Annotated in this window: 76 protein-coding genes, 2 pseudogenes, 1 CRISPR repeat array and 1 riboswitch (2 of these 80 only partly in view); of the genes and pseudogenes, 36 read left to right on the top strand and 42 right to left on the bottom strand. The window is 73.1% G+C overall.

Annotation, left to right across the window (positions count from 1 at the left end; all coding sequences use genetic code 11):
• On the top strand, window positions 1–577 hold the 3' end of the coding sequence (locus tag ABZ990_RS01820; protein ID WP_361223613.1) for an MFS transporter. It extends 866 nt beyond the left edge of the window; the window shows 577 of its 1,443 coding nt (coding positions 867–1,443); the start codon falls outside the window, past its left edge; it ends in the stop codon at window positions 575–577.
• 284 nt (window positions 578–861) lie between these two features.
• The gene (locus tag ABZ990_RS01815) at window positions 862–2,055 is read left to right on the top strand and encodes a hypothetical protein (protein WP_361223610.1); all 1,194 of its coding nucleotides are present in this window, start codon (window positions 862–864) and stop codon (window positions 2,053–2,055) included.
• A gap of 154 nt (window positions 2,056–2,209) precedes the next feature.
• Here the strand turns inward: ABZ990_RS01815 and ABZ990_RS01810 are convergent, their stop codons facing one another.
• On the bottom strand, window positions 2,210–5,140 hold the full coding sequence (locus tag ABZ990_RS01810) for a BTAD domain-containing putative transcriptional regulator (RefSeq protein WP_361223607.1): 2,931 nt from the start codon (window positions 5,138–5,140) through the stop codon (window positions 2,210–2,212).
• 586 nt (window positions 5,141–5,726) lie between these two features.
• Here ABZ990_RS01810 and ABZ990_RS01805 point away from each other — a divergent pair.
• On the top strand, window positions 5,727–7,328 hold the full coding sequence (locus tag ABZ990_RS01805; RefSeq protein ID WP_361223605.1) for an AMP-binding protein: 1,602 nt from the start codon (window positions 5,727–5,729) through the stop codon (window positions 7,326–7,328).
• A gap of 53 nt (window positions 7,329–7,381) precedes the next feature.
• Window positions 7,382–8,452 (top strand): DUF2804 domain-containing protein, encoded by a 1,071-nt coding sequence (locus tag ABZ990_RS01800; RefSeq protein ID WP_361223603.1) that lies wholly within the window; start codon window positions 7,382–7,384, stop codon window positions 8,450–8,452.
• A 102-nt stretch (window positions 8,453–8,554) separates the two neighbouring features.
• Here the strand turns inward: ABZ990_RS01800 and hypE are convergent, their stop codons facing one another.
• The 15 genes and pseudogenes from hypE to ABZ990_RS01725 all read right to left on the bottom strand — a co-directional run bounded on the left by hypE (window position 8,555) and on the right by ABZ990_RS01725 (window position 25,069).
• Window positions 8,555–9,637 carry a hydrogenase expression/formation protein HypE gene (gene hypE, locus ABZ990_RS01795; RefSeq protein ID WP_361223707.1) on the bottom strand — a complete coding sequence of 361 codons (1,083 nt, stop codon included), beginning with the start codon at window positions 9,635–9,637 and terminating at the stop codon, window positions 8,555–8,557.
• Window positions 9,638–9,644: 7 nt separating this feature from the next.
• Complete coding sequence (hypD, locus tag ABZ990_RS01790) at window positions 9,645–10,805, bottom strand: hydrogenase formation protein HypD (protein WP_361223600.1); 1,161 nt, start codon at window positions 10,803–10,805, stop codon at window positions 9,645–9,647.
• Window positions 10,802–11,128, bottom strand: a complete 327-nt coding sequence (locus ABZ990_RS01785) for a HypC/HybG/HupF family hydrogenase formation chaperone (protein WP_361223597.1) — start codon at window positions 11,126–11,128, stop codon at window positions 10,802–10,804. Before ABZ990_RS01785 ends, hypD begins: the two co-directional genes overlap by 4 nt.
• 64 nt (window positions 11,129–11,192) lie before the next feature.
• Window positions 11,193–13,562 (bottom strand): carbamoyltransferase HypF, encoded by a 2,370-nt coding sequence (gene hypF, locus ABZ990_RS01780; RefSeq protein WP_361223704.1) that lies wholly within the window; start codon window positions 13,560–13,562, stop codon window positions 11,193–11,195.
• Between the two features lie 116 nt (window positions 13,563–13,678).
• A complete protein-coding gene (gene hypB, locus ABZ990_RS01775) occupies window positions 13,679–14,374 on the bottom strand; it encodes a hydrogenase nickel incorporation protein HypB (protein WP_361223595.1) in 696 nt (231 codons plus the stop codon).
• On the bottom strand, window positions 14,362–14,856 hold the full coding sequence (locus tag ABZ990_RS01770; protein ID WP_361223592.1) for a hydrogenase maturation nickel metallochaperone HypA: 495 nt from the start codon (window positions 14,854–14,856) through the stop codon (window positions 14,362–14,364). Before ABZ990_RS01770 ends, hypB begins: the two co-directional genes overlap by 13 nt.
• 365 nt (window positions 14,857–15,221) lie before the next feature.
• A complete protein-coding gene (locus ABZ990_RS01765; RefSeq protein ID WP_361223701.1) occupies window positions 15,222–15,779 on the bottom strand; it encodes a hydrogenase maturation protease in 558 nt (185 codons plus the stop codon).
• 83 nt (window positions 15,780–15,862) lie between these two features.
• Window positions 15,863–17,278: a hypothetical protein gene (locus tag ABZ990_RS01760; RefSeq protein ID WP_361223589.1), complete on the bottom strand. Its 1,416-nt coding sequence runs from the start codon at window positions 17,276–17,278 to the stop codon at window positions 15,863–15,865.
• Window positions 17,275–17,913, bottom strand: a complete 639-nt coding sequence (locus ABZ990_RS01755) for a DUF6084 family protein (RefSeq protein ID WP_361223586.1) — start codon at window positions 17,911–17,913, stop codon at window positions 17,275–17,277. The genes ABZ990_RS01760 and ABZ990_RS01755 overlap by 4 nt, the downstream gene beginning before the upstream one ends.
• Before the next feature lie 167 nt (window positions 17,914–18,080).
• Window positions 18,081–18,704, bottom strand: a pseudogene (locus ABZ990_RS01750) (DUF5947 family protein); the annotation flags it as partial.
• A 44-nt stretch (window positions 18,705–18,748) separates the two neighbouring features.
• Window positions 18,749–19,375 (bottom strand): hypothetical protein, encoded by a 627-nt coding sequence (locus tag ABZ990_RS01745; RefSeq protein ID WP_361223584.1) that lies wholly within the window; start codon window positions 19,373–19,375, stop codon window positions 18,749–18,751.
• A complete protein-coding gene (locus tag ABZ990_RS01740; RefSeq protein WP_361223582.1) occupies window positions 19,372–21,153 on the bottom strand; it encodes a nickel-dependent hydrogenase large subunit in 1,782 nt (593 codons plus the stop codon). Before ABZ990_RS01740 ends, ABZ990_RS01745 begins: the two co-directional genes overlap by 4 nt.
• A gap of 115 nt (window positions 21,154–21,268) precedes the next feature.
• Window positions 21,269–22,351 (bottom strand): hydrogenase expression protein HypE, encoded by a 1,083-nt coding sequence (locus ABZ990_RS01735; RefSeq protein WP_361223579.1) that lies wholly within the window; start codon window positions 22,349–22,351, stop codon window positions 21,269–21,271.
• Between the two features lie 56 nt (window positions 22,352–22,407).
• Window positions 22,408–24,160 (bottom strand): annotated as a pseudogene (locus ABZ990_RS01730) (enoyl-CoA hydratase-related protein).
• A 324-nt stretch (window positions 24,161–24,484) separates the two neighbouring features.
• The gene (locus ABZ990_RS01725; RefSeq protein WP_361223576.1) at window positions 24,485–25,069 is read right to left on the bottom strand and encodes a TerD family protein; all 585 of its coding nucleotides are present in this window, start codon (window positions 25,067–25,069) and stop codon (window positions 24,485–24,487) included.
• Window positions 25,070–25,262: 193 nt separating this feature from the next.
• Window positions 25,263–25,435: riboswitch (cobalamin riboswitch) on the top strand.
• Window positions 25,436–25,502: 67 nt separating this feature from the next.
• Between ABZ990_RS01725 and ABZ990_RS01720 the strand changes: the two genes are divergently transcribed.
• The 3 genes from ABZ990_RS01720 to ABZ990_RS01710 are packed head-to-tail and all read left to right on the top strand — an operon-like array spanning window position 25,503 to window position 28,449.
• Window positions 25,503–26,558 (top strand): ABC transporter substrate-binding protein, encoded by a 1,056-nt coding sequence (locus tag ABZ990_RS01720; protein ID WP_361223573.1) that lies wholly within the window; start codon window positions 25,503–25,505, stop codon window positions 26,556–26,558.
• 53 nt (window positions 26,559–26,611) lie between these two features.
• Entirely contained in the window at window positions 26,612–27,628 is a 1,017-nt protein-coding gene (locus tag ABZ990_RS01715) for an iron chelate uptake ABC transporter family permease subunit (protein WP_361223699.1), read from the top strand.
• Between the two features lie 5 nt (window positions 27,629–27,633).
• Window positions 27,634–28,449, top strand: a complete 816-nt coding sequence (locus tag ABZ990_RS01710; protein WP_361223570.1) for an ABC transporter ATP-binding protein — start codon at window positions 27,634–27,636, stop codon at window positions 28,447–28,449.
• 117 nt (window positions 28,450–28,566) lie between these two features.
• On the opposite strand, the gene ABZ990_RS01705 is transcribed toward ABZ990_RS01710, so the two are convergent.
• Window positions 28,567–30,003 (bottom strand): helix-turn-helix domain-containing protein, encoded by a 1,437-nt coding sequence (locus ABZ990_RS01705; RefSeq protein ID WP_361223567.1) that lies wholly within the window; start codon window positions 30,001–30,003, stop codon window positions 28,567–28,569.
• Window positions 30,004–30,381: 378 nt separating this feature from the next.
• The gene (locus tag ABZ990_RS01700; protein WP_361223697.1) at window positions 30,382–31,320 is read right to left on the bottom strand and encodes an AraC family transcriptional regulator; all 939 of its coding nucleotides are present in this window, start codon (window positions 31,318–31,320) and stop codon (window positions 30,382–30,384) included.
• Between the two features lie 651 nt (window positions 31,321–31,971).
• Here ABZ990_RS01700 and ABZ990_RS01695 point away from each other — a divergent pair.
• The gene (locus tag ABZ990_RS01695; protein WP_361223565.1) at window positions 31,972–32,175 is read left to right on the top strand and encodes an MbtH family NRPS accessory protein; all 204 of its coding nucleotides are present in this window, start codon (window positions 31,972–31,974) and stop codon (window positions 32,173–32,175) included.
• A 123-nt stretch (window positions 32,176–32,298) separates the two neighbouring features.
• On the opposite strand, the gene ABZ990_RS01690 is transcribed toward ABZ990_RS01695, so the two are convergent.
• A complete protein-coding gene (locus ABZ990_RS01690) occupies window positions 32,299–33,363 on the bottom strand; it encodes a helix-turn-helix transcriptional regulator (protein ID WP_361223562.1) in 1,065 nt (354 codons plus the stop codon).
• A 228-nt stretch (window positions 33,364–33,591) separates the two neighbouring features.
• Between ABZ990_RS01690 and ABZ990_RS01685 the strand changes: the two genes are divergently transcribed.
• Window positions 33,592–33,780: a hypothetical protein gene (locus tag ABZ990_RS01685; RefSeq protein ID WP_361223559.1), complete on the top strand. Its 189-nt coding sequence runs from the start codon at window positions 33,592–33,594 to the stop codon at window positions 33,778–33,780.
• 42 nt (window positions 33,781–33,822) lie between these two features.
• Window positions 33,823–34,950 carry a LysR family transcriptional regulator gene (locus tag ABZ990_RS01680; protein WP_361223557.1) on the top strand — a complete coding sequence of 376 codons (1,128 nt, stop codon included), beginning with the start codon at window positions 33,823–33,825 and terminating at the stop codon, window positions 34,948–34,950.
• 85 nt (window positions 34,951–35,035) lie between these two features.
• On the opposite strand, the gene ABZ990_RS01675 is transcribed toward ABZ990_RS01680, so the two are convergent.
• Window positions 35,036–36,142: an aspartate-semialdehyde dehydrogenase gene (locus ABZ990_RS01675; RefSeq protein ID WP_361223554.1), complete on the bottom strand. Its 1,107-nt coding sequence runs from the start codon at window positions 36,140–36,142 to the stop codon at window positions 35,036–35,038.
• Between the two features lie 356 nt (window positions 36,143–36,498).
• On the opposite strand from ABZ990_RS01675, the gene ABZ990_RS01670 reads away from it, so the two are divergent.
• The 16 genes from ABZ990_RS01670 (at window position 36,499) to ABZ990_RS01595 (ending at window position 66,187) form a co-directional block, all read left to right on the top strand.
• Window positions 36,499–37,107: an NAD(P)H-dependent oxidoreductase gene (locus ABZ990_RS01670; RefSeq protein ID WP_361223551.1), complete on the top strand. Its 609-nt coding sequence runs from the start codon at window positions 36,499–36,501 to the stop codon at window positions 37,105–37,107.
• A 197-nt stretch (window positions 37,108–37,304) separates the two neighbouring features.
• A complete protein-coding gene (locus ABZ990_RS01665) occupies window positions 37,305–38,171 on the top strand; it encodes an alpha/beta fold hydrolase (protein WP_361223548.1) in 867 nt (288 codons plus the stop codon).
• A complete protein-coding gene (locus ABZ990_RS01660; RefSeq protein WP_361223545.1) occupies window positions 38,168–39,862 on the top strand; it encodes a condensation domain-containing protein in 1,695 nt (564 codons plus the stop codon). The genes ABZ990_RS01665 and ABZ990_RS01660 overlap by 4 nt, the downstream gene beginning before the upstream one ends.
• Window positions 39,859–41,730 (top strand): amino acid adenylation domain-containing protein, encoded by a 1,872-nt coding sequence (locus tag ABZ990_RS01655; protein ID WP_361223543.1) that lies wholly within the window; start codon window positions 39,859–39,861, stop codon window positions 41,728–41,730. Before ABZ990_RS01660 ends, ABZ990_RS01655 begins: the two co-directional genes overlap by 4 nt.
• On the top strand, window positions 41,727–46,334 hold the full coding sequence (locus ABZ990_RS01650; RefSeq protein ID WP_361223540.1) for a beta-ketoacyl synthase N-terminal-like domain-containing protein: 4,608 nt from the start codon (window positions 41,727–41,729) through the stop codon (window positions 46,332–46,334). Before ABZ990_RS01655 ends, ABZ990_RS01650 begins: the two co-directional genes overlap by 4 nt.
• 2 nt (window positions 46,335–46,336) lie before the next feature.
• On the top strand, window positions 46,337–47,668 hold the full coding sequence (locus ABZ990_RS01645) for a MupA/Atu3671 family FMN-dependent luciferase-like monooxygenase (protein ID WP_361223537.1): 1,332 nt from the start codon (window positions 46,337–46,339) through the stop codon (window positions 47,666–47,668).
• Entirely contained in the window at window positions 47,665–51,795 is a 4,131-nt protein-coding gene (locus ABZ990_RS01640; RefSeq protein ID WP_361223535.1) for an amino acid adenylation domain-containing protein, read from the top strand. The genes ABZ990_RS01645 and ABZ990_RS01640 overlap by 4 nt, the downstream gene beginning before the upstream one ends.
• Window positions 51,788–53,035, top strand: coding sequence for an MFS transporter (locus ABZ990_RS01635; RefSeq protein WP_361223532.1), 1,248 nt, complete (start codon window positions 51,788–51,790; stop codon window positions 53,033–53,035). Before ABZ990_RS01640 ends, ABZ990_RS01635 begins: the two co-directional genes overlap by 8 nt.
• Window positions 53,032–56,373 (top strand): condensation domain-containing protein, encoded by a 3,342-nt coding sequence (locus ABZ990_RS01630; RefSeq protein ID WP_361223529.1) that lies wholly within the window; start codon window positions 53,032–53,034, stop codon window positions 56,371–56,373. Before ABZ990_RS01635 ends, ABZ990_RS01630 begins: the two co-directional genes overlap by 4 nt.
• Window positions 56,370–57,659, top strand: a complete 1,290-nt coding sequence (locus tag ABZ990_RS01625; RefSeq protein ID WP_361223526.1) for an enoyl-CoA hydratase/isomerase family protein — start codon at window positions 56,370–56,372, stop codon at window positions 57,657–57,659. Before ABZ990_RS01630 ends, ABZ990_RS01625 begins: the two co-directional genes overlap by 4 nt.
• Window positions 57,656–59,305, top strand: a complete 1,650-nt coding sequence (locus ABZ990_RS01620) for an AMP-binding protein (RefSeq protein WP_361223524.1) — start codon at window positions 57,656–57,658, stop codon at window positions 59,303–59,305. The genes ABZ990_RS01625 and ABZ990_RS01620 overlap by 4 nt, the downstream gene beginning before the upstream one ends.
• The gene (locus ABZ990_RS01615; RefSeq protein ID WP_361223521.1) at window positions 59,302–61,800 is read left to right on the top strand and encodes an amino acid adenylation domain-containing protein; all 2,499 of its coding nucleotides are present in this window, start codon (window positions 59,302–59,304) and stop codon (window positions 61,798–61,800) included. The genes ABZ990_RS01620 and ABZ990_RS01615 overlap by 4 nt, the downstream gene beginning before the upstream one ends.
• Before the next feature lie 212 nt (window positions 61,801–62,012).
• Window positions 62,013–63,266, top strand: coding sequence for an ATP-grasp domain-containing protein (locus ABZ990_RS01610; RefSeq protein WP_361223518.1), 1,254 nt, complete (start codon window positions 62,013–62,015; stop codon window positions 63,264–63,266).
• A complete protein-coding gene (locus tag ABZ990_RS01605; protein ID WP_361223515.1) occupies window positions 63,259–64,032 on the top strand; it encodes an HAD-IA family hydrolase in 774 nt (257 codons plus the stop codon). Before ABZ990_RS01610 ends, ABZ990_RS01605 begins: the two co-directional genes overlap by 8 nt.
• On the top strand, window positions 64,029–65,246 hold the full coding sequence (locus ABZ990_RS01600) for a hypothetical protein (RefSeq protein WP_361223512.1): 1,218 nt from the start codon (window positions 64,029–64,031) through the stop codon (window positions 65,244–65,246). Before ABZ990_RS01605 ends, ABZ990_RS01600 begins: the two co-directional genes overlap by 4 nt.
• 20 nt (window positions 65,247–65,266) lie before the next feature.
• The gene (locus tag ABZ990_RS01595; RefSeq protein ID WP_361223509.1) at window positions 65,267–66,187 is read left to right on the top strand and encodes an NAD-dependent epimerase/dehydratase family protein; all 921 of its coding nucleotides are present in this window, start codon (window positions 65,267–65,269) and stop codon (window positions 66,185–66,187) included.
• A gap of 69 nt (window positions 66,188–66,256) precedes the next feature.
• Here ABZ990_RS01595 and ABZ990_RS01590 read toward each other — a convergent pair whose 3' ends face one another.
• Entirely contained in the window at window positions 66,257–67,141 is an 885-nt protein-coding gene (locus tag ABZ990_RS01590) for a DUF6042 family protein (protein WP_361223507.1), read from the bottom strand.
• A gap of 466 nt (window positions 67,142–67,607) precedes the next feature.
• Between ABZ990_RS01590 and ABZ990_RS01585 the strand changes: the two genes are divergently transcribed.
• From ABZ990_RS01585 to ABZ990_RS01560, 6 genes are all read left to right on the top strand, one after another.
• Window positions 67,608–67,958, top strand: coding sequence for a hypothetical protein (locus ABZ990_RS01585; RefSeq protein WP_361223504.1), 351 nt, complete (start codon window positions 67,608–67,610; stop codon window positions 67,956–67,958).
• Between the two features lie 414 nt (window positions 67,959–68,372).
• Window positions 68,373–69,527 (top strand): ABC transporter substrate-binding protein, encoded by a 1,155-nt coding sequence (locus tag ABZ990_RS01580; protein WP_361223502.1) that lies wholly within the window; start codon window positions 68,373–68,375, stop codon window positions 69,525–69,527.
• 40 nt (window positions 69,528–69,567) lie between these two features.
• Complete coding sequence (locus ABZ990_RS01575) at window positions 69,568–70,695, top strand: iron ABC transporter permease (protein WP_361223499.1); 1,128 nt, start codon at window positions 69,568–69,570, stop codon at window positions 70,693–70,695.
• Entirely contained in the window at window positions 70,692–71,600 is a 909-nt protein-coding gene (locus ABZ990_RS01570; RefSeq protein WP_361223496.1) for an ABC transporter ATP-binding protein, read from the top strand. The genes ABZ990_RS01575 and ABZ990_RS01570 overlap by 4 nt, the downstream gene beginning before the upstream one ends.
• Window positions 71,597–72,232, top strand: coding sequence for a hypothetical protein (locus ABZ990_RS01565; RefSeq protein WP_361223493.1), 636 nt, complete (start codon window positions 71,597–71,599; stop codon window positions 72,230–72,232). Before ABZ990_RS01570 ends, ABZ990_RS01565 begins: the two co-directional genes overlap by 4 nt.
• Complete coding sequence (locus tag ABZ990_RS01560) at window positions 72,232–72,918, top strand: hypothetical protein (protein ID WP_361223491.1); 687 nt, start codon at window positions 72,232–72,234, stop codon at window positions 72,916–72,918. The genes ABZ990_RS01565 and ABZ990_RS01560 overlap by 1 nt, the downstream gene beginning before the upstream one ends.
• Window positions 72,919–73,307: 389 nt before the next feature.
• On the opposite strand, the gene ABZ990_RS01555 is transcribed toward ABZ990_RS01560, so the two are convergent.
• Complete coding sequence (locus tag ABZ990_RS01555) at window positions 73,308–74,702, bottom strand: MFS transporter (protein WP_361223488.1); 1,395 nt, start codon at window positions 74,700–74,702, stop codon at window positions 73,308–73,310.
• A 526-nt stretch (window positions 74,703–75,228) separates the two neighbouring features.
• Here ABZ990_RS01555 and ABZ990_RS01550 point away from each other — a divergent pair.
• From ABZ990_RS01550 to ABZ990_RS01535, 4 genes are all read left to right on the top strand, one after another.
• The gene (locus tag ABZ990_RS01550) at window positions 75,229–78,357 is read left to right on the top strand and encodes an amino acid adenylation domain-containing protein (protein ID WP_361223485.1); all 3,129 of its coding nucleotides are present in this window, start codon (window positions 75,229–75,231) and stop codon (window positions 78,355–78,357) included.
• Window positions 78,358–78,419: 62 nt separating this feature from the next.
• Window positions 78,420–79,478, top strand: a complete 1,059-nt coding sequence (locus tag ABZ990_RS01545) for a MupA/Atu3671 family FMN-dependent luciferase-like monooxygenase (protein ID WP_361223482.1) — start codon at window positions 78,420–78,422, stop codon at window positions 79,476–79,478.
• 81 nt (window positions 79,479–79,559) lie between these two features.
• Entirely contained in the window at window positions 79,560–87,566 is an 8,007-nt protein-coding gene (locus tag ABZ990_RS01540) for an amino acid adenylation domain-containing protein (protein WP_361223479.1), read from the top strand.
• Entirely contained in the window at window positions 87,563–91,486 is a 3,924-nt protein-coding gene (locus ABZ990_RS01535) for an amino acid adenylation domain-containing protein (protein ID WP_361223476.1), read from the top strand. Before ABZ990_RS01540 ends, ABZ990_RS01535 begins: the two co-directional genes overlap by 4 nt.
• A gap of 51 nt (window positions 91,487–91,537) precedes the next feature.
• Window positions 91,538–91,994: a CRISPR direct-repeat array (repeat unit 29 nt; unit sequence CGGAACACCCCCGCGCCTGCGGGGAGAAC).
• Between the two features lie 791 nt (window positions 91,995–92,785).
• On the opposite strand, the gene ABZ990_RS01530 is transcribed toward ABZ990_RS01535, so the two are convergent.
• The 20 genes from ABZ990_RS01530 to ABZ990_RS01435 form a co-directional block, all read right to left on the bottom strand.
• Window positions 92,786–94,135, bottom strand: coding sequence for a GTP-binding protein (locus tag ABZ990_RS01530; protein ID WP_361223473.1), 1,350 nt, complete (start codon window positions 94,133–94,135; stop codon window positions 92,786–92,788).
• A 2-nt stretch (window positions 94,136–94,137) separates the two neighbouring features.
• The gene (cysD, locus tag ABZ990_RS01525; RefSeq protein ID WP_361223470.1) at window positions 94,138–95,073 is read right to left on the bottom strand and encodes a sulfate adenylyltransferase subunit CysD; all 936 of its coding nucleotides are present in this window, start codon (window positions 95,071–95,073) and stop codon (window positions 94,138–94,140) included.
• A complete protein-coding gene (gene cysC, locus ABZ990_RS01520; RefSeq protein WP_361223467.1) occupies window positions 95,070–95,678 on the bottom strand; it encodes an adenylyl-sulfate kinase in 609 nt (202 codons plus the stop codon). The genes cysD and cysC overlap by 4 nt, the downstream gene beginning before the upstream one ends.
• The gene (locus ABZ990_RS01515) at window positions 95,678–96,778 is read right to left on the bottom strand and encodes an LnmK family bifunctional acyltransferase/decarboxylase (RefSeq protein WP_361223464.1); all 1,101 of its coding nucleotides are present in this window, start codon (window positions 96,776–96,778) and stop codon (window positions 95,678–95,680) included. Before ABZ990_RS01515 ends, cysC begins: the two co-directional genes overlap by 1 nt.
• Window positions 96,775–97,905, bottom strand: a complete 1,131-nt coding sequence (locus ABZ990_RS01510; RefSeq protein ID WP_361223461.1) for a histidinol-phosphate transaminase — start codon at window positions 97,903–97,905, stop codon at window positions 96,775–96,777. Before ABZ990_RS01510 ends, ABZ990_RS01515 begins: the two co-directional genes overlap by 4 nt.
• 69 nt (window positions 97,906–97,974) lie before the next feature.
• On the bottom strand, window positions 97,975–98,223 hold the full coding sequence (locus tag ABZ990_RS01505) for an acyl carrier protein (protein WP_361223458.1): 249 nt from the start codon (window positions 98,221–98,223) through the stop codon (window positions 97,975–97,977).
• A 55-nt stretch (window positions 98,224–98,278) separates the two neighbouring features.
• On the bottom strand, window positions 98,279–99,316 hold the full coding sequence (gene dmpG / locus ABZ990_RS01500; protein WP_361223455.1) for a 4-hydroxy-2-oxovalerate aldolase: 1,038 nt from the start codon (window positions 99,314–99,316) through the stop codon (window positions 98,279–98,281).
• Window positions 99,313–100,218 carry an acetaldehyde dehydrogenase (acetylating) gene (locus tag ABZ990_RS01495; protein WP_361223452.1) on the bottom strand — a complete coding sequence of 302 codons (906 nt, stop codon included), beginning with the start codon at window positions 100,216–100,218 and terminating at the stop codon, window positions 99,313–99,315. Before ABZ990_RS01495 ends, dmpG begins: the two co-directional genes overlap by 4 nt.
• Before the next feature lie 52 nt (window positions 100,219–100,270).
• A complete protein-coding gene (locus tag ABZ990_RS01490; protein ID WP_361223449.1) occupies window positions 100,271–101,137 on the bottom strand; it encodes a fumarylacetoacetate hydrolase family protein in 867 nt (288 codons plus the stop codon).
• Window positions 101,138–101,794: 657 nt separating this feature from the next.
• The gene (locus tag ABZ990_RS01485; RefSeq protein ID WP_361223446.1) at window positions 101,795–102,847 is read right to left on the bottom strand and encodes a helix-turn-helix domain-containing protein; all 1,053 of its coding nucleotides are present in this window, start codon (window positions 102,845–102,847) and stop codon (window positions 101,795–101,797) included.
• A gap of 360 nt (window positions 102,848–103,207) precedes the next feature.
• A complete protein-coding gene (gene uraH, locus ABZ990_RS01480) occupies window positions 103,208–103,570 on the bottom strand; it encodes a hydroxyisourate hydrolase (RefSeq protein WP_361223444.1) in 363 nt (120 codons plus the stop codon).
• 649 nt (window positions 103,571–104,219) lie between these two features.
• Complete coding sequence (locus ABZ990_RS01475) at window positions 104,220–104,537, bottom strand: hydroxyisourate hydrolase (RefSeq protein ID WP_361223441.1); 318 nt, start codon at window positions 104,535–104,537, stop codon at window positions 104,220–104,222.
• A 242-nt stretch (window positions 104,538–104,779) separates the two neighbouring features.
• Complete coding sequence (locus ABZ990_RS01470) at window positions 104,780–107,887, bottom strand: BTAD domain-containing putative transcriptional regulator (RefSeq protein WP_361223438.1); 3,108 nt, start codon at window positions 107,885–107,887, stop codon at window positions 104,780–104,782.
• Between the two features lie 393 nt (window positions 107,888–108,280).
• On the bottom strand, window positions 108,281–111,055 hold the full coding sequence (locus tag ABZ990_RS01465) for an AAA family ATPase (protein WP_361223435.1): 2,775 nt from the start codon (window positions 111,053–111,055) through the stop codon (window positions 108,281–108,283).
• A gap of 320 nt (window positions 111,056–111,375) precedes the next feature.
• Entirely contained in the window at window positions 111,376–111,591 is a 216-nt protein-coding gene (locus tag ABZ990_RS01460) for an MbtH family protein (protein ID WP_361223432.1), read from the bottom strand.
• 181 nt (window positions 111,592–111,772) lie between these two features.
• Window positions 111,773–113,053 (bottom strand): L-lysine 6-transaminase, encoded by a 1,281-nt coding sequence (lat, locus tag ABZ990_RS01455; RefSeq protein ID WP_361223429.1) that lies wholly within the window; start codon window positions 113,051–113,053, stop codon window positions 111,773–111,775.
• A 1-nt stretch (window position 113,054) separates the two neighbouring features.
• Window positions 113,055–113,699 carry an HAD family phosphatase gene (locus tag ABZ990_RS01450; RefSeq protein ID WP_361223426.1) on the bottom strand — a complete coding sequence of 215 codons (645 nt, stop codon included), beginning with the start codon at window positions 113,697–113,699 and terminating at the stop codon, window positions 113,055–113,057.
• Window positions 113,699–114,589, bottom strand: coding sequence for a dTDP-4-dehydrorhamnose reductase (gene rfbD, locus ABZ990_RS01445; RefSeq protein WP_361223424.1), 891 nt, complete (start codon window positions 114,587–114,589; stop codon window positions 113,699–113,701). Before rfbD ends, ABZ990_RS01450 begins: the two co-directional genes overlap by 1 nt.
• Complete coding sequence (locus tag ABZ990_RS01440) at window positions 114,589–115,263, bottom strand: RraA family protein (protein WP_361223422.1); 675 nt, start codon at window positions 115,261–115,263, stop codon at window positions 114,589–114,591. Before ABZ990_RS01440 ends, rfbD begins: the two co-directional genes overlap by 1 nt.
• A gap of 31 nt (window positions 115,264–115,294) precedes the next feature.
• Window positions 115,295–115,343 carry the final stretch of a transketolase C-terminal domain-containing protein gene (locus ABZ990_RS01435; RefSeq protein WP_361223419.1) on the bottom strand. 1,859 nt of this gene lie beyond the right edge of the window, so only the last 49 of its 1,908 coding nucleotides appear in the window; the start codon falls outside the window, past its right edge; the stop codon is at window positions 115,295–115,297.

Here is a 115,343-nt window from a genome sequence, read left to right as displayed (position 1 = left end):
GCCGACGTATCTGTCGGACGAGCTGGACTACAGCGTCACCCACGGGCTGCTGATCCTCGTGGCCACGATGGTGCTGCTCATGCTGCTCATCAACCGGGTGGGCCGGCTGTCCGACCGCTTCGGCCGCAAGCCTCTGCTGATGACGGGCATGCTCGGCTTCCTCGTCCTGTCCGCGCCCTCCTTCCTGCTGGTACGGCAGGGAAGTCTCGTCGCGGTCTCGGGCGGCATGCTGATGCTGGGCCTGTCCCTGGTGTGTCTGCTGGGCACGATGTCGGCGGCGCTGCCCGCGATGTTCCCGACCGATGTCCGCAACGGCTCCCTGTCGGTCGGCTACAACCTGTCGGCGTCCCTGTTCGGCGGCACCACCCCGCTGGTGATCACCGCGCTGATCGGCGCGACCGGCTCCGACATGATGCCCGCCTACTACGCGATGGGCGCCGCGCTGGTCGGCGTGGTGACGGTGGCCCTCATGAAGGAGACCGCGCGGAGCCCGCTGGAAGGCTCGCCGCCCTCGGTGGAGACACCGGAGGAGGCGGCGGCCATCGTCGAGGCGCAGGCCCCGCCGCAGGACTCCTGAAGACCCAGGGGCCGCCGCGGATCACCGGCCAAGGAGCCGGATCCGCGGCGGCCCCGACCGACTGCCCGACCAGCGGCCCGATCAGCGGACCATCCGCTCGGGCCGACCGCCCGGACCATCCACCCGGTTCGACCGCCCGGTCCGACCGCCCGGGCCACGGGAACGGGGCACCCCTTTTCCAGCCGCCCGGTGTTCGATTCACGACGGCTCGGACGGGGTACCGCTTCCCTCGCCCGGGTCGCGGCCCATACTGGTCTGGCCCTGATCGCCCACGGAACGGTTCCATGGCCAAGAACACCACTGCATCGACCACCGTCCCCGACACCACCTGGCTCGGTCGTGGGCGTCACCTCGGGTCCGAGCCCGAGCGGGACGTCCGGCGCAATCTGATCGCGCTCAAGGCGGCCCGGGTGATCGACGACTTCCTGGACCTCGACCCGGTCGAGGCGGCGCGCTCCACCGACCTGTATCCCCGGGACGAGTCCGCCGACCCCGGCCCGGGCGCCCGCCGTGTCTTCGAGGTCCGCTGGCACGCGGCCGACGACGTCACGGTGCGCGCGCAGCTGACCACGTACGACCCCGAGCAGCGGCGCACGGACCGCGGCGGCGTCACCTGGGTCCTGGCCGCCGAGGCCGAGCGGGCCTGGGAGGCGGACTGGATCTCCCCCGCCACCGTCTTCTGGCCGGACAGCGACCAGGTCGAGTGGGACGGCGAGACCGTCCCGGGCGTGCGCCTGCGCGCGGCGAACCGCCTGCCGAAGGACGACGACGAGCTGCGCCGCCGGCTGCGGGCCTGCGCCCGGCAGAGCTGGTTCATCCATGTCGTGGTGCACGAGGCGATGACGCCGGACGCCCTCGGCAGCCGGCCGGTCACGGCGTTCCTGCCCCCGAGCCTGCGCCACCGGGTGGTCGAACACCGGGCCTCGCCGGAGCAGGCGCTGATCGTCGACTTCGCGCTGAAGAAGGAACTGGGCGTGGGGATTCCGCGCGGGGGCGCCGTCGTCCTGCCTCCGGCGCCGAAGGCTTCCGGCTACGACGCGGAGCGCTTCACGATACGCAATGTCTTCCTGGACGGTACGGAGCCCACCGAACTCCTCGACAAGATCAAGGAGTTCGACGCCCTGCCGTGGCCCCGGCCGGCCGAGGCCGAGCGGGCCCTGGCCCGGCTGCGGCAGGGCTGGCATCTGCACACGCTCGACGAGGAACTGGCCCACGCGCGGACCATGGTCACCACGTACGCCACGGCGCTCCGTTCCATGACGGAGTCCTGCGACCTGTACCGGGAGGCCGCCCAGTCGGCCCTCGCCGCGCTCGCCGAGGCGACCGGCGGCAACGGGGCGCCCCGGACGGCGTCACCGGTGGCGGCCAAGGAGGACGCCTCGCCGCTGAAGTCCCTCACGAAGACGTTCGCGCGTTTCCGGGGCCCGAGCCGGCAGGCGCCGGAGCCCGGCGTCCAGCCGGAGTCGCCCGGGCAGTAGGACGGGCGGGAGGACGGAAAGGCCGAATAGGCGGAGAAGGCAGGGAAGGTAAAAGAGTCAAAGGAGCCGAAGGAGCCGGAGGAGGGCGAGCGGGTCCTGATCCGGTTCCCGGGAGGGGGCCGGCCGTCGGCACCGCCGGCGCCCCGAGGGGCGGTCAGAGGCCGGTGGGCGTGTCACCGAGCCGCCCACCGGCCCCCTCCCCGCCGAGCCTGTCGAGCCTGTCGAGCGAGTCGAGTCCGGCGAGACAGTCGCCGATCACACGCTCGAATCCGAACTTCTCCGCGATCTCCAAGGATCGGCGCCAGCAGGACTCGGCCCGCTCCGCGTCGCCGAAGTGCAGGTGGCAGCGGGCGAGCGCCTCCAGTGCGTCGGCGATGGCGAAGTCCTCGTGGAGGTCTTCCGCCGCACGGCAGGCTTCCTCAAGGCACTGGAGGGCTTCGCTCCGTCGTCCCCGAGCCCGCAGGACGTCGCCCAGGTTGACCAGGACGATGTTCACGTAGGACGGGTGGGCCGCCCGGCAGCGTTCCAGGCACGCGCGGTACACGGCCTCGGCCCCTTCGAGGTCCCCGGTCCGGAACAGAAGCGTCGCATGGGTGTGGGCGAAGACGACGGGAAGGTCCTCGGTGCCGGCGAAGTACGCGAGGGCCTTGCGAATGGCAGCGAGGCCCTCCTCGTAACGGCCGGCCTGGGCCGCCGCGTTGCCGATGTTCCCCAGCACGTCCGTCTGCCAGTCTCTTCGGCCGAGCCGGTCGAGGAGGTCGTCGGCCGCGTAGAGATGGCGGAGGCTGATCTCGTTGCGGTACGAGCAGCCGTGGGCCACGCCGAGAAGGTTGTGCATCATCGCCTGCCCGGCGAGGTCGTTCTCGCGCCGGGCGGCCTCCAGCGCGTCCACGAGAGGCCGTTCCCACAGGTCCTGCCCCCGGTGGGCGGTGACCCAGCCGAACAGATTGCCCGCCGTGAGCCAGGCCAGTTCCGGCCGTGGTCCGGCACCGGCGATCTTGACGAGCGTGGTGAGGGCGGGCAGCTCCCGGGTGATCCAGGCCAGCCCCGCGGCCCGGTCGGCGAAGTCCGGCAGGACGGCTTCGGTCCGGGGCGCGGCCAGTCTGCGGGGGCGCGTCACCATCGCGGTGTCCGCGCGTTCCAGGGCCGCGCAGTACCACGTGCCGAGCCGTACCAGCGCCTGTTCCCGGCTCTCCCGCGTCTCCTCCGAGGCCAGTTGGGCGGCGAACTCGCCCAGCAGGTCGTGGAAGCGGTAGGTGCCCTCGGCCGGGTTCTGCAACAGGCAGGCGTCGACCAGGGTGTCGAGTACGTCGATCGTGTGGCCGAGGGGCTGGTCGAGGAGGGCGGAGGCCGCCTCGACCGAGAACGGATGGCGGGGCCACAGGCCCAGCAGCCGGAATCCCGCGGCGGCGGCGCGGTCCAGGCGGCGCGGGCTGGTCACGAGAGCCTGGTGGCTCGCCTCGAACACACCGGTGACATCGAGGTGTTCGAGGGTGAGCGCGGCGAGCCGTCCGCCGGGCGAGGCGAACCGGGCGGCGAAGTGCTCCACGCTCCGGCCCGCGTTGTGGGCCAGGCGCGAGCCCACGATGCGCAGGGCCAGGGGCAGTCCGGCACATGCCGCGAGGATGCGCTCGGTCGCCGGCGGTGCGGCCGTCAGCCGCTCGGTTCCGCACAGCGCGGCGAGCAGTTCGTACTGATCGGGCGCGCCGAAGGGCTGCAAGGCGACGCGGGTGGCGGTCGGGAGTCCGGCGAGCAGATGGCGGCTGGTGACGATCACGGCCGCCGGGCCGCCGCCGGGGATCAGCGGGGCGACCTGTTCGCTGTCGCGCGCGTTGTCGAGGATGATCAGCACCCGGCGCTCGGCCAGCCGGGCGCGGTAGAGCGCGGCCCGGTCGTCGGTGTCGTCCGGGACGGTGTGGGCGGGGACGCCGAGGTCCACGAGGAACCGGGCGAGCAGTTCGTGGGCCGAACGGGGCGAACCCACGCCGAAGCCCCGCAGGTCCGCGTAGAGCTGCCCGTCGGGAAACGCGTCACGGGTGCCGTGGGCGGCCCGGACGGCGAGGGCGGTCTTGCCGACCCCGCCCATCCCCGAGATCACGACGAGACAGGACAGGCCGTCGCCGGGGGGTTCGAGCAGCCGGGCGGTGATCGTCGCGAATTCCGCGGTCCGGTCGGTGAAGTCCGGGGTGTCGCGGGGGATCTGGTTCAGGGCGGGGTGGGCGGGCGCGGGCACGGATCCGGCCTTCTTGGACCGGGTTCCGCTCGCGGGCGCCGGAGCGGCCGGGGCGGCGGCCCCGGAAACCGCCGCGGGAGCGGCCGGGGACGAGGACGCCCGACCGCCGGCCCCGTCCTCCTTCGCGGTGAGCACTTCCTCGAAGATCCGCCGGGTCCCCGGAGCCGGGTCGACACCGAGTTCCTCGACGAGCCTGCGGCGCAGCCGGTGGTACACGGCGAGCGCGTCGGCGGGCCGCCCGCCGCGGTGCAGCGCCGTCATGAGCTGGCGGTGGATCGGCTCGTGCAGCGGGTGGTCGGCGGTGAGGCCGGCGAGTTCGGCGGTGATCTCGTGGTGGCCTCCCGCGCGCAGGGCCGCCTCGAAGCGCAACTCGGCCGCTTGGAGGTGCTGTTCGCGAAGGTGGACCAGCTCGGGGGATTCGTGGAGGGAGGGGAATGCGGGCAGGGGCCGGCCGCGCCACAGGGCGAGCGCGGCGCGGGCCTCCTCGTCCACGGTCGGCCAGTCCTGGTCCTGCCCGGCGCGCTGGGCACGCCGCAGCCGGGTCTCGAACTCGGCCGCGTCGAGCTCCCCCGGGCGGACCTCGCACGCGTAGGAACCGCCGGTGACCGTCAGACGGTCACGTTCCGGGCCGAGTGCCGTACGGAGCCGTGCGATGTGGTTGTGCAGCGAGGGATACGCGGTGCGCGGCGGATTGCTGCCCCACAGGCCGTCGACGAGTTCGTCGACGGACCGGGGCCGGCCGGCCGGAAGCAGCAGGACGGCCAGCAGGAGTCCGGCCTTTCCGGGAACAGGTCGTCTCTCCCCGTCCACATCGAGCGTCAGATCCCCGAGAACGCCGAACCGTACTGCCATTGACGCCCCCTGAACGCCCCCCGAGGGTGACCGCGCACCCCATCCTGCCTGCGCATACTAGCTCCACGCCGTCCGGGGACCCGGGTGCCGCCCGGGCGGTGAGACACCCTGCCCTGTCCGTCGCCGGGCGTCGCGAGCCGGTGCTTCGGGGCACGCCCGGAACCTGCCGGAGGTTCACGAGAGGTTAGCCGGGTCCGCGGTGCCCGGCACGGCTGTCGTCCCGCCACCGGTACGCGTACGCACCCGTTCCCGCGTCGAATCGGGTTCCCGCCGGGCGGGTGTGATCAGGCCATGCCGGGAGAGACCTCTTGTTCGCGCGAGGGCCACACCTCTACGCTTTCGATCGTTTTATGCCCATGGGAATACATGTCTCCTGGTGCCCATCCTGTGAAGTCGCCGGCGTTTCCCATCGGGCCGGAACGAGGAAGTGTCATGCGGGTGTGTACGGCCCTGGGCCCGCTCACCGCGACCGCCGCCATCGCCGGCACCGGCACCGGCACCGGCGACCACACCGCCGTGGCCACCCGCATGGCCGTAGCGGGCTGATCACCACCCGCCGACCGACACCCCCGAGGAGCATCACCCCATGTCCATACCCCCGTTCCGCAACTACGTCGAGATCATCCTCGACGGACTGGCCGCCGAACCGGGCGCGGAGATCCTGGTCAGTGGCGACCGCCGGCTGGGCGCGCGGGAGTTCCGTGGCCTGGTGTACCGGCTGGCGAGGGCGCTGCGTGAGCGTGGAGTCGGTCCCGGGCGGACCGTCACGATGTTGTGCGGGAACCTGCCCGAGACGATCGCGGTGCGGTACGCCGTCAATCTGCTCGGGGCTCACTTCAACCACTTGTACAACCGGCTCGGCCGCGAGGTGCAGGCGCTCATGATGGCCGATGTCGAGACTTACGCGTTCGTCGTCGACCCCCGACTGGCCGGGCGGGCCGCCGAGTTGCTGCGGTCGGTGCCGCCGGTGGACCATGTCCTGGTTCTCGGGCGGATCCCCGGGCAGGTCCTCGGGCAGGTCCTCGACGAGGGGCTGTCGACGGAAGGGGACGGGGCAAGGAACCGGCCAGAGGATCTTCTCGCGTCCGCCGAGAAGCAGTCGGACCGACCGCTGGCGAGCGCCGCTCGGCCGCAGGACCTGTGCTTCATCCGTCACTCGGGCGGTACGACCGGGCACCCCAAGGGAGTTCGGTCCACCTTCGCCAGGATGCAGGACGGCATCGCGCGAACGCGGCAGTTGTTCAGCGGGACGGGCCGGCGGGACCTGGTGTGCACACCGTTGTCCCACGCCGCGGGGTTCATCGCGGACGGCACCCTGGCTTCCGGGGGCACCGTCGTCCTGCACTACGACTTCGACCCGGCCGAGATCCTCGCGACGATCTCCCGCGAGCGCATCACGAACATGATGCTGCTGCCCCCGCTGCTCTACCAGGTCATCGACCACCCCGACGCCGCACGCACCGACACCTCCAGCCTCCGGCAGATCACCTACGGCGGCACCCCCTCCTCACCCACCCGCATCGCCGAAGCCGTACGTCTCCTCGGGCCCGTCCTGCAGCAGGGCTACGGGCAGTTCGAGGCCGGCGCCGTCAGCGTGCTGCCCGCCGCCGAGCACGACCCGGACCGGCCCGACATCCTGCGTACCGCCGGGAGGCCGGTACCTGGCGTGGAGGTCGAGATCCGCGACACCGCGGGCCTGGCGCTGCCCACCGGAGAGGTCGGGGAGATCTGCGTACGGTCCGACTCGGCGTTCGAGGGCTACTGGAAGAACCCCGGGCTCTCCGCCGAGGTCCTGCGCGACGGGTGGGTCCACACCGGTGACCTGGGCTCGCTCGACGAGCACGGCTATCTGACCGTGGTCGACCGGATCAAGGACATGATCGCGGTGGTCGGCGGCCATGTGTACACCACCGAACTGGAGGACTTCCTCAACTCCCACCCCGCCGTACGGCAATCCGCCGTCTACGGCGTCAGGGGCGACGGCGGCCACGAACGCGTCCACGCCACCGTCGTCACCGCTCCCGCGTCCCTCGCGACCGCGGACGAACTCCGGGCCTGGGTGCGGGAGGGCAGGGGCGAGATGTACGTACCCGACCACCTCGCCTTCACCGACGCGCTGCCGCTCACGGACGCCGGCAAGCCCGACAAGAAGCTCCTGCGCGCCGCCGCGGCCACCAAGCGGAACTGAACAAGGTCGCCTACGGGACGGCCCGGGCCTGTCTCACGTCCTAAGCTCCGCGCATGGCCACCCATGAGCGCGAGATCACCGTCCCCGTCGACCTGTGCCGGCCGGACGGGCGGCTGGACCCGTCGGCCGTCGGCTGGTCCCGGCAGCCGCTGCACCGGGCGAATCTGCGGGGCTGGGGGCGCACCAAACGCTGGGAGTACTGGTGTGTGACCACACCGACGCACCTCGTCGCGCTGACCGTGAGCGATCTCGACTTCCTGACCCTCGACACGGTGTACGTGCTGGAGTACGGGGCGGGGTACGGGCCCGGGGACCGGCGGGAGTTCGAGCGCACCGCCCTCGCGCCCGGCGGGCGGGGCGGGCGGCTCCCGGAGACGATCGCGGGAGCGGCCGGCTCCCCCGCCGCGGTCGTGGGACCGGAGCGTCCCACCGGCGGCCGGGTGCGGATCGGGATATCCGAGGCGGACGGCGGCACCCGCCTGCGGGCCCGCTGCCTGACGCCGTCCGCGCCGAAGGAGACCGTGGAGGTCGATCTCTTCGTCGCGTTGCCCGCCGGGCACGAGACACTGTCCGTCGTCGTGCCGTGGGACGAACGCCGGTTCCAGTACACGTCGAAGCACACGGCCCGGCCCGCCTCCGGAACCGTCCGGATCGGGGACAGGGTCCTGGAGTTCGGCGAGGACGCCTGGGCCGTGCTCGACCACGGCCGGGGCCGCTGGCCCCGCTCGGTCGACTGGAACTGGGGAGCCGCGTCGGGCCGCACCGGCGGTCACACGGTGGGGCTTCAGTTCGGCGGGACCTGGACTCGGGGTACCGGGGCGACCGAGAACGCGCTCTGCGTGGACGGCCGGCTCACCAAGATCGGGGAGGAGTTGGAGTGGCGCCGGTCGCCCGGTGACCTCATGGCTCCATGGGCCCTCCTCGCGCCTGGCGACCGGCCCTCGGTGGATCTCGTCTTCACCCCCTTCCACCCCCGGAGCACCCGTACCGAGGCCGTACTGCTCGCCAACCGCACCGACCAGTGCTTCGGGCACTACTCGGGTCTCGTCCGCGACGACGAGGGCCGGGAGATCGTCGTGGACCGGCTGCTCGGCTGGGCCGAGGACGTCCGCATGCGGTGGTGACCGTGCCGGGCCGCCGGGCCCGGCACGGTCACCGCAGGCGCCGGCGTCGTTCGCGTACGGATTTCGCGTACGGCGTCGGCTCCCGCCGCAGTGGAGTCTCGTTCAGCAGATCCGGGGCAGTTGCTCACCGAGCGGCATGTCGACCACCCGGGTGCCGCCGAGGCCGGTACGGGCGACGACCATGCCCGGGTGTTCGGCCACCGCCTCGCCGATCACCGTCGCGCCCGCGCCGAGCGGGTGCGCGCGCATGGCGGCCAGTACGGCGTCGGCCCGCTCCCTCGGGACGAAGGCCACCAGCTTGCCCTCGTTCGCCACGTACATCGGGTCGAGGCCGAGGATCGCACAGGCATTGGCCACCGGTTCGGGGACGGGCACGGCCCGTTCCTGGAGGACCACGCCGGTGCCGGAGGCGAGCGCGATCTCGCCCAGCGAGGCGGCCAGTCCGCCACGTGTGGGGTCGCGCAGCACATGCAGATCCGGGGTCACCGCGAGCATCGTCTCCACGAGGCCGCCCAGCGCCGCGCAGTCGCTCTCGATCTCGACCCCGAACTCCAGCCCCTCGCGCACGCTCATGATCGCCACGCCGTGGACGCCGACAGGACCGCTGACGATCACCACGTCGCCGGGCACGACCCGCTGGGGCCGCAGGTCCACCCCCTCCGGGATGAGGCCGATCCCCGAGGTGTTGAGGTAGATCCCGTCGCCGTGGCCGGCTTCCACGACCTTGGTGTCGCCGGTGGCGACCTGGACGCCGGCCGTACGCGCCGCCGCGCCGAGGGCGTTCGCCACCCGGGCGACGACGTCGGTCTCGACCCCTTCCTCCAGGATGAATCCGCAGGACAGGTAGGCGGCTCTGGCCCCGCTCATGGCGAGGTCGTTCACGGTGCCGTTGACGGCCAGGTCGCCGATACTGCCGCCGGGGAAGAAGAGCGGGCGCACGACGTAGGAATCGGTGGAGAAGGCCAGCCTGGCGCCGCCGAGTTCGAGCGCGGCGGCGTCCGTGGTGACGGAGAGCGCCGGTCCGCCGAAGGCGGGGGCGAAGATCTGCTCGACCAGCTCGGCGGACAGGACTCCGCCGCCGCCGTGGCCCATCACGATCCGGGTGCGGTCCGGTGCCGGCGCCGGGCAGGTCCAGTTGATCAGGTCCGGCGCCGGGTCCGAGACGGTGGGGCCGGTGCGGCCCATGGTCGTGTCAGACAACGGAACTTCCTTCCAGGGTCGGCGTCGGAACGCTCGGGGCGGGACCCGGCCGGCCCGGGGAGCCGAGGTCGAGCCTGCGGTAGAGGTAGTAGGCGGCGCAGGCGCCCTCGCTGGAGACCATCGTGGCGCCCAGCGGGGAGCGGGGGGTGCACAAGGTGCCGAATGCCTCGCACTCATGGGGCTTGAGCAGTCCCTGCAGCACCTCTCCGCTGCGGCACTCGGCCGGTTCGCGGGTGTCGATCCCCTCGACGGAGAAACGGATCTCGGCGTCGTAGTCGCGGTACCGCTCCGAGAGCCGCCAGCCGCTGTCCGGGATGACGCCGATGCCGCGCCATGCCCGGTCGGTGACCTCGAAGACGTCGTCGAGCATGGCCTGAGCGGCCGGGTTGCCCTCGTCCCGTACGGCACGGGGGTAGGCGTTGTCGACGGTGTGTTCGCCTCGTTCCAGTTGGATCACGGCCCGTCGGACGCCTTCGAGGATGTCCAGGGGTTCGAACCCCGTGACCACGATCGGCACCCGGTACCGCTCGGCGAGTGCCGGGTATTCCGCGGTGCCCATCACACTGCAGACATGACCGGCGGCGAGGAAGCCCTGGACGCGGCAGTCGGGGGAGCGCATGATCGCCTCGATCGCGGGCGGAACCCGGACATGGGAGACCAGCAGACTGAAGTTGCGGATGCCCAGCTTGCGCGCCTGATGGACCGTCATGGCATTGGGCGGGGCGGTGGTTTCGAATCCGATACCGAAGAACACCACCTCGCGGTCCGGGTTCTGCTCGGCGATCCGCAGCGCGTCGAGGGGCGAGTAGACCACCCGGACGTCGCCGCCCCGGCCGCGTACCTGGAACAGGTCCCGGCCGGTGCCGGGGACCCGCAGCATGTCCCCGAAGGAGCAGAAGATCACGCCCGGGCGGGAGGCGATCTCCAGGGCCTTGTCGATGACCTCCAGCGGTGTCACGCACACCGGACAGCCGGGACCGTGGATCAACTCGACCTGTTTCGGAAGGAGTTGGTCGATTCCGTGCCGGATGATGCTGTGCGTCTGCCCTCCGCAGACCTCCATCAGCGCCCAGGGCCGGGTCACCGTCGCATGGATCTCGTCGAGCAGCCGCCGGGCCAGCTCGGGGTCCTGGAACTCGTCGATGTACTTCACGGGTGCACCTCCCCGGCGACGCCCTCGCGCGCCGGCCGTCCGTCCTCCGTCTGCGCCGAACCGGCGGCCGCCTCCCACGGGTCGCCGAACTCCTCCTGGAGCATGCCGAGGGTCTCGAACAGCTCCAGCGTCCTCCTGGCCGACTCCTCGTCCAGCCGCTGCAGGGCGAACCCGACATGGACGATCGCGTACTCGCCGACCCTCAGGTCGGGCAGATATTCCAGGCAGACCTCCTTGACCACGCCGCCGAAGTCGACGGTGGCCATCCGGGTGCCGTCCCGGTCCTCGACGTCCAGGACCCTTCCAGGGACCGCCAAACACACGTTCGTCTCCTCACTGTCGTTGCCGTCATGCCATGCCGGGCCGTGGTCGTCCTCGCCGCCTTGGTCACGTGCCGGGGGCCGCGCCCACACCGACCCGCGCGGCCACGGCCAGTTGGCCGAGCGCCAGCCCTCCGTCGTTCGGCGGGACCAGGCGATGGCGGAGAACGGTGAAGCCGTCCTCGCCGAGGACGCGGGCGCACGCCGAGGAGAGCACCGTGTTGGCGAACACTCCCCCGGTCAACGCGACGGTCCCGACGCCCAGTTCGCCGCGCGCCGACCTACAGATCCGGTGCACCAGGCGCGCCACGGCGTGGTGGAAGCGGGCCGCGACGACGGGCTTCGGGATGCCGTCGCGTACGTCGTCGGCGATCGCGGCGATCAGGGGCCCGGGTTCGGCGCGCAGCGGCCCGCCGGACGGTGACACGGTCGGCCGGAAGGCGTACCGCTCGTCAGGCTCCGTTTCCGGCGCGCGGAGCGCGGCGGCCTCCAGCTCGACGGCCGCCTGCGCCTCGTACCCGGCGAGGTGGCGGATCCCCGCGAGGGAGGCGACGGCGTCGAAGAGCCGGCCCATGCTGGAGGTCGGCACACAGTTCAGACCGCTCTCCAACTGCTTTGTGAGGACACGCAGTTCATCGGGTGGGCAGGCGGCCACGCAGGGCAGTGCCGGATCGGCCGGGAGCCCGGCGGCGTGCAGGTGCGCGAGGGCCATGCGGTACGGCCGCCGGACGGCCGCGTCCCCGCCGGGAAGCGGGACGTAGTCCAGGTGCGCGAAGCGCGAGAAGCCCGCGTAGTCCGCGAGGAGGAACTCGCCTCCCCACACGGCGCCGTCGAGGCCGTAGCCGGTGCCGTCGAAGGCGACTCCGAGGACGGGGGCGCGGCCGTCGAGGCCGTTCTCGGCCATGGCGGCGGCGATGTGCGCGTGGTGGTGCTGGACGTGGACGACCGGGCGGCCCGCCGCGTGCCGGGCGGCCCAGCGGGTGGAGCGGTATCCGGGGTGACGGTCCGCCGCGAGCAGGCGCGGCCTGACCCCGGTGACGTCCTCCAACTGCCGTACGGCCGGGGCGAGGGCCGCCTGCGTGGCCAGGGAGTCCATGTCCCCGATGTGCGCGGACAGCCATGCCTTGTGGCCCTGCCCGAGGCAGAAGGTGTTCTTCAGGTCCCCGCCGACGGCGAGCGCGGGGGCCACCTCGACCGGGAGGGTGACCGGCAGCGGGGCGTAGCCGCGGGAGCGGCGCAGGACGAGCGGTTCGCCGTCGCAGACCCGTACGACGGAGTCGTCACAGGGCACCTGGATGGGGCGGTCGTGCAGCAGCCAGGCGTCCGCCAGGCCGACGAGGCGGGTCAGCGCGTCCGCATCGTCGGTGACGATGGGTTCGCCGGAGAGGTTGCCGCTGGTCATGACGAGGAGCCGGGGCCCTCGCCGGTCGGCGGCGCCGAGGCCGAACAGCAGGTGGTGCACCGGGGTGTACGGCAGCATGAAGCCGAAGTCCGGGCTGCCTGGGGCCACTTCGGGCGCCGGTCCGACGCCCGGGCCGGCCGGGGTCACGCGGCGGCGCAGCAGGACCACGGGCCGGACCGGTCCGGTGAGGAGGGCGCGTTCGGCGGGGCCGAGGCCGGCCAGGGGTTCGATGGCCGCGAGGTCCGCCGCCATCATCGCGAACGGTTTGTCCCCGCGTGCCTTGCGCCGGCGCAGTTCGGCCACCGCCGTCGCGTTCGTGGCGTCGCAGGCCAGGTGGTATCCGCCGATGCCCTTGACCGCGAGGATGGCGCCGGCCGCCAGCAGCCGCCGCGCGGCGGTCACCGGATCGGACTCCCGGCCGGTCTCCGGATCGGTCACCGGGCCGGCCTCCGGCGCGGTCGGCGCGCCGGCCCGCGGGTCCGTACCCATGACCAGTCGCAGCCGGGGGCCGCACCTCGGGCAGGCCACGGGTTGCGCGTGAAACCGCCGGTCCGCCGGGTCCTCGTACTCCCGCGCGCAGTCGGCGCACAGCGGGAAGCCGGCCATGGTCGTGTGGGCGCGGTCGTAGGGCAGGCCGGTGACGATGGTGAACCGGGGCCCGCAGTGGGTGCAGGTGACGAAGGGGTGCAGATGCCTCCGGTCGGCCGGGTCGGCCAGTTCCGCGAGACAGTCGTCGCAGGTGGCGGTGTCCGGCGGGACGAGGGTCCGGACGTCGCCGCCCCGCCGCGAGGGGACGATGGCGAATCCGCCGCCGCCGCGCGCGGGAACACCGGTCGCCTCGACGGATTCCACCCGGGCCAAGCGCGGTGCCTCGGCGGCGACGCGGGCGGAGAAGGCCGTCACGTCGGCGGGGGCTCCCTCGACCTCCGCCACGACGCCGTCGGGGGTGTTGGTGACATGCCCGGACAGCCGGAGCGTGGTCGCGAGGGCGTGGACGAAGGGGCGGAAGCCCACCCCCTGGACGACTCCGCGCACGACGACGCGATCGCGCCGGGTGGTCGTCGGGGGTGAGAGCGGGTCCGGGTCCGTGTCCGGGTTCGAGGTGGAGACGGGGGCGGGAGCCGGGGTCGCGGTGCCCGGTCGTCCCGCCGTCACGCGCCGGCCTGGGCCATCACGGGAACGTGGAGGGCGGCGCCCCCGGCCGCCGCGAGGGCCCGGTCGAGCAGGGTGCCGGCGCCGGAGCCGTCGCGCGCGGAGGTGAGGAGGATCTCGACGCCGGGGTTGACCCGCTCGACATTGCGGCGGAAGGCCGTCTCGTCGAACTCGGCGGCCACGGCCAGGTCGGTCTTGGTGACGGCCACCAACTGGGCGAGACCGAAGGCGGTGGGGTACTTCAGCGGCTTGTCCTCGCCCTCGGTCACCGAGGCGAGGACGACCCGGAGGGACTCGCCGAGGTCGTAGCCGGCCGGACAGACGAGGTTGCCGACGTTCTCCACGAACAGCAGCCGGGTGTCCTCGGGAAGCCAGTCGTGCAGATGCCGGGCCACCATGTCGGCCTCCAGATGGCACAGCCCGTCGGTGTGCACCTGCTTGACGGGGACACCCGCCCTGGCGAGCCGTTCGGCGTCGTTCTCGGTGGCCAGGTCCGCGGTGAGCGCGGCGGTGGCGATCCCGCGTTCGGCGGAGAGCCGCAGCACCCGTTCCAGCAGGGCCGTCTTCCCGCTGCCGGGGCTGGAGAGCAGATTGACCACCGTCGTTCCCCGGGCGGTCAGTTCGGCGCGCAGGACACCCGCCGCGGCTTCGTTCCTCGCGAGGACTGCCCGCTGGAGGTCGACTACTCGGCACATGATCGGCTCTCCTCGGTGAGGGGTTCGCTGGGGGGTGCGGTGGCCGGGGGCGGGACCAGGGCCGGATCCCCGGCGGGGACCGGCTCCGGGGCTGGAACCGGGGCCGGGGCCGGGGCCGGAGCCACGGCGTGAGTCGGATCGGTCCAGCGGACCTCGCGGATCCGCAGTTCGCGACCGGAGACGAGTTCGACGGCGGCGGCCCCGCAGCCGGGGCACAGCAGCCTCGGCGGCATGCCGGTCTCCCAGTCCCGGGCGCACGGTGAGCAGCGCGCGGTGCCCGGGACCTGGTGCGTGATCAGCTCGGCGCCCTCGACGAGGGTTCCGGCGCAGGCGAGTTCGAAGCAGAAGTGGAGCGCGTCGGCGACGATGCCGGCCAGCTCGCCGACCTCCAGGCGGATGCTCTCCACGCCGTGGGCCGCGCGGGCCCGCGCGGCCGTCTCGACCTGGTCGACGACGGCCAGCGCGACGGACATCTCGTGCATCGCGCTCCGTCCTTTCCGAAGCTGGGTGCCTGTGGGCCGCCATTAGAGGCCGGGAGGGGGCGGGGTGCCGCCCGGCTCGCCGGGAGAGCACGGGGGTGCCGCCCGTTCGGTGCAAGCGGGACGGCGCACGGCCCGTACGGGATCCGCCGTACGGGATCCGCCGTACGGGATCGACCGGCCCCGGGTCCCCGCCCCGGTCCGGCAGCCGGCACCCCGCACCCCGCACCCCGCACCCCGGTCACATTTGTCTGATGCGCACATAGCGCTGGACGTCCGGAAGGATCCCCTTCACGACGGCCAGCACGGCGAGCAGGAGGGTGACGGTGACGACGGTCTTCTTCATGACGGGCTCTTTCGTGTCGGTCTCATACGGCGGCCTCCCGGGTGACCAGTTCGGTCACCATGCGGACCGCTTCGGGTACGGCGGCGGCGACTCGCGGGCTGAGTTCCGCGCCCTCGTCGAGGCAGCCGGGTTCGCAGCCGACGACGAGGATCCGGCGGGGCGGTGTGGCGCCCGTCCCCGCGCAGAGGGTGTCGAGGAGGGCGAGGACGGCGTCGGGCGCCATCCGGTGGCCGTCCAGCGGCACGGCGGGGACGCCGGTGTACGGGCCGGTGCTCGCGGCGGCGGGCCGTTCGCCCGGCTGCGTGGCGTCGATCAGATAGAGGGTTCCCGGTTCGCCGCCCCGGGCGGTGGCGTCGACGAGGACGAGGGTGTCCCAGCCGTCGAGGAGCCGGTAGGCGAGATGGACGCCGCGGATTCCCACGTCGGCCACTTCGACATGGGGGGCGAGGCCCTGCCGGGCGAGGTGGCGCACGGTCTCGACCCCGAAGCCGTCGTCGCCGAGGAAGATGTTGCCGACGCCCGCTACGAGGACGCGCGGGGCGGTACGCGGCACAGGGCCGTCGCCCGCTCCCTCGTTCACGCTCTCGTCCTCAAGGCCCTCGTCCACGAGCCCGCCGTCCACGGGCCCGTCGCTCACGATTCCGCCGCTCACGATTCCGTCGTTCACGCGTCCTCCAGCGGCCGGACCTCGTCGGGCTGGAAGTACAGGAAGCGGCCCTGTTCGCGCCGGATGTCGGCACCGGGGTCGTCCTCCACGGTCACGGCGATGTGCGTGCCGCCGTCGACGTCGTGCAGCACGGCCTCGACCAGGGCGCTGCGGCCGTCCAGGAACAGGTCCTGGGCATCGCTGCGGCGCAGTCGCGGACACAGGAGCACCCTGCTGCCCGCGCGGACGGCGCGGCCCTCGACGAGGACGTGGTCCCGGTCCGGGTCGACGGTCGGATCACCCGCCGGGTCCCACCACGGGGTGCCCGGTGCGAGCAGGGCGTCGACCGGGGGCTCCTGGCCTCCCGGGGGCTGCTGACCTCCCGTGACCTCCCGCAGACCGCGTACCGCGCCGTGCAGGCGTTCGAGCAGCTCCTGCGGCAGGGTGTCGGCCAGGTCGATCACGGCGGCGGCGCGGGCGTCGGTCCCGCGCGCCTCGCGTTTCTCCTCCTCGGTGAGGGTCGTGGTGCGCAGGGCGAGCATCTCGTCGATCTCGGTCGCGTCGTAGAAGGCCCCAGGGCTCTCGGGGGCGATCGCCGGATGGTCGTCGAGGATGATCGGCGAGGACAGCAGGAGGTCGGCGCGGCCGGGTTCACCGGCCAGGACGGGCCAGGTGTGCCGGTTGGCGCAGGCGGCCACGGCACCCCTGGCCCACTCGGGCGGGTCGGTCATGGACAGGAAGGACCCGGCGTCGAGGCGGAGCAGGGTGTGCGCGGCGACCAGAGAGCGCGCGAGGGCGGCGGGCCGGTCGTCGTCCGGCCGGGCCCGCCAGGGGCTGGTGTTCTCGACCGTGACGGACAGCCGGCTCACCCGGTAGGGGCCGTCGAGTCCGGCCGCCGAGATCCGCAGGACCCCGCTGATCTCCTCGTGGCGGCGTACCAGCCGGCCCCGGACACGCCTGTCGGTGTCGGCGATCTCCTCGGTCTCCTCCGCGGCGGGGCGGGCGAAGGGCACGGTGGTGCCCTCGCCGTCGAGCGCGGCGACGGGGACGGTGAGGGTGATCCGTTCCTCGGTGCCCTCGTCCCAGGTCGTGAGGGTCCGGTCGGCCAGGCGCAGTTCGGGGACGGGCGCGTAGGTGCCGTCGTCGCGCAGTTCCTCCACGGTGCGCCGCCGTACGTGCAGGAAGCGGACCTCGACGGCGAGCCCCGCTCCGGTCTTCGGTTCCATCAGGCATTCGGTGTGCTGGAGGGAGTGGTCCCCGGCGTCGTTCCAGGACGGCGGTACGAGGACCCCGAACTGCCAGCGGAACCGGTTCTTCGCGGCGGAGGCCCGGTACGGGTAGAGCACGTATCCCTCGAAGAGGACGGCGTCGGCGGCCTGCCGGGCGACGGCGAGCCGTTCCTCGGTGCCGGGCGGGAAGACGGCGGTGGTCATCGGGTCCTCTCCCCCGCCCCGTCGAGCAGGGCTTCGACGGTGGCCTGCCAGGACGGCAGGGCCCGGCGGGACCGGTAGGCGAGCAGGGCGTCCATCGCGTCGCGCGGGAGCCGGATCCAGTCGCAGCCCGGGAAGTGCCGGTCGATCGCCTCGCGCCAGATGCCGACGGGCATCCGGTGGGCGACCTCCTTGTCCCAGGGCACGGGTTCGACGTGGAAGCCCCCGGCGCCGGTGAAGGCGGTTCCGGAGAACAGCAGGAGCAGGGGGACCTCGCCGCCGGACAGCGCCCGGAAGTAGCGGGTCGCCGCGATGTCGGTGTCGTAGGTGCAGGGCACGGCGAGGTCGGTCTCGATCTCGCCGGTGAAGCCGGGGACCATCGTGGAGACTTGGGCGAACTGCACCGGGTGGAGGCTGCTGTCCCACCGGGAGCGGTCGCCGAACAGGTCGCCGAGGGCCGCGGCCTCCTCGTCGTCGTATCCGCGCCGGGCGGGTTCGAGACGGATCTGGCAGCGCAGCGCGAGGGCGTGCACCCGGGTGCCGGGGGTCGCGGTGACGCGCAGCCGGAAGACGAGGGTCGGTCCGGCCGCGTAGGGGTCGGCGCGGACGCCGGCGCAGGCGAAGGAGAACTCGGTCACGGCCGGCTCCCCGGTGTCGCGCGGGCCTGTTCGCTCGCGCGGGTCTGGTCGCTCGCGCGGGTCTGGTCGCTCGCGCGGGTCTGGTCGTGTACGTGGCTCTGTTCGCGTGCGCCGGACTGTCCACGTAGGTCGACCACTTCGCGTACGTCGACCGCTTCGCGTACCCGGGCCCGTTCGCGCACACCGGCGAAGAGGGCGTCGAGGTCGGACCGGGCCTCGGCTCCGCCGTCGAAGCCGCGCCAGTGCAGCCGCATGCGTCCCACCAGTTCGTAGCAGAGGTCGATCGGCACCAGGAAGCACTCGGTGCGTCCCTCGTGACGGCGCAGCAGCAGCGCCTCCACGTCGGGCCGGAGGTCGCCGGCGAGCGGGGTGGCGTCCACGACGGACTGCCAGGTGTGCTCCTCCGGTTCGCTCTCGGTGGCGCCGGCGGGGCTCGGGTAGAGCACCACCGGCCTGCCGAGGGCGGAGTTGTGGAAGAGGAAGGCCACCGAGACCGGGATCCGCAGGGCCTCCCACACCGTGTCGTCGACCCGGTGGTCCGGGTCGGTGAGGCAGCGGTCGGGGACGGCCCGGAAGCGGCCCCCCGACGTGGTGTCCGGGCGGTCCATGAGCTGGGCGCACGGGCCGCAGGCGCAGACCAGGCTGCGCCGGTCGGTGTCGGCCAGATGACGGTGCGGGCCGTCGGCGAGGCGTACCCCGCACAGTCCGCACTCCTCCTCGCGGGGCGGGCGCGGGGTGACGAAGCGGCGCAGTCCGGTGGGCGCGGTGCGGTCCCCCGGGTCCGTCGGGATTCCGGTGGTTCGGGTTCCGGTCCGCGGCTCGGTCCGAGGCCCGGTCACGAGGCGTCGCCGGGTGCGGAGCCGAGGGCGGCGGCGCGCGGCGGACGGGTGCCGATCTGGAGCAGTGCCGGTGCTCGTACGGCCGGTTCCAGCTCGACGCCCGTCACCTCGGGAGCGAAGCAGGCGAGCGTGTCCAGCGCCGCCTGCCGGGTGGTGTCCTGGGTACTGGAGCAGCCGCAGCCGGAGGACGCCTCGACGGCCAGCCGCAGTACCCCGCTCGCCGCGTCGAACCCGGCGTTGCGGGCGGGTTGCGGCAGGGCGGCGAGGGCCCGGTCGATCCGGGTGGGCAGGTCCTCCGGGTGCAGTCCGTGCAGGTTGAGCAGGCTCGCGACGAGTTCGTCCGCGAGCAGCGCGCCCAGCGGCTCGGCGCCCGAGCCGGAACCGGGGCCGGAGCGGGTGGCGGAGCCGGGGCCGGAAGCCGGGCGAGGGCCGGGTCCTGAGCCGGAACCGGGGCGTCCGAGGAGTTCGACGATCCGGGCGAGCCCGCTGCCGTAGAACTCCATCAGGACCCGTACGACGTCCTCGGCCGCCGCGACCGTGTCGCGGTCCGCCGTCCCGGCCAGCCGGTCGAGGACCTCCTCGACCCGCCGCCCCGCCGCTTCGGCGGTCCGGGCGGCGCTCATCCGCCCAGCCCGCTCAGGCCGGTGGGCACGTGCATCGCCTTCACGGTGCGGCCGGTCCCGGTATACATGTGCACCCCGCACGGCAGGCACGGGTCGAAGCTGCGCACGGCCCGCATGATGTCGATGCCCTTGAAGTTCTCCGGGGTGTTCTCCTCGAAGATCGGGGTGTTCTGCACCGCGTCCTCGTAGGGACCGGGGGTGCCGAAGGTGTCCCGGGTGGAGGCGTTCCACGGCGTGGGCGGATAGGGGTGGTAGTTGGCGATCTTGCCGTCCCGGATCACCATGTGGTGGGAGAGGACGCCCCGGACGGCCTCGGTGAAGCCGACGCCGATGGACTCGTCGGGCACCTCGAACTTCTCCCAGGTCTGGGTGCGTCCGGCGCGGACCTCCGCCAGGCCCTTCTCCGCGCAGTGCAGGGCGACGGCCGCCGCGTACGCCTGGAAGTAGGTGCGGGCGCGGTTGCGCTCCAGGGCGTTGCTCCACTTCGGGATCTTCCACTCGAAGCTGGTCTCCGGCTTGGTCAGCGTCCGGGGGAGGTTGATGACGACGCTGTGTCCGGTGGCCTTGACGTAACCGATGTCGACGAGCCCGGACAGGGCGGTCGACCAGAGCCGGGCGATGGGGCCGCCGCCGGTGTCGAGCGCGAGGTGGTCCTTGCCGTCGAACCACCGGGGGGACATCACCCAGCTGTACTTGTCGTCGAAGTTCCGCTTCTGCGGGGCGGGGATGGTGTGCTGGTTCCACGGGTGCCGGGGGTCGACGGGGTTGCCCAGCGGGTCGTGGGTGACGAACTGCTCCTGGCCCTCCCAGTCGTCGTAGTACGAGCTGCCCAGCAGGATGCGGATGCCGAGGTTGATCTGTGTGAGGTCGTTGGTCACGAGCTTGCCGTCGACGACGACGCCCGGGGTGACGAACATCCGCCGGCCCCAGTCGGTCATGTTGGCGTACGTGAAGTCGCAGTGCTCGGGGTCGTTGAGCGCTCCCCAGCAGCCGAGCAGCACCCGGCGGCGGCCGACCTCCTCGTAGCCGGGCAGCGCCTCGTAGAAGAAGTCGAAGAGGTCGTCGTGGAGCGGGACGACCCGCTTCATGAACTCCACGTACCGCATGAGCCGGGTGAGGTAGTCGGTGAAGAGCTGGACCGAGGCGATGGTGCCGACGCCGCCGGGGTAGAGCGTGGAGGGGTGCACATGGCGCCCCTCCATCAGACAGAACATCTCCCGGGTGTAGCGGCTGACCTGGAGCGCCTCCCGGTAGAACTCGCCCTCCAGGGGGTTGAGGGAGCGCATGATGTCGGCGATCGTGCGGTAGCCGTGTTCGGCGGCGTGCGGCGCCTCGGTGCGTTCGGCGAGTTCCAGGACCCCGGGGTTGGTCTCGCGGACCATCTTCTCGCAGTAGTCGACCCCGACCAGGTTCTCCTGGAAGATGTTGTGGTCGAACATGTACTCCGCGGACTCGCCGAGGTTGATGATCCACTCGCCCAGGTGCGGGGGCTTCACTCCGTACGCCATGTTCTGCGCGTACACGGAGCAGGTGGCGTGGTTGTCGCCGCAGATGCCGCAGATGCGGCTGGTGATGAAGTGCGCGTCGCGCGGGTCCTTGCCGCGCATGAAGACGCTGTAGCCCCGGAAGACGGACGACGTGCTGTAGCACTCGGCCACGCGCTTCTGCTTGAAATCGATCTTGGTGTGGATGCCGAGACTGCCCACGATCCGGGTAATGGGGTCCCAGGCCATCTCCACCAGGCCGCTGCCGTCCCCTGTCGTCTTCGCCGGTGCCATGGTGTGTTCGGTGCCCTTCGTCGGTGGTGCGCTTTCGCGAACGGTGAGTGGATGTGCGGGAGTTCGGGGTTTCGGGGGTTTCGGGGTACGAGGGTGTCGGGGCGGTCGGCCCCGGTCACCACGGCGGCTGGTATCCGGTGGTGATCCGGTCGCCCGGGTGCCGCCACTTCGGCTCGCGGTCCACGGTCTCGCCGGTGATGTCCCGCAGCTTGCGGATCACGGAGCCGTACACACGGCTGGCGGTGCTGGAGAGCTTGCCTCCGGGCGGTTCGTCCATGAACGGCATGAACTTGTCCGGGAATCCCGGCATGGTGCAGGCGATGCAGATGCCGCCGACGTTCGGGCAGCCGCCGATGCCGTTCATCCAGCCGCGCTTGGGGACGTTGCACTTCACGACCGGTCCCCAACAGCCCATCCGGACCAGACACTTGGGCGAGTCGTACGTGTCGGCGAACTGGCCCTGCTCGTAGTAGCCCGCGCGGTCGCAGCCCTCGTGCACCGTCGCGCCGAACAGCCAGGTCGGGCGGAGCCGGTCGTCCAGCGGGATCATCGGCGCCGAGCCCGCGGCCTGGTAGAGCAGATACGTCAGGGTCTCGGCGAAGTTGTCCGGCTGGATGGGGCAGCCGGGCACGCACACGATGGGGATGCCCGCGTGGGACTTCCAGTCCCATCCGAGGTAGTCCGGCACGCCCATCGCGCCGGTCGGGTTGCCGGCCATGGCGTGGATGCCGCCGTACGTGGCACAGGTGCCGATCGCGACGACCGCGAGCGCCTTGGGGGCCAGCCGGTCGATCCACTCGCTGGTGGTGATGGGCTGGCCGGTCTCCGGGTCGGTGCCGAAGCCGCACCAGTAGCCCTCCGGTTTGATCTTCTCGTTCGGGATCGAGCCCTCGATCACCAGCACGAACGGGTCGATCTCGCCCCGCTCCCCCTTGAAGAACCAGTCGATGAACGTGTCGGCTCCCCCGACCGGGCCGCACTCGAAGTCGATCAGCGGCCAGTGGACCGCGATCTTCGGCAGTCCGGGCAGCCCGCCCAGGGCGATCTCCTCGATGCTCGGCTGCATGGCGGCGGTCAGGGCCACCGAGTCGCCGTCACAGCTCAGCCCCGCGTTGATCCAGAGGATGTGGATCGGCTTCTCGTCACCGCCGGCGGCGGCGCCCTGGTGACCGGCCGGGGTCTTCGTGCTCGTGCTCATGCGTCGCCTCCTGCGGAGGGGGGAACGGGGACCGTCCTCATGTCCCCGCGTACGAGTCAACGGTCGGCCGGACCGGCCGTGTCCGCATCCCGGGCGTCGGGCGATCCGGCGGCCGGACCCTCCTTGCGGACGAACGCGCGGCGCAGCACGTGGTACGGCGCGGCGGGGTCGTCGAAGATCGCCCGCATACGGCGGAGCTCCCGCTCCCGGCAGGCCGCGAGGGGGGTGGACGCCTCCCGGGCCTCGTGCTCCCGCCTTCTTCGCCGCCACGCGGCGCGCGACGCTCGGGTGCGTGGCCAGCCGGGCGGCCAAGCGGGTGATCTCGGCGGAGAACTCCCCCGGCGCGCAGTCGACGACCCGGTCGACGAGTCCCGCGATCCGGGCGGCGGACGCCGAGACGGGACGGGCGCCGCGGATGAGGCGCTCCGCCATGGCCGGGCCCACCTTGCGGGGCAGGGTGTGGGTCCAGTACTCGGACCCGTAAAGGCCCATGCGCCGGTAGTGGGGGTTGAGCACGGAGCCCGACCTGCACCACACCTCGTCGGCGGCCAGCGCCAGCATCACCCCGCCGGCCGCGGCGTTGCCGCCGATCGCGCTGACGACGAGCCGGTCGGTCGTCGTGAGAACGGCCTCGACCAGATCGTTCATGGCGTTGATGTTCGCCCAGGACTCGGCGGCCGGGTCGGCGGCCGCCTCGATCACCTGGAGGTGGATGCCGTTGGAGAAGAAGTCGCGCTGTCCGCCGAGGACGAGGACGGAGATGGGGCGGCGGCAGGCGGTCCGGTACGCCCGCAGCAGGCGGCGGCAGTGGTCGGTGCTCATCGCGCCGCCGGGGAAGGAGAAGGACAGCACCCCGACGGCGCCCTGTTCGCGGTAGCGGATGTCGGACCAGGTCCGGCCCGGCGCCCGCGCTGGTGTCGGCGCCGGGCTCGGGGTCGGCGTCGAGGTCGGGGTCGGCGTCCGGCGGGATACGGGCGGCTCGGGGAGTTCCGGCAGCCGGCCCGCGAGGGCGAGGGCCAGGGTGGCGGGCAGTTTGCAGGCCCGCGTCGCGCCGGGGCCGGTGCGGGCGCGCAGTTCGGGGAGCCATACGGCGCCGTCCGCCGTGGCGCGGCAGACCGCGCCGCCGCGGGCCGCCAGCAGTTCACCGGGCCGGCCGCGCAGGCCGTCCTCCGGGTGGCCGCCGTGCAGGAACCAGTCGGCTCCGAGCAGTTCGTCCGGCACACCGGGCTGCGAGTCGGCGGCGCGCAGGGTGCGCAGGACCGTCTCGGTGTCCTCCTCCCAGGAGATGCGGCGCTGCTCCTGGCGGAGGAAGGGGCGGGTGCGCACCGGCCCGGTCTGCGGGCGCGGGCGGGCTCCGGCGGCGAACCGTTCGACGGCGAGGTGGACGGCGGTCATGGCCGCGTCGGACAGCTCGTTGCGGTACAGGTCGCTCTTGCCCACCTCGGTGACGCGGAAGGAGGCCGTCGCCCAGACGTCGCCGGCGTCCATCTCCTCGGCGGCCTGGAGGACGGTCACGCCCCACTCGGTGGCGCCCTCGAGGATCGCCCGCTCCAGGGAGGACGGTCCGCGGTCGCCCACCGGCCCCGGATGGACGATCAGACAGGGGCGGCCGGACCACACGTCGCAGGGCACGACGGTCTTCAGCATGGGGGCGAGGACCAGATCGGGCGCGTGCCGTCCGACGGCGTCCCGTACCGCGGCCCCGTCGGGGGTGATCTCGACGGAGACGGCGTGTCCGCGGTCCCCCAGCTCGGCCCTGGCCCGCTGGGTGAGGGAGTTGTAGCCGCTGGCGATGAGCAGAACGCGCATGGCCGCCCTTCCGGATCGTCGGGGAGGCCCCGCTCCGGACGGCAGGCGGGTGCCGGACACCCCTTGGCGATCGTCGGACATCCCGGGCGGCGCGGACGGCGACGCATCCCCCGGCTCACCCGATCGGGAGGCGATTCCGACCACTTGGCGGCCCGCTCGCCACTCCGCCGGACACGGCGGACACGGTGGGAGCGGCGGACGCGGTGGACGCGGGGCCGCGCGGAGGGCGCTGCGTCAAGGACGCGCGGGGCGCCGGGCGATCCAGGTGCGCGAAGGCGGTGTACGGGCGCTTCGTCTCCGCCCGTACACCGCCTCCCAGGCCGGCTACTTGCTGACCGCGAAGCGCATCAGGGCGTGCTCGTCGCCCTGCTTGAGCTTGCCCGTCTCGTTGATCACTTCGAGCTTCCAGACGCCGCCTATCCGGGTCGCCTTGGCCACGGCGCAGGCGTTGTCCTGGGTCAGCAGGCTGGGCCAGATGTCGGCGACCTGCTGGGAGCTGCCGCCGGTCGCGTCGTAGACCTTGAAGCTGATGTTGCGGGCCTTCTGGAAGGAGCTGCCCTTCTTGTACGCGGCGGCGACGAACACGATCGAGGTGATCGGGGCCGGGACCTTGGCGAACTCGACGGTCACCGTCTCGTCGTCGCCGTCGCCGTGGCCGGTCTGGTTGTCGCCGCTGTGGAGCAGCGAGCCGTTGCCCATCGGGTCGAGCGAGTCGAGCCCGGCGAGCCGGACCGGGTCGCCGCCCTGCATGGCGATGGCGATCAGGTCGAGGTCGGTGCCGGTCTTGCGGCGCAGCCGGCCCAGCACGCCGCCGGAGCTGCCGGCGGTGGGGTCCCAGGAGACACCGATGGACAGATGGGTCACCCCGTCCAGGTCCGCGGGGCCGTCTTCCTTGGTCAGCGTGATCATGCGCGGTCATCCTCAGTCGAAGGGCCAGTCCCCGCAGAGTGTGCCTGACCGCGCGTCCGTTCCCCACGGAGGGGCCCTTTTTGATACGCGATCGGCACCGGTGACAGCGCCGGGCGACGGCCGGGGACCATCGGTGCGGTCCCCTGTCGATTGTCACGCCTGTGGTAATTTGCCGAGGCCAGTCGCACCTTTGTACGTACGAACAACCGTAGGTACACGGGTCAGGGAATCCGGTGGGAGTCCGGAACTGACGCGCAGCGGTAGGGGTGACGGGCGGAGCACGGCCACTGGGCCCGACGGGCCTGGGAAGGCGTTCCGTCCGGACGAACCCGAGTCCGAAGACCTGCTGGCGGCCCCGGCGCCCTGACAGGCGGTCCGGGGAGCACCGTACGACAGGCTTCGCGCATGAGCCGTGGACACAGAAGGTTCTCCCGTGCCCCTCGCACACTCCGCCCGTTTCGCCGTGCCGCTTCTGGCCGGTGCCGTACTCCTCACCGGCTGCGGCGGCGACAAGCCGCCGGCCGCCGCTCCGGCTTCCGCGTCCCCGGCGGCGGGGGCCGCCTCCGGCTATCCGGTGGTGCTCGACAACTGCGGACAGCGGATCACGATCGACCGTCCGCCGAGCCGGGCCGTCGCCCTCGACCAGGGCTCGGCCGAGATCCTGCTGGCGCTCGGGCTCGCCGACCGCATGGTGGGCACGGCCACCTGGACGGACCCGGTACTCAAGGGCCTGGAGAAGGAGAACGCCAAGGTCCCCCGGCTCGCCGAGCGCTACCCCTCCTTCGAGAAGGTGCTGGACACCGAACCCGACTTCGTCAGCGCCTCGTTCCTCTACACCCTGGGCAAGGGCGGCGTGGCGCCCCGCGAGCGGTTCGGCGCCCTCGGCGTGCCCTCGTACCTCTCCCCCTCCGACTGCGTCGGCAAGGACAACAGCGGTGACGGCGACGGGGTGCGGACCCGGCCGCTGACGATGGACGACGTGTACGGCGAGATACGCGACCTGGGCCGGGTGTTCGGGGTGCCGGAGCGCGCCGGGACACTCGTCGGCGAGCTGCGGGACCGGGTCACGAAGGCCACGGCGGGCGCGGACTTCGGCGGCGCCTCCGTCCTGTACTGGTACTCCGACTCGCAGGGGCCGTACATGGCCGGCTGCTGCGGCGCGCCCGGGATCGTCAGCCGGACCCTCGGGGTGCGCAACGTCTTCGACGACACCCATGAGGAATGGCCCCAGATCAACTGGGAGACGGTGGCCGAGCGGGACCCCGACGTCCTGGTGATCGCCGATCTGACCCGCAAGGCGCAGTCCGCCGAGAGCGCCGCGAAGAAGATCGAGTTCCTGGAATCCCACCCCGTCGCCCGGAACATGACGGCGGTACGGAAGAAGCGGTACGTGATCCTCGGCGGCCAGGCGCTGAACCCCACCCTGCGCACCGTCGAGAGCATCGAGAAGGTGGCCGCCGCACTGCGGACGTACGGATTCGCGAAGTGACCCGGTCCCGGCCTCGGTCCAGGCCGTGGTCCCGGTCGCGGTCGCGATCCCGGCTGCTGCCGCCGGCCGCCGCCGGGGCGGCGGGGATCGCGCTGCTGTGCGCGTCGGTCGCCGTCGCCCTCACCATCGGCCCCGCCGACATCCGGGTGGCCGAGGTGCGCTCCGTGGTCACCGCCCACCTGTCGGGCGGCTCCTCGGGGCTCACCCCGATCCGGGACGGCATCATCTGGAACCTGCGGCTGCCCCGGACCCTGCTCGCGGCCGTGTGCGGCGCCGGACTCGCGGTGTGCGGCGCGGTGCTGCAGTCGCTGCTGCGCAATCCGCTCGCCGATCCGTTCGTCCTGGGCGTCTCCTCGGGCGCGTCGACCGGGGCGGTCGCGGTCGTGGTGCTCGGCCTCGGCGGGGGCGCGCTGTCCGTCACCGGGGGCGCGTTCCTCGGCGCGGTCTGCTCGTTCGCGCTGGTCGTGTCACTCGGCCGGATCCTCGGCGACGGGACGGACCGGGTCGTGCTCGCCGGGGTCGCCGTGATGCAGCTGTTCTCCGCGCTCACCTCGTTCGTGGTGATGACCGCCGCCGACGCGGAGACCACCCGCGGAGTGCTGTTCTGGCTGCTCGGCTCGCTCGCCGGCGCCGACTGGACCGATGCGAGTGTCGGCTGCGCGGCGCTGGTGGCGGCCCTGCTGGTGTGCGGCGGATCCGTACGGACGCTGGACGCCCTCGCGTTCGGCGAGGACGCCGCCACGTCGCTCGGGGTCCAGGTGGCCCGGACCCGGATGATCCTGCTGTCGGTGACCGCACTGCTCACCGCCGTGCTGGTCTCCTCGGCGGGGGCGATCGGCTTCGTGGGTCTGGTCCTGCCGCACGCGGTCCGGGCGCTGACCGGTCCCGGACACGCCCGGCTGCTGCCGCTGACGGCGGTGGCCGGGGCCGTCTTCCTGGTCTGGGCCGACACCGTGGCCCGTACCGTCCTCGACCCGCAGGAGGTACCGGTCGGCGTGGTGACCTCGCTGATCGGGGTGCCGGTCTTCGTACTCGTGCTGTCCCGTACGCACGCGCGAGGCGGGCGGTGAGCGGGGTGAGCGGACAGGCGGCGGCCGGGCGGGGCGGGCTGCGGGCCGACCGGGTCGCGCGCGCGGCGGGCGGCGTCCTCGTCGTCGACGGGGTGAGCATCGCGGCACGTCCGGGCACGGTCACCGGCCTGCTCGGCCCGAACGGCTCGGGCAAGTCCACCCTGCTGCGGCTGCTCGCCGGGATCCTCGCCCCGGACACGGGGGTCGTCACGCTCGACGGCGATCCCCTGGGCGGTCTGTCCCGGCGCGCCGTCGCCAGACGCCTGGCCACGGTCGAGCAGCACGCCGACACCCAGGTCGATCTGACGGTGGCCGAGGTGGTACGGCTCGGCCGGATCCCGCACCGCCGGACGTGGGCGCCGCTCTCGGCGGCCGACGAGGCGGCGGTGCGCTCTGCGCTGGCCCGCACCGGACTCGCCGACCGGGCGGACCGGACCTGGCGCACCCTCTCCGGCGGCGAGCGGCAGCGGGTCCAGATCGCCCGCGCGCTCGCCCAGGAACCGCGCGAGCTGCTGCTCGACGAGCCCACCAACCATCTGGACGTACGCCACCAACTGGACCTGCTGGAACTGGTCTCGGAGCCGGGCCCGGACCTGACCACCGTCGTCGCGCTGCACGATCTGAACCTGGCGGCGATGTACTGCGATCACCTCGTGGTGCTGCGGACGGGGCGGGTGGTGGCGGCCGGCCCGGCGGCGGAGGTCCTCACCGAGGAGCTCATCGCCTCGGTGTACGGGGTCCGGGCCGAGGTCACCCGTCCCGGACCCGGTGGCCGGCCCCATGTCCGTTTTCTCGGTACGACGGCCGACCGGGGCGTATGACGTAACGGGGCGTGGGATGTGCGGGGCGTGTGGCGTACGGGGCGCGCGCCCGGCCGGCGACGGGCGGGCATCGGTCACGGGCCGCGCGTCGGTCGCCGGCCCTGGCGGACCGCCCGGTCAGACCGTGGCGGAGGTGCGTTGCCGGTGGACACGCGCGTTCCGCCCGCCGCGCGGACCGGCACCGGGGGTCCGGGCGGCGGGCCCGGTTCCGGTTCCGGTTCCGGTTCCGGTTCCGGTTCCGGGCCGTGCTGCGGGAGCGTTGCCCGGTGCGGCGGCCCGCCCGGGCCGCCGGCCGCCGCCGTCGTCGTCGTCGCCGGAGGCACCGAGGGACATGAGGAGTTCCCGGGTGCGCAACCCCAGGTGCAGGGTGATGCGGTCCGCCCCGTTGTCCAGGTCGAGCCCGGTGATCTCCTGGATCTGCCGCAGCCGGTAGTACAGCGAGGTGCGGTGGATCCGCAGCGCCTCGGCGGTCCTGGGTACCGATCCGGCTTGATCGAGGAAGCACCGCAGGGTCTCCTCCAGCCTCGGCCCGCAACCGGACTCCAGCAGCGCGCGCAGCGGTCCGGGGAGCAACGACTCGTTCAGGGCCCGGTCCGGCAGGTGCAGGAGCACGGCGAGCTCGCCGAGTCCCTCCCAGGACCCGACGCCCTTGAGCGAGGGCATCCGGCGGGCGGCGCGCACCGCGACGAGCGCCTGCTCATGGGAGGTCCACGCGCCGGCGAGACCCGTCTGGTGACCGCCGGTGCCGACGACGGGTGCGGCCGACGCGTCGGGGCATGTGCCGAGACCTTCCAGGATGCGCCGGGACTGCGCCTGGAGCTGCTCGGGCGTCAGCGGCCGGTCGGCCAGCTGGAGCAGGACGGCCCGGTCCGGCAGGACCGCGAAGACGCCGTGCGCCGACCGGGTGCGGCGGCCGTCCTCCACCACCCCGCGCAGAACGTCCGTCACCTGGCCCGGGGACACCTGGGCGCCGGCCAGCTGCACCACGCCGACCACCGCGTGGGGCGCGTCCGGGAGCCGTATGTCGTCCACCAGCCGACGGCGGGCCTCGGCGCGCGCCGCCGGGTCCGGCCCCAGCAGCGCCAGGAGCAGTTCCTGCTCCCCTCTCTTCTCCGCGTGGGCCGGGACCTGCTCGGCGTACACCCGGCCGGCGATGGCCGGGGTCGCACGGGCGACGGCGTCGATCGCCTCCGGATCCAGCCGTGCGTCCGGTACGACGATCGTCAGCAGGCCGAGGAAATGGCCGCGTTCGCGCAGCGGCACGCAGTAGCGGGTGAGCAGCCCGAGATCGTCCCGTCCCGCGACGAAACCCGGCCGGGACCACTGGGCGACGCCCTGGTCGAGGACGTACCGGGCGACCTCGTGGCTGGCCCGTCCCTGCAACAGGCTGTACACGCGTGCCGGGTCGGCGTCGCCGAAGTGCCGGCTCGAACAGATACGTCTGATCCGGGGGTCGGCCAGGGCCACGGACCGGCCGAGCGACTCCGCGAGCTCGTCGATCAGTTCCTGGAGTACGGCACTGCCGACGGGGGCTCGCCGCAACGTCTCGGCCATGGCAGTCCTCATTCGTGGTCGTCTCTCCGCGACGCCGGGACCGGTAAGCCGGGGTGCGGCGCGCGATGTCCGCGCCTCGTTCCCGTACCGCGTCGTTCCGGTCCCGTACGTCCTTGAGACACCGTGACACCGCCGTGTTGCCCCTCCCTGCGGAACTCTTGTCCGTGCCCGCAGAAAACGCCGGATGCTCGCCCTGGCGTTCGCGCGGCTGTCGCGCTCGCCGCGCGATCGTCCGGCCGGTCCAGGGTGCCCACGCCGGCAGGGGCGTGGCTTCAGCAGATCCAGGGACCCGGGAGTCCTTCGCGGACGGTCGCGAGATCGGAGGTCTACGCCCCCGCGCGTGGATCCAGGACCGGCCCCGAAGGCCGTCGCGGCGGATCACTCGTGCGGTTCCGCGAGGGCGAGGGGGCCCTGCCGTCGCCACTCGCCCGGGGACATGCCGTAGGCGGCCTGGAAACGGCGGCTGAAGTGGCTCGGTGTGCTGAATCCGCACCGGGCGGAGACCGCGGCGATGGTCAGGCGGGCGTGCCGGGCCGAGGTCAGCATCCGCCGGGCCTTCGTGAGCCGTTCCGTGATGAGCCACTGTTCCAGGCTGATCCCCGCCTCGCTGAGCAGCGTGTAGAGCCGGCGGACCGAGACGGCGTGCACCGCCGCGATCCGCTCCGGCGTCAGGTCGCGGTCCGCGAGGTGGGCCCGGGCGTAGGCCGTGATCCGGGTGAGCAGGGTCTCGTCCATCGTCGACCTGACCTCGGCCGTCCGCTCGGTGTGCGCGGCGGAGAGGAGCAACGCGCGCACGAGCTCCGTCGTGGCCGAGGCCAGGGCCTCGGAACCGGGATCGTTCTCCAGCCGGCCCGGGTCGCGCCAGACTCCCCGCAGATGTTCCAGCACCAGCCCGTAGAGCGGACTGGCCCGCAGGCGCAGGGAGGCCCGCACCACGGTGTCCACCGGCACACCGAGGCGGTGGGTGTCGAACATGATGGCTTGGGACGCCGCGTCGCCGGACCAGCCGTACACCCGGGGCGACAGCTCGTGGAAGACGCAGATGTCGTCGGCCCCCAGGAATTCCCGCCGGTCCGCGACTTCGGCCCGGTGGACGCCCTCGGGCTGTAGCGAGACCGAGACGATCGGGTGGTCCCGGTGGTGGCGCACATGGCGGGCCGTACGCCGTACCTGGAATCCCGAGTTACGGGTGGCGAAGAGGTCCAGCCCGCCGACACGCCACATTTCCATCCGCGCGTGGATGCCGCCCTCCGGCTCCTCGTGGGAAATGTCGTTGGGCACCAAGGAATCCGTCAGCGCGTGGCGAAATGCCTCCACCCGCTCTCGGGGCGGCACGGTATTGAGGTCGAGCAGCAGCACAACAGACTCCCGGAAAGATCACCTTCGACCATTCTGCCGTATCGACGGGTCCGGCAATTCTTGTCCGAGCGTGCACAGAATTCCCCTCAAGGGCCTTGGACGGGAAAGGATTCGCTACCCTTGACATGCCGTCACACGGAGCCATCCGCACGGCCCGAAGCACGGTGGAAGTGGACCCGCCCAGGTCTCACGCCCGGACCGGCCACGCGCACGGCGTCTCCCGGAACACCCTCGGGCGAGACGCTTGTCCGTCGACAATCCGCGGTGCCGTCATCACTTCCGCATTCCCCGTAGGATTCACGGGGCAGGCGGCCATTCCGCGCGGCGCACGCGAGAATACTTCGGACAACAGGCTCCGAAACCCGTCCGCTTCGCACCACTTCCGTGACCTATTACGGAAACACCGGCCTCGTATCGCGGACTTCGCCACCTGTTTCCGCGCACCCCGGTCGCCGATCCCCCCGGAAGTCGGGAGCCCGGCCGCGCGCCTCCATCGGCGCAGCCGATGCGGGTGTTCAGCAGGTTCCATGGCGCGGATCTTGCCGGGGCGGCGGCCCGCCCCGAGGCTGAGGGAGTTGTCCCAGTCAGTCAGTCGTGGAGGAATGCGCCGTGCAGGACGCGGATGTCGACGAGCGGTTCATGGTCGTGGTGAACGACGAGGAGCAGTACTCCCTGTGGGCGGAGGGACGCGCGCTGCCCGCCGGGTGGCGGGGGGACGGATTCACCGGCACCCGGGCCGAGTGCCTCGCGCACATCGAGGAGGTCTGGACGGACCAGCGGCCGCTGAGCGTGCGGCGGGGCGCCGCCGCCTGACGACGGCGGGTCCCTTCGGCCTCACGGATCACACGGCCTCACGGATCACACGGCGCCACGGACCGCTCTGTGACGCTGATCGCTCGACGTCTCCGATCGATCAGCGTCGTGGATCACTCGACGTTACAGATCGCTCGGCAGCCAGCCGCGCTGGACCGCCCGCACGCCCGCCTCGAAGCGGCTGCGGGCGCCGAGGCGTTCCATGAGGAGGGTCGCGATGCGCCGGGCGGTCCGGTGGGACAGCCCCATGCGCTTGGCGATGCCCTCGTCCGTGTGCCCCTCCGCGAGGAGCCGCAGCGCCGCAGCCTCCTGACGGTCCAGCCGGTCGCCGTCGTCGGCCCGGCGCGCGGGATCCCCCAGCGGCCGGGCGGTCTCCCAGACCATCTCGAAGAGGCTGCACAGGGCGGTCAGCGGGCCCCGGCCGGTCAGGACGACGGCCCCCGCGCTGGAGTCGTCGCCGTCCACCGGGATCACCGCGGCCTCGCGGTCCACCAGGGTCATCCGCATCGGCAGGGTGGCGACCGTGCGGACCTGGCCGCCGAGCCCGGTGAGTTCGCGGGCGTGCGCGACGGTCGCCGGATCGTTGCGGACACTGTCGAGGTAGACGGTCCGCATGGCCACGCCCCGGCCGAGAAGGCGCTCGTTGAGCGGCCGGGCGGCCTGCCGGTTGGCCTCGGTCTGCGCCCCGCCGGGCGCGAAGACCATCACCTCCTCGCGTACACGGTCGGTCAGTACCGCGAGCTTGGCCCGGGTCTGCGCCACGTCGGGCAGGTGCTCCACGGTGACCGGGGTCGTACGGGCGGACAGTTCGGCGTACTCGGAGGCGAGCCGCGCGGCGGTGACCCGGGCGGCGGCGACCCGTCTGCGGTGTTCCTCCAGTTCCGTCTGGGCCCGGGTGACCAGATGGTCGAGGCCGAGTGCCGGGCTCACCGGCTCGGGCCGGCCCACCGGGCGACCCAGACCGTTCGGACCACTCGGGTCGTTTGGGCCGTTCGGGCCGTTCGGGCCGGCGTCCGCGGCGGGGCTCTGGACCAGGGAGAGTTCGGCGAGCCGCTCCCAGGCCAGGTACACGGCCTCCTCCGTGGTTCCGAGCCGCCGGGCGATGTCCGCGGCCCCGTCCCCGGGTTCCGCGAGCATGGCCCGGTAGACGGCCTCCGTGCCTGTGTCGAGTCCCAGCGCTTCCAGCATGAGGCCCCCGTTCCTCGTCGTGCACCGCTCCGGCACGGGCCCGCGGGCTCCGCGCCGAGCGGTCCGTGCTCCCCGCTCATGGCCGTTTTCGGCCAAGGCCCAAAGGGTCCAGCTGATCTTCCTTCCCCCTCGGCGCCCGTCCGGTGATGCTAATGCGCGGCGGACACCCCACCAAGGCACCGGTGCTTCCGCCGCTCATCCGAACCCGTACCGGAAGGACGTCCCTTCATGCTCCGCACCCGCATCGTCACGGCCGCCACCGCGACCGCCCTGGTCACCGCCGTCTTCCTCGGCTCCGCCGTCGCCGCCTCGGCCGCGCCCCGAACCGGCACGCAGTCCCCGGCCGCCACCGCGCAGCGGCCCGCGATCACCCCGGCGGGCGGCGACGGCGTCCACGAGGACATGGGATGGCAGTGACACGCTGACGCTCGTGTCCACCAGTGCCGAGGGGGAGGCCCGTTGGATCTCAGACAGCTCACCACGTTCCATCGCGTCGCGACGCTGCTCAGCTTCACCAAGGCGGCGGCCGACCTGAACTACGCACAGTCGAGCGTGACCGCCCAGGTCAAGAGCCTGGAAGTGGCCCTCGGCGTGGAACTCTTCGAACGCCTGCGGGGCAGGATCCGGCTCACCCCGGCGGGCGAGCGGCTGCTTCCGTACGCGGAACGCATCCTGTCCCTCGTCGACGAGGCCCGGGACAAGACGACCGGCCGGGCCGAGCCCGCCGGACTGCTCACGATCGGCACGAGCGAGAGCCTCACCTCGTACCGGATGCCACCCGTCCTGGAGTTCCTCCACCACCGATATCCGCGGCTGCGGATCTCGCCGCGGACCGGCTCCGCCGACCGCACCCGCGACGCGCTGCGGCAGGGCGCCCTGGACATGGGCTTCTTCATGGACGCGCGCACCGAGCACGCGGGGCTGAGCACCGAGACCCTGTGGTCCGAGCCGCTGGTCGCGGTCGCCGCGCCGGGGCACCGGCTCGCCGGGCTGCCCGGTCTGGCCTCGGGGGATCTGGCGGCCGTACCGCTTCTCGTACCCGAGGCGGGGGACTGCTGCCGGGAGCTGCTGGAGGCGGAACTGGCCGTCGGCGCGGCTGCGGGACCGGAACCGGGATCAGGGTCGGGATCGGAATCGGAATCGGAATCTGGGCCTGGGCCTGGGCCTGGGCCTGGGCCTGGGCCGGAGCTGCTGGAGTTCGGCACCGTCGAGTCCGTGAAGCGCGGGGTGGCCGCCGGGCTCGGGGTGAGTGTGCTCCCCCGGGTCGCCGTGGCCGACGCGCTCGCGACGGGCAACCTGGTGGTGCTCGACTGGCGGCCCCCGTTCGAGCTGCACACCCAGATCGCCTGGCGGCACGGCCGGCAGGTCACTCGCGAGATGCGGGCGTTCATCGACCAGATCGTGCGCTTCGCCGCGCAGGACGGACCGGACGGGGCGTACGCGCAGGGCGGGGCATACGGGCAGGAGCGGACGTACGGACAGGGCACGACCAGGGCGCCCGCACCGCCGGTGGTGTCCGAGGTGTCCGACGCGCCGGACGGGTTCGGCGTACGGACCGGTCGCTCCGGACTTCAGCTCGTGGGCTGAGGCTGACGTCCGGCGCCGACAGGCGGCGGGGCCGGGTCCGTGCCCGGGACGCGGGTCCGGACCCGCGTCCCGGTACTCGGCGGGATCAGAGCGTGCCGCGTGCCGCGAGTTCGCCGAGGACCTGGAACGCGCCCAGCGCCGCGCCGCTCCTGAGGTTGTCGGCGACCAGCCACAGCCAGAAGCCCGTCGGGCCGTTCGGACCGGCCGGCGAGAGGCGGATCCGGCTCACGTGCACCCGGTCGGGATCGTCCAGCGTGGCGGGGGTCGGCATGGCGGGGGTCAGCGTGGCGTGGCCGGCCCCGTCGTGCACGGTGACGCCGGGTGCCGAGCGCAGCGCGGCGATCAGTGCGCCCCGGTCCACGGCGAGCGCGCAGTCCACCCACACCGCCGCGCACTGACCGTGCGCCACGGGCACCCGGACGCAGGTGGCGGTCAGGTCGAGCCCCGGCAGGCCGAGGACGCGGCGGGTCTCCTCCAGGAGTCCGCGCTCCTGCTCGGTGAAGCCGTCCTCCGGGGGGCCGGCCCACGTACCGCCTGCCGCACGGCCCGGCTCGGCACCGGCCCACGTGCCGCTCTGCACGTCGAAGGCGAGCGGCGGCGAGAACACCTCGGCGGGCAGTGGGGCCTCCGGGTCCTGGAGCCGGATCCGGGTGCCCTCCTGGAGCTCCTCGACGCCCGCGTGCCCGGCCTCGGAGGCGGGCTGATAGGTGCTCACCACGACCTTGCGGACGGTCCAGCGGCGGACGATCGGCGCGAGCACCCGGGCCAGGGCGGTGGCGCCCGCTCCGGGAAGGGCGACGAGTCCTACCGCCGGGCGGCGGTCGAGCAGGGCGCCGTTGATCCCCGGGACGACCAGCGGAACGTCCTCCGTGAGCCGGAAGGCACTGCTGCCGTCGACGACCAGGGTCCCGGCGGCCGCGGCGAGCGGCGCCCAGCGGCGGCTGACCTCGGCGCCCGCGAAGAAGAAGGCCACGTCGGCCCGGCGGAAGTCGAATCCGGCGAGGTCCCGTACCGGACGGTCGAGCCCGCCGGCCCGGATCTCGCGGCCCGCCGACCGCACGGAGGCGATCAGATGGAGTGCGCGGTAGGGCGACCCGTGGTCCTCCAGGATGTCCAGGAGGGTGCCGCCGACCGCGCCGGTCGCGCCGACGAGGGCGATCCGCGGGGCGAGAGAGGTGTCGGCCGTCGTCATGGCGTCGCCGATCCGACGGCGCCGATGGCTCTGGTGGCTTCGATGGCTCTGGTGGGTCCGATGAGGTCGGGCCGGAAGTGCATCGTCCGATGATCGCGCCGGACGGGCGGCCCCCTCAAGAAACGGGGACACCGTCTTTCCGATGGTGTCCATCGACGGTGCCGATCGGCCGACGGCGCCCCCTTCCACGGCACATCGATTTCCTCGATCTCTCCCATCGGAATCGCCGTCGGCGAACATTTGACCAGCAAGTTTCCTTGACCGAGGCTGAGTTGCGGTCCTCGGGGCGACGCTCACGAAGCGTCGGCGACGGGGCGCACGGAAAGAACGACCGCACACGGCTTCGGGGGCTCCTCATGCGGCAGTTGGTGAAAGTGGTGGGCATCGGCGGTTCCCGCCGGTCCGGTTCACGGGCCGAACGGGCGCTGCGCCTGGTGCTCGACGAGGCCGGACGGCTGGGCGCGGAGACCCGGTTGATCCCGGGTGCCGATCTGGTGCTTCCGCTCTTCGATCCGGCCGGGGCCGAACGTCCGGCCGCCGCGGAGCGGTTGCTCGCCGAGGTGGCCGAGGCCGACGGGATCGTGATCGCCAGTCCCGTCTACCACGGCGGAGTCACCGGCCTGTTGAAGAACGCCCTGGATCACCTGGAGGCGCTGCGCGGCGACGAGCGGCCCTATCTGAGCGGGCGGGCGGTCGGCACGCTCGCGGTCGGCGCGGGCTGGCAGGGCGCGATGACCACGCTGTCGGCGCTGCGCGACACCGTGCACGCGCTGCGCGGCTGGAACACCCCGCTGGGCGTGGCGGTGAACACCGGTGTCACCGGTTTCTCTCCCGACGGCGCCTGCACGGATCCCCACATCCGGGCCCAACTGGCCACCATGGCCCACCAGGTGGTCGAGTTCGCGGTGGCCCGGCGGGCACCGCTGACGGCGGAGCGGGCGGAGCCGGCGCTCCAAGCGGGCTGACCGACGACCCGGCCGTGGCCGGGTCCGTTTCCCCGGCGCCGGTGTACGCGGAGGCCGCGCCCTCCCCGCCTGGCGGACCGCCTGACGGACCGTCATCGGACCCCCATCGCCGGACCGGCTTCGGTCCCCGGGCGTCCCCACACGCCACCCCGCTCGCCTCACCCGTCACGCACACACGCGCTCCGACAGGGATTCACTTGACACACCGCATCGACACACCCGCCGGACCGGACGGATCCGCCGGCCCCGACAGGCCCGGCGGGTCCGGCCGCCCCGGCGCCTCCGAGACGCCCCTGGACCGCTGGATCCGCCGCTTCCCTCCCTACCGGACGGCGGAGCACACCCTGGTGTGCTTCCCCCACGCGGGCGGCGCGGCCAGCTACTACCACGCCCTCTCGACGGCGCTCGACCCCGACATCGAACTCCTGGTGATCCAGTATCCGGGGCGCGAGAACCGGCTGTTCGAGGAGCCGGTGCGGTCGCTGGAGGCGATGGCGGACGCGGTGGCCCGGGCGCTGGCCGCCCACGGGGTCGAGCGGCCGGTGTTCTTCGGCCACAGCATGGGCGCGCTCGTGGCCTTCGAGACGGCCCGCCGGCTGTCCCGTACGGCGTCCCGGCCCACCGCGCTCGTCGCCTCGGCCTGTGCCGCGCCCTCCCATCACGAGGCGCGCGCCGAGCGGCTCGACGGAGCCGGCGAGGAGGCGGACACCGCGGTGCTCGCCCGGATCATGGGCCTCGGCGGCACGCGTCCGGACGTGGCGGAGCACGAGGAGCTGATCCGGCTCTGTCTGCCCGCGCTGCGCGCCGACTTCGCGGCCCTGGAGCGGTACCGGGTGGCACCGGAGGTGACCGTGCCCTGTCCGATCACCGTGTTCGCGGCCGACGACGACCCCAGCCTGCCGCCGGCCGACGCCGGCCTCTGGGGCCGCCATTCGGCGGCGGGCCCCGCCGGCGTGCATGTCTTCGAGGGCGACCACTTCTACTTCCGGGAGCGTCCCGGGCCGTTCCTGGAGCTGCTGCACCGTACGGTGCGCGAGGCGGGCCGGGGGGTGGCGTTCGCATGACCGCGAGTGGCTTTGTCATGGAGGAGCTGGCCCGGTTCTGGTCGGAGCTGCTCGGTACCGAAGAGCCTCGGCCCGGAGCGGAGTTCACCGCGCTCGGCGGGGACGGGGAGACGGCGACGCGGCTCGCCGGGCTGATCGACGAGGAGCTGGGGCTCACGGTGTCGCCCGCGCGTCTGCTCGGTGCGGGCACGCTCGCCGGGATGGCCGAGGTGGTGGACGCCGCGATGAAGGCGCCGCCCGCCGCATCCCCCGGCCGGGAACCGGCCTCGGACCGGGACTCGGCGCGGCTTGCGGCGCCGGCTCCGGCTCCGGCTCCGGACGCGCCGCGGGCGCTGCCGCGCGGCGCGGACGCCCGGCCCGCACTCTCCTTCGCCCAGCAACGACTGTGGTTCATGCAGCAGATCGACCCGGAGACCACGCTCTACAACGTGCCGACCGTGCTGCGGCTGCGCGGCGCGCTCGACCCGGCGGCGCTCGGCCGCGCGCTCGACGCCGTGGTGGCCCGTCACGAGGTGCTGCGCACGACGTACGCGGCGCCCGCCGGAGTGCCGTACCAGGTGATCGCGGCGCCCTCGCCTGTCCCGCTGCCCCGCACCGATGTGTCGGCGGCGGACGACCCGGAGGCGGAGGCCCGGCGGATCGCGGGCGAGGAGGCCCGGCGCGTCTTCGACCTGGCCACCGCTCCCCCGCTGGCGGCCCGGCTCGTGCGGGTCGCCGAGGACGATCACCGGCTTGTCGTGACCTTCCATCATGTGGCCGTCGACGGCGGCTCGGTGGGGGTCTTCTACCGTGAACTGGGGCTGCTCTACGGCACGCCGGAGGGACTTCCCGAGGCCCCGCTGCAGTACGCCGACCTCGCCGAGTGGCAGCGCGCGCGGCTCACCGGCGCCACCCTGGACGGCCTGATCGGCCATTGGCGCACGATCCTCGGCGAGGATCCGCGCGCGCTGGAGCTGCCGACGGACCGGCCCCGGCCGCGTCCCAAGAGCTTCCGCGGCGCCGTCGCCACCCGGCGGCTGCCCGCCGGACTCGTGCGCGCGGTACGGGCGTTCGGCAAGGAGGCGCGGGCGACGGCCAACATGACGTACCTGGCGGCGCTGTACGCCCTGCTCTCGGGCTGGTCCGGGGAGAAGGACGTGACGGTGGGCATGCCGGCCGCCGGGCGCACCCGCCCCGAACTCCAGGACCTGGTCGGCTGTCTGATCAACATGGTGCCGGTGCGGGCCGGTCTGGCCGGCGACCCCGGCTTCGGGGCCCTGACCGGCCGGGTGCGCGCGGCGGTCCTCGACGCCGCCGACCACCAGGAACTGCCCTTCGACAAGCTGGTCGAGGCACTGGTCACCCGGCGCGGCCGGGACTTCACGCCGGTGTTCCGGGTGATGTTCAGCCATCTGGGCGAGCGGCGCCCACCGGTCTTCGCCGGACTCGGGCCGTGCGAGCTGGATGTGACGGGCCCTCAGGACACGGCGAAGTACGACCTCAGTCTGTACGTGGAGGAGCGCGGCGCGGACGCCGTGGAGCTGCTCCTCGAGTACGACACGGATCTGTACGGACCGGACACGCCGGACGCGCTGCTCGCCGCGTACGAGCGGACCCTCGCGGAGGCCGTCGCCTCCCCGGACACCCCGGTCGGCGATCTGCCGGCCGTCGTGTCCTTCACCGCCACGCACCGAGAGGAAGCACGACCTTGACCGTTGACGGACGGGGCTCCGCGCCGGGGACCCTGCACACCTGGTTCGAGCGGCAGGCGGGGCTGCGCGGTGACGCCGTCGCCGTGTCGGGCCCGGACGGCCGGCTGACCTTCCGGGAGCTGGAGCGCGACGCCAACCGGCTCGCCCATCATCTGCGTTCCCTGGGCGTCGGCCCGGAGGTCCCGGTGGCGGTGCGCCTGGAGCGGACCACGACGCTGGTCACGGCGCTGCTCGCGGCGCTGAAGGCGGGCGGGGCGTATGTGCCGGTGGACCCGGCGAGCCCGGCCGAGCGGCAGACGTTCATGCTCGCCGACGCGGGTGCGGCGGTCCTGGTCACGGACCGGGCCGACGGAGTCGGCGAGGCCGGCGGGGCCGCGCACACGGTGCTCACCGGCCCGGGCGGCACCGATGTGTCCGGCTGGCCGGACGAGGCCCCGGCGGACGGTGGTGGCGCGGTCGCCGCGAACCTGGCGTATGTGATCTACACCAGTGGTTCGACCGGGACCCCGAAGGGTGTGATGGTCGAGCACCGTCAGGTGACGGCGCTTCTCACGGGAGTCCGGGAGCGTTTCGGCTTCGGCCCGGACGACGTGTGGTCGATGTTCTCGTCCGCCGCGTTCGACGTGTCGGTGTGGGAGATGTGGGGCGCACTGCTGCACGGCGGCCGTCTGGTGGTCGTCCCCGACGACGTACGCCGTTCGCCGCAGGACTTCCACGCACTGCTGCACCGCGAGGGCGTGACCGTCCTCAACCAGACGCCGGCCGCCTTCCGGCAGCTCGTCCGGTACGAGGAGGAGACCGCCGGGCGCGGCGTCGCTCCGGCCGAACTGGCCTTGCGGGTCGTGGTGTTCGCGGGAGAGGCACTGTCGCCCGGGACGCTGCGGCCGTGGCTCGCGCGGCACGGCGAGGACCGGCCCGAGCTGGTGAACATGTACGGGATCACCGAGACGACGGTGCACTCCACGTACCGGCGGATGACCGCCGCCGACCTGGCCGGCGCCGGGGACAGCCTGATCGGCGGGGCGTTCGACGGCTGGACGACGCGGGTGGTCGGGGCGGACGGCGGCCCGGCGGCGGCGGGGACGGCCGGCGAGCTGTACGTGGGCGGCGCGGGGGTGGCCCGGGGCTACCTCGGCCGTCCGGCGCTCACCGCCGAGCGGTTCCTGCCGGACCCGGAGGCGGCCGTGCCCGGCGCCCGCCGCTATCGCTCGGGCGACGGCGCCCGGGAGCTGGCGGGCGGCGACCACGCGTATCTGGGGCGGCTCGACCACCAGGTGAAGATCCGCGGCTACCGGATCGAGCCGGGCGAGATCGAGAACGCGCTCGCCGGGCATCCGGAGGTCCGCGACACCGTCGTGATCGTGGACGAGGACGCGGCGGGCGACCCGCGCCTGGTGGCCTACTGGGTCCCGGTGGGCGGGGCGGACGCGGTGGGACCGTCCGAGCTGCGCGAGCACCTGGCGCGGACGCTGCCCGCGTACATGGTGCCGAATGTGTTCGTGTCCCTGGACCGGCTGCCGCTGACCCTCAACGGCAAGGCGGACCGGCGGGCGTTGCCCGCGCCGGAGGCCGTGCGGCCCGATCTCGACGCGGACTTCGCGGCGCCGTCGACACCCGTCGAGAAGACTCTCGCCGACATCTGGGCCGGGTTGCTCTCGGTCGACCGGGTGGGACTCGACGACGACTTCTTCGAACTGGGCGGGCATTCGATGCTCGCCACCCAGGCCGTGGCCGTGGCCAAGGAGAGACTCGGGGCACCGGTGACACTGCGGCTGCTCTTCGATCTGCCGACCGTACGCGAACTCGCGGGCGCGCTGGAGGACTTGCTCGCCGCCCGGCACGACGACACCGACAAGGGGAACGCATGACCGCGCGAGAGCACGGGGCACAGCTGCCGGAGCAGTCCGTCGCCATCATCGGGATGAGCGGACGCTTCCCCGGGGCCCCCGATGTCGAGGCGCTGTGGCGGCTGGTGACGGCCGGCGCCGAGGGCGCCACCCGCTACACCGACGAGGAGCTGCTCGAAGCGGGGGTCTCGAAGGAGCTGCTCGCCGATCCGGCACTCGTCAAGTCCGGTTTCCCGCTGGAGGGTTACGACCGGTTCGACGCGGCCTTCTTCGGGATCACCCGCTCCGAGGCCGAGCTGATGGACCCGCAGCACCGGCTGTTCCTGGAGACCTCGTGGCAGGCGCTGGAGCGGGCCGGCTACCCGGCGGGTTCGTGCGACGCGCGGACGGGTGTGTTCGCGGGCGTCTCGGGCAGCGGCTATCTGCGCGAGCGGATCCCGCACGGCGGCGCGGACGGCCGGGTGTCGGACGAGATCCAGGTGGCCGTCGGCAACGACCCGGGCACGCTGAGCCTGCGGGTGTCGCACCGGCTTGGTCTGACCGGGCCGAGCTTCACCGTGCTGAGCGCCTGCTCGTCGTCGCTGGTCGGCGTGCACCTGGCGGTGCAGTCGCTGCTGTCGCGGGAGTGCGACACGGCGCTCGCGGGCGGTGTGGCGGTCCGGGAGTTCGAGCCGCGCGGCTACCGCTACGAGGAGGGCGCGATCCTGGCCCGGGACGGGCACTGCCGCCCGTTCGACGCCGAGGCGAGCGGCACCGTGTCCGGTGACGGCGTGGCCGTCGTCGTACTGAAGCGGCTCGAGGACGCGCTGGCGGACGGCGACCATGTGCACGCGGTGATCCGCGGCTCGGCGGTCAACAACGACGGAGCCGCGAAGATCGGCTTCACCGCCCCGTCGGCACGAGGACAGGCGGAGGTGGTCTCCGAGGCCCTGGCGGTCGCCGGGATCGAGCCGGGTTCGGTCCAGTACATCGAGGCGCACGGCACCGCCACCCCGCTGGGCGACCCCATCGAGGTACAGGCGCTCACCGAGGTCTTCGGCACCGAACTGCCTGCGGGTTCGGTCCACTTGGGTTCGGTGAAGTCCAACATCGGCCATCTGGACGCGGCGGCCGGGGTGACCGGTCTGATCAAGGCCGCGCTCGCCCTGGAACACCGGTATATCCCGCCGACCGCCCACTTCACCGCGCCCAATCCGCGACTCGCCCTCGACAAGGGCCCGTTCCGGGTGGACGCCGAGGGCCTGCCGTGGCCCGGGACGCAGGAGCCGCCGCGCGCCGGTGTGAGCGCCTTCGGCGTCGGCGGCACCAACGCGCATGTCGTCCTGGAGGCGGCTCCCGAGGTCGAGCGCGTCTCCTCGGACACCGGGGGCGACCGGCAGGTGCTGCCGCTGTCGGCGCGCTCCCCGGAGGATCTGCGGGCCGTCGCCGAGCGGCTCGCCGACGCCCTGGAGTCCGGTGCCGGTGCCGGTGCGAGCCTCGCGGACATCGCATACACCCTCCAGTCCGGCCGGGCGCCGCTCCCCCACCGCCGCGCCGTGGTCGCCGCCGACCGCGCCGAGGCCGCAGCCTCGCTCCGCCGGACCGTACCGGCGGCCGATCCGGTCGCGGAGAACACCGAGGCGCCCGCCACCGTGTTCCTGTTCCCGGGCCAGGGCGCGCAGTACGCGGGCATGGGTGCGGAGCTGTACCGCACCGAGCCGGTGTTCCGCGAGGCGTTCGACGCCTGTGCCGACATCCTCGCGCCGCTGATGGGCGCGGATCCGCGCGAGGTGGTCTTCGCCGAGGGCGCGGAGGCGGGCGAGCGGCTGCGGCAGACCCGCTGGACCCAGCCGGCCGTCTTCTGTGTGGACTACGCGGTGGCGCGGCTGCTGATGTCGTGGGGTGTGCGGCCGGACGCGATGACCGGGCACAGCCTGGGCGAGCTGGTCGCGGCCACACTGGCGGGCGTGTTCGGCCTGGCGGACGCGCTGAGGGTGGTGGCGCGGCGGGCCGGGCTGATGCAGGATCTCGCGCCCGGCCGGATGCTGTCCGTGCTGCTCGACGAGCGGGCGGCCACCGAGGCGATCGAGGGCACGGGGGCCGTGGTCGCCGCCGTCAACGCGCCCGGTTCGTGCGTGGTCGCCGGCACTCCCGAGGAGGTCGCCGCGGCGCGGCGGGTCCTTGCGGCCCGGGGGATCTCCGTGAAGGAACTGGAGACCTCCCACGCCTTCCACACCCGGCTGGTCGAGCCGGCGCTGCCCGGGCTCGCCGAGGTGCTGCGCTCGGTGACCCTGAACAAGCCGTCGATCCCGTTCCTGTCCAATGTGACCGGCACCTGGATCACCGACGAGCAGGCCACCGACCCGGAGTACTGGGTGGCGCACACCCGGCGGCCGGTGCGGTTCGCCGACGGCGTCTCGGTACTGGCCCGGCGCGGGCCCGTGGTCATGGTCGAGGCCGGCCCCGGCAGCCAGCTGAGCGGTCTGGTCCGCGCCCACGGCGAGCCGCTGCCGGTGGTGACGCTGCTGCGCCGCCCGCGCGACGGGGCCGCCGTCCCGGCCGAGGGCCACGCGCTGCGCGAGGGCCTCGGCGAGCTGTGGCGCCACGGTGTGGCGGTCGACTGGGCGGCGTTGCACGGCGGCCGGTTCCGGCGCCGGGTGCCGCTGCCCGCCTACCCGTTCCGGGGGCCGAGCCATCTGCTCCCGGGGCCGGAGAACCGCGGCGCGGTCGGTGTCCGCCGGGACCCGGCGCGCTGGACGTACGCCCCGGTGTGGCACCCCGCTCCGCTGCCTGCGGCCGGACGGCCCGGGGCGGACGGGGAGCCGGGCGTGGCCCCGTCGACCTGGCTGGTGCTCGCCGACGGGCGCGGGCTCGCCGACGAGGTAGCGGCCGGGCTGCGCGCGGCCGGGCACTCGGTCGTCACCGTCCGCGAGGGCGCCGGCTACGCACGTTCAGGCCAGGGCGAGTTCACCGCCGCCCCGGCGTCGGCGGACGATCTGCCGCGAGTCGTACGGGAGTTGCGCGGCGACGGCGTCCTGCCCGACCGGGTGCTGCACGCCTGGTCGGTCCTCGGGGCGGAGCCGGACGGCGGCGGACGCGGTGCCGCCGAGCGTCACGCGCTCGCGCTGGACCGGGGTTTCCACGCCCTGGTGGGCCTCGCGCAGGCCTTCGGCGAGTCGGGCGAGGACCGCCCGGTGCGGTTCGACGTCGTCACGGACGATCTCCAGGACGCGTACGGCACGGCCGTGGTGCGGCCGGAGCGGGCCACCGTGTTCGGCGCGGTGACCGTGCTGCCGCAGGAGTACACCTGGCTGTCCTGCCGGACCGTGGACATCTGTTCCGCCGACGACCCGGGTACGGTCGCGGGTCTGCTCGTCGCCGAACTGACCAGGCGGGGCGAGCCGGACGGGCCGGGCGGGCGGTCGCCGGTGGCGTACCGGGGCGGGCGGCGGCTGCTGCGGGCGTTCGCGCCCGTCGCTCTCGCACCCGTGGCGGCGGAGCGGGCCTGGCCCGAGGGTGCCGGCTTCGTGGTGACCGGGCTGCCCGGCGAGGCGGGGCTGAGTTTCGCCGAGCATCTGGCGGAGTCGGGGGCGCGGCTGCTGCTCGTGGGCGATGCCGAGGTGCCCGACGGCGGACGTCTCGCGGCGCTGCTCGCGGACCGGCCGGACCGTGTCTCGTACCGCGTGGCGGATCTCACCGACCCGGAGCGGGTGCGTGACGTCCTCGCCGGGGCGGCGGAGTTGTTCGGCGCGGACGGGCTGCGCGGGGTGCTGCACTTCCCGGAGGCGCGGGGTTCGGGTCTGGTCGCCCTGAAGACCCGGGAGGACTTCGACGCGGTCCTCGCCGCGCGGGTGCGCTCCACGCTGCTGCTGGACGAACTGCTCGCGGACCGGCCGGAGGTGTTCCTGTTCGTGGGTTCGTCGACGACCGGGGTCATCGGCGGCTTCGGCCAGTCCGAGAACACCGCGGCCGCCGCGTTCACCGACGCCTGGGCGCAGGCCGCGGCGGACGCCGGGCGCACGGCGGTGGCGTTCGACGTGGCGCAGTGGGTGTGGGACGACTGGTTCGAGCAGCAGATGGCGGGGCTGCCGGAGGTACGGGCCGGCTACGAGCGGCTGCGTCACGAGCAGGGTGTGCCGGTGGCCGAGGGGCTGGGCCTGGCCCGCGCGGCGCTGGCCGGCGGACTCCCGCGGGTCGTGGTGTCGCGGGCGGACTTCCAGGACGTGCTCGCCGACCAGGCGGGTCTGACGGCGTCCTCGTTCACCGACACGCTCGGTGGCGGGCGGCAGGCGGCCGACGACGGCTGGGACCCGGCGACGGTGTGGCCGGACGACGAACTGGCCCAGTCGGTGGCCCGGGTGTGGCGGGACATGCTCGGCGCCTCGCCGATCGGTCCGGACGACGACTTCTACGAGCTGGGCGGCAACTCGCTGTTCGCCATCCAGATCGTGAGCCGGCTGCGCGCGCTGCACGGCGACTTCCCGATGAGCGCCGTCTTCGAGGCGCCGACCGTGGCCGGCCTCGCGGCGGCGATCCGGTCGCACCAGGCGGAGGCGATCGGCATGGACGAGTTCGAGGCGCTGCTGCGCGAGATCGAGGGCCTGTCGGCGGACGAGGCCGAGGCGAAGCTGAAGGGTGAGGCGTGACGATGGCCGGGGAAGCGACCCAGACGAACGATGCGACCGGTGCGACCGGACCCACCGGATCGACCGGTGGCGCCGGGGCGGCGGAGCCGGATGCTTCCGGGGCCGCGCGGCGGCTCCAGGAGCGCCTTGCCTCGCTGTCGCCGAGCCAGCGCGCCGTACTGGAGAAGCAGTTGCGGGAGCGGGGCCAGAAGGCGCCCGAGGAGGTGGGCGGCGGCGAGCGGGAGCGTACGGCGAAGGCGGCCGTGCCGCGCCGCTCGCGCCGGGCGGACAGCCGGATGGACTTCAGTCTGTTCTTCTTCTCCGGCGACGGCACGGCGGCCGGCCCGGGGAAGTACCAACTCCTGCTGGACAGCGCCCGGTTCGCGGACCGCAACGGCTTCAGCGGCATCTCCGTCCCGGAGCGGCACTTCGTCGACTTCGGCGGTCTGTACCCGAACCCGTCGGTGCTCGCGGCGGCCCTCGCCATGGTGACGGAGCGGATCCAGCTCCGGGCGGGCAGCACGGTGCTGCCGCTGCACCATCCGGTGCGGTCGGCCGAGGAGTGGGCGGTCGTGGACAACCTGTCGGGCGGGCGGGCCGCGATCTCCGCGGCCTCCGGCTGGCACCCGGACGACTTCGTCCTGGCGCCCGGTGACGGGCAGGCCCGCTATCCGCACCGCAAGGAGGAGATGTTCGATGCGATCGACACCATCCGCCGGCTGTGGGCGGGCGACAGCGTCGAGGTCCCGCGCACCGACGGCTCCACGCAGCGCGTGCGTTCGCTGCCCCGGCCGATCCAGGCGGAGCTGCCGGTGTGGGTGTCGGCGCAGGGCAGCCCGGAGACGTTCGTCCGGGCCGGGGAGATCGGCGCGAACCTGCTGACCGGTCTGGTGGCGCAGCGCCCCGCGGATCTGAAGGAGAAGACCGCCGCGTACCGGGAGGCCCGCGCGAAGGCCGGACACGATCCGGACACCGGCATCGTCACGGCCATGGTGCACACCTTCCTGTGGCCCGACGAGGAGGAGGCGCGGGAGCTGGTCCGCGGCCCCCTGACCGGCTATCTGAAGACGTTCCTGGCCCAACAGGACAACATCGGCGGCGAGTTCTCCCAGCTGGGCGAGGAGGGGCAGGAGGCCATGCTGAACGCCACCTTCGCCCGCTACTTCGACTCCCTCGCGCTGCTCGGCACGCCCGACAAGTGCGAATCGCTGATCGAGGACATGGTGGACATCGGGGTGAACGAGGTCGCCTGTCTCGTCGACTTCGGGCTGGAGCCGGACGTGGTGCTCAAGGGCCTGGAACACCTCACCGAACTGAAGGACCGCTACCGGTCCGCGGAAGGGCGGCAGTCGTGAGCGACTTCGCAGACCGGCTCGCCGGACTCACCCCGGCCCAGCGCGCCCTGCTGGACCGTACGATGCGCGAGCGGGCCACGCGCGCCTCGGCCGCACCCGTGCTCGGCCCGGTGACCCGGCGTACGGCCGACGGTCCGGTGCCGCTCACGGTGGACCAGGAACGCATCTGGCTCATCCACCAGTTCGACCCCGAAGACCCCGTCTACACCGTGCACTTCACGTCCAGGCTGCTCGGCGCCCTCGACGTGGCCGCGCTGCAGCGGGCGGTGGACTCCTTCGTCGCGCGGCACGAGGCGATGCGCACCACCTTCGCGCAGGACGGCGACAAGCCGGTGCAGCTGGTGCATCCGTCGATGGAGGTGCCGATCCGGCAGGTGGATCTGCGGTCCCTGGCGGCAAAGCTGCGCGAGCCGGAGATGGAGCGGCTCGCCGAGGAGGAGCTGCGCGCCCCCTTCGACATCGTCGCGGGCCCGCTGCTGCGGGTGACCCTGATCCGGCTCGCCGAGGAGGAGCACGTGCTCGTCGGCGCGGTGGACCATCTGGTCTGGGACCGCGGTTCGATGGGCATCTTCAACGCGGAGATCGCCGAGTTCTACTCGGCGTACGCCACCGGACGCGAGCCGGAGCTCCCGGAGTTGGAGGTCCACTACCCGGACTACGCGCTGTGGCAGCCGGACTGGCTGCGCGAGGAGGTCGCGCGCCGGCACGTGCCGTACTGGAAGAAGCAGCTCGCCGGCGCCGGCGCGGTGCTCGAACTGCCGACGGACCGGCCGCGCCCGCCGGTGACGACCTCGAACGGCGCCCGCCACCAGTTCCCGTTCACCCCGGAGCTGACCGGCGCGGTGAAGGAGCTGGCGAAGCGCGAGGGCGTGTCGGTCTTCGTGCTGCTGCTCGCCGCCTGGGAGGTGCTGCTGCACCGGCTGTCCGGGCAGGACGACATCCTGGTCGGCACCACCTCCTCCACCCGCGGCCGGCCCGAGATCGAGCCGATGGTGGGCTACTTCCTCACCGTCCTGCCGCTGCGCTCGACGCTGCGGCCCGGGATGACGGTGCGCGAGCTGCTGGCCGCGACCCGCACCACGATGATGGGCGCGTTCGACCACCACGACATCCCGTTCGGCACGCTCCTCGACGAGCTGGACCTCGACCGCGACCCGAGCCGCACGCCGCTGTACCAGTCGTCGTTCATCCTGGTGGACTTCCACTACGAGGAGCAGGCGCCGATGGCGGGCCTGCGGGTGGAGGAGCTGACCCTCGACAACCGGACGGCGAAGGACGACGTGATGCTGGGCGTCTTCGACGACCCGGGCATCGCCGAGGACCACTTCCACTGCCTCTTCGAGTACAACACCGATCTGTTCGACGACGCCACGATGGCGCGCTTCGCCCGCCAGTACACCCGGCTCGTGGAGCAGTTCGTCGCCGACCCGGGCACGGCGGTGGCGGATCTCTCGCTGGTCGGCGCCGAGGAAGCCCACCGGATGCTGGTGGAGTGGAACCGTACCGGCGCCGAGCGGGAGTCCGGGGTCACCCTGGACGCTCTGATACACCGCCAGGCCGAGGCCACGCCGGACGAGGTCGCCGTCTCCTTCGGTGAAGAGTCCCTCACCTACGCGGAGTTGACGGAGCGGGCCGGGCGTCTCGCCTCGTATCTGCGCGGCCGGGGCGTCACCGAGGAGACCGTGGTCGGCGTGTGCCTCGACCGTTCGGCCGACCTGCTCGTCGGACTGCTCGGCGTACTCATGGCCGGCGGCGCCTATCTCCCGCTCGACGCCGGTCATCCGGCGGCCCGGCTCGCCGACACGACCGCCGATGCCGGTGCGCGGATGGTACTGACCCACTCCGCCCATCTGGACGTGCTCGCGGATTGTCCGGGCGAGCGGGTCTGTCTGGACACCGACGCGGCGGCCATCGCCGCCGCGCCGTCCGGGCCCCTGCCCGTGGCGACGGCCGAGGACCGGCTCGCGTACGTCATCTACACCTCCGGCTCGACCGGCCGCCCCAAGGGCGTCGAGGTCACCCACCGCAATCTGGTCAATCTGCTGATCGCCATGGCCGGCGAGACGGGCCTCGGCCCCGGTGACACCCTCGCCGCCGTCACCCCGGTCACCTTCGACATCTCCGGTCTGGAGCTGTACGCGCCGCTGATCTCCGGCGCCCGGACGCACATCGTGCGCAAGGAGGAGGCCGTCGACGGGCGCAGGCTCGCCGAGGTGCTCGCCGAGACCGGCGCGACCTTCCTCCAGGCCACCCCGGCGACCTGGCAGCTGCTGGTGGAGGCCGGCTGGGAGAACGACGGCGGGCTCACCGCCCTGGTCGGCGGCGAGGCGCTGCCGCCGTCGCTCGCCGCCGCCCTGGTCCGCGAGCCGGGCCGCACCTGGAACGTGTACGGCCCGACGGAGACCACCATCTGGTCCACCGCGCACCGGCTGGACAGCGGCACCGAGCAGATCTCCATCGGCCGTCCGCTCGCCAACACCCAGGTGTACGTGCTCGACGAGCACCTCGCCCCGGTGCCGGTCGGCGTCCCGGGCGACCTGTACCTGGGCGGCACGGGCGTGGCCCGCGGCTACCGGGGACGGCCCGCGCTGACGGCGGAGCGGTTCGTGCCCGACCCGTTCTCCGGCCGCCCGGGCGCGCGGCTGTACGCCACCGGCGACAAGGCGCGGCTGCGCGAGGACGGCACCCTGGTCTTCCTCGGCCGCGACGACGGCCAGGTGAAGCTGCGGGGCTTCCGGATCGAACTCGGCGAGATCGAGGCCCGCCTGGAGCAGCACCCGGCCGTGCGGCGCGCCGTCGCCCTGGTCCGCGAGGACCGGCCCGGCGACAAGCGCCTGGTCGGCTATGTCGAGGCCGGCGAGGATACGGCGCCGTCGCAGGAGGAACTGCGGGAGCTGCTGCGCGGTTTCCTGCCCGACTACATGGTCCCGTCGGTCGTCGTCCGGCTCGACTCCTTCCCGCTGGGCACCAGCGGCAAGATCGACCGCCGGGCGCTGCCCGCGCCGGTGGCCGAGCGCACGGCCGGCTACGTCCCGCCGCGCGACGCCCTGGAGCTGGAGGTCGCACGTATCTGGGAGGAGGTCCTCGGGGTCTCGCCGGTCGGTCTGCACGACGGGTTCTTCGAACTCGGCGGGCACTCGCTGCTCGTGCTGCGGCTGATGGCGGAGATCGAGCGCCGCTACGACCACCGGCTGCCGATGGCGGCGATCTTCCGGGGCGCGACCGTGGAGCGTTTCGCACGGATGCTGCGCGAGGGGTACGCCGAGGAGGACGGCGTCCACCTGGTGGAACTCGGCGGGGCGGCGGGCGGCGCCGACCGGGCGAAGAGCCCGGCGGCCCCGGTGTTCTTCGCCCACCCCGCGGGCAGCGAGGTGGTCTGCTACATGCCGTTCACCGGCCTCGTCGAGGGCGGCCGGCCGGTGTACGCGCTCGCCTCGCCGCCGCCGGTGGACGGCCGGCTGCCGTTCGACGGCTTCGGCGAGCGGGCAGCGGCCTACGCGCGGCTGATCCGCGAGACGCAGCCCGAGGGCCCGTACACCGTGGCCGGCTGGTGCTACGGCGGCGCCAACGCCTACGCGGTCGCCGCCGAGCTGGAGAAGGACGGCGCGGACGTGTCCGTGATCATGATGGACTCGCACGCCCCGGCGGTCGTCCCCGAGGGCGACGAGCCGGACCGCGCCGACATCGTGGAGGCCGTCGCCGCCAATCTCCAGTGGGACTACGGCGACCGGCTGAAGCCGGTGGACGAGCTGCGCGGGATGTCCCCGGACGAGCACCTCGACTATCTGCTCGGCCTGGCCCGGGCCTCGGACTATCTGCCGCCGGACGCCGGGCGCGAGCAGATCGCGGACGTGCTCGACCTGTGGGTGGCCAATCTGCGGCTGCTGTGGAACTTCCGCCCGGACGCCGTCAAGGGCAGGGTCACGCTGATCCGCGCGGCGGAGGAGGAACACGACCCGTCCGGCTCCTGGCGGGAGCTGACGGGCCGGGACATCGACGTCCGCACGGTGGCCGGAAACCACTACACGATGATGCGCCATCCGCACGTCGAGGGCGTCGCGGACGTCCTCAACGAGGTGCTGCGCAGCACGGCGGGCACGGACGAGAACGGTGGCACGCATGCTTGAACTGCTCAAGGACCGCACGTACATCCGCTACTGGCTGGCGGTCGTGGCGTCCTTCCTGGGTGACGCCATCACCAAGATCACCCTGATCTACGTGGTGGCGACCGAGACGTCGAACCCGGTCCTGTACGTATCCCTGGTCGTCATCGCCCAGCTGCTGCCGTCCGGTGTCCTCGGCGCCTTCGTCGGGCCGCTGGCCGACCGGGTGCCGGCCCGGGTCCTGATGGTCGGCTCGGACCTGGTCCGGGCCGTCCTGGCACTGCTCATGATCGCCGTCCGGGACTCGCCGCTGCCGCTGCTGGCACTGATCCTGCTGAGCGGCATCGGCAAGGCGTTCTTCGAGACCGCGCGGATCAGCGCGATCCCGCTGATCGTGCGCGGCCACAGCATCCCCACGGCGGTGGCGCTGTTCCAGTCGACCAACCACACCCTGAACCTGGTCGGCCCCGCCCTCGGCGGCATGCTGCTCGCCCTCGGCAGCGTCCCGGTGGTCTTCGTCGCCGACGCCGCGACCTTCGTGGTCTCGGCGCTGCTGCTCGGCTCCATGGCCGTACTGAAGGAGGTGCCCGTGCCGGCCGCGGCGGGTGTCACCCGCGAGTCGTACTGGCGGTCGCTGCGGGTCGGGCTCGGCGGGGTGATGGCCGTGCCGTCGCTGCGCTTCCTCGCCGTCGTGCTCGTTCCGGTGATGCTGGCCCTCGGCCTGTTCTCCACCAACCTCAACACCCAGTTGCTCTCCGGCTTCCGCCTCGGGGCGTTCGACTACGGCCTCGCGCAGGCCGGGTTCGGCGCCGGCGCGGTCGTCGGGGCGCTGGTCGGACCGCCGCTGGTGCGCCGGGCCGGCGACCGGAAGCTGCTGGTCTGGTCGATCGCGCTGTTCGCCGTGTCGCTGCTGCTGCTCGCCCCCACGGAGCGGCTGCACGACACCCTGGGCGTCGCGGTCGTGCTGCTGTGGTGCCTGCTGGCGGGTCTCGGCTCGGGACTCTTCCAAGTACCGGTCGCCAACACCCTGCTCAGCGATCTGCCCGAGGAGCTGCGCGGCCGAGGCGTCGGTCTGCTCAACGCGCTCATGGTCAACTTCATGATCATCGGTGTGGTGGTCGGCGGTGCCGCCGCCGATCTGGCCGGCATCGGCTGGTCCATCGTCCTCACCGGAGCGGTGCTGCTGTCCGTCGCGATCGTACTCGCCGTCTCCCCGCTCGGCCGAAGCCGCGTCGCCGCCCCGGAATCGGAGGCCGTCTCATGACCCCCCACGTGCCTGCCGGGGAGCAGCTGCTCCCGCTCACCCGGGCCCAGAGCCGACTGTGGACGCTCGCGCATCTGCGCCCGCGCGACCCCTTCTTCAGCGTGCCCTTCGCCCTCGACATCGAAGGCCCGCTGGACGAGGGCGCGCTGGGCCGCTCGCTCGCCGAACTCGTACGCCGGCACCCCGCGTTGCGGGTCCGGATCGTCCGGGGAGCCGATGGCGAGCCCGTCCAGTCGGTGCTCGGCGCCGCGTCCGGCACCCCGGCGATGCCCGTCGCCGAGCCGGTGGACGAGTCCGAAGCGGCCGTGCTCGCCGCGAAGTTCGCGGCCGAGCCCTTCGACGTCGACGGCGGTCCGCTGCTCCGGCTGCGGCTGCTCCGGCTCACCGGCTCCGCGGCCCCCGCGCACCGGCTGCTCGTGGCCGTCCACCACATCGTCTTCGACGGAGCCTCCCTCACCCTCTTCACCGATGAACTGACCGCGCTGTACGGGGCGTTCACCGAGGGCCTGCCCTCGCCGCTGCCGGAACCGGCGGTGGCGTACGGCGACTTCCTCGCCGCCCGCACCGCGCACGACGAGCGGGACCGCGCCGACAACCTCCGCTACTGGACCGCCCGGCTGGCCGGCGCGCCCCTGGTCACGGAACTTCCCGTACGGGCCCCGCGCGGCCCGGCGGCCGGGCACACCGGGGACCGCCACACCGCGCTCGTACCGGCCGCCGTCGTGGAGCCGCTGCGGGCCCTGGCACGGGGGAAGCGCGCCACCCTGTACATGGTGCTGAAGGCCGCCGTGGACGTGGTGCTCCGCGCGTACGGCACCACCGACGTCCTCACCGGCATGGCCGTGTCGGGCCGCGACACCGTCGAGTCCGCCGGGCTCGTCGGCTATCTGACGCGCCCGGTCGTACTGCGGGCGGATCTGTCGGACGACCCGGAGTTCACCACGCTCCTCACCCGGGTGCGCGGCGACCTCCTCGACGCGCTCGACCACGCCGATCTCCCGGTCGACGAGGTCATCGACGCCCTCGGCATCCCCCGCGATCCCAGTCATCATCCGCTCTACCAGGTCATGTACACCCATCAGCCGGCCTCGACCGAGCGCCGGGCGGGCGGCGCGGTCTTCCGCGCCGGCGAGCTGCGACTGCCCACCACCAAGGCCGATCTGGCGATCGACACCCTGGAGACCGCCGACGGCGGGCTGCTCGCGGTGGCCGACTACCGGGCCGACCTGTTCGACACCGCCACCGCCGGGCTGCTGCTCGACCGGCTGCGGACCGTCCTCGAACGCGTCGGCGCGGACCCGGCCCTGCGGGTGTCGGAGCTGCTGCGGCCGGACGAGGCCCAGCACCGGGCGCTGCTGGCGGCGGGAAACCCGGCGGCCGGCGACGCTCCCTTGGAGGAGTGCGTCCACGCGCTGGTCGCCGCCCAGGCGGCGCGGACCCCGGACGCGGTCGCCGTGGCCGCCGGGCCGCGCACCTGGAGGTACCGCGAGCTGGAGGCGGCGGCGGAGCGGCAGGCGGCGCGGCTGCGCGAGCTGGGGGTCGGTCCGGAGGTGCGGGTCGGCGTCTGCGCCCCCGTCTCCTTCGCCCTGATCGCCGCCGAACTGGCCGTCTGGAAGGCGGGCGGCGTCTGTGTCCCCCTGCCCTTCGACCTCCCCGCCTTCCTGCTGCGGCTCGCGGTGGCCGACGCGGATCTCGGGGTCGTCCTGGCGGACCCGGTGGCCGCACCGCTCTTCGACCACACGCAGGTCGCGGTGGTGGAGGCGGACCCCGACGGTTCCGCCTCCCCGGACGGCCCGCCCGTCACCGGTGCGGAGCCGGACGTCCGTCCCCGGAACGCCGCCGCCGTGCTGCGTACCTCCGGCGCCACCGGCGAGCCGCTGCCCGTGGTCCTGGAGCACCGGCAGCTCGCGTCCCGGCTGCGCTGGGCCGCGCGCGAACTGCCCGCCGGGGCACTGGACTTCGTGGTACCGGTGGGGGCGCCGGACGCGCCGGGCGCCGTCTTCGAGCTGTTCGCTCCGCTGGTGCGCGGCGGCCGGGTCGTGATTCCCCTCGGGGAGGCGACCGGCACGGTGTACGCGGCGCCGTCGGCGCTCGACTCCCTCGCCGATACCGGGGCCGAACCCGGGGTCGGGCCCGGGATCACGCCCGCGCACGTCCTCGCGGCGGGTGAGCCGTGGGGCCCGGTGCGGCTGCCCGGCGTGGCCGTGCACCGGCTGTACGCGGCGGCCGAGACGGGCGGGCCCGCGCTGGCCGCCCCTGCCGGGGACGGCGGGACCTCGGAGCTCGGCGCTCCGGCCGGCGCCACCGCGTACGTCCTCGACCGCACGGGCCGCCTCGCGGCGCCCGGGGTCGTCGGCGAACTGCACATCGGCGGCGCCGCCGTCGCCCGGGGCTACCTGGGCACCCCCGGGACGACCGCCGATCGGTTCCGGCCCGACCCGTACGGTACGGAGCCGGGCGGCCGGCTCTTCGCGACCGGCGACCTGGCGCGATGGACGCCCGGCGGGCGGCTGGAGTTCGCCGGGCGGGCCGTCGACCGGACGACGGTCGCGGGGGTCCGGGTGGCCGCGGTGGACGTCCGTACGGCGCTGCTCGCCCACCCCGGCGTGGGCCGGGCCGAGGTGGTCGTGGCCGCCGGGCCGCCGGGAGCCCCCACCGGCCCGGCGGGATCCGGGGCACCCGCCGGCGCCGACGGGGTCCTGGTGGCCGCCGTCGTGGCACGGTCCGGCACCGGCCTCGGCGCCGACGCCCTGCGTGCCCATCTCGCCGGGATCCTGCCCGGCCATCTCCTGCCGGCCCGGCTGGAGGTGCTCGACCGGCTGCCGCTGCTGCCCAGCGGCCGTGCCGACCGGGCCGCGCTGCTCGACGCGGTCGCCGAGGCGGCCGGGCGGCGCACGGCACACGACACGGCCCGGGCGGCCGAGCGGCCGATGAGCAAGGTGGAGCGACTGGTCGCGGAGGCCTGGGAGCAGGTGCTCGGGCGGTCGGTCGGCGCGGAGAGCGGGTTCTTCGACGTGGGCGGCAACTCGCTTCTCCTGGTCCGGCTCCGGGACCGGCTGCGGACCGCGCTGGGCCGGGAGATCGAGGTGATCGACCTGTTCCGGCACTCCACGATCCGGGCGATGGCCGCGCACTTCGGCGACAGCGGCCCGGACCGCGACACCGAAGGAGCGGGCAGGACCGGCGGGGACGGCAGGGACGGCGACGGGGCCGCTCCGGACGCCGGCGCGGACCGGGGCCAGGCCCGGCAGCAGGCGCTGCGGGCCCGCGCCCGGGCCCGTACGGCCCGCGCCCCGCGCACCACAGGCACCACACGTACTCAAGGGGGATCACGATGACGGCGACGACACCGCAGCCCGGGCTCACCGGGGACTTCCACACCGACTCCACGGCACTGACCCGCTTCCTCGGCGATCTCGCGGGGCGATCGGCGGGCGAGCCGGCGCACGGGCCGCTGCGCACGGCGGCGCGGCTGGCGCGGCGGCGGTTCATGGAGCGGCACGCGGACCGGCTGTACGAGGAACTGACCGACGGGCGGCGGGCGTTCCACCGGCTGGACGACCTGGCGGGCGCGGCGGCCGACGCGGTGCCCGGTCTGGTCCCGACCAAGGCCGAGCTGGAAGTGGAGCGATGCCGTGCGCAGCGCGAGAAGCTGGGTCTGGAGATCGACCACGGGATCTTCTTCCAGGCCCTGCTCGACTCGGAGTTGTCGGGACGGCATCTGCTGGACGCGATGCGCCGGCCCACCGAGCGGGCGCTCGCGGCCCTCAGCGGGTTCCGGGCCACCGGCCGCGCCGACTTCGGTGTGGTCACGGTCGAACGGCGCGGTGACGTCGGCGAGGTGACCGTGGCCAACACGGCGTTCCTCAACGCCGAGGACGATCTGCTGGTCGCGGCCCTGGAGGCGGCCGTGGACCTGGTGCTCCTCGACGACTCGGTACGGGTCGGTGTGATGCGCGGCGGGCCGATGACGCATCCGCGCTACGCCGGCCGCCGGGTGTTCGGCGCCGGCATCAACCTCACCCGGCTGTACGAGGGCCGGATTTCGCTGATCGACTTCTTCCTGACGCGGGAACTCGGCTACATCCACAAGATCCTGCGCGGTCTGAGCGTGCCGGACGACGGCCGCGACTGGTGGCCGGAGCCGGTGGAGAAGCCGTGGGTGGCGGCCGTGGACTCGTTCGCGATCGGCGGCGGCGCGCAGATCCTGCTGGTCTTCGACCGGGTGATCTGCGCCGAGGGGGCGTATCTGACGCTGCCCGCGCTGCGCGAGGGCATCATCCCTGGCGTCGCGAATCTGCGGCTGCCGAGGACGGGCGGCAACCGGCTGTCCCGTCAGATGATCTTCGCGGACCGGCGGATCGAGGCGGACTCCGCCGAGGGCCGGCTGCTGTGCGACGAGGTGGTGCCCGAGGAGCGGATGGAGACGGCGGTCGCCGAGGCCGCCGCGACCCTCGCCGCCCCGGCCGTCCTGGGCAACCGGCGGGTGCTGCACGCGCACGAGGAGCCGGAGGACGAACTGCGCCGCTACATGGCGGCCTACGCGATCGAGCAGAGCCGGCGCCTGCACAGCCCCGACCTGGTCGAGAACCTGGAACGCACGTGGATATCGAGGAACCGATGACCGCCGAGACCCCCACCGCGCCGATGCTCGCGACCGCGCCCGCGTCCCTGGCCGATCCGGGTGATCCGGCCGATCCGGCGCGACAGCTCACCTTCTACCGGCGGTTCGAGAACTCGGCCCTGCGGCTGCCCGGCCGGCCCGCCCTGGAGATCGGCGACGAGGTCCTCACCTACGCCGAACTGCGGGCGCTGGCCCTGACGCTGGCCGAGCGGATCGTACGGAAGCACGGCGGCGTGCCGCGCCGGGTGGCGCTCGTCGCCTCGCGGTCCGTCGCCGCGTACGCCGGCTATCTGGCGATCCAGCGGCTGGGCGCCGGGGTGCTGCCGCTCAACCCGGACCATCCCGCGCAGCGCAATCTGGACGTGGCCCAGCGGGCCGGCGTCGAGGCCGCGCTCGTCGGCTCCCGTTCGGCGGATCTCTTCCGGGTGCTGCCCGAGCGGTACCGGCCGACCGTCCTGGAGCTGGACGACACCGAGCGGGCCGCCGGCACGCCCTCGGGCGAGATCCTTCCGCCGGTGCCGGACGACCTGGAAGCCGAGGCGTACCTCCTGTTCACCTCGGGTTCGACCGGCCAGCCCAAGGGCGTGCCGATCCTGCAGCGGAACTTCTCGCCGTTCCTCGCGCACAACATCCCGCGCTTCGGGATCGAACCCGGCTCCAGGCTGTCGGGGGTGTTCGGCCTGACCTTCGACGCGCACGCCTTCGACCTGTTCGCCACCTGGGGCGGGGGCGGCACCCTGGTGGCGCCCTCGGCCCAGGAGCTGTACCGGCCGGTCGAGTTCATCGTGGAGCGCGAGCTGACCCACTGGTTCTCGGTGCCCTCGGTGATCCGTGAGGCGCGGCGGCTCGGCTCCCTTCCGCTGGGCCGGGCGGTCACCCTGCGGCACAGCGTCTTCGGCGCCGAGCCGGTCACCCGGGAACATGTCGACCTGTGGCGCGAGGTGGCCCCGCACTCCGAGATCCACAATGTGTACGGACCCACCGAGCTGTCCCTGTGCTGCTCCAACCACCGCCTCACCGGCCCGAGTTCGTCCTGGCCGGCGTACCCGGGCGGCACGGTGCCGATCGGCACGATGTACCCGCACATGGAGGGCGTCCTCCTCGGTGAGGACGGACTGCCCGCCGAACAGGGCGAGTTGTGCGTACGCGGCCCGCAGCGCTTCGACGGCTATCTGGACCCGAGGGAGAACGCGGGCCGGTTCTGCTCGTACGAGGAGGGCACGGGTCCCGCCGTCGTGTACGACGGCTCGGAGCCGCTCACCGACCGCCACTGGTATCGCACCGGCGACCGGGTCCGCCGTGAGGACGGCGTCCTGATCCACCGCGGCCGGCTCGACCAGCAGGTCAAACTGCGCGGTCACCGGGTGGAGATCGGCGAGGTGGAGGCGGTGCTGCGGCGCCATCCGCAGGTGGTGGACGTGGCGGTGGTCGCGGTGACCGCCGAGGACGGCGAGACCGAGCTGGCCGCCGCCTACGCGGGCCGCGCGGTGGAACCGGCGGCGTTCGACGCCTGGCTGCGCGAGCGGATGCCGCTGCACATGGTGCCGGCCCGGATCCGGCTGCTCGACGGGCTGCCGCTGAACGACAACGGAAAGACGGACCGCATCGCTCTGGCGCGGATCCTCGGCACCCGGGAGGGATCATGACGGACGCGCTGGACGAGACCGCCTACTGGCGGGCCGCGCTCGACGGCCTGGAGCCGCTGGAGCTGCCGCTCGACCGGCCGGGCCCGGCGACCGCCGAGGCCGGTCCGCCCCTGGCCGGGCTTCCGGTCGACGTCCCGGCCGCGACGGCGGACGCCCTGCGCAAGACCGCGGCCGAGCTGGGCACCGGGCTGCCGGAGGTGCTGCTCGCCGCGTACGGCGCGGTGCTCGGCCGGTGGGCCCGGACGAAGGACGTGGCCGTCGGCATCCCGGCCGGCGGGAACCTGGTCGTGGTGCGCGCCGGCTTCGGGGACGGCACGTTCGCCGAGGCGACGGCGCGGGTCGCCGCGGCCGTACGGGAGGCACGGGCGCACGCCGGGACGCCGTTCGCCGAGGTGGCGGCGGCGCTCGGCGCGGGACCGGAGCACTCGGGCGGCCATCACCCGCTGGTGCGGGCGGTGTTCGGCGAGGCCGCGGCCGGATACACCGCTCCGGACGGGTTCGGCGCGCCCGACCTGGCGCTGTCCTGGGCCGACGACGAGGAGCGGGGGCTCTCGCTCCGCCTCCATCACCGGACCGCCGTCCTCACCGGGGCCACCGCCGAGCGGTTCGCGGGCTCCCTGCTCCATCTGCTGGCGGGCGTCCGCGAGCGGCCCGGCACCGCCCTCGGCAAGCTGGACGTCGTCCCGCCCGAGGAACTCGCGACCTTGCGTGCCTGGGGCAGGAACCCGGCCGCCTACCCCCGGGGCGGTACGGTCACGGGCCTGTTCGCCGTGCAGGCGGCCCGGACCCCGGACGCGGTCGCCGTCGTCTTCGGCGACGAGGAGGTCACCTACCGGGAGCTGGATATCCGGGCCGGACGGCTCGCCCGGCATCTTCGGGACCTCGGCGTGGGCCGGGACGTGCCGGTCGGGGTGTGCCTGGAGCGCGGCACCGAGCTGATCGTGGCGCTGCTCGCCGTACTGCGGGCGGGCGGGGCGTATGTCCCGCTCGATCCCGAACACCCTTCGGAGCGGCTGGAGTTCGTTCTCACGGACACGGCGGCACCGGTCGTCGTCACCCAGGAGTCGCTGCGCGGCCGGCTCGCCGGCCCGGGCCGAAGCCTCGTCGTGGTGGACACGGACCGGGCGGCGATCGCGGCGCACGAGCCCGCCGGGGGTTCCCTCGCCGGCGCGGGTCCGGACGATCTGGCGTACGTCCTCTACACCTCCGGCTCCACCGGCACGCCCAAGGGCGTGGCCGTCACGGTCGGTTCGCTGGTCAACCTGCTGTACGGGATGCGGGACACCTTCCCCGCGCCGCAGAGCGACCGGGTGCTCTTCACCACCTCCGCCACCTTCGACATCGCGGGTGTGGAGCTGTTCCTGCCGCTGGTCACCGGCGGCCGGATCGTCGGCGCCACCCGTGAGCAGGTGCACACCCCGCGTGCGCTGGCCGAGCTGATCGACCGGCATTCCGTGACGCTCGCCCAGGCCACCCCGTCGGCCTGGCGGCCGCTGCTCGACGCCCTCGGCGACACCCGGCGCGAGCTGACCGTGTTCACCGCCGGCGAAGCGCTGCCGGCCGAGTTGGCGGCACGGATGCTGCGCGCGGGCCGCCGGGTCGTCAACGGGTACGGTCCGACCGAGACCACGGTGTACGCCACGCTCGCGGAGATCACCGAGGCGGCGGGCCCGGTCCCGATCGGCCGGCCGTCCCCCAACACCGAGGTGTCGGTCGTGGACGGGCACGGCCGGCCCGTTCCGGTCGGGGTGCCCGGCGAACTCCTCGTCGGCGGCGCGGGCGTGGCCCGCGGCTACCTCGGCCGGCCGGATCTGACGGCGGAGCGCTTCGCCGGCGGTGTCTACCGCACCGGGGATCTGGTGCGCTGGCGGCCCGGCGGCGACCTGGAGTTCCTGGGACGGCTCGACCACCAGGTGAAGGTGCGCGGCTTCCGGATCGAACTCGGCGAGATCGAGGCGTCGTTGCTCGCGCACGAGGACGTGGCGGCGGCCGTGGTGACCGTGCGGGACGACGCCGTACCGGGCGAGCGGGCGCTCGTCTCGTACTGTGTGCCGGCCGCCGGGCGCACGCTCGGTGTGACGGCGTTGCGCGACTGGTGCGGGCGCACCCTGCCCGGCTACATGGTGCCCGCCCGGTTCGTCCTCCTCGACGCGCTGCCGCTGACCGGCAGCGGCAAGACCGACCGGGCGGCGCTGCCCGCCCCGGACGGCGAACGCCCCTGCCTGGAGGCGGAGTTCGTGGCACCGCGCAACGCCGCCGAGCGGGCTGTGGCCCGGGCCTGGGCCGCGGCGCTGTGGGCGGACGAGGTCGGCGCGCACGACGACTTCTTCGAACTGGGCGGCGACTCGCTGGTCGCGACCCGGGTCGCCCTGAAGCTCCAGGAGGAGTTCGGTCTGGAGATCCCGGTGCGGGTGCTGTTCGCCCGTACGACCGTGGAGTCCCTCGCGCAGGCGCTGATGACCGTGCGCCGCGGCGGCGAGTGGCCCGAGGACTGACGGCCGCCGCACCCCCGATGCCGCCAGGGCCGGGGCGGGTCTCGACCCCCCTCCCCGTCCCGGCCCTGGCCCCCCGCGGAACCCGGCCCCGAACCCGGTCGGTCGGCCGGCCGGCCGGCCGCGTATCGCCCCTCTCTTCCCTCGCTCCTCCTTCCCCTCCCCCCTTCTCTCGCCTTCCTTCGCCGTTCCGATCACAGAGGTGGACGTCAGACATGAGTGACCAACCGGTCCTGCTGGTGGTGTACGACGCCGGCAGCCTGGCCCCGACCCGGCTGGCCGAGGCCGCGCGACGGGCGGGCTGCGCCCTGGTGTTCGTCACCGCCGGCACCGACCACGCCCGGGAGATGATCCCGACCCTTCGCACCGTCGGCACCGTCGTCGACATGGCGGACCGGACCGAGGAGGAGACGATCACGGCGCTGAAGGCGCTCGCCCCCGCCGGCATCGTCACCTTCAGCGAGTTCCGGATCGCCGTCACGGTCCGGCTGGCCGCCGCGCTCGGGCTGCGCTACCACTCCCCCGCCGACGTGGCCGCGATCACCCACAAGGACCTCCAGCGCGAGCGCTTCGCCGAGGCGGGCGTGGACGCCGTCCGCTTCCGTACGGTCACCTCGCCCGAGCAGACCGACGAGGCCCTCGCGTACGTCGGGCTGCCCGCCATCATCAAGCCGGTCGTCGGCGCCTCCAGCCGCAACACCCGGGCCGTGACGACGCACGAGGAGTGCCGTACGGCCATCGCCGAGTGCTTCGACACCGCCGGCGGCGGCCCCGTCGAGACGGCGGTCATGATCGAGGAACTGCTGGTCGGCCGACCCACCGAGGCCCCCTGGGGCGACTACATCGCCGTGGACTGCGTCGCCGACGGCGACGACGTCCGCCCGGTCTTCGTCACCAGCAAGTTCGCGCTGGCCGAACCCTTCCGCGAGCGCGGCGGCTATGGCGGGTTCTCCTTCGTGTCCGAGGAGGACGAGCGGGCCGTGCGCGACCTGGCCTGCCGGGCCGTCGGCGCCCTGAACATCCATGGCGTGGCCGACGTCGAGATCAAGCTGACCGCCGACGGCCCCCGGGTCATCGAGGTCAACGGCCGGCTCGGCGCGTGGGTGGACGATCTCGCCGTCCGCTCCGGCACCTCCGATCCGGCGTACGTGGCGGTGGCGGCCGCGCTCGGGCTGCCGTACGAGACGCCCGGCATCAAGAAGGACGGACCGATCGCCTTCCACTATCTGATCGTGCCGCCCGCCGGTGCGCGCAGCGTCCGGGGCATCCGCAACGTCACCGCGCTACGCCGGCTGCCGAACGTCGACCGGGTGACCGTGCTCGTCGAGCCCGGCGCCCCGGCCGACTGGCGGATCGGCGCGCGCGGCAACACGGCGGCGGTCACCGGAACCGCCGCCTCCCACGAGGAACTGGCCAGGACCGTGGCCGCCATCGAGAGCGTCGAGTGGATCGAGTACGCATATGAGTGAGCTTCACGGGCCCCCGGGCCTGCTGCTGGTCTTCGACCTGGACGGGGTCCTCGTCGACACCCAGGACGCCGAGAACGGCGGACTCGCCCACGTCGGCGAGCTGATGGGACTGACGCTCGGCAAGGAGCGCCGGGACGAGCTGTTCTCCGGCAAGAAGATGCAGGAGTGCCTCGACCTGATGGCGGAGCTGACGGGCACGCCGCCGCCCGCCGACGCCATGCCGATCGCGCGGGCCAGGTGCGAGGAGCTGATCGGCGACCGCCTCGAACCCCTCGACGGCGTGGCCTGCGCGCTGCGGCGGCTCGCCGCCCTGCCGGGCGTGGCCGCGATGTGCGTGGCGTCCAACAGCCCGCTGGAACTGATCGAGCGCCGGCTGGCCAAGGCGGGCATCCTGCACCACTTCGGCGGGCGGCTGTTCTCCGCGTACGACGTGGACGCCTGGAAGCCCGACCCGAAGCTCTTCCGCTGGGCGGCCGAGCGGTGCGGCGCCGCCGTCCGCGACTGTCTGGTGATCGAGGACAGCCCGGTCGGGGTCGACGCCGGTCTCGACGCCGGGATGCGGGTCCTGCAGTACACCGCCGACCCCGGCACCGGGGCGCACCGGGAGGGTGCGGAGGTGTTCCGTTCGATGCGGGACCTGCCGGGCCTGGTGGCGTCCGCGATCGCCCGGCGGTCCGCACGGACCGCACGGACCGCGCCCCACGCACCCGACCCGGCCGGCCTCTTCGCCGCTTCCGCGCTCGCAACCTCTGGAGGGACCCGATGAACAGCCCCGCGAACCCCGCACACTTCACCCGCCCCACTCCCCTGGCCCCTTCGGCGAGTTCCGCGCGCGAGGCGCGCAGGGTCATGGTCCTGGGCGCGGGCGACATCGGCCGGCAGGCGTTCCACGCGCTGGCGCAGAGCGACCCCGCGCGCGAACTGCGGCTGGTCGGCCGGGACGAGGAGACGGTGCTCCGCGCCACCAACCTGGCCCGGTTCTGCGCGATCCAGCGCGGCCACCAGCCCCGGGTCGGCCACGCGCTGACCGATCTGCGCGATGTGGCCCGGACGGCGCAGGTCATCGCCGAGTTCCGGCCCGACGTCCTCTTCCTGGCGGCGAGTTACCAGTCGTGGTGGGTCATCTCGACCCTGGAGCAGTCGGCGTTCCAGCGGCTGTACGCGGCCAACTACGGGCCCTGGCTGCCGATGCACCTGGTGCCGGCGATGAAGGCCATGGAGGCGGTCCGGATGTCCGGGGTGGACCCGGTCGTCGTCAACGCCGCCTACCCGGACGCCGTCCACCCGGCGCTCGCCGCCGTGGGCCTCTCCCCGGACCTCGGCATCGGCAACGTCGCCAACAACGTGCCCGGCATCACCGCGGCCGTCGCCGACGAACTCGGCCGCCCGTCCGGCGACGTGGAGGTGCGGCTCGTCGCCCACCACTACGTCTCGCACCGGCTGTCGCGGACCGGGAACAGCGGTCCGGCGCGGATGGGTCTGGGCATCCGGGTGGACGGGCGCGACATCACCGCGGAACTCGACGTACCGGCGCTGCTGAACCGGCTGCCCGAGCGCTACCGGCGCACCGGCGGGCTGCCCGGCCAGGTGATGACGGCCGCCTCGGCGCTCAGTGTGCTCGAACCGCTGGCCGACGGCCGGGCGGCCCTCGTCCACGCGCCCGGCGCGGGCGGCGCGGTGGGCGGTCACCCGGTGGCACTCGCCGCGGACGGCTCGTACGAGATCGTCCTGCCCGACGGGATGACCCGCGAGGAAGCCGACGCGATCAGCCTCTCCGGCCAGGCGTGGGACGGCATCAGCGAGATCCAGGAGAACGGCACGGTGGTCTTCGAGCCCTCCGCGATGGCGGTCATGACGGAGGAACTCGGGTACGACTGCCCGGAGATGAAGCTGTCGGAGGCCGAGGACCGGGCGCGGGAGATCGCCGACCGGTTCGCCGCCTACCGGGAGCGCACGTCGGCGCCCGCGTTGGCCGCCTGAGCACGGGAAGGGACGGACGGATGAGGATTCTGCTGCTCGGCGGCACCGACTTCGCGGGCCGCGCGGTCGCGGAGGCGGCGCGCGACCGGGACTGGGACGTGACGGTCTTCCACCGGGGCGAGCATCCGGCGCCGCCGGGTGTGACGGTGCTGAACGGCGACCGCACGAAGCCCGATGGCCTGGCCGCACTCGCGGAGGGCACCTGGGACGCCGTCGTGGACACCTGGTCGGCGGCGCCCCGGATCGTCCGGGACTCCGCCCGGCTGCTCGCGCGGCGCGCCGGGCGGTACGTCTTCGTGTCGAGCCGTTCGGTCTACGCCTGGCCCGTTCCGGCCGGTCTGGACGAGGACGGCCCGGTGGTGGACGCCGACCCGGACGCGGACGCGACCGACTACGCCGCCGACAAGCGGGGCGCGGAGCTGGCCGTGCTGCGCGAGTTCGGCGACGGGCGGTCCCTGCTGGTCCGCGCCGGGCTGCTGCTCGGCCCCCGGGAGAACTGCGACCGCCTGCCGTGGTGGCTGAGGCGGATCGCCCTGGGCGGCCCGCTGCTCGCTCCCGCGCCCCGGGACACGCCGCTGCAGTACGTGGACGTGCGCGACATGGCGGTGTGGATCCTGGACGCCCTGGAGGCGAGGCTCGCCGGCCCGTACGACATGGTCGGCCCGTCCGGCCACACCACGATCGGCGGACTGCTGGACGCCTGCGTCACCGCGACCGGCGCGGACACCACGCTCGTCTGGGTCGATCCGGAGACCCTGGCCGAGGCCGGGGTCTCCGGCTGGTCGGACCTTCCGATCTGGTGTCCGCCCGGCGGTGAACTCCATGACGCCCTCCACCGCGGCGACGTGGCCCGCGCACTCGCCACGGGCCTGCGCGTCCGCCCGGTGGCGGAGACGGTCGAGGACACCTGGGCGGGGCTGAACTCCCCGGACGGTGCCTGAGCCGCGTCACCGCGACGCGGCACGACGCGGCACCGGTACGGCCCGGCACGGTACGACGGGCCCCGCGGGTCATTCCCTGTGGGGCCGTCGTACCGGCGGGCGGCTGCGGCGCCCGCCGACGGGGCGGCGGTCAGGCCGGGTCACCACGAAGGGCCTGTTCTCGTCGAAGAGCCGCCAGTCCAGTACGAGGTGGAACCGTTCGTGGCTCTTCAGACCGTCGAGAGCCGCCCGTTCGCGGGGGTCGCCCCGCTCGATCCGCGCCTCGTCGGCCTCGATGAGCTGTTCGAGCGCGTAGCGGACGTCGTCCTCGTCCAGTTCCGTCGCCCCGGCCAGCCGGCCGAGGGAGGTGAAGATCTCCTCCGGGCGGTTCAGGCCCTCCTCCAGATGGCCGTTCACGGCCCGCACCGCGGCACCGCCCTCCCAGCGCCGTCGCCTCTTCAGGACGTCGTCCCGTTCCTCGTCCGACAGCGCCAGTACGGTCTCGGGTCCGGGCAGGCGCTCGGGCATGGACCAGACACCGTCCCGGCAGTCGGCGATGCCCACCGCGATCATGAGGTCGGCGACGTCGCGCACCGTCGCGGGAACGGCCAGACCGGCGGTGCGCAGCAGGTGCTCGCACCGCTCCCGGTGCGCTTCGGATTCCACCCGGAACCGGGCTTTGTCCTCCTCGGTCTTCAGACAGTCCAGATCATCCTGATGCGTCCAGATCACCGGGTCGTCCAGGCTCCCGCCGTCACGGCCGAGAAAGATCACGGGGCCGTACTCGAGGAGCCGGTCCAGGACCTCGTCGATGCTCCCGCGCAGCTCCCGGACGGTGACGGTGCCGAACAGCATGCACAGCACCATCGCCTGGTCGCGGGGCAGGTAGACCGGCCAGCCGCTGGCGTACCAGTCGTTGTGCAGGGCCAGGTCGCCGGGCTTCAGCTGCTGTTGGACGTCCTGCTCGACGGACACGGAGCTCCTTACGGGGTCGTGCGGTCCGGGTGCGAGCGCGAGGTGTGGGGGACCTCCGGCCCGCGCCCGGGCGAGCACCCCGGGCGGGATGCTCCTGCCGTGCTCAACGAGTGGGACCCGGCAGCGGATGTCCTCGGCTCCGCATCCGCCTCCCGGAGATCGCGCGCACGCGCCCCGCGCGCGAACGGGGCGCGACCAAGACACCGGGATCCCGGGCGGCGGGGGACGGCCTCGCGGGCGGGGGCGGGCAGACGAGCGGAGATTCCGGCGACGGGGCGGTGTGGCCGTGTGCCGGCACGCCTATTCCCACGACCGGTTGTCGGCCATACGGTCCGCCGAATTGACCGATATCCGTCTGGGCGACCACATGGGGCCCATCGCAGAATTCACGGGTCCCACTCGCATACCCGAAATCAATCTCGCAGCAGGGGGGTTCGACATGAAAGCTTTCCGTACTCTCGGGGCCATGGCGATGACTCTGGCGGTGGCCGGCGGCCTTTCCGTCACGGCCCAGGAGACAGCCGTCGCGGCGCCCGCCACGGTGAAGGTCGCGGCCGACACCTGCGCCTACCCGTACGTCTGCGTCATCAAGAACGGCACGATCATCGGGCAGTTCCAGGATGTCACCAGCACCTGGCAGAACCTGCCGTCCCAGCCGTCCGGACCGGGGCTGGTGATCCAGAACACGCGCAACGACGACACCGCGTACATTCGCTGGACGAACGGCACCACGACCTGCATCCCGCCGAAGGCGACTTTCACTGTGAGCAGCGGAACACTGACCGGAATTCGTATCGACAGCGCCGCCAGCTGCTGACAGCCACAGCACCTCGGAGATTGTCAGCAATTTCCGTCCCCGGCACCCCGATCCATTCCCTCCGTCCTCCCGGAAGGAAAGATCCGGATCGAAGGGGCAGGGCCAGCAAGGCGAAGCCTCCGTCTTTTGATACGGGAAAACCATCCCGGCATCGGCAGGCGGAGGCTTCGCTTTTCCCGTTCCTCCGGTCCGCGCTCCGGGGGCGGCCCGTCGTCACGGTGCGGTCCGGACCTGCCCCGGACGCAGGGACCGGCGGGGACGCCACCCCCTCGCGCGAAGTGGCGAACAGGCGCCGACTCGCGGAAGACACGGCCGGGCAGGCAGGCCGATCCCTCATGAAGACCCCCCATCGGAAGGAGCCATTCCGGTTGAGTTAGGTTAGGCATACCTAATCAACCACTTCGGAGGTGGACCATGTCCGCTGCCTTCCAGGCGTCCTCGGCGCCGTCCCGGCGTACCGCCTTGCGCGGCATGGGCGTCGGCGCCTTCGCGCTCGCCGGAGCCGGGGCCCTCAGCGCCTGTTCCTCCCGCGAGAGCGAGGCCGGGGCATCCGGGGCCGCCGCGAAGGCCGGCTTCACGATCACCGACCAGCGCGGCCGGAAGGTGACGTTCGACGGGCCCGTACGGCGGATCGCCACCGCGATCATCCCGTCGCCGTCGATGATCGCCGCCGTGGACGGCTCGTACGAACGCATCGTCGGGATCAACGAGTCCACGCTCCAGGCCAACAAGGAAGGCATCTTCGGCACGCTCTTCCCCGAGTCGAAGAAGACCGCCACCATCGCCGGGGCCGACTTCGTCCCGAACGTGGAGACCACGCTCTCGCTCAAGCCCGACGTGGTGATCCAGTGGGGCGACCAGGGCGACGAGGTCATCGATCCGCTGGAGAACGCGGGCTTCAAGGTCATCGGCCTCACCTACGGCACCCAGGAACAGATGGAGACCTGGCTCGACATCTTCGGCACCCTTGTCGGGAAGAAGGAGCGCGCAGCCGGTCTCGTCTCGTGGATGCACGACGAGGAGAAGGCGATCCGCGCCCTGGTCGCGCCGGAGACCGGACGGCGCACCAAGGTGCTGTACCTCCGGACCGCGGCCGACGGCTGGACCACCGTCAACAAGGCCCACTACATGAACCACTGGACCGACATCGCCGGCGGCGTCAACGTCGCCCGCGACGAGGCCACCGGCACCCCGCAGGTGTCCGTCGAGCAGCTGCTCGCCTGGGACCCGGAGGTCGTCTTCCTCTCCGGTTTCGACACCACCGCCCCCGCCGACCTCTACGCCGACAAGCGGCTCGCGAGCCTGCGCGCGGTCCGCGCCCGCCGTGTCTACAAGGTCCCGCTGGGCGGCTACCGCTGGGACCCGCCGTGCTGCGAGTCGCCGCTGATGTGGCGCTGGGTCGCGCAGATCCTGCACCCCCGGCTCGCCACCCGCCTCGGCCTGCGCGACCAGATCACGAAGACGTTCGACCACCTGTACGGCTACTCGATCTCGCGCGGTCAGGTCGACGACGTGCTGCGCCTCGGCATGAACGGCGGGAGCTCCGGCTATGACGGTTTCCGCGCCTGACACGGTGGCGGCGCCCGGCCCCCCGCGGACTGTGCCGGCTGTGGCCCCGACCGCGGACCCGGACCCGACCACGGACCCGACCACGGACCCGGACCCGACCACGGTCCCGGAATCGACCGTGGACCCGGCCGGGTCCGAGGAGCACCCCGCCGGTTCCCGCCGCCGGATCCTCGGCGTCCCGCTGCTCGCCGTCCTCACCCTGCTGATCGCTCTCGCCGCGCTCGCGGTCGGTCGCTATGTCGTCCCGCCGGGCGAGGTCGTACGGCTGATCGCCGGGCAGTTCCTCCCCGTCGAGCGGACCTGGACCGGCACCGAGGAGACGGTCGTCCTCGACGTACGGCTGCCGCGCGTCCTGCTGTCGCTCCTGGTCGGCGGGGGACTCGCACTGGCGGGCGCCGCCCTGCAGGGCGTCTTCCGTAACCCCCTCGTCAGCCCGGACGTCATCGGGGTGGCCTCCGGAGCGTCCTTCGGCGGCGTGCTCGCCATGCTGCTGGGCACCGGCGCGTTCGGGGTGGTCACCGGCGCCTTCGGGTTCGGGCTCGCGGCCCTCGCCATCGTCATGCTGATCGGACGTCTGAACAGCGGCAGCCCGCTCCTGATGATCGTGCTGGGCGGCACCGTCACCGCCGCCTTCTTCAGCGCGCTGGTCTCCTTCGGCAAGTACGTGGCCGACCCCGAGTCCCAACTGCCGTCGATCGTCTTCTGGTTGCTCGGCTCCCTGTCGACCGCCACCTACGACAAGGTCGTCACGGCGGCGATCCCGGTGCTGTTCGGCAGCGCCGTCGTGCTCGCGCTGCGCTGGCGGCTGAACATCCTCTCGCTCGGCGACGAGGACGCCACCGCGCTCGGCGTGTCCCCGCGGCTGACCCGCGGGGTGCTCCTGTGCGCCGTCGCCCTGATGACGGCCGGATCGGTCGCCGTGGCCGGACTCGTCGGCTGGGTCGGCCTGGTCGTCCCCCACCTCGCGCGCCTCGTGACCGGCAGCGACCACCGCAGGATGCTGCCCGCCGCCTTCCTCATCGGCGGGGCCTATCTCACCGTCATCGACACCCTCTCCCGGACCCTGACCGCGTCCGAGATGCCGCTCGGCATCCTCACCGCGATCGTCGGCGCCCCGTTCTTCATCCTTCTGCTCGCCAGGTCGCGCGGCCGGATGTGGTCCCAGTGAGCCCGGCCGCTCCGCGCCCGGCGGCGGACCTGCCGGCCGCCCCGGGGGATCCCGTCCTGCAGGCCCACGGGCTGGGGCACCGGTACACGAAGGACCGGTGGATCTTCCGGGGCGTCGACCTCGCCGTCCACCCCGGCCGGGTGCTCGGCGTCCTCGGCCCCAACGGCCGTGGCAAGTCGACCCTGTTGCGTCTCCTCGCCGGACTCGCCCGGCCCGTCGAGGGCAGCGTCACCGCCCGCGCGCCGATCGCGTACGTCCCGCAGTCCCACGCCTCGCCCTTCGCCTACTCCGTCACCGACATGGTGCTGATGGGCCGTTCGCGGCACATCAAGGCGTACGCGACCCCCGGCCGCCGCGACCGCGCCCTCGCGGCCGAGGCCCTGGAGCGGGTCGGCATCGCGCACATGGCGGACCGCTCGTACGCCGAACTGTCCGGCGGCGAACGGCAGATGACGCTGATCGCACGGGCGCTGGCCGGCGAGTGCCAGGTGATGATCCTCGACGAGCCGGTCTCCGCGCTGGACCTGCGCAACCAGGCCCGGGTCCTCACCCTCCTCCAGGAGCTCGCCTCATCGGGCCTCGGCATCGTCCTGACCACCCACCACCCGGACCACGCTCTGCACCTCGCCGACGACGCGGTGCTCGTGCTCGGCCCGGACGACGTACGGACCGGCCCGGCCGGCGAACTCCTCGACGCCACGGCGCTCGGCGAGCTGTACGGCATCGCCGTCACCACCGCCCTGGTCGACGGGCCGCGCGGCCCCCGCGCCACCGTCGTCCCCGACCTCGGCCCCGCCCGGTCCGCCACCGCCGAAACCGCCGCCTCCCGGTCCGCCACCGGCGGGACCGCAGGCACTCGTTCCTTCACCACCCGCTCCGCCCCTTCTCAGGAGACCCCCGTATGAGCACCGTCCGCTTCGTCACCATGGGCCGGCCCATGGGCCCGCCCGCCCTGCGGCGGTTCGCCGAGCCGCTCGACGTCTACGACCTGTCCGAGCGGCTGCTGCTGAGCGGAGAGATCAAGGGCCTGGCGCTCTCGAACAACCTCGACCAGATCTTCCTCGAACGCCAGGCGCCGCTGCTGGAGACCTTCGTCCGCGAGGGCGGCCGGATCCAGGTCAACGGCCATGTCGTCCGCCCCTTCCTGCTCGGTCTCTCCCCGTGGCGAGCCCTCGACTACCACGGCCCGTCCGATCTGCGGATCACCCCGGTCACCCCGCACCCGGTCTTCGAGGGCATCGACCCCCTCGAACTGCTCTACCGCACGGGCGTCCCCGGCACCCCGACCGGCGAGGAGCTGGCACGCCTGGGCGTGGCCGGCTTCTACGGGCGCGGCTACCACTCCCGCGTACCCGAGGACGGCACGGTCCTCAACGGCATCGGTCCGCACGCCCTGCCGATCGACGTCCTCTATCCGCTCGGCAAGGGCCTCGTCATGGCCCACGCCGGCAACGACCTGTCCATGTTCAGCGACCCCGACCGGTCCACCCGGACCCTCGGCCCCCGTCTGCACGCCTGGCTGGAAGGCACCCTCTGATGTACCGACTCGGTTTCCTGCACGGCGGCTCCTTCAGCCAGCTGACCACCCTCGCCGATCCGGCTGTCCGGCTCTGGCGGCCCCGTGACCTCTATCTTCCCGATGTCGCCGAGGGCGACTTCGAGGACCTGGACGTCCTGTTCGTCTCCGACCGGCTGCACTCGAAGCTGCTGGCCCGCGCCGTGCCGTGGATCCTCGGGGTCGCCGAGCGCGGCGGCACCGTCGTCGTCCTCGGCGAGAACGGTGACTGCGACTGGGTCCCCGGGCTTCGCGGACTCGGGCACGCCGAGACCAATTTCTGGTGGTGGCGCACGCCCAGGGGCGACAACGGCGTCCGCCGGTCCGCCGAGGGCCACGAGGCGTGGGAGCACCTCACCGAGCGGGCCGTCCGCTGGCACTACCACGGGCTGCTCGAACCCCCGGCCGGGGCCACCGTCCTCGCGTACACCGAGCTGGAGGAGGAGGGCGATCCCGCCACCCGGCAGGTCCTGCTCTACGAGGACCGGGTCTCCACCCCGGGCCGGCTGATCGTCACCACGATGGACCCGGTCTACCACCACGGATCCCGCTTCATGCCAGGTGCCACGCAGCTGCTGTACGGGCTGCTGCGCTGGACGGGCACCACGGCCGCCACGGCCGGATCGGCCACGTCGGCCACGTCGGCCACGGTGGGCCGGCGGTCCTGAGCGGCGCGGCCCGGCAGGGGGACGGCACGGGGACGGGTGAGCGCGGGGAGAAGAGAACGGAGATGCGGGGCGGGCGCGGGCAGCGTCCGCCCCGCGGCCGTCCCGGGGTGACGGGACGACGGGACGACGGGGTGACCGGACGGCGAGACGGCAAGACGCCGGCACCGTTCTCGTCCGGAGAAGCGGACCGGCCGGCCATGTGACCGGAAAGGACGCCTTCTCCGAGCCGGATGTATTCCGGGTAACCCTGGTTCCGTCACCGCTGTCGCACGCTGGCGTCGTCCGCCGCCATTCGTCTTCGCAGCACTGTCGCCGACCGGCCATTCGGCACCGCTTGTCCGGCGACTCTTCGAGCGATTTCCGGCACCGGCGATTTTTGGCCGGAATTCTCAAGCGCCGGTGTCTCCGCCGCGGCCGTTCCCACCGTTCTCGGCGTGCTCGCCGTTCTCGGCGTGCTTGCCGTTCTCACCGGTCTCGCCGGTCTCGTCACCGAGGGCGGAAGAGGGAGCGGAAGCGGAAGCGGAAACACCCGGAAGGTCACGCAGACCGCGCAACGGCCCCACGAGCAGGAATCCGCCGGCGGCGACCAGGGCGGCCGTCACCACCCACATCGCGGAGCGGGCGCCGAAGAGCGCGGCGAGGGATCCGCCCACGAGGGCGCCGAGCGGAATCGTGCTGTAGTTGAGGAACAGGGTGGTCGCGGTGACCCGCCCCAGCAGCCCGGCCGGGCAGTACGCCTGGCGGAAGCTGACGATGACGACGTTGCAGGCCACCACCCCGGCGAACAGGACGACCGTTCCGACCACGAAGAACGCCAGCCTCGGGCCGGGAGCGGCGAGCGCGGCGAGCAGCCCGAAGGGCGAGGCGGTGAACTGGACGACCAGCAGGGCACGCGCCGTACCCAGCCGCCGGGCCAGCCGGCCGGCCGCCAGACCGCCGAGCACCCCGCCGAGTCCACCGCACGACACGAGCCAGCCGAGCAGGTCGGAGCCGACGCCGACGGTCCGTACGAGAAAGACGATCTGGACGGCCTGGAGTCCGGCCATCGCCAGGTTGACCGCCGCGCCGAAGCCGGTGACGGCCCGTACCCAGGCGTCGCCGACGACGAAGCGCAGCCCCTCGGAGATCTCGCGTGCCAGCCGGCGCCGGGGTGCCGGCGCGGGGCGCGGCCCGTCGGCGCGGATGAACGCGAGGCAGACCGACGACACCACGAAGGAGGCCGCGTCGAGGAGCAGTCCCGGCACGCTGCCCAGGCCCTGGGCGATCAGTCCGCCGAGGCCGGGGCCCGCCACCCTGGCGCCTTGTTCCCCCGCCTGCAGTTGGGCGTTGCGGCCCATCAGGTCGCTCGCGGGGACCAGCCTGGGTAAGTAGGCCGAGTAGGCGGTGGAGAAGAAGACCGAGGCGCAACCGGAGATCAGGGCGGCCCCGAGGACGTGTCCGATGGTCAGGGCCCCCAGCCACCAGGCGGCGGGCACGCTCACGAACACCGCCGCGGAGACGGCGTTGCACACGAGCATCACCCGGCGCGGCGCGAGCCGGTCGACCCATGCGCCGGCCGGCAGTCCGATGACCAGCCACGGCAGCCACGGGGCGGCGGTGAGCAGGCCCATCGTGAACGGCGAGGCGTGCAGGGTGGTGACGGCCACCAGCGGCAGCAGGACCGAGGTGACGCTGGTCCCGAGCTTGCTGGTGGTCTCGCCGACGAGCAGCAACCGGAAGTTCCGGTGGGGGCGTCGGCCCTGGTCTGTCGCCAACAGTGCGGCAGTGGGCGCGGCGGATTCCACGGCGGCCTCCGGACTTCGATGACCCGACGGTTATTCGATCTGCCGCAGAGTACGTGCGGGGGCGGCCAGTTCGGGGCTGGATCGTACAAGAGCATCGTCCGGGAAACCAGAGTGGCCATTTCCCGCCGGTGCCGCTTACTCTCGACCACGCCATTGCCAACGAACCATGCCTCGTGGGAAGGTCGAGCCCGGATGATCAATCAGCCCGAGAATGAATCCGGTCAATTCCTCGCCCTTGCCAATGCCGAGGACCCGTACTCCCCCCGGCCCTTGGAATTCGCAATTCCGACCCGGAGGGACCCGGTATTCGGACCGGATGCGCGGGCTGCGCGTCTCCCGCGCGCGGAGCATGCCCGGACCGGTGCGCGACCGGTCCGCCCGAGCACCACGAGGGGCGCGGCCCGGAACCGTCCGCGCTGAGGCGCCGCGACGGACCCGGCTCTTCCCGCTCCCTTCCTCTCTCCTCCCTGACGCCTGTTCGACGCCCCGCACCGACGCCACCCCCTTCCCGTGCAAGGAGCTGTCCGTGGTCACCAGCGCGCTCGATCTCCCCACGCGCTTCCCGCGGGACGCGGCCCGGCCGCTGCTCGACCTCTTCGAGGAGCGGGCCAGGACCGCCCCGGCCGCCACGGCCCTGGTGTTCGGTGAGGACACGGTGTCGTACGCGGATCTCGACGCCCGCGCGAACCGGCTGGCCCATGTGCTGGCCGCGCGGGGCGTGGGGCCGGAGACGGTGGTCGCCTCGGCGCTCGGCCGCTCGGTGGAGCTGGTCGTCGCGGTGCTGGCGGTGATGAAGGCGGGTGCCGCCCACCTTCCGGTGGACCCCGGCTACCCGGCGCGGCGGATCGCCCACATCCTGGCCGACGCCGCCCCGGCCCTGCTCCTCGCCGATTCCGGGACGGCCTTGCCGGCCGGTCTCGCGGTCGCCCGCAGCGATGTGGACGGTCCGGAGACCGGCGCGGCGCTGCGGGACGCTCCGGCGTCGCATCCGCCGGGCGGCGCCCGGCGCGCGCTGGGCGATCTGCCCGCGTACGTCGTGTACACCTCGGGGTCCACCGGCCTGCCCAAGGGCGTGGTCGTCACCCGCTCCGGTCTGGCCGGGCTGGCCGCCCATCAGCGTGACACGCTCGCGGTGGGCGAGGGCGATCGCGTCCTGCAGTTCGCCCCGGCCGGCTTCGACGCGTTCTTCTGGGAGCTGGCGATGGCGCTGTCCGCGGGGGCCGCGCTCGTCCTCGCGCCCGCCCGCAGCCTGCTGCCGGGGCCCGGCCTGTGCCGACTGGCCGAAGAGCGGCGGATCACGCACGCGACCCTGCCTCCGTCGGTGCTGCGGGTCCTGCCGTCCGACGCTCTGCCGGGCGTACGCGTCCTGGTCGCCGCGGGCGAGGCCCTGGACGCGGAACAGCGGCGGCGGTGGGCGCCAGGCCGGACGCTGATCAACGCGTACGGGCCGACGGAGACCACGGTCTGCGCCACCATGAGCCGGCCTCTGACTCCGCGTGCCGCGACGCCGCCGATCGGCGGGGCGATCCGGGGCGCGCGGGTCCATGTCCTCGGCGCCGATCTGCGGCCGGTGCCGGACGGCGTGGTGGGCGAGTTGTACGTCGCGGGGGCGGGCCTGGCGCGCGGTTATCTCGGCCGGCCCGGTCTGACGGCGGAGCGCTTCGTGGCGGACCCGTACGGCCCGGCCGGGACCCGGCTCTACCGCACGGGCGATCTGGTACGCCGAAACACCTCGGGCGAACTGGAGTTCGCCGGTCGCACGGATGATCAGGTCAAGGTGCGCGGCCACCGGATCGAGCCGGGGGAGATCGAGGCACGGCTGGCCGGTCACCCCGGAGTGTCGGCCGCCGCGGTGGCGGTGCGCGAGGGCCCGGACGGCGACCGAAGGCTCGTCGCCTATGTCCGCCGCGAGCCCGCCGGGACGGACGCGAGCGCCGGCCGCCCAAGCGACGCGGACCGTGTCGCCGACTGGCGGCGTGTCCACGACGCCGTTCCGGCCGAGGCCGAACCGGCGCCGTTCGGCGAGGACTTCAGCGGGTGGACCAGCGGCTACGACGGCAGCACACTGCCGCTGGAGCAGCTGCGGGAGTGGCGTGACGAGACGGTCCGGAGCATCCGCGCGCTCCGGCCCCGGCGCATTCTCGAACTCGGGGTGGGCAGCGGCCTGTTGCTGTCTCAGCTCGCTCCTCGGACGGAGGCCTACTGGGGGCTCGACCTCTCGCCCCGGGTGATCGAGCGGCTGCGGCGGCAGGTGGACGAGCGGCCTGAGCTCACCGGCCGGGTCGTCCTGGACAGCCGGCCGGCCGACGACCAGGAGGGCGTGCCGCGCGGGTACTTCGACGTCGTCGTCCTCAACTCCGTGGTGCAGTACTTCCCCAGCGGGCGCTATCTCGCACGGGTTCTGGAACTCGCGGCGGCGGCCCTGGCACCCGGTGGCGCGGTGTTCGTCGGCGACGTCCGCCACCTGGGTCTCGCGGACGTCTTCCACGGCGCGGCGGCGGCCCGCTCCCAGGATGCGCCGCCCGGTGGTGAGGAGCACCGCCGGGCGGTGGCGCACCGGAGGGCCACCGAGCCGGAACTGCTGGTGGATCCGGAGTACTTCCGGTCGCTGACGGTCGCGCCGGAGGGCCGCGAGCCGCACTTCACCGCCTGCGACGTACGCCTGAAGCGGGGCTCCCACCACAGCGAGCTGACGCGCTACCGCTACGACGTCGTCCTGCGCCGCACCGACGAGGCGCCCGCGCGGGGCGGTGCGGTGCGCGAGCTGTCGTGGGGGGCCGACGTCCACACACTGGACGGTCTCGCCGACGCCCTGCGGGACCACCACGCGCACGGCACGGGTCTCGTCCACGGCGCGGATCCCGTCCGGGTCACCGGGGTGCCCAACACGCGTCTCGCCGAGGATCTGCGTCTGTCGGGCGGCACGCCGGGCACCGGTCCCGATCCGGAAGAGCTGGCCCGGCTCGGCGAACGGCTGGGCTGCCGGGTCGCCCTGCGCTGGTCCGCGACAGCGGGACCGGCTCATGTCGACGCCGAATTCTCCTTCGGAGAGCGGGACTTCCCTACCGAGCCCCCCTCCGGACCGATGGGGGATCCCGAGCGGCATGTCAACGTGCCCTTCGCCGCGGCCGGCGACACGGAGCTCCTCGCTTCGGTCGCCGCGTGGGCGTCCGCGCACCTCCCCGGGTACATGGTGCCGTCCACGATCGTCGCCCTCGACGAGTTCCCGCTCACCGCGCACGGCAAGCTCGACCGGGCCGCTCTGCCCGCGCCGCGCACCGCCCCGCGCGGCACCGGCCGCCCGCCCCGGACGGCACAGGAGGCCGCGCTGTGCCGGATGTACGCGGAGGTCCTGGGACTGGCCGCGCCGGCCGGTTCGGCAACCACCGCGACGGCCGAACCGGGCACGGCGGGACCAGGCGAACCGGGCTCGGCGGGCGAGACGTACCCGGTGGGGATCGACGACGACTTCTTCGCCCTCGGCGGCCATTCGCTGCTCGTCACCCGGCTGGTGAGCCGTATCCGCGCCGAGCTGGGAGTGGAGGTCCAGGTGGGGACGGTCTTCGACGCGCCCACGGTGGCCGCTCTCGCGTCCCGGCTCGCCGGAGCCCGCACGGCGCGCCCGGCCCTGCGGAGGATGCCTCGCCCCGACTGACGGCGGCGCGGGCCCGCGACACCGACCGGATCACGTACGACCAAGGTCATCGAAGGATTCCGATGGACTTCAGCCTCTTCTACTTCGCCGACGACAGCACACCGGACGGGGACGCCGGACGGTACGAACTCCTCCTCGAAGGCGCCCGGTTCGCCGACCGCAACGGCTTCCGCGCGGTCTGGACACCCGAACGGCACTTCCACCCCTTCGGCGGGCTCTACCCCAACCCGTCCGTGGCCGCCGCGGCCCTGGCGATGATCACGAACACCGTGGCCCTGCGCGCCGGGAGCGTCGTCGCGCCCCTCCACCATCCGCTGCGGATCGCGGAGGAGTGGTCGGTGGTGGACAACCTCTCGGGCGGGCGCGTCGGGGTGTCCCTCGCCTCCGGGTGGCACCCGGTGGACTTCGCGCTGAGCCCGGTGCCGTACGCGGACCGCAAGCGCGTACTGGCCGAGAGCATCGGGCAGTTGCGCGCGCTGTGGCACGGGGACGGCCTCGACGTGGTGGACGGCACCGGCGCTCCGGCGACCGTACGGGTCTTCCCGCCGCCGGTGCAGCGGGAGCTCCCGATCTGGGTGACCAGCGCGGGCGACGCGGAGACCTTCCGTACGGCCGCGGTCGCGCGGGCCGGGGTCCTCACCCATCTGCTGCACCAGGACGTCGACGAGCTGGCCGCGAAGATCGCCGCGTACCGGAGGACGGCGCGCGAGACCCACGAGGGTTGGGACGGCCATGTCGTCCTGATGCTGCACACCTTCCTCGGCACCGACCGGGACGAGGTGCGTGCCACCGTCGACGGACCGCTGCGCGCGTATCTCAAGAGCTCGGCCCATCTCCTCGCCCGCTCGTTCGGCGCCCTCGACCCGGACTTCGACATCGACGCGCTGGAGGACGAGGACCTGGACTTCCTCGTCGACCAGTCCTTCGACACCTACTTCGAGCAGCGGGGGCTGTTCGGGACGGTGGAGGGGGCGAGGGCGACGGTCGAGCGGCTGCGCGGCATCGGTGTGGACGAGATCGCCTGCCTCCTCGACTTCGGCATCGACACCAAGACCGTCCTGGACGGGCTGCGCCATCTGAACGCCCTGCGCGAGGCGTCCGAGGCGCACCCGTCCGCGTGACCCGAGCAAGCCGGACGACCCGACTGACCCGAGCACCCCGAGCACCCCGAGCAACCGAGTGACCCGAGAGGCCGAGACCACGTGATCCCTCTGTCGTTTTCGCAGCTGCGGTTCTGGTTCCAGGGCGAGATGGACCGCGGAGGCGAGTCGCCCAACACGTCGATGACGCTCCGGCTGACGGGCCGGCTGGACGCGACGGCGATGCGCGACGCGCTGCGGGACGTGGTGACGCGGCACGAGAGCCTGCGCACCGTCTTCACCGTCACGGCGGGAGCGCCCGAGCAGCGGATCCTCTCGGACGTGACGGTCGAACTGCCCGTACGGCAGGTCACGGAGGAGGACGCCGAGACGGCCGTGGCCGACACCATCGGCCGGGTCTTCGATCTGGAGCACGAGATCCCGCTGCGGGCCGTCCTGCTCGCCCTGGGAACCGAGCGTCATGTACTGGCGATCACCGTGCACCACATCGCCTTCGACGGCTGGTCGATCGCCCCGTTCCTCCGCGACCTCTCGCACGCCTACACCGCCCGGCTCGCCGGACAGTCGCCCGAGTGGGAGGAACTCCCCTTCCAATACGCGGACTTCACCCTGTGGCAGCGGGAGGGGCTGGGCACTGCCGAGGATCCGGACAGTCTCCTCGTCGAGCAACTGGCCCACTGGACCCGGGCGCTCGCCGACGCACCGGCCGAACTCCCCCTCCCGCTCGACCGGCCGCGCCGCTCCACCGCCGTCCACCGGGCCGGCATCGTCCCCTTCCGGCTGTCCCCCGACAACTTCCGGCTGCTCACCCTGCTCGCCCGCCGGCACGGCGCCAGCACCTTCATGGTCCTGCACGCGGCGCTCGCGGGGCTCCTCTCCCGGCTCGGCGCGGGCACCGACATCCTGGTCGGCAGCCCGGTCGCGGGGCGCACCGACGTCGGTCTCGACGACCTCGTCGGCTGCTTCGTCAACACCGTCGTCATCCGTACGGACACCTCGGGCGACCCCGACTTCCACGAGCTGGTCCGGCAGACCCGGACGAACGTCGTGGCGGCCCTGGACCACCAGGACGTCCCGTTCGAGCAGGTCGTGGAGGCCGTCAACCCCGCACGGTCGGCGGTCCGCCACCCGCTCTTCCACGTCATGCTGAGCCTCCAGAACAACGCGGGCGCCGCCGTACGCCTGCCGCGCCTCGACACCCGGCTGCTCGACTACACCCACCGGACGGTCGCCTACGACCTGCTCCTCGACGTCACGGAGACCGACGGGGCGCTGAGCGGCGCCCTGGTCTATCCCCTCGATCTCTTCGACCACGCCACCGCCGAGCGGCTGGCCCGCTGCTTCACCGCCTTCCTGACCCAGGCGGTGACCACGCCGGAGCGGCCGGTCGGCCGGCTCGAACTCCTTTCCGTCGAGGAGCGCCGCACGACGCTGGAGACCTGGAACGGCCCCGGCACGACGCTCCCCGCCGAGTCCGTCCCGGAACTGTTCCGGCGGCGCGCGGCTGCCCGCCCCGGCGACACCGCCGTGATCTGCGGCGACACCCGGCTCACCTACGCCGGCCTCGACGCCCGGTCCGACCGTCTCGCCGGCCGGCTGCGCCGCGCCGGCGCGGGTCCGGAGCAGTTGGTCGCCGTCGCCATGAACCGCTCGGCCGACCTGGTCGTCGCCCTGCTCGCCGTACTGAAGACGGGGGCCGCCTACCTTCCTCTGGATCCGCGCAATCCGGACGAGCGGCAGCGCGCGGTCCTTCAGGAGGCGCGGCCCTGTCTGCTGCTGACGGACGCGGCCACACGAGAGCGGGCCGAGCGCCTCGCGGACGCGCCGCTCGGTCTTCCGCTGGTCCCGGCCGAGGAACCGGGCCCGGATGTCGCCGGGCCGGACGACGCTCCGGACGGATCGCCCACCGACGAGAACGGTCAGGCGGACATCACCGGCGACCGGGCCGCGTACGCGATGTACACCTCCGGCTCCACCGGCCGCCCCAAGGGCGTTCTGGTGACCCACCGGAACATCGTCGCGCTCGCCTCCGATCCCTGCTGGGCGAAGGACGGCGGTCATACGCGGGTACTGGCCCACTCACCGCACTCCTTCGACGCCTCGACGTACGAACTGTGGGTGCCGCTGCTCGGCGGCGGCACGGTCGTGGTGGTGCCGGCCGGGGACTCCTCGCCCGAGGCACTGGAACGGGCCGCGGCCGGGGGCGGTGCGACGAGCGCGTTCCTCACCACCGCGCTCTTCAATCTGCTGGTCGCGGACAGGAGCCCGGTGCTCGGGCGGCTCGGACAGGTCTGGACGGGAGGCGAGCAGCCGTCGGCCGGGGCCGTGCGGCGGATGCTGACGGACTTCCCCGGCACCGCGCTCACCCATGTGTACGGGCCGACCGAGAACACGACGTTCACCACCTTCAGCCGCCTGGACCCGACCTGGACCGGTGCCGAGGAGAGGGCCCGCGAGGCGGGCGGCGGCAAGCCGCCGATCGGCCGGCCCATGGCGAACACCCGGGCGTACGTGCTGGACGAACGGTTCCAGCCGGTGCCGGTGGGAGTGCCCGGCGAGCTGTATCTCGCGGGCGCCGGCCTGGCGCGCGGCTATCTCGGCCGCCCGGATCTCACCTCGGGGCGGTTCGTCGCCGACCCGTACGGTCCGCCCGGCACCCGTATGTACCGCACGGGCGATGTGGTGCGGTGGACCGCCGACGGCGAACTCGACTTCCTCGCGCGCGCCGACGACCAGGTGAAGATACGCGGCTTCCGCATCGAACCCCGCGAGATCGAGGCCGTGTTGGAGCGCCACCCGGGGGTCGGCCGCGCCGCCGTCCTGGTCCGCGAGGACCGGCCCGGAGAGCGCGGCCTCGTGGCCTACGCCGTTCCGGCCGCGAGCGCGGCCGGCGTCGTCGCCACGGGTGCCGTCGGCGATCTCGCGGCCGAACTGGCCGCGCACGCCCGCCGGGTCCTGCCCGACTACATGGTCCCCCTCGTGATCGTGCTCCCCGACGGCCTTCCCCTCACGCCACACGGCAAGATCGACCGTGCGGCCCTGCCCGCCCCCGCGGCGAGACCCGGCTCCCGTCCGCCCGGCACACCCGCCGAGCGGCTGCTGTGCGACCTGTTCGCCGAAGTCCTCGGAGTCCCGGAGGTCGGCGCGGACGACGACTTCTTCACCCTCGGCGGGCACTCCCTGCTGGCCATCCGGCTGGCCAACCGGCTGCGCGAGGAACTGGATGCCGGGATCGGGCTGCGGGCGGTCTTCGAGTCCCCGACGCCTGCCGGCCTCGCCGAGCGATTCGGGGGCGGGAGCGCGGGAGACGGTGGCTCCGCGCTGCGGCCCCGGCCGCGCGGGGACGTACTGCCGCCTTCCTTCTCCCAGTTGCGGTTCTGGCTTCAGGGCGAGATGGCGGACGACGCGGCCTCGCACTCCATCACCCTCGCCCTGCGGCTGACGGGTCCGCTGGACACCGGGGCGCTGTCGGCGGCCCTGCGGGACGTGGTGGGGCGGCACGAGAGTCTGCGGACCGTGTTCCCGGTCACCGACGGGTCTCCTCGCCAACGTGTCCTGCCGCCGGGGGATTTCGATGTCACGCTCCCGGTGAGGAAGGTGGCCTCATCGGACATGGCGGCGGCGGTGACCGCCGCCTCGGATCACGCATTCGACCTGGCGCGCGAGACACCCCTGCGGGCCGAACTCCTCTCCTGCTCACCCAAGGAGCACGTCCTCACGGTCACGATCCACCACATCGCCTTCGACGGCTGGTCCGCCGCTCCCCTTCTGCGGGACCTCTCCCGGGCCTACGCCGCCCGGCTGCGGGGGAAAGCCCCCGAGTTCACCGAACTGCCCGTCCAGTACGGCGACTTCACCCTGTGGCAGCGCGAGGCACTCGGGCGACCCGAGGACCCCGACAGCGCCTTCACCCGCCGGCTCGCCCACTGGACCCGTACGCTGGCCGACGCCCCCGACGAGACCCCGCTGCCCGCCGACCGGCCGCGCCCCGCCGTCGCCACCCAGCGCGCCGGCACGGTGCCGTTCCATCTCGCTCCCGAGGACCACGCGCGGCTCGCCGCGCTGGCGCAGCGGCACGGCGCGAGCCTGTTCATGGTGCTGCACGCGGCCCTGGCCGCCTTGTTGCGGCAGCTCGGCGCGGGGACGGACATCCTCGTCGGCAGCCCGGTCGCCGGGCGCACCGACAGTAGACTCGACGACCTCGTCGGCTGCTTCGTGAACACCGTGGTGGTGCGCACCGACGTCTCCGGCGATCCGGACTTCGGTGCCCTGATCGACCGTGTCCGGGACACGGTCCTCGCCGCGCTGGAGCACCAGGACGTCCCCTTCGAGCACGTCGTGGACGCCGTCGCCCCGGCCCGGTCGGCGGCCCGGCACCCGCTCTTCCAGGTGATGCTGAGTCTGCAGAACAACGCGACCGGTGCCGTGGAACTGCCGGACCTGCGCGTCGACATGCCGTACGGCGGCCGATACCGGACCGCCCCCTTCGATCTGCTCTTCGACCTGACCGAGTCCGGCGGGGGTCTGGACGGCACCCTGGTCTACGCCCGGGACCGGTTCGACCCCGCGACGGCCGAACGGCTCGCCGGGTACTTCACCCGTCTACTCGCCGACGCGGCCGCTCATCCGGCGCTCCGGGCGGGGCAGTTGGACATCCTGCCCTCCTCCGAGCGGCACACCCTCCTCACCGAGTGGAGCGGCGCGGGGGCGAAGGCGACGAAGCCCGTCGGCTCGGCACCCCTGTGGTTCCGGGAGCAGGCCGCCCGGACGCCCGACGCCACGGCGGTGTTCCACGGGGCGGACCGGATCAGCTACGGCGAACTCGACGCGCGGGTGGACCGGTTGGCCGGGCATCTGCGCGGGCTCGGCGCCGGGCCGGAGCGGCTGATCGCCATCGCCATGAACCGCACCCCCGATCTGCTGGTCGCGCTCCTCGCCGTACACCGGACCGGCGCCGCGTACCTCCCGGTCGACCCGCACCACCCCCGGGAGCGGGTGACGGGGGTGCTGTCCGAGGCCGCGCCGCTCCTGGTGCTCTCCGACCGTGCCACCCGCACCGCACTCGGCGCCGACGACTGGATCGCCCTGGACGAGCCCGGGTTCGCTGCCGCGCTCGCCACCGGGACAACCGGTGCCGCGTCCCCCCGGGGCCCGGTCCCTGTTTCGGCTCCGGCTCCGGCTCCGGCTCCGGCTCCGCACGTGGAGGTCCCCGCCGACGCCACGGCGTACGTCCTCTACACCTCCGGCTCGACGGGCCGGCCGAAGGGGGTCGCCATCACCCACGGCAACCTCGCCCATCTGCTCGCCGCCATGGGCGACCGGCTGCCGCTGGGACCCGCCGACCGGCTGCTCGCGGTGACGACCGTCGCCTTCGACATCGCCCACCTCGAACTCCTGCTGCCCCTGCTCGGCGGCGCCGCGGTCGTCCTCGCCTCTCCCGAGGAGGTGCGCGAGCCGCACGCCCTCGGACGGCTGATCGAGCGGTACGAGGTCACCGCCGTCCAGGCGACACCTTCCCTGTGGTCCGGCCTCGTCGCCGAGATCCCCGACGCGATCCGGGGGCTGCGCGCGGTCGTCGGCGGCGAGGCGCTGCCGCCCTCCCTGGCCGGTTCGCTCGCCTCGCTGGCCTCCGAGGTCACCCATGTCTACGGCCCCACCGAGACGACCATCTGGTCCCTCGCCGCCCCGATCGGTCCGCGCGACGCCGCGCACCCGCCGCTCGGCTCCCCGCTGGGCGCCACCCGGGCGTACGTCCTGAACGAGGCGCTGCGGCCGGTGCCCCCGGGGGTGCCCGGCGAGCTGTACCTCGGAGGCCCGGGAGTGGCCCGGGGCTACCTCGGCCGGCCGGGGCAGACCGCCGAGCGGTTCGTCGCCGACCCGTACGGTCCGCCGGGCGCCCGCCTGTACCGGACCGGCGACCTGGTCCGGTGGACCGCCGAAGGGGAGCTCCACTTCCTCGGCCGCACCGACGACCAGGTGAAACTGCGCGGCTTCCGCATCGAACCCCGGGAGATCGAGGCCGTCCTGGACCGGCACCACCGGGTGGTGCGCAGCGCCGTCGTGGTGCGCGAGGACCGTCCGGGCGAGCGCCGGCTCGTCGCCTATGCCGTACCCGCCCGGGTGCCCGGCCCGGCGCGGGACTCCGAGTCCGCCGCCGAACCGGACTCCGCACTCGCCTCCGCACTCGTCGAGTGGGCGCGGCAGGCACTGCCGCCGTACATGGTCCCGGCCATCGTCGTCCTTCCCGGCGGGCTGCCGCTCACCCCCAACGGAAAGCTCGACCGGTCCGCGCTGCCCGCCCCGCAGGCGTCCGCACCTCAGGACCGGAGGACCCGGGAGCCGGAGACCCCTGCCGAGAAGCTGCTGTGCGAGCTGTTCGCGGCCGTGCTCGGCCGACCCGAAGTCGGTGTCGAGGACGACTTCTTCGACCTCGGCGGCGACAGCATCGTGTCGATCCGGCTGGTGTCCCGGGCCCGTTCACGTGGTCTGGGGCTGTCCACCCGGGACGTCTTCCGGTACCGGACCGTCGCCGAGCTGGCCGCCCATGCCAAGGTACGGCCCCCCAAGGCGGGCACGAAGGCAGGATCGGGGGCGGGGGCGGCCACTGCCGGGGCGCCGTCCGGAAAAGCGCCGAACGGTGCGGCGCCTTCCGGCGAGATGCCCTCCGCGGAGGTGCCGCTCACCCCGATCGTCCACTGGCAGCGCGAACGGGGCGGCCCCGTCGACGGTTTCCACCAGTCCGTGCTCGTGCGGACCCCGTCGGACCTGTCCCTGCCGCGGCTGCGCACGCTCCTCCAGTCGCTGCTCGACCGGCACGACGCGTTGCGGATACGGCTGACGCGCGGCCCCGCGTGGCGCCTGGAGGTCCTGCCGCGCGGCGCGGTCGACGCGGCCGGCCGTCTCGTACGGATCGACACGGCGGGCCTCGCCGTCGAGAAGCTCGCGGACCTGGTCCGCACCGAGGCGGACGCGGCCCGGCGCCGACTGGCCCCCGGCGACGGGAACATGGTCCAGGCGGTGTGGTTCGACGCGGGCCCGGGGCACCCTGGCCGGCTGTTGCTGATGATCAACCACCTTGTGGTGGACGGCGTTTCCTGGCGGATCCTTCTGGAGGACCTGCGCACGGGCGTCGCACCCCGTACGGCGGAACCGGACTTCACCCCGGTGTCGTTCGCCGACTGGGGACGGCGGCTGGAGCGCGAGGCACGCGGGCGCGCGGGCGAACTCCCCTTCTGGCTCGGGCTTGTCGAAGGGGCGGCCGATCTCGTCCCCGGCGCGGATCTCGTGGCCGCCCGTGATGTCGAAGGATCGAAGCGCATGGTGACCCGGGTGCTTCCGGCCGGACGGACCGAGCCTCTTCTGACCCGGGTGCCCGCGCGGCTCGGCGTCGGCGTGAACGCGGTACTGCTCGGCGCGCTGAGCACGGCGGCGGGGCGCTGGCGTTCGGCGCTCGCCGCCGCTCCCGTGGGCGCTTCCGCGGGCGCGTTCGCAGGCTCCTTCACGGGCTCGCCTTCCGGCATTCCCGCCGACGCGGTACCCGAGGGCGTGCTGCCCCACGGTGACGCGCCTTTCCTTGTGGACGTGGAAGGGCACGGCCGTGAGGAGATCGCCGACGGGCTCGATCTGTCCTCGACCGTGGGCTGGTTCACCAGCATGTTCCCCGTACGGCTCCCGGGGCGGCCGGGCGATCCGCGCGACGCCGTGCGGGCCCTGGACGACCAGCTCGGGAGCATGCCGGACAAGGGGATCGGTTTCGGCCTGCTGCGTCATCTGAATCCGGAGTCCGCCCCGGTGCTCGGGGCGGGGCCCCGGGCGCAGATCCTGTTCAACTACCTGGGCCGGTTCGACCGGCCGGACGAGGCCGACTGGGGTCTGGCGCCGGAAGCCGGCGCGGTCGCCGGTGGCGGCGACCCGGAGATGCCCCTGACACACCTCCTGGAGGTGTCCGCGATCGTCCACGACCGCGGGGCCGGGCCGGAACTCCATGTCACCTGGGCGTATCCGGATGCCTTGCTGGCCCGGTCCCGGGTGGAGGAGCTGGCCGACGCCTGGTTCGAGGCCCTGGAGACCCTGACCGCTTGTACCGGCGAACCGGGAGAGACGGCGTGACCGCAAGCCCAGACCGTATCCACGAGCCCTCGCACGAGCCCGCCCGTGCGCCCGTTCACGAGCCCGCCGACGACCGGACCCATGAGCGGACGTCGAAGCCGGCGCCGCTCCAACAAGGGCTGTTCTTCCACACGGCGTTCGACGCGGACGGCCAGGACATCTACACCATCCAGTTGGCGCTGGACTTCGAGGGACCGGTCGACCCCGGGCTGCTGCGGGAGGTCTGCCAGGCGCTCCTGGACCGGCACGACAGTCTGCGTTCGGGGTTCCGTACGGACGCGTCGGGCGCGCCCGTACGGTTCGTCCCGTACCGGGTCCCGGTGGACTGGCGGACGGCCGACCTCTCCCAGGAGACGTCCGAAGGCCGGGAGACAAAGGCCGCGCGGCTGGTCGAGGAGGAGCGCCGGAGGCGTTTCGACACCGCCCGGCCGCCGCTGATCCGCTTCCTGCTGATCCGTCTGGACGAGGCCCGCTGGCGCTTCGTTCTGACGAACCATCACATCATTCTGGACGGCTGGTCCACCTCGATCCTGCTCGACGAGCTGTTCCGGCTGTACGAGGCCGGGTCCGACGTCGCGGCGACGGACGTGCTGCCGGCGGCCCCCTCGTACACCGACTATCTGGACTGGCTCGGCGAGGTCGATCCGGAGTGGTCCCGGGACGCCTGGGCGGAGGCGCTGACGGGGATCGAGGGGCCGACGCTGGTGGCGCCGCGCGCACCGGGCACGGGCACGGTGGTGCCCGAGCGGGTGCTGCGTACGTTGTCCGCCGCGTCCACCGCCGCCCTGACCGACCGGGCCCGGGAGGCGGGGGTCACACTCGGTACGGCGATGCAGACGGCCTGGGGTCTGCTGCTGCGTCAACTGACGGGTCAGACCGATGTGTTGTTCGGGACGACGGTGTCGGGGCGGGCCGCCGAGGTCGACGGCGTCGAGTCGATGGTCGGGCTGCTCATCAACACCATTCCGGCCCGGGTGCGGATCGATCCGAGGGACACCCTGATCGATCTCCTCGAGCGGGTCCAGGACGAACAGCTCGACCTGTTCGAGCACCACCATGTCGGGCTCACGGAGATCCAGCAACAGGCGGGGTTCGGCGCCCTTTTCGACACCACGACGGTCTTCGACAACTATCCGATGGGTTCGGGCGAGCGCTGGCTCGGCGAGGCGCTCCTCGTCGGCGTCAGGGGGTTCGACGCCACTCACTATCCGCTGTCCCTGATCTGCACGCCGGCCGAGGAGTTGGGCATCCGGCTCGACTTCCGGCCCGATCTGCTCGCACGCGGGACGGTGGAGGGCATCGCCGAGCGGTTCGCGCGGATCCTGACGGCGATCGCCGAGGATCCGCACCGCCCGGTCGCCGCTCTGCCGGTCCTCTCCGCCGGTGAGCGACGACAGGTGCTGGAAGAGTGGAACGCCACGGCCCGCCCGGTGACACCGGCCACGCTGCCCTCCCTGATGGCGGAACAAGCCGCCCGTACCCCGGATCGACCCGCCCTCGTGTACCAGGGGCGCACCTTCGACTACGCCGAGCTCGACCGCCGGGCGAACCGTCTGGCGCGCGTCCTGCTGGCCGAGGGCGCCGGACCGGAGACCCGGGTGGCCCTGGCCCTGCCGAGGGCCCCGGAGATGGTCGTCGCTCTGCTCGCCGTCCTCAAGACCGGCGCCGCCTATGTGCCGGTCGACGTGCGCTACCCGGCCGACCGGGTGGCGCGGATGCTCGGCGACGCGCGGCCCCGGCTCGCGGTGGTCACCGAGGCGAGCAGGACGGTACTGCCGGAAGGGACGGCCGCGCTGGTCCTCGACGACCCCGCCGTGGCGAGGCGCGTCGAGGAGCAGCCGGACACCGGCGTCACGGACGCGGAACGCCCGGTCGCGCTCCTCCCCCGGCACCCCGCCTATGTCATCTACACCTCGGGCACCACCGGCATCCCCAAGGGTGTGGTCGTCGAGCACGCGAACGCCGTCAACTTCGTGGCGACCGTGGAGGACCACTTCGGCGCCGACGGCATGGCGCGGGTCCTGGCGTCCACCTCGCTCAGCTTCGACGTGTCGGTCTTCGAGATCGTCACCACGCTGGCGCTCGGCGGCCGACTGGAGCTGGTCGACGACCTGTTCACCCTGCTCGAACGGGACGGCTGGGAGGGCAGTTTGGTCAGCGGCGTGCCCTCGGCGATGGCGAGCATGCTGGCCGGCGGAACGCTCGACGTGTCGGCACGACATGTGGTGCTCGGCGGGGAGGCGGTGCCGCACGCCCTGCTGCGCGAGCTGCGGGAGCGGGTGCCCGGCTGCGCGGTCACCAACATCTACGGTCCCACCGAGGCCACCACCTACTCGACCTGGTGGCGCAGCGGCGAGACGGACCCCGACGGCGATCCGCCGATCGGCCGGCCGGTGCCCAACTCCCGGATGTACGTGCTGGATCCCTGGCTCCAGCCGGTCGCGGTGGGGCAGCCGGGCGAGCTGTACATCGCCGGCGCGGGCGTCACCCGCGGCTATCTGAACCGGCCGGTGCCGACCTCGGAGCGCTTCGTGGCCTGCCCGTTCGGTGAGCCCGGCGGCCGGATGTACCGCACGGGCGACCAGGTGCGGTGGCGGTCCGACGGCCAACTGGAGTATCTGGGACGGTTCGACAGCCAGGTCAAGGTCCGAGGCTTCCGGATCGAACTCGGCGACGTGGAGGCGGCTCTGCTGCGGCACGCGGACGTGGGGCAGGCCGTCGCGGTCGTACGGGAGGACCGCGCGGGCGACCGCAGACTGGTCGCGTACGTGGTGGCCGCACCCGGCGCCGTACTCGACGGCGCCGAGCTGCGGCGTTCCACCCGCGCCACTCTGCCGGACCACATGGTGCCGTCGGCGGTCGTGCCGCTGGAGCGGTTCCCGCTGATGCCGAACGGCAAGCTCGACCGCGCGGCCCTGCCGGCCCCCACATACGACACCGCGGCCCGGCGGGAGACGGCCCACGCGCACGAGGAGCCGCTGTGCGCACTGTTCGCCGAAGTGCTCGGCGTGGACCAAGTCGGCCCGGACGACGGCTTCTTCGACCTGGGCGGGCATTCCCTCCTCGCGACCCGGCTGGTGAGCCGGGTCCGCGCGGTCCTCGGCACCGAACTGTCCGTCCGCGCGCTCTTCGAGGCCCCGACCCCGGCGGCCCTCGCCCGCCGGTTCGACGGCGAGGGCGACGGCTCCGGCCTGGACGTCCTCCTGCCCCTGCGGACCGGCGGACGCCTGCGCCCGCTGTTCGCGGTGCACGCGGCCAGCGGCCTCGCCTGGCCGTACGCCCGCCTCCTGCCCCACCTGGCCCCGGACGTCCCGCTCTACGGTCTCCAGTCCCCGAGCCTCACCGACCCCGAGGGCGGCGCGCGCAAGCCGGACGAACTGGTGCGGGAGTACGCCCGGCGGATCCTGGAGGTCCAGCCGGAGGGCCCCTACCGCCTCCTCGGCTGGTCGGTCGGCGGCACCCTCGCCTACGCGGTGGCCGTGGAACTGCTGGAGACGGGGCACGCCGTGGAGTTCGTGGCCCTGCTCGACTCGTACCCCGCTCCCGACGCCCTCCCCGACTGGGAGGAGACCCACCGGCACGTCGCCGGTTCGGCCGGCTTCGCGGCGGACGGAACCCCACCGGAACAGATCACCCTCCTCGGCGAACGGGTGGTGGAAGGCTCACGCCTCGCGGTGCGCTCGGCGGTGGACGCCCTGCGCACTCCCCCGCCGCGCACGAAGGGGGTGGACGTACTCCACTTCCGCGCGGCCACGGACGCCGTGGACGTGGACCCGACGGCCTGGCAGCCGCTCGGCGGGGGCCGGCTCTCGACGGTCGACGTCCCCTGCGGCCACTACGAAATGCTGGACCCGGCCCCGCTGGTGACGATCGGGGAGACGCTGTCGGAGTGGGCGACGGGAGGCCGGGAGGGGCGGTGAGAGGGGCGGCGGCGCGGGCGGGAGGAAACTGGCCGCGCCGCCGCTCTGGGCTGGAAGGGCCCCGCGTCGGCGGGGAGAACGCGAGGGCATCGTCGTGACGCTCGGCGCTGACCGGAACACCCCCCGCGCCTGCGGGGAGAACCCAGGGGGCGCGCCCTCTCACGCTCACCCGAACGGAACACCCCCGCGCCTGCGGGGAGAACGCCACGATCCGCTCGAAGGCGGCTTCGTAGACCGGAACACCCCCGCGCCTGCGGGGAGAACGCTGCGCGGGTCGGCCAGGGTCAGGTGCCAGTCGGAACACCCCCGCGCCTGCGGGGAGAACGGATACGACCAGCTCACACACGAGCTGGTCTGCGGAACACCCCCGCGCCTGCGGGGAGAACGCGGTCGTCATGCGCCCTTCGGCCACGTCCAGCGGAACACCCCCGCGCCTGCGGGGAGAACTCCGGCAGCCCGAGCAGCGCGTCGTACCGGTTCGGAACACCCCCGCGCCTGCGGGGAGAACCCTTCCTGACCTGCACCTCAAGAAGGGCTTTTCACTTCCTTTACCTTCGGTGCGGCTCTCATCCTGATCAGAGTAAGCCCGTCGAATTCCTCGGGAATGCGACGACGTGCGCCAGCCGTCCGGATCACGTAGCCCTGCCGGACCAGCGGATACGGCGGAAGGCCAGGGTCCCGCCCTCGCGACTTACCCCACAACGACTCGTCCGGTGCGTCACTGCTGGGTGACGCGACCTCCTCCTCCGCTGCGTCCGGCCCTCGACACCCCTCCGCTCAGCGAAGCCGACTCACTTCCCGCACCCAAGCACGGGACACTGACATACCGACCAACGATACTCAGGGCAAAGGCACATGAGAAACGGCTGCATCCTCCGACAGCACCGTTCCGAACGGCCGTCGGGCGCCCCCGCCTTGGATAGGGTGGACCTATGCAGCCACACGAGTACGTCTCCATTCCCCCTTCGATAAAGAACGAGCAAAGCCACTCTTGAGTCGCAGGTCAGGAAGGGTTCTCCCCGCAGGCGCGGGGGTGTTCCGGTGCCGGCGCTGGTGATGTCCACCGAGTGCGGGTTCTCCCCGCAGGCGCGGGGGTGTTCCGGCGGCTTTCCCGATCAACAGCGGCGCGATCCGGTTCTCCCCGCAGGCGCGGGGGTGTTCCGGTTGAGGACCTGGGTCTCGCGGGCGATACCGCGTTCTCCCCGCAGATGCGGGGGTGCTCCGACCAAGCTCGGCGCCCCGTTGATTCCGCTGGAGTCCTCCCCACCGTCTCCCCCACTCACCCCAGCCCCCGCCCCCTCAGAAGTCCCAGCCCTCGTCCCCTTCAGCACCCCCCTCATCCCGCACCTCCGGCGCCGCGAAGGACTCGCCCACCATCCCCGCCGTCAGCGTCGTCCCATCCCCCGGGTCGATCAGGATAAAGGAGCCGGTGCTGCGGGAGGTGGCGTAGGGGTCGACCGGGAGGGGTTCGGCGGTGCGGAGTGTGACGTGGGCGATGTCGTTCGCGACCAGCCGGGCGGGGTGCGGGTGCAGGGACAGGTCGTCGAGGGTGAGCCGGGCCGGGATCGCCTCGACGATGGCCTTGACCGTGCGGGTGCCGTGTTTGAGCAGGACCCGGTGGCCGACGGTCAGGGCCTCGTCGGCGACGTGGCAGACGGTCGCCTGGATGTCCCGCGTGGTCGGCGGGGCGTCCCGGGTCGGGACGATCAGGTCGCCCCGCGCGACGTCGAGGTCGTCCTCCAGCAGGACGGTCACCGATTGCCTGGCCCAGGCGGTGTCGACCCGCTTGCCGAGCAGGTCGATGCCCGCGATCCGCGTCGTGCGGCCCGACGGGAGGATCGTGACCTGCTCGCCGACGCGGAAGGTGCCAGAGGCGATCTGGCCGGCGTAGCCGCGGTAGTCGGGGTGTTCGGCGGTGCGGGGGCGGATGACGTACTGGACGGGCAGCCGGGCGTGGTGGTGGGTGAGGTCGTGGCCGACCGGGACCGATTCCAGGTATTCGAGCACCGTCGGGCCGCTGTACCAGTCCATGTGGGCCGACGGCTCCACGACGTTGTCGCCTGCCAGGGCGGAGATCGGGATCGTGGTGATCTCGCCGATGCCCAGTCCGGTCGCGTACGCCGTGAACTCCTCGGCGATCGCGGCGAAGACGGACTCCCGGTAGCCGGCCAGGTCCATCTTGTTCACCGCGAGGACGACGTGCGGAACGCGGAGCAGGGCGGCGATGGCGGCGTGGCGGCGGGTCTGTTCGACGACGCCGTTGCGGGCGTCGACGAGGATCACGGTCAGTTCGGCGGTGGACGCGCCGGTGACCATGTTGCGGGTGTACTGCACGTGCCCGGGTGTGTCGGCCAGGATGAACCGCCGCTTCGGGGTGGCGAAGTAGCGGTAGGCGACGTCGATGGTGATGCCCTGTTCGCGTTCGGCGCGCAGACCGTCGGTGAGCAGGGCGAGGTCGGGTGTGTCCTGGCCCCGGCCGGCCGACGCCCGTTCCACGGCCTCCATCTGGTCGGCCAGGACCGACTTGGAGTCGTGCAGCAGCCGGCCGACCAGGGTGGACTTGCCGTCGTCGACGGATCCGGCGGTGGCGAACCGCAGAAGCGCGCTGGTCGGGAGTTCCGCGGTGGCGGGCGTGGTCGTCGTGGTCATGCTCAGAAGTACCCCTCGCGCTTGCGGTCCTCCATGGAGGCCTCGGAGAGCTTGTCGTCGGCGCGGGTCGCGCCCCGCTCGGTCAGCCGGGACGCGGCGATCTCCGCGATCACCTGGTCCAGGGTCACCGCGTCGGACTCGACGGCACCGGTGCAGGACATGTCGCCGACCGTGCGGTAGCGGACCCGCCGTTTCTGCGGCGTCTCGCCGTCCCTCGGGTCGCCCCATTCGCCCACGGGCAGCCACATCCCGGAGCGCTGGAAGACCTCGCGTTCGTGGGCGAAGTAGATCTCCGGCAGCTCGATGTCCTCGCGGGCGATGTACTGCCACACGTCGAGTTCGGTCCAGTCGGACAGCGGGAACACCCGGACGTGTTCGCCGGGGGCATGCCGCCCGTTGTACAGCTGCCACAGTTCGGGGCGCTGGCGGCGCGGGTCCCACTGGGAGAACTGGTCCCGGAGGCTGAACACCCGTTCCTTGGCGCGCGCCTTCTCCTCGTCACGGCGTCCGCCGCCGAAGACCGCGTCGAACCGCTCCGCCTGGATCCGCTCCGTGAGCGGCAGGGTCTGCAGGGGATTTCGGGTCCCGTCGGGGCGTTCCTTGAGCACACCTCGGTCGATGTAGTCCTGTACGGAGGCCACATGGAGGCGCAGCCCATGTGTGGCCACCACACGGTCCCGGAACTCCAGGACCTCGGGGAAGTTGTGTCCGGTGTCCACATGCAGCAGCGCGAACGGCAGGGGCGCCGGGGCGAACGCCTTCAGTGCCAGATGCAGCATGACGATGGAGTCCTTGCCGCCGGAGAAGAGGATCACCGGACGTTCGAACTCCCCCGCGACCTCGCGGAAGATGTGCACCGCCTCCGACTCCAGCAGGTCCGCGTGGGTCAGCGCGCGCGGTTCGCCGGTTCTCCCGGACCGTGTCGTCGCCGTCGTCATGCCAGCCCTTTCTCCCGCAGCAGCGCGACCAGTGCCCGCGCCGATTCCTCGCTGCTCTGCTCGTGCGCCGGGATCCGCAGCTCGGGTGCGGCCGGCGGTTCGTACGGATCGTCCACCCCGGTCAGTCCGGAGATCTCGCCCGCCGCCTGCCGGGCGTACAGCCCCTTCACATCGCGTACGGAGCACACCTCGACCGGGGTGGCCACGTGCACTTCGAGGTACGCGGTGCCGGCGGCCTCGTGCCGCGCGCGCACCGTCGCGCGGGCGTCCGTGTACGGGGCGATGACCGGCACCAGGACCGTCACTCCGTGCGAGGCGAGCAACTCCGCGACGAACCCGATCCGTTGGACGTTGGTGTTCCGGTCCTCGCGGGAGAATCCGAGATCGGCGGTCAGCCGAGCGCGCACCTCGTCGCCGTCCAGGATGTGCACCCGCCGTCCGGCCGCCCGCAGTTCGGCGGCGGCCGTCCGCGCGATCGTGCTCTTGCCCGCGCTGGGCAGACCGGTCAGCCACACCGTCGCGCCGAGGTCACGGGAACCATCCGCGTCCTCGGTCGGGCGGCCGCCTCCGGCCACGGCCTCCGCCGTGGGCGACTGTCCGGACATCACGCTTCCTCCGGGACGTCGGCGAGTTCGATCGCGGTGACGGCGATCAGCTGCCCGGTGGCCGTCTCGCGCAGCGCCATGTCGAACACTTCCACGCCCGGGGACGTGGCGCCGCGCCATCTGCGGACGGTGATCTCGAAGACCGTGCCGGGGTCGGCGTTGCCGAAGTAACCGAGCTTCTGGTCGGTCACCTTGCGCCGCAGGAACTCCTCGTCGGTGCGTCCCAGCGAGCGCCACACCCGCAGCAACATCGTGTCGAAGACCGCGAAGTAGGAGGCGAAGTACATCAGTCCGGCACCGTTGAGGTCGCGCACGACGTCGAGGGTGTACGTAAAGGTGTGCGGCCGGCCCGCCTCGTGGAATCCGGCGGGACCCTCGGGGTGGAAGCTGCCGGTGGCCCGGGCCCGGCCCACCAGGGAGCGGGGCGAGTAGGCGTTGGGCAGCGGCGCCAGGTTCCGGTAGGTGAAATCCGGGGGCGCCACCTGGGCGAGGCCCCGGTTGCTGCCCTGGGTGGTACGGGCGATCCACCGGTTGAAGTTCTCCGCGTACAGGCAGTGCGGGTGCGGGTGTTCGTACACCTCCGCCGGGTCCAGCGGGCCTTCGGGAAGCTCCAGCCCTGCGGGGGCCAACCGGTGCAGGGTGACGACGGACTGGCTGCCGAACTGGAAGGACCGCGAGTCGACCCGGAGTTCGTCGCCGAAGGTGAGCCCGTGGGGATGAACGGTGTCCCCGCCGCGCACATGGAAGTAGTAGAAGGAGAGGTACGCAGGGTCTCCCCCGGCGGTCGTGGCGGCGTGCACGTTGATGTCGCACGACTCGCCCACCACCTCCCAGGTCCAGTCGCCGATCCGGCCGAAGACCAGGGATCCGCCGCTGCACATGCCCGGTGCGACGACGACATGGCGGGAGATCCCGGCGTCCCCCTGGATCGCGGACGCGTCCGGGGCCGCGGCCGGGGCCGTTTCCGAGACCGGGGCCGTTTCCGGGGCCACATCCGTGACCGTTGCCGTTGCCGTGGCCGTACCTGAAGCCGTTTCCGGGACCGCGTCCTCGGACGTGTACGTGTCCACGGCGCCGTGCGCGGTGTGCAGGGTGGTCATGTCCGTGCCGCCTTTCGGTCCCGAAGCGTCTGCCCGGCACCGGCCGTGGCCATCTGTCGTGAGGAGCGCCATGCGTCCGCGACCGTCAGGAACCGGTCGTTGTCCTCGGCGGAGCCGATCGACACCCGCACCCCCATGTCCGGGAACGCCCGTACGGCGACACCCCTGTGCGCACACCACACTCCGAAGTCCTCGGCATGGGGACCGAGGCCCAGCCAGACGAAGTTCGCCTGGCTGTCCGGTATCTCCCAGCCCTGACCCACCAGGGTGTCCCGTACGCGAGTGCGCTCCGCGACCGTGTCGTCGACCCGTCGCATCAGCTCCCCGCCGAGGCCGAGGGCCGCGACGGCCGCCCGCTGCGCGACGGAGCTCACCGCGTACGGGAGGCAGGCCTTGCGCAGCGCCTCGACGATCGGGGCGCTCCCCACCAGGTAGCCGGTCCGCAGTCCGGCCAGTCCGTAGGCCTTGGAGAACGTACGCAAAACGACCAGGTTCGGGTGCGCGTCGCACAGCGGCAGGGCGTCGGCCACGGCCGGGTCGCGGACGTACTCGTGGTAGGCCTCGTCCACGGCCACCAGGCAGGTCGGCGGCACCGACTCCACGAACGCCCGCAACTCGTCGAATCCGAGGGCCGTTCCCGTCGGATTGTTGGGGTTGCAGACGACGACCAGCCGGGTCCGGGGCGTGATCCGGTCCGCCATGGCCCGCAGGTCGTGCGCGTCACGGGTCAGCGGCACCCGCGCGGACTCCACGCCGGCCAGGGCGGCGAGCGCGGGGTACACCTCGAACGACGGCCAGGCGTACACGGCTTCGGCGCCGGGGTCGGCGACCGCCTGGAACAGCGCCTGGAGGAGCGACAGGGAACCGGCGCCGACCGCGATCCGGTCCTCCGTGATGCCGTGGGCCCGGGCGAGGGCACGGATCAGCGGTCCGCAGCCGGGGTCCGGATAGCGGTTCACGGTGGCGCCGGCCGCCGCGATCGCCTCGGCGATGCCGGGAAGCGGGTCGTGCGGCGACTCGTTCGCCGACAGCGGGCAGGTCCGGGCGGCGTCCGACGCGTAGAGGCCGTCGGACGGCTTGTAGGAGGCGAGGGTTCCGAGAACCGCGCGCAGGGGTGGAGAAGACAAGGGGGCTCCCGATGGAGAGGGCACCGCCACGCTCGGTCGGGCGAGCGGTGCCCGGATCGACAGTGGGGCTCAGCCTCCCGGCTGTCGCTCCGCCACCAGACGGGCCACGTCGGCGACGGTGCCGGCGTCCAGCAGTTCGTAGTCGTACACCTCGATGCCGAGCCGTTCGTTCAGCGCGGTGGCGAGTTCGAGCACGGCGAGGGAGTCGAGCCCGACCTCTTCGCGGGTCGCGGTGGGGACGACGTCCTCCTCGCGGATGTGCAGTTCGTTCACCAGGATGTCCTTGATGAGCGTGATGTCGTTCAGTGTGTCGTCCACAACCGGCTCTTCTCTCGCTGTCCTCACCCGATCACATGCCGCGGGGCCGCGGCTCTCACGCACCGCGCGCCGCCTTCAGACCGAGGGCCACCTCGACGATGAGGTCCTCCTGGCCCGCGACGGCCTGCCGCCGGCCCAGCTCGAAGAAGACGTCGCGCGGATCGACGCCCTCACGCCGCGCGATGTCCAGGACCCGGGTCTTGAACCCGGAGAACACTCCGGCCAGACCGCTGACGACACTCACCGAGTCGATGGTGGGCGGGGCGGACATGAGTTCGCGCTCGGCTATGTCGGCGGCGTCCAGTAGGCCGTACAGATCGATCCCCGTCGGGAAACCCATCCGTTCGAGGACCGGAACCAGGACCTCCATCTGGGTGTTCCCGGCCCCCGCGCCGAAGCCGCGGGCGCAGGCGTCCAGGATGTCGGCGCCCGCTTCCACGGCGGCGACCGAGTTGGCGATCGCCATCCCGAGGTTGTTGTGGGCGTGGAACATCACCGGTACGTCGACGGCTTCCCGCATGGCGCCGATGCGCTCGGTGACGTCGGCCGGCAGATAGTGGCCGGAGGAGTCCATGATGCCGACCGCGTCCGCGCCGAACTCGACCAGGCGGGCGCATTCGCGCGCCAGCCGGTCGGGGCTCGCCATATGGCTCATCAGCAGGACGGCCTGCGCCTGGACGCCCTGCTCGCGCAGCTGTCCCAGGTGCCGTTCGGCGAGGTCGCCCTCGGTACAGTGGACCCCGATCCGCACCACGTCCACCTGGTGGGCGATGGCCCGTTTGAGGTCGGCGGTCGTGCCCCAGCCGGGCAGCATGAAGACGGCCATCCGGCTGTTGCCCAGGGCTTCGCGGACGATCGACAGCATCTCGTCGTCGCTCAGCCGGGCCTGGCCGACCTGGAGCGAGGAGGCTCCCAGGCCGTTGCCGTGGCCCACCTCGACCATCGGGATGCCGGCGGCGTCCGCCGCCTCCGCGTAGACGCGCAGCTGCTCGCCGTCCAGCTGGTGGCGGACGGCGTGATGGCCGTCGCGCAGGGACGCGTCGTAGAGGAGGATCCGCTTTGCTCCGCCGTCGGGCGCTGTGCTGACACTCATGACGTCTCCGTCCCCGTCCCCGTCGCGATGCCCGCCAGACCGGCCGCCGCGCACTGTTCGGCGACATGGACGGCGGCGGAGTTGATGATGTCGAGGTTGCCCGCGTACCGGGGGATGCGTCCGCCGGAGGAGGTGACCTCGGCGGCGACGAACACCTTGTGCTCCTCCACGACGCACGCGGAGATCCGGTAGCCCGGGACGAAGGAGCGGACCCGCTCGGCCGCTGCGGTCACGGCGGCGTTCACCGACGCCTCGCCGAATCCCTCTCCCAGCATCGACATGGCGACCCGGAAGGTCGCCGGCGGCCGGGCCGGGCTGATGTTGAGAATCGCCTTGACGTCCTTGACGCCGGTGAAGTCGCGCACGGCGTCCTGTGTGGTCTCCACGTACTCGTCGAGATTGAGCCGTGTGGAGCGCCCGACGCTCGGGCTGGCGGCGGTGGTGACGACTTCGACGTACTCGACCCGGTGCGTGCGGGTGATCGCGTGCAGGACCGGGATCGATGCCTGGCCACCGCAGCTGATCATGTTGACGTCGTCGCAGTCCAGGGCATCGGCCGCGTTGACGCTCGGGATCACCATCCGCCCCACCTTGCTCGGCGTCAGGTCCACGAGTTTCACGCCCGACAGACTCAGGCGTTCCGCGTGCTCGGCGTGCTCCATGGCATTGGTCGCGTCGAACACGATGCCGAACGGCTCGGGGGCGTCCAGGAGGGAGTCGATCCCGCGCGTCCCGATGGGAAGACCGAGATCGGCCGCCTGCCGCAGGCCCGGCGTGTTCTCGTCGCGTCCCACGACCAGGCCGCAGTCGAGGAATTCCGAACGCATGATCTTCTCGGCCAGATCGACCCCGATGAGGCCGGCGCCGAGGACGGCCACGGGCAGGCGCCCGTTTCGCTTCATGGCTGCATCGCCCTTCCCTGTCTGGAGATTCGCCTTGCGGCGCGTCGAGGTCCTACGACCGGGTGTCCGTGTCCGTGTCCGTGTCCGAATTCAAGTCCGGGTCCGCGCCCTGGACCGGATCCGGGTCCGTGTCGCCCACCTGGAGCGTGACGGTGCCCAGCCGGTCGAACTCGGCGACGAACGCGTCCCCGGGGCTCATCGGGACCGCGGCGTGGAGCGCGCCCGTCATGATCAGCTGGCCCGCTTCGAGCGTCACGCCGTGCTCGCCGAGGACGTTCGCCAGCCAGGCGACCACCGCCGCCGGGTCACCCAGCGCGGCGGCACCCGCTCCGGTCGCCACGAGGTCGCCGTTGCGGGAGAAGGCCATCCCGATGAGGCGGACGTCGCAGTCGTCGGGCAGCGCGACCGGCGGACCGAGCACGACCGCACCGTTCGACGCGAGGTCGGCGACGGTGTCCGCAAGCCGGATCCGCCAGTCCTCGATCCGGGAGTCGACGATCTCCAGACCCGCCATGACCTCGGAGATCGCCTCCCGGGCGGCGGCCACGGTGACGCCGGGCCCCTGGAGGGACTTTCCGAGCCGGAAGACGATCTCCGCCTCGACCTTGGGCGCGATGAACGCCCCGCCCGGCGTGGTGGCCCCGTTCTCGTACACGGTCGAGGCCAGCACCGGACCATAGTCCGGGGTGTCGACCCCGAGCATCTCCTGCATCGGTACGGAGGTGAGGCCCGCCTTGTAGCCGACGACCCGGTCGCCGGCGGCGGTGAGCATCGCGACCAGTTCGCGCTGGATGGCGTAACCGTCGCCCATGTCCAGCGCCGGCTCCTCGTCGGTGAAGGGCGGGATGGGGCGGCCGGTCGCGCGTGCCTCGTACAGCGCTTTGGCCTTGACTCTGGCGTCGTCCACCGAGATGTTCACTCTGCTCCTGTCCGCGCACGTCGCGTCTGCCGCATGGGACTGCCGGTCATCTGTCCGCGGACGGTCTCGTGTGCCGGCGCGCGGCGTCACCCGCGGCACCGGCCCGCCTTCGACGGGCTGCCACCGGCGGCCGGGGAGAACCGGCCGGGGAGCACGAGGTCCATGGCGTACGGACCGCATCACTCGGATCAGCGGAACGGATCCGGACGAGGGAGGCGCACGGCCGTGAAGCCCGGGGCTCGATGCCTGCCCCCTCGTTTCGCGTCTCACCGTAGCCACGAAGCGACCGTCGCAGAAGTGTTCCCTTCCGCGCGCGAGTCCGGCAATTGGGCACATTCGCCACCCCTGACCCGCACGAAAGGGGTCGCCGGGGCGGGACGTCCGCCTCAAACGTGAGCCTCGTCACCACCGAATTCCCAGCGGTGTCACCCGCCCCGGAAATGCCCGAAAGCCCCTGGACGCGCGGGACTCGCAAGAGAGCGGTCCCGTCGGTCGAGGGGCGGGGTGGCGAGATACGGGGGGTGCGGGACAGCGGGGAGGGAGGGCCGGGAGGGAGGGGTACGGAGCAGGGGGCGCGGGCAGGCGGCTATGGCAGGCGGTGGCCGGGCCGCGCGCGGACGGTCCGCCGGCGCCGGCGTGATGCCGACGGCCGCGACCTCAACGGACCGTCCGCCAGGCGCCGTTCGCCGTCTCGGTCTGCTGCAGGACGGCGGCCAGCCGCTCCCACTCCCTGGCGTAGTGGCACACCACCTCGGTGAGGGCCCCAGCGCAGTGCGGGGGTACGGCGGCCAGCAGCTGCTCGCCCGCCGCGAGGCCCTGCGCCTGTCCGTTGAGCCAGCGCAGCAGCGCCCGTCCGCTGTCGGTGAAGCGGATCGACGGGTCGTTGGAGAGGACGTCCAGGGCGCGCACCCGGAGGCGTGCGGGCCCCGATGCAGCCCCCTGCGCCGAGGGGTCCGCCGGGCCGTCGAGGGAGGGCGGGCCGGGGTGCCGCCGGGCCGCCACGACCATGAGCGAGGCGAGGTACGCGGCGTCCTCGCGCGCGGGGTCGCCCGGCGCGGCCGGTTCGCGGGGGCCCGCGCCGGCGGGGGCGGAAGCGGGTGTGCAGGAGCGCAGTTCCTGGCGCAGGCGGTGCGCGGTGCTGACGGAGACCCCGGCTTCCTGGGCCACTTCGCGCAGGGTCGCGCGGGGCCGCGCGGCCAGCAGGGACCGGGCCTTCTCGCGCCGCTCCGGCATGTCCGCCGGACGCGCCCGACCGTCCCGGCCCACGCGCGGGACCGGCGGGATCGCGGGGTTCGACTGAGGAGATTCCTCAGTCGAACGTCTGCCCCGTACGACCCCTACCGTCTTCGGCGAGACCCCTGTGACGGCAGCGATGGCCCGGTCCGACCAGTGGGGGTGGGTGGCGAGGATGCGCAGGGCCGCCGCCTTGCGGTCGCCGAGTGTCAGAGGGAGGCCGTGGCGGATGTTGGCCTGCACCGCGCGGATGAACAGATCGGCCGAGGCGCCGTCGACGTGGCGGACCGTGATGTGGTGCTGCCCGCGCAGGATCGCGGCCCGCAGCCGGTGCATGCCGTCGACCACGCGTCCCGTGTCCCGGTGCACGAGGAGCGGTTCGAACTCGGTGCCGCTCTCCGCCAGCGCCCGTGCGTGGTCCTCGTTCAGGCCCTCCAGGCGCGGCGAGTCCGCCGGCAGCAGGGATGCGACCGGCACGGTGTGAAGCGTCGGCTGCTGTTCGTCGGACAACTCTTCCCTCCCTCTGCTTGCGGTGCGCCCCGCGCCGGGGCGGCGGGCGCACGCCGCGTCGCGGGAGTCCGGCCGGCGTCGTCACCGGGATTCCGCGCTCCCACACCGTCGGGAAGGGAAACGCACGGCCCCGGCACGGCGGTGGAGGGAAAGCGACGGGACGGCACGGCGGGGCCCACGCCCGGAACACCCGCGGCCCCGCGTCCCGATGGACGCGCGGCTCGACCGTCCGGCAGCCCGGTGGAGCAATGGACCGGTGGACCGGTGGACCGGTGAGCGTCGGAGGGCGTCCGCGCGCCGCCCGCCCGGCCTCGCGCCGGACCGGCCTCAGACCGTCCCGGCCGTCGCCGCCTTCGGGGCGAGACCCCGATAGGTGGTGTACGCGAACGGGCTGAGCAGGAGCGGGACATGCAGGTTCCCCGGGTCGCCCTGGTACTGGACCGAGACGATGACCTCGCCGTACAGACTGTCGACGGCCCGCTCGGCGAAGTACGCGCCGGTGTCGAAGACCAGCCGGTAGGGCCCGCGGGGCAGGGGTCGGTCGCCCAGCGCGCCGATCCGCCCCGCGCCGTCGGTCCACGAGCGCGCCACGACCGGCCACGCGCCGTGTTCCCGGGCGTGCAGGGTGACGGCCAGATCGGCGACCGGGCAGCCGTTGGCGGAGTCGACGACCCGGACCGAGATGCTCATCCGGACTCACCGTCCCGTCGGCCCGGCCCTGCCGCCGTCGGCCGTCGCGCCTCACCTGCCGTCACCAGCGCATCCCATCTCGCGTCGTCGGTACGTGAAGGCACGCGCGGGCCGCTCGCGGGCCGGACGGTCGCCCGTCCGGGCCGCGAGAGCCATCGGATACGCGTGCCCTGCGGGGAACGTCAGCCCCAGATGGTGTCGCTCGGGGTGTAGACGACACCAGCGAATCCGGACAGGAAGGACAGCAGAGCCGACATATCGATCTCCCATGCGAAGCGTGTGACCCGGAGGTCCGAGGGGGGTGGACTCCTCCATTTGTAGGGGCTCCCCTTTTCGTCCCCCTACCAGAACGCTAAGTGCTCGCTAAGCGACCCCTCGCGCGCGGCCCGCGGGCCCGCCCGGCAAGGCCCCCCCGGCAAGACGGGCGGCGAAAGGGCGGGCGGAGAGGAAGGGATCGCCTTCGTCCGCCGCCTGTACGGTGCCGCGCGGGATCCGTCCGCGCCGGTGACCCGCACGCCGATGCCGGCATCCTCGGTGACGGCCCCGTGGGGTCTCACACGATCACACCAACGCCATGGGAAATCCGGCGAGTTGCCGGGGAGCCGCCAGGGTTGAACCCCCCGCCCTCACGTCCCAGCGCCGCGCCGCGCTAGGGAGTGACGGCGGACACCGCGTACCCGTGCGGGGCGATCACGATCGGGATCTCCTGGTCCGTCTCCCACTCGCTGAAGACGACCGTGATGTGACTGTAGAACGGCCGCATCCCGAGCGTCGTGAAATACCGGCCGGTTTCCAGGATCAGCCGGAACGGCCCCGGGGTGTCCTCCGGTTGAGAGGGGCGGTCCAGCCGCCCGTCCGTGCCGGTCAGCCCGTGCCACACGGTCTGCCACTCGTCGAGGCGAGGGCGTTCGATGCGGATCATCAGCCCGTCGACGGGCTGTCCGTTGGTTCCGTCAGAGACGGACACTCCGAGTTTCACGTAACACCGGCCTCATCGTTGGCATCCTTCATAGGACGGGGCACCGGATGTGCCCCGTCAGTGAACACCGCCGCGCCGCCGGCGCGGCGGCAGGTCGAGCCGGGTCTCCCGGCGCTCCACCGTCCGGCCCGGGTCCTGCCCTGCGGATTCCGCCGCACCGGTGAAGCCCCGTCGGCCGGGTCTCCGCCGAACGCGGGCCTGTCGCACGGGACTTCACCGGACACACGGTGTCAGCCCGAGCCGGCCCGCGCGTAGGCGGCGGCCGCGGCCGCGTCGTCGGAGGCCGCGCAGACCTCGCTCATCAGACGCAGCGACTGCTTCTGCCAGCGGGTCGCCTGCATCCGCCCGAAGATCTCCAGCGCCGCCGCGATGTGTTCCTTGGCGCGCTCGTAATCGCCCCGGTCCGCGGCCACTTCGCCGAGCGAGAGCTGGATCCGTCCGATGGCCAGGTGCTCGTGGGCCCGGGTGGCGATCACCATGGCCTGCTTCAGCATCTCGTAGGCCGCGTCGTGACCGCCCTGCCGCGACCGGACGGTGGCCAGTCCGCGCAGCGCGTAGCACTCGCCGACCGGGTCGCCGGCCGAGCGTACGGCCTCCAGCGCACGGCTGAACACGTACTCGGCCTCGGCCACTTCGCCGATCTGCAGATGCGCCTCGCCCAGCCGGCACAGGATCTGCGCGCGCACCCGCCGGTTGCCCGACCGCTCCACCGCCGCCAGACCGGCCACCATGGTCCGCTTGCCCTCCGCGATCAGGCCGCGGTCCAGATGGATCTGCGCCATGTTGCTGAGGACGTGCGCCTCGGCGGTCGAGTCGTTCACCCCGGCGAGCATGGCGAGCGCCTTCTCGTACCCCGCCATCGCCTCGTCGAGGCGCCCCTGGATCCGGTCGACGAACGCGCGGTTGCGCAGGGCCAGGGCTTCGCCGTGTACGTCGCCGACCTGGCGGAACAGCTCACTCGCGAGCCCCAGCCGGCCACGCGCCTCGTCCAGCTTGTACTCGAACATGTGCAGGGAGCCGAGCGAGTACAGCATCGCCGCCTGGCCGCGCCGGTTGCCGTTGTGCCGGTTGACCGCGAGCGCGATCTCGTGCGTCGTGCGCCAGTCGTCGAAGTAGCCGTACATCTCGAAGAGCGTGACGAGCGTCAGCGCCAGATCCCAGCACAGCTCGTCGAGCCCGGCGCCGGCCGCCTGTCTGACCGCGGTGATCAGGCCGGCCCGTTCGTCCTCGAACCACCGGAGCGGGTCCTCGAGTTCGCGGTCCAGGACCGCCGGGTCGAGGGCCAGGCGGGGCGCCGTGCCGTGGATCAGCGTGTGGTCGCCTCCGTACGCCCGCCGGTGCGCCTCCTCCACCAGGCGCAGCCAGGTGCCGAGGACGCGGCCGAGGACGAGCGAGCGCTCGGCGGTGCTCTCCTGGGCGGCCAGGCACTCCTGGGAGTAGACGCGGACCAGGTCGTGCAGGCGGTAGCGGGTGCGATGGCCCTCCACCACCTCGACGTCGACGAGTTGGGCGTCCACCAGGAACTCCAGGGTGTCCTCCGCCTCCGTCGCGGCGAGGTCGAGCAGGGGCGCCGCGACCCAGCTGGAGAAGTCCGCCGCCTCCAGGATCGACAGCCGCCGAAAGAGCCGCTGGGCGTCGGCGGGCAGGCTCTGGTAGGCCATGGCCAGGCCGGCGCGGACGCCGACCCCGCCGTGGGTCAGTTCGTCCAGGCGCTGGCGTTCGTCGCACAGCCGGGCCACCATCTTGCCCAGCGGCCAGTGCGGCCGGGCGGCCAGCCGCGCCGCCACGATCCGCAGCGCCAGGGCCAGGTTGCCACAGAGCTTGATGAGTTGCAGGGCGCTGGCCGGCTCGCGGTGGATCCGCTCGGCGCCGAGGATCCGGCCGAGGAGTCGCAGCGCCTGTTCGGTGGAGAAGACGTCGATCCGAACGGCACGAATGCCTTCTAGACCGGACAGCCGGGACTGGCTCGTGATGAGCACCGGGCAGGTGGACGACCCGGGCAGCAGCCAGCGCACCTGCTCCTCGTCGATCGCGTCGTCGAGCACGATGAGCATGCGCTTGTCGGCGACCAGGTTGCGGAACAGCTCCGCCCGTTCCTCGATGCTCTGCGGGACCGCCGGGCCGGGTATGCCCAGGCTGCGCAGAAAGCGTTCGAGGATGAGGGCGGGCGGGATCGGCCGGGCCGACGGTCCGCGCAGTTTCGCGAACATCTGGCCATCGGGGAATCGTTTCGCCAGGGAGTGTCCGAGGTGCACCGCGAGCGTGGTCTTGCCGACCCCGCCCTTGCCGGTGATCGAGACGATCCGCATCGCGTACGAGGTCTCCATGGTGTCCTCGAAGGCCGCTTCGAGCTGGGCGAACACCTCGTCGCGCCCGGTGAAGTCGGCGATCGCGCCCGGCAACAGGCGGGGCACCGCGGGCGGTTCGACCACCGCCATGGCCGCCGGGGCCGCCACCGGCTCCGCCGTCGACGCAGCCCCCGCCCCCGTCGCCGTCCCCGACAACGCCACCGACGACGCTTCCGGAGTGGCGGGAGCAGCCGAGGAGGCGGCCGGTGCGAGGACGGCCGGGGCCGGATGTGCCCCGGGTGCCACGCCCGCCCGCGGCGGTGCGGTGTCCAGCCGGCCGGCGAGAATCGACTCCTGGAGCCGGCGCAGTTCCTCCCCCGGCTCGATGCCGAGTTCGTCGATCAGCTCGCGCCGGCCACGCCGGTAGACCTCCAGCGCCTCGGCCTGACGGCCCGAGCGGGACAGCGCCACCATGAGCTGGGCGCGCAGGCGTTCGCGCAGCGGATTCTGCATGACCAGGTCGATCAGCCGGGCCACGAGCTGCTGGTGCAGCCCGAGGGCCAGCCGGGCGTCCACCCACTGCTCCACGACGGTGAGCCGCTGTTCGTCCAGCCGCGCGGCCGGCGCCTCCAGCGCCGTACTGGTGACGCCGCCGCCGAAGCACGCCGAGCCGCGCCAGAGCCCGAGCGCGGTCTCGAAGGCGGCCGCCGCCTCGTCGAAGCGGCCGGCCTCGGCGGCAGTACGGCCCGTCGCGGCGGCCCGCTCGAAGACATGGAGGTCCAGTTCGCCCTCGCCGACGTCGGCGAGATAGCCCGGCGACCTGGTCTGGATGACGTCGGGCAGGCCGACCTTCGCCATGCTGGCGCGGACCATGGAGACACAGATCTGGATCTGGGCACGCGCGGTGGGCGGCGGGGCCTCGCCCCAGACGGCGTCGATGAGCCGGTCCATCGGAACGATCCGGCCGTGTTCGAGGAGCAGAACCGCCAGGACGATCCGCTGGCGTTCCGCGGTGATCAGCGCCGGTCCACCGGGACCGACTACGTCCAACGGTCCGAGTAAACGAAAGCGCATGACCGTCCTTCACATCCACGCCATTGTTTCCGCCGGTCAGCTACGCACCAACATCATATCTATCCAACCCCGTGCGCTCTGTCCAGTGAGCGATACGCACGGTGTTCGGGGATCCGGCGGGAGGCGTGTCGGCCGTCGGCGTGCTCCGGCCCTTCGGCCGGAGCGGCTGTACCAGGCCAACTCCGCTCAAGAAAACGGAACTTGCCCAACGAGCTGCGGAGTGTGCGGATTTGCCCGCCGGGCGCGACGGCCCGGCCGCGCGCGGACCGGAGCCCGCACGGAAACAGGCCGGGGCCCGCGCGCGACCGGGGCGGCACGGGCCGGATCGGATCGGGACGGGGCGAGACGGGGCGGGTCGGGGCGGGGGCCTTACCGTCGTCGCGCGTCGGTGAGGTCCACCGCCGCCGGTCCGCCCAGCAGGGACGGCAGTTCGGCCCGCCGGCTGATCCGCAGTTTGCGGTACGTGCGGGTCAGATGCTGCTCGACGGTGCTGACCGTGACATGCAGATCCTCGGCGATCTCCCGGTTGGAGCAGCCGACCGCGGCCATCGCGGCCACGCGCCGCTCCGCCTCGGTGAGCCCGTCGCCGCCGTCGGCGGGCGTCGGCACCGCGGTGGCGCTCTCCACCGCGAGCCCCCGGACCAGCGCCTCGGCCTGGCAGTCGGCGGCCACGCTGACGGCGCGCCGCTCGGCCGCCGCCGCGCGCCGGAACTCGCCCAGGGTCCGGTACGCCCGGGCCAGATCGGCGAAGGCCAGGGCGAGTTCGTAGCGGTCGCCGTCGTCGGACTGCAGCAGTTCGGCCGCCTGGCGCAGCAGCGCCGGCCGGTGCGCCGGGGCACCCACCCCGGCGAGCACCCGGGTCGCGGTGCCCCGGGCCCGGTTCGGCAGCACGGGGAACAGGGCCGACTGCTCGTCGAGCATCCGCTTCGCCTCACCCGGGCGGCCGAGGCCCAGGAACACCTCGGCGGCGTCGGTGCGCCACGGAATCAGGCCGGGGGTGTCGATCCCCCACTGGCCCAGCTTGGCGCCGCACCGGCGCAGATCCTCCAGGGCCATCTCCAGATGGCCGGTGGCGAGGCCGAACCGGGCCCGCGCGTAGTGGTAGTGCATGCCGTACCGGGTGTCGAACATCGCCTCCGGGACCCGGTGGTCCAGATAGACCTGCGCCTCGTCGTAGCGGCCCATCGCGGTGGCGGCCAGCACCAGGGTGCTCAGCGGCGCGCCGACGGTCACCCCCCAGCTGATCGCCGGCAGGGTCGCCAACGCCTCGCCCGCGTACCGCCGGGCGTCGGCCAGGTCGCCCCGGCGCAGCGCGATCTCGGCCCGGACCGCGCCGAGCCGCGCCTGCCTGCTCGGTGTGTGCCGGGCCTGCGCCTGGTCGAGGAAGCGATCGCACCAGGCCGTCGCGCGCTCGACCCGCCCGCTGTAGGCGAGGGTGAGCAGGGCGCTCTCGACGGTCTCGGTGGACAGCTCCTCCGGCCGGGTGCCGTGCAGCACCCGCTGGGCCACGCCGATGGCCTCCGGGTGGGGACCTTCGCTCAGTACGGCGGCCAGCGCGGACACCGCCCGCAGCCGGCGGTCGGCGCTCACCGAGTGGGCCGGGGGGCGTCCCGCGCCGGTGCGCGGGCCGAGGGCGGCCAGGAACGACGGGTAGGCGTGCCGCAGCCGGCGCCGGGTGATCTGGAGTTCGGTGGCCGTCTCCGGGTCGGCCGCCTGGCCGGACGCGGCGAGGCGCTGGAGGACCTCCTGGGCCTGGTCGAAGCGGCCGTGCCAGAGCAGTGCCCGGACCAGCGTCAGCGCGTCGGCGCCGCGCAGGCCGCCGGTGCGCATCGCCTCGACGAGTTCGCCGAGCCGGCCGCTGGACACCCCGGGGTTGACGCACCACTCGGCGCGGACCAGGGCGGCGGTGATCCGGGCCCGGCGCGCCGGGTCCGCGCAGACCAGACGGGCCAGCCGGAGGCACTCCACGGCGCGGCCGGCCGCGCCGTCGCGTACGGCGTGCGCGGCGGCGTCCTCCAGGGTCGACAGCGCCCACGACTCCTCGAGCACGCTGCCGGCGGCCGGCGCGCCGGCGTGGAGCAGATGGCCGGCGGTCACCGAGGTGCCGGCTCCGCGCTCGTGGGCGAGGACCGCCGCGCGGGCGTGCAGCCGGGCGAGTTCACCGGCCTCGATCGCGCCGACCACCGCGTCGTGGGCGGCCTTGTGCCGGAAGCCGTCCATGGTGAGCAGTCCGCCGGCGATCAGCGCGTGCACCGCTTCCGTGGTCCTGGCGGGGCTCAGGCCGACCAGGGTGTCGAGGGTGCCGGGGTCGTCGGGTTCGCCGAGCACCACATAGCCGCTCAGCACCCGGACCATGTCCGGGCATCCCCGGCGCAGACAGGACAGGACGGCCTCGCGGTAGCGCGGGCCCGCCTCGGCGCCTCCCAGGTGGTCGCGGACCAGCGCCTCGACCAGGAGCGGGTTGCCGCCGCTGTAGGCGTGCCAGTCGGCGGACCGCGCGTCGGCGATCGCCCCGCCCAGGTGCCGGGCGATCAGCTGCCGTACCCCGGCCGGGGAGAGCGGAGTGACCTCGACGCGGTGGCAGTTGGGCTGGCGCAGCAGGTCGGCGGCGAAGCGGAACTCGGTGTCGCAGCCGTGGCCGCTGTGGGTGAAGACCGCGAGCACCCGGGTGTTCCGCAGCCGTCGTACCAGATAGCCGAGACAGGTCAGCGAGGCATGGTCGGCCTGTTCCACGTCGTCGACGGCGAGGTACAGCGGGCAGCGTTCGGCCAGTTCGAGGAGGATGGCGCACAGCCCGTGCACGATGCCGTCGTCCACCTGCTCGCCGGTGCCCCGGAGCCGGGCGCCGCGTACGCCTTCCTCGATCAGCGCCACCGCCCGGGCCCGGTCCCCGGCGTCCAGGGGCGCGTCGTCCACCAGTTGCCGTACGACCCCCAGGGGCAGATGGCGTTCGGCCGCGGATCCCAGTGCCGAGAGCGGCTGCATGCCCCGGCTCATGGCGCGATCGGCGAAGTGGTGCACCAGCACGCTCTTGCCCGCCGCCACCGGCCCGGAGACCAGCACGGCGTGTCCGTGTCCGTTCCGGGCCTGTCCGGCCAGCCTGTCCAGTAGGGCCGACGGTGCTTCGCGCTCCACCAGTTCCACCGCGAACTCCTCCCATGGGTCGGTGAGAAAGAGGGAAAGTCATTCCTCGGCCAGGCAGCGGATCGCGTACGTCGGCCGCGCCCTCGGCGCATGCGTCGGCCATGTTTTCCGTCCGGCTCATCGACCGGCTATCGGTGTGCTATCGGGCACGCCGACAGGGGCGGCTCAGGATGCCTCGGGGGCGGTGCGGGAAGGGAGGAGGAGCGGCTCGGGGACCGGTGACCGGCGGCCCGTCCGCGTGAGAAGCGGCCCAGCACGCGACGGCCGGGGACCGCACCGTCGAACGGTGCGATCCCCGGCCGGATCGGGAGCGGGGCGGGTCAGTCCGCCTGACTCATCGCCTCGACAAGGCTCTTGGGGCGCATGTCGACCCAGTGCTCGTTCACATAGTCCAGGCACGCCTGCCGGGTCGTGCTCGGCAGGGCGACGGTCCAGCCGGCCGGGACCTCCGCGAAGTCCGGCCACAGAGAATACTGTTCCTCCTCGTTGACCAGAACGCAGTAGGAGGCATTGTCGTCCTCGAAAGGATTGCTCATGAACCCTCGTACCCCTTGTTTTCCGCCGAATTGAAGAGTCGCCCGTATTCTGGCCGTGCCGCATTCGCTCGACAACCCCTAGGCCCCCGTAGGGAGGAGGGTTCACTGTCCACCGAACACCTGTGATACGAGCGGGAGTTCCTCGCCCGGACGCTCTGAGCCCGGGCGCCAGGCCACCCTGTCACCCGCTCATCGCGGTGAGGACCGCGTCCAGCGCGGCCACGCCCTTGTCCAGTTCGTCGAGTCCGATGGTGAGGGCCGGACGGAACCGTACGGCGCTGGGCCCGCCGGGCAGCAGCAGCACCCGGTGATCGCGGCGCGCCCGCTCCAGGACCTCGCCCCGCAGGGCCGGATCCGGCAGGTCGAAGGCCCACATCAGGCCCATGCCCCGGACGTCCCGCACCAATGCCGGATGGGCCTCGGCGAGGCCGGCGAGGAGCCGGCCGAGGTGCGCGCCCTTGGTCTCGGCCGCCGCCACCAGGCCGTCCCGTTCGATGATCTCCAGGATCCGGGTGGCCCGCACCATGTCCGCGGTGTTGCCGCCCCAGGTGGAGCCGAGCCGGTCCGGCACGGTCAGGGCGCCGTCGGCCACCTGGTCCACCCGGCCGCCCGCCATCACTCCGCACACCTGGGTCTTCTTGCCGAAGGCCACCACGTCCGGTTCGAGTCCGAGCCGCTGATAGGTCCAGGGGGCGCCGGACATGCCGCATCCGGTCTGCACTTCGTCGACCACGAACAGCACCTCGTATTCATGGCACAACTCCTGCATGCGCAGCAGGAATTCGGTGCCGAGATGCCGGTCGCCGCCGGCACCCTGGACGGGCTCGGCGATGAAACAGGCGATACGGTCGCCGTGTTCGGCCAGCTGCCGGCGCGCGGCCTCGACCGCTTCCCGTTCCGCGCCGGGCACGGGCACCGGCACACGTGGCCAGCTCCACCGCGGATAGCGGTCGGTCACCGTGGGCGAGGTGTTGGTCAGGCTCAGCGTGTAGCCGCTGCGCCCGTGGAAGGCCCTTTCCATGTGCAGGACTTCGAGAGGCGCCGACGGGTCGAGACCGCGCCGCCGGGAGTGCCAGTCGAAGGCCACCTTGAGCGCGTTCTCCACCGCGAGCGCGCCGCCGTCGATGAAGAACAGGTGTGGCAGCCGGGGGTCGCCGAGGACCCGGCGGAACGCCGCCGCGAACCGGGCGTACTGCGTGGTGTAGATGTCGGAGTTGGTCACCTTGTGCAGGGCGGCCCGGGCGAGTTCGGCCAGGAACGTCCGGTCGCCCGCCATGTCGGGGTGGTTCATGCCGAGGGGCAGCGAGCCGTAGAACGTGATCAGGTCGAGGTACTCCGCGCCGCCGCGCGCGTCGACCAGGGTGCTGCCCCGGCTGCGTTCCAGGTCGAGCACGAGGTCCAGGCCGTCCATCAGGACGTGCCGGGACAGTTCCGCCAGGGCGTTGTCCGCCGTGATCTCCACGTCACACCTCGTTCCGCTGATATCGCCGCAGATCCAGCTCGTCCAGGCCGGCCAGCACCGCGTCGGCGCCGGCCAGGCCGGGGGCCATGGCCGGCTCCCAGGGCACCGCCACGCAGCGTAGACCGGCGGCCCGGGCGGCGCGGACGCCGAGCGGGGAGTCCTCGACGGCCAGCGCGTCCCCGGCGGCCACCCCGGCGCGTGCCAGCGCGAGCAGGTACAGGTCCGGCGCGGGTTTGTGCCGGCCGCTGTCGTCGCCGGTCACCAGGAAGGCGAAGGACCCGAGCAGCCCGAGCCGCCGCAGGTGGCCTTCCACCCAGACGGCCGGGGAGCTGGAGACGATCGCGGCGCCGTCGGCGGCGTGGAGCAGCCGCTCCACGCCGGGCCGGGCCGGTGCGGCGGAGCACCGGGCGGTCCGCCGCTCCCGCTGCCAGTTCCATTCGTCGTCCGCGACCGGCCGGCCGAGGTGGCCGGCCAGGTCGTCGAGCGCGACCCGGGCACCGGCCGAGTTGCCGAGCATCGTGGCCCGTACGCCGGGGCTCAGGGGAACCCCGAGCCGGTCGTAGAGGTCCTGCCAGGCCAGCAGGGCGGCCCGTTCGGTGTCGCAGACCACGCCGTCGAAGTCCAGCAGCAGGAACGGCGTGGACATCAGTGGTCCACCGGCCCTCGGTCGAAGGCGGTGAGCCGGGCGCAGTACCGGGCCAGGGCGTCGGTCCAGTGCGGCATGGCGTGGACGAAGGCGGCCGCGCGGGTGCTGTCCAGGCGCGAGTCGCGCGGCCGGCCGCCGACGAAGCCGGCGTCGTCCATGGACATCGGCACCGGGTGGGCGGTGCCGAGCCGTTCGGCGAGCGCGAGGCCCACCTGGTACCAGCTGGCCCGGCCCCGGTTGGCTATGTGCAGCAGACCTCGGACGGCCAGCGCGCCGGGCAGCAGGCGGACCAGGGCGGACGCCAGATCGGGGATGTAGGTCGGACTGCTGAACTGGTCGTCGATCAGCCTCGGCCGGCCCCCGTCGAGGAACTCGCGGGCGGCGGCGACCACTTGGTCCAGATCCGGGTCGGTGCCGCCGTACAGCCAGGACGTGCGGACCACGAGGTGGTCGGGCACGGCCTCGACGATCCGCTCGCCGGCGAGCTTGGTCAGTCCGTACACGCTGACCGGGGCGGGGATGTCGTCCTCGTTGTAGCCGGCCGGCCCGGGCGCCCGGCCGTCGAACACGTAGTCGCTGGAGATGTAGATCAGCCGGCTGCCGTGCCGGCGGCAGGCGTCGGCGACATGGTGGGTGCCGCCCACATTGACGCGCAGCGCCTGGGCCGGGTCCTTCTCGCAGGAGTCCACCACCGCGTTGGCGGCGGTGTGGACCACCACGTCGGGCTTGAAGTCGGCGATGGACTCCCGGACGGCGGCCTCGTCGCCGATGTCGAAGTCGGCGAGGGAGACCCCGAGGACGGGCCAGCCGGCGGTCTCCGGGCGCGCCGCGAGTTCGCGGCGCAGCGCGGTGCCCAGCATCCCGTCCGCGCCGGTGAGATAGACCCGCATCACAGGTGTCCGAACTCGGCGATCAGTTCGGGGACCGTCAGACCGGAACTGATCTTGTCGCGGATGACCCGCTCCCTGGCGATGTTCATCTTGGTGTGGTCGAGCACGGCTGCGGCCTCGCCCTGCGGGACGACCGCGATGCCGTTCTCGTCGGCGACCACGATGTCCCCGGGGTTGATCACCTGTCCGTCGATCACCACCGGCACGTTGACCTGGACCGGCTCGGTGCGGTCGTGGACGGCGGTCGGCGAGGGCCGCGGGACGGTGCTGCGGTACCAGACCGGGAAGTCGAGGTCGCGGATCTCGTCGACGTCGCGGATGGCGCCGTCGACGATGCCGGCGGCGATGCCGATCTGCTTCGACAGGGTGGACATCAGGCCGCCCCACATGGCGGTGCGGGTGGTGCCGTGGCAGGCCACCACGATCACGTCGCCGGCCTGGGCCTTGGCCAGTACCGGCATGCAGTCGACCAGGTCGTCGATGGACAGATTGACGGTGAGCGCCGGTCCGGCGATCTTGTGGTGGTGCTTGACCGGCAGCAGGCCGCCGATCGCGCCGACCCGCCGCCGCGCGTCGGTGACGAGGCAGCTCGGGCTGTACTCGGCGAGGACCGAACGGAAGCCCTCGACGAGCTCCTCGGAGGGTCGGTTCAGTTCGTTGCGGACAGTTTCCACGTTGTGTCTCCCATGGGTTCGGTGGTGCGGTTCAGCCCTTGACGTCCGCGCCGATCAGGTCCGCGAGGTGGGCCGCGTCC

Origin of the sequence: Streptomyces sp. NPDC046203 (assembly GCF_040646255.1) — a bacterium.
Lineage (GTDB): Bacteria > Actinomycetota > Actinomycetes > Streptomycetales > Streptomycetaceae > Streptomyces.
The sequence above is the reverse complement of the archived record's forward strand: the minus strand, read 5'-3'. Positions and strand labels throughout refer to the sequence as shown.

Excerpts from the sequence above, each read along its gene's own strand:
- ABZ990_RS01495 (WP_361223452.1), bottom strand. The coding sequence starts at position 100,218 with ATGAAGCGAAACGGGCGCCTGCCCGTGGCCGTCCTCGGCGCCGGCCTC.
- dmpG (WP_361223455.1), bottom strand. The coding sequence starts at position 99,316 with ATGAGTGTCAGCACAGCGCCCGACGGCGGAGCAAAGCGGATCCTCCTC.
- ABZ990_RS01815 (WP_361223610.1), top strand. The coding sequence starts at position 862 with ATGGCCAAGAACACCACTGCATCGACCACCGTCCCCGACACCACCTGG.
- uraH (WP_361223444.1), bottom strand. The coding sequence starts at position 103,570 with ATGAGCATCTCGGTCCGGGTCGTCGACTCCGCCAACGGCTGCCCGGTC.
- ABZ990_RS01625 (WP_361223526.1), top strand. The coding sequence starts at position 56,370 with ATGACGGCGACGACACCGCAGCCCGGGCTCACCGGGGACTTCCACACC.
- ABZ990_RS01600 (WP_361223512.1), top strand. The coding sequence starts at position 64,029 with ATGAACAGCCCCGCGAACCCCGCACACTTCACCCGCCCCACTCCCCTG.
- ABZ990_RS01660 (WP_361223545.1), top strand. The coding sequence starts at position 38,168 with ATGACCGCGAGTGGCTTTGTCATGGAGGAGCTGGCCCGGTTCTGGTCG.
- ABZ990_RS01690 (WP_361223562.1), bottom strand. The coding sequence starts at position 33,363 with ATGCTGGAAGCGCTGGGACTCGACACAGGCACGGAGGCCGTCTACCGG.
- ABZ990_RS01770 (WP_361223592.1), bottom strand. The coding sequence starts at position 14,856 with ATGCACGAGATGTCCGTCGCGCTGGCCGTCGTCGACCAGGTCGAGACG.
- ABZ990_RS01515 (WP_361223464.1), bottom strand. The coding sequence starts at position 96,778 with ATGACCACCCTGCACACCGCGCACGGCGCCGTGGACACGTACACGTCC.
- rfbD (WP_361223424.1), bottom strand. The coding sequence starts at position 114,589 with ATGCGGGTCTATCTCACCGGCGCGGACGGGATGCTGGGCACCGCGCTG.
- ABZ990_RS01650 (WP_361223540.1), top strand. The coding sequence starts at position 41,727 with ATGACCGCGCGAGAGCACGGGGCACAGCTGCCGGAGCAGTCCGTCGCC.
- hypE (WP_361223707.1), bottom strand. The coding sequence starts at position 9,637 with ATGGGCCGCACCGGCCCCACCGTCTCGGACCCGGCGCCGGACCTGATC.
- cysC (WP_361223467.1), bottom strand. The coding sequence starts at position 95,678 with ATGTCCGGACAGTCGCCCACGGCGGAGGCCGTGGCCGGAGGCGGCCGC.
- ABZ990_RS01610 (WP_361223518.1), top strand. The coding sequence starts at position 62,013 with ATGAGTGACCAACCGGTCCTGCTGGTGGTGTACGACGCCGGCAGCCTG.
- ABZ990_RS01760 (WP_361223589.1), bottom strand. The coding sequence starts at position 17,278 with ATGACCACCGCCGTCTTCCCGCCCGGCACCGAGGAACGGCTCGCCGTC.
- ABZ990_RS01615 (WP_361223521.1), top strand. The coding sequence starts at position 59,302 with ATGACGGACGCGCTGGACGAGACCGCCTACTGGCGGGCCGCGCTCGAC.
- ABZ990_RS01580 (WP_361223502.1), top strand. The coding sequence starts at position 68,373 with ATGTCCGCTGCCTTCCAGGCGTCCTCGGCGCCGTCCCGGCGTACCGCC.
- ABZ990_RS01560 (WP_361223491.1), top strand. The coding sequence starts at position 72,232 with ATGTACCGACTCGGTTTCCTGCACGGCGGCTCCTTCAGCCAGCTGACC.
- ABZ990_RS01450 (WP_361223426.1), bottom strand. The coding sequence starts at position 113,699 with ATGTCCACGCCGTTCCTGCTGCTGGACTTCGACGGCGTGGTCTGCGAC.
- ABZ990_RS01595 (WP_361223509.1), top strand. The coding sequence starts at position 65,267 with ATGAGGATTCTGCTGCTCGGCGGCACCGACTTCGCGGGCCGCGCGGTC.
- cysD (WP_361223470.1), bottom strand. The coding sequence starts at position 95,073 with ATGACGACGGCGACGACACGGTCCGGGAGAACCGGCGAACCGCGCGCG.
- ABZ990_RS01810 (WP_361223607.1), bottom strand. The coding sequence starts at position 5,140 with ATGGCAGTACGGTTCGGCGTTCTCGGGGATCTGACGCTCGATGTGGAC.
- ABZ990_RS01530 (WP_361223473.1), bottom strand. The coding sequence starts at position 94,135 with ATGACCACGACGACCACGCCCGCCACCGCGGAACTCCCGACCAGCGCG.
- ABZ990_RS01635 (WP_361223532.1), top strand. The coding sequence starts at position 51,788 with ATGCTTGAACTGCTCAAGGACCGCACGTACATCCGCTACTGGCTGGCG.
- ABZ990_RS01705 (WP_361223567.1), bottom strand. The coding sequence starts at position 30,003 with ATGGCCGAGACGTTGCGGCGAGCCCCCGTCGGCAGTGCCGTACTCCAG.
- ABZ990_RS01545 (WP_361223482.1), top strand. The coding sequence starts at position 78,420 with ATGGACTTCAGCCTCTTCTACTTCGCCGACGACAGCACACCGGACGGG.
- ABZ990_RS01645 (WP_361223537.1), top strand. The coding sequence starts at position 46,337 with ATGGCCGGGGAAGCGACCCAGACGAACGATGCGACCGGTGCGACCGGA.
- ABZ990_RS01800 (WP_361223603.1), top strand. The coding sequence starts at position 7,382 with ATGGCCACCCATGAGCGCGAGATCACCGTCCCCGTCGACCTGTGCCGG.
- ABZ990_RS01605 (WP_361223515.1), top strand. The coding sequence starts at position 63,259 with ATGAGTGAGCTTCACGGGCCCCCGGGCCTGCTGCTGGTCTTCGACCTG.
- ABZ990_RS01735 (WP_361223579.1), bottom strand. The coding sequence starts at position 22,351 with ATGAGCACGAGCACGAAGACCCCGGCCGGTCACCAGGGCGCCGCCGCC.
- ABZ990_RS01745 (WP_361223584.1), bottom strand. The coding sequence starts at position 19,375 with ATGAGCGCCGCCCGGACCGCCGAAGCGGCGGGGCGGCGGGTCGAGGAG.
- hypB (WP_361223595.1), bottom strand. The coding sequence starts at position 14,374 with ATGTGCCGAGTAGTCGACCTCCAGCGGGCAGTCCTCGCGAGGAACGAA.
- ABZ990_RS01740 (WP_361223582.1), bottom strand. The coding sequence starts at position 21,153 with ATGGCACCGGCGAAGACGACAGGGGACGGCAGCGGCCTGGTGGAGATG.
- ABZ990_RS01685 (WP_361223559.1), top strand. The coding sequence starts at position 33,592 with ATGCTCCGCACCCGCATCGTCACGGCCGCCACCGCGACCGCCCTGGTC.
- ABZ990_RS01630 (WP_361223529.1), top strand. The coding sequence starts at position 53,032 with ATGACCCCCCACGTGCCTGCCGGGGAGCAGCTGCTCCCGCTCACCCGG.
- ABZ990_RS01675 (WP_361223554.1), bottom strand. The coding sequence starts at position 36,142 with ATGACGACGGCCGACACCTCTCTCGCCCCGCGGATCGCCCTCGTCGGC.
- ABZ990_RS01585 (WP_361223504.1), top strand. The coding sequence starts at position 67,608 with ATGGCGATGACTCTGGCGGTGGCCGGCGGCCTTTCCGTCACGGCCCAG.
- ABZ990_RS01565 (WP_361223493.1), top strand. The coding sequence starts at position 71,597 with ATGAGCACCGTCCGCTTCGTCACCATGGGCCGGCCCATGGGCCCGCCC.
- ABZ990_RS01620 (WP_361223524.1), top strand. The coding sequence starts at position 57,656 with ATGACCGCCGAGACCCCCACCGCGCCGATGCTCGCGACCGCGCCCGCG.
- ABZ990_RS01725 (WP_361223576.1), bottom strand. The coding sequence starts at position 25,069 with ATGATCACGCTGACCAAGGAAGACGGCCCCGCGGACCTGGACGGGGTG.
- ABZ990_RS01670 (WP_361223551.1), top strand. The coding sequence starts at position 36,499 with ATGCGGCAGTTGGTGAAAGTGGTGGGCATCGGCGGTTCCCGCCGGTCC.
- ABZ990_RS01460 (WP_361223432.1), bottom strand. The coding sequence starts at position 111,591 with ATGAGCAATCCTTTCGAGGACGACAATGCCTCCTACTGCGTTCTGGTC.
- ABZ990_RS01805 (WP_361223605.1), top strand. The coding sequence starts at position 5,727 with ATGTCCATACCCCCGTTCCGCAACTACGTCGAGATCATCCTCGACGGA.